This is a genomic window from Caballeronia telluris (assembly GCF_001544495.1).
Lineage (GTDB): Bacteria > Pseudomonadota > Gammaproteobacteria > Burkholderiales > Burkholderiaceae > Caballeronia > Caballeronia telluris.
The window spans coordinates 57,085-172,427 of record NZ_FCNZ02000005.1 but is presented as its reverse complement, the minus strand read 5'-3'; the positions used below and the strand labels follow the sequence as shown (position 1 = coordinate 172,427).

Below are 115,343 nucleotides of genomic sequence, written 5' to 3'. Positions count from 1 at the left end.
TCTACGCGCCCGCCAGGGCGGCGCGGAGGCGCCCGGCTCGCCGCGCACGGTGACGACGACGAGCGGTTCCTGCTGCACGTTGCGGTACACGTAGGCATCGGCGGTGGCGAAAGCGCCGACGATGATCGTGCGTACGCCGATCGCCCTAAAGCCCGCCGACGACAGATCGGGCGCACTCGCGGACGCGGCATGCATGGGCGCGTCCGCGAGTGCGACGATCGCGGCGCGTTCGAGCGCGGCGTCCGGCACGCGCACCGTGACGAAGACCGCCGCCGCGATCAACGCGAAGCACGCAAGCACGGCCATCGCGAGCTGGATGCGGTAGCGCTGTGCCGTGCGCAACGGCGGCGCGCTCTCGCCAAGGTCGCGAAAGACGGACCGCATTTGCGCGTTGAGCCGCGTACAGAACGCGACCCGGCGCGCCTCGTCGGGCCGTCGTGACAGATACGCATGCACGCGGGCAGCGCGCTCGGGCGCGAGAAGGCCATCGGCGAATGCCTGCATGTCGGCTTCCGACAACGGCATGGGGCAAGGCGGATTCACGGTTGACGCGTCCACGGTCGTTGGCGAACAGGGTGGTCTATAAGATGCAAACAGCGCATGCGCACGCTTTATTCCACACGGTCGAAAATTATTGCCCGGAATAGGGCGAGCGCGCGTCCGCATGCGCATCGGGTACGCCCGATGCAAAGCTGCCTTGTGCCGCTGCGCCGTACGCGCTGTTATCGGGCGTGTTTGCCGCCGCGACGCGCGCTTCGGCGGCCTGCAGTTGGTCCGGATAATGAGCGTCCTCTCCGCCGGGCGAATACCCGGCTGCTTCGAGCCGGGCGAGTTCCGCCCTGACCTGTGCACGGGTGACGGGCGCATTCGATTGTGCAAAGACGGAAGGCGTGACGAGGATGGAAGCACAGGCCAGCGTGGCGATGAGAAGCTTGTTCATGACGGCACTCCAGATAAAAAATGGACGAAGGCAAACCGGCGCCCGGACACACTCGGCCCGGACCGCGCGATTTCGATGACCTGCGCGGCGCTCAGGAGCCCGCGTAGATATGGCAGAAGCTGACCGGGCCGACGCACGTGCCCGTCGCGCGGGCGGCGCTCGATGCCGAGCCGGTCATGGCGCCGCCGTATGCGTTGGCGTCCGCGTCGACGTTGCCGCTTGGGCGTTGCGCGACCTGGTTTTGATAAACGGAGTCGACATCCGGATACGACGCATCGGTGACGAGTCGCGAGCCGTTTTGATCGGCGGCGACGAGTTGCGCGCGGACCTCGGCGCGGGTGAGTCCTTCGGCAAACGCCCCCGACGAAACCAGCAGCGTGGCGGACAAGGCAAGGGAAGCAAAGGTCTTCATGTTCGACTCCTCGAAATTAACGGGTGGGTACCTGGGATAACCGGCGCCGTCTGCGCTCTATTCCCGAATCGCCAAATAAAAAGCGCGCGACAATAAATATTCGGTGCAACGGAATAAAGCCCGCTGTGATCGTGTTCGCGTGCTGGCATACCCCAACAATCGATGGAGTTCGACTTGAGTAAGCTCATTGCAATCCGCAGTGCTGTCGAGGAATCCGCGGCATGAGACAGCGTCCATTTTCCCTGGCGGAGGTGCTGCGTCATCCCGTCCGACATGGCGGCGAGATCGGCAAGCTCGCGGCGATCGGAGTCGTCGTGCTCGCGACGGGCGGCGCGTTCGCCTATGTCGCGGGCGCGCTCACACCGCAGCGCCTGACGTCCGCCCGCGTCATCGATACCTTCGAAACGAATGGCGGCGTCCATGGGGGCTATCGGCGCAATCACGCGAAGGGCGTCTGCTTCGCGGGCTACTTCGAGGGCAACGGCCGCGCCTCGCGCATCTCGCGCGCGCAGGTGTTCGACCGCGTGCGCACACCGGTGACTGGACGCTTCGCGATCCCCGGCACGAACCCGGCCGCCGCCGATGCAAGCGCGCCCGTGCGAAGCATGGCGCTGCAACTCAAGTCCGCGGATGGCGAGCAATGGCGCACGGCGATGAACAATACACCTGTGTTCATCGTGAACAATGCAAAGGGCTTCTACGAGCAACTCGTCGCATCGCGTCCCGATCCGGCGACGGGCAAGCCCGATCCGGCGAAGCTCGCCGCGTTCTTCGCCGCGCATCCGGAGACGCAGCCGTTCCGGCGCTGGGTCGCGGCGCATGCGCCGTCGACGAGCTTTGCCAACGCCGCGTATTACGGCATCAATGCGTTCCGCGCAATTGATGCGTCGGGTGGAACGCACGATGTTCGCTGGTCCGTCGTGCCCGAGTCGGACTACCTGCCGGTCGAGAAGCAGCAGACGGCCAAACACGACTTCCTGGACGACGAACTGAAGGGCCGTCTTCAGGACGGACCGTTGCGCTGGCATCTCGTTCTGACCGTGGCGCAACCCGGCGACGTCACGAACGACGCCACCGTCGCATGGCCGGCCGATCGCGAGCGCATCGACGCCGGCACGCTGGTGGTCGAACGCGAGAGCGCGCAAAGCGATGGCGACTGCCGCGACATCAACTTCGACCCGACCGTTCTTCCCGATGGCCTGAAGATCTCCGACGACCCGCTCCTCACGGCGCGTTCGTCGGCGTATTCGGTTTCCTTCAACCGGCGCACGCACGAAGAGGCGCACGCAGCCTCGCGAGGTAACGAATGACTTCCGCTACGACCCGCTTCAGCCCCATCGCACGTTTGATGCACTGGCTCATGGCGCCGCTTGTGATCGCGATGCTGTTCATCGGCATCGGCATGGTGTCCACGCTCTCGTGGTGGCACCACGTGTTGCTTACGATCCATCGTCCGCTCGGCATCGCGATACTCGTGCTGGTGGCCGTGCGCCTCGTCGTGAGAATCACGCACGGCACGCCCGCGCTTCCCGACGACATGCCCCGCTGGCAACAACGGGCCGCACATCTTTCGCACTGGCTGTTCTATGCGTTGCTGTTCGCGATGCCGATCGTCGGATGGGCGATGCTGTCCGCAGCCGGCTATCCAGTGCAGCTCGCGGGTTCGGTGCACTTGCCGCCGATCCTGCCGCAAAGCGTGCGAGCCTATGCGTTCCTGCGTTCCGCGCACACATATCTCGCGCTGCTGCTCTTCGCGACCTTCCTCATGCATCTGGCGGCGGCGCTGTTTCATGGGCTCGTGCGTCGCGATGGCGTGTTTTCGAGCATGGCGGGCGGGGCGAACGACGGGGTTTAGCGCGGGAAAAGCACGCGCCGTGCGTCGTCGGCACGCGCATTGCTGCCCGATCAGACCGACCACAGCCGTTCGACGGCAAGGAGGCACTCGCCATGAAACTCTACTATTCGCCCGGAGCCTGCAGTCTCGCAGACCACATCGCGCTGCACGAAGCCGGTATGTCGTTCGACCGCGTGCGCGTCGACCTGAAGACGAAACTGACGGAGACGGGCCAGAAGTTCGACGAGATCAATCCGAAGAGCTACGTGCCATCGCTCGAAATGGACGACGGCCGCGTGTTGACCGAGAACGTCGCGATCCTGTCGTGGGTCGCGCAGAAAAAACCGTCGCTCGCGCCTTCGGGTGACTCAGGCGCGCTGCGACTGCTCGAAATGCTGGCGTTCATCTCGACCGAAATCCACAAGCAGTTCGGCCGCGTGTTCAAGCCATCATCGGATGCCGAAGCGGCTGCCGCGCGCGAGAAGATCGGGCAGCGCTTCGACCTGATCGCCTCGATGATGAAGGGCGACTACCTGTTCGGCAGCGAGGCGAGCGTCGCCGATGCCTATCTCTTCACGATGCTGCTCTGGGCGGGCAAGGTCGGCATCGACGTGCCGGAGCGCCTCACAGCGTTTTCCGAGCGCATGCGCGCGCGGCCGGCCGTGAAGCTCGCGTTGCAGCACGAAGGAATCGAATGACGCGCTGAACCGCCCGCGCGCCGGGTCAGTCGCGATCGGGCGCGCCGAGCGGAAAGAATCCGCGATACGGACGCGCATCGTCGACCACGCGCGCGAACGAAGGCCGCGCGAGCAGCCGCTCGCGATAGGCGCGCACGTTCGCGAACTCGCTCGCGATCGGATGCGTCCAGTCCGCATAGAAGAGCGACGGCGCAGCGGCGCAATCGGCCATGCTGAACGCGCGGCCGGCCGCCCATTCGCGGTCCTCCATCGTGTTGTCGAGCCAGCGATAGGCCATATCGAGCATCGCGCGCACGTCGTCGACGCCCGGTTGGTCGCGCTGCTCCGGCGCGCGCATGGCGTCGAAGACGATCTTCTGCATCGGCGTCATGATGTAGTTGTCGAAGAAACGGTCCATCAGGCGCACGTCGAGCGCGGCGCGCGGGTCGTCGGGAAGGAGGCGCACCGGCCCGGGATGATTGAGCGCCAGATATTCGATGATGATGCTCGACTCCAGCACCGTGCGCCCCGCGTCGACGAGGACGGGAAAGCGCTTGAGCGGCCACAGCGCGGCGTGCTCGGCGCGGGTCTGTTCGTCGTCGGGCGAGAGCACGCGGTACTCGAACGGCGTGTCGTTTTCCCTGAGCGCGATCAGGACCTTCTGGCAGTACGACGAAAAGGGGTGAGCGAAGAGTTGCATGGAAGCTCCTTGGTCGGATTGGCCGGCCGGCGCGGACGATGCGTGGCGCCTGCCTCTCACACGTCGTTCGAGGCGCGCCGGAATCGACAGGACAGCGCGAAAAAAATGCAAATGTCGCCGGCGATCAGTCGAGGCCGTCTATTCCCGCGCATGCCGCGACGCCAGTTCCTGCAAGTCGAGATCGCGTTCGAGCGCGCGCAGCACTTCATCGTGGATCAGCCCGGCGCGGTGCATGCACAGCAACTCATAGCGGCCCGCCTTGATCGCGGCGAGCACCACGTCGTAGTGGGCGCTGCGTTCCTTCGACGGATACGCGCTCGCATGCTGGTACTGCTGCGTGAGTTTCGCGCGGTACGTGTACTGCTCCAGGAGCCGCGGATGAACCACCTTGCCGTCGGCATCGTGGACGAGCGGCTGGATGGCCGCGAGCTGCGCCGCTTCGAGCCGCGCCCACGCCTGCGTTTCGGTCAGGTGGTGCGACACCTCGTTCAGTTCGGGCGGCTTCACCCAGCGGATCAGCGGACCGATCGTCGTGCCCTGCAGCAGCACCGTGACGAGGATCACCACGAAGGCGGAGAAGAGGATGAGGTCGCGCCCGGGCATCGCTTCGGGCAGGGACAGCGCGATCGCGAGCGTGACCACGCCGCGCATGCCCGCCCAACTGACGATGGTCGCGGAACGCCAGTCGGGCGATGCGTCCTTGCGTCCCCTCAGCCGGCGGAACACGGACTTGATCGCTTCGGCGGAAAACGCCCACGCGAAGCGTGACAGCACGACCGCCGCAACCACCGCGATCACGGCGGGCGCCAGCACCGTGAAGGCATTGCCGCCGCCGCCGAGCCGGATCACGACGCTGCGCAGCGACAACCCGATCAGCACGAAGACGAGCGCCTCCAGCACGAACACGACCACTTGCCAGAACGCGGTGCCGCGCGTGCGCACGGCGGCGGTGAACACTTCGTGCTGGTGCCAGCCGAGCACCATGCCCGTCGTCACCGTGGCGATCACGCCGGACACTTCCAGCATGTCCCCGGCGATGTAGCTGATCCACGCGGAAATCACGGACAGCGTGATCGCGAGGTAGTCGTCTTCGAGCAGGCGCAGGAGCCGCACGATCACGAAGCCCACCACGAGCCCGACCGCGACGCCGCCGACCGCGAGCGTCGTGAAACTCATGAGCGCGTGCGGCGCGCTGAACGCGCCGGTCAGCGCCGCCGCGACGGCGAAGCGGAACAGCACGAGGCCGGCGGCGTCGTTCAGGAGGCTCTCGCCTTCGAGCAGCACCATCAGGCGGCGCGGCAGCGCGACGCGTTCGAGCACCGCCTTCGCCGCAACGGCGTCGGGCGGCGAGACCACCGCGCCGAGCGCGAAGCACGCGGCCCAGGGCAGCGCCGGCGCGACCAGATGCACGACCACGCCGACGACGAACGTCGTGAACGCAACCGCGCCGATCGCGAGCAGCAGGATGCCGGACAAATGTCGCTTGAAGTCGGCCCAGACGAAGAAGTACGCGCCGTCCATCAGGAGCGGCGGGAGAAAGAGGATCAGCACGAGGTCGGGATCGAGATCGACGGGCGGAAGGCCCGGCGCAAACGCCATCGCCGCGCCGCCGACGAGCAGCGCCGCGGCGGGCGGCAACCGCAGGCGCTTCGCCACCAGTTCGAGCGCGATGATGGCGATGAGCGAAATCAGCACGAGCTTGAATGCCGATACGGCGGACATGAGTGGCCTCCTGGTGAATGGACAAGCGAAGTATCCACCAAGGCGGGCGCGCGCCACAATTCCATGTGGCGCGGTGAGGAGGTCTTTACGGACGCGGGCGAACGCGCGTCGAGGGTTCTTCGGTCACTGCTTCGCGCAAGCGGAGGCGCGTCGCGGGCCGACGAGCGGAATGCGCTTGACGACGCCCGTCGCGAGCGCGGTGCCGACGAGGATGATCGCGCAGGCCCGGATCATGCCCGCCGAAACATGCTCGGACAGGAAGATCGCGCCCCAGAGAATGCCGAAGATCGGAATCACGAAGGTGACGGTGATCGCCCGCGCCGGACCGACCACCGCGATCAGCCGGTAGAACAGCATGTACGCGATGCCGGTACACGCCACGCCGAGCGCGGCCACCGCGCCCCACGATTGAACCGACACGGCCGCGACCGGCCACCAGTAGACCGCGAAGGGTAGGAGCAGCAGCGTCGCGCAGAGCATCGTGCCGGCGGCGACCGTCAGCGAATCGACGCCCATGAGGTGCTTCTTCGTATAGCTCGCCGCGACGCCGTAGAGCAGCGCCGCACCGAGCGCGGCGGCCGTCGCGAGGGCGGTCGTCGCGGGAGAGACGGGGGCGGTCGTCGCGCCGTGCGGCGTCGCGATCTGGTCCCACACGAGCGCAAGCACGCCCGCGAAGCCGATCACGAGCCCGGCGATGCGCAGCCCGCTCAGGCGGTCCTTCAGCCACAGGTACGCGACGACGGCGCCCCACAGCGGCGTCGTCGCATTCATGACGGATGTCACGCCGGCGGAGAGCGTCAGTTCCGCGTACGCGAAGAGGCAGAACGGCGCGGCCGAATTGAGAAAGCCGACGACGAAGAGCGGCCACGCACGCGAGCGGATCGTGCGCCACGCATCGGGCGCCTTGCCGCGCAAGGCGAGCATGATCACCAGAAAGAGCGCACCGATGCCGACGCGCAGCGCCATCAGCGGCGCGACGCCGAAGTCGTTCACGCCGACCCGGATGAAGAGAAACGACCCGCCCCATAGAGCGGCGAGGACGAGCAACTGCGCGATGTTGAGCGGATTCATTTTTATGCCTGCACGTGGAGTCGGACTGCGAAGCCATCGTACAGCCGCCTCGGCGCGAAAAGGTTCACGCTGGAATGAAACGACAAGATCCGGGAGCTTGGTCCGATGGCTGCATCGTAGGCGCGCGGCTTCGCCTCGCCAAGCGAGCGATTTTCACGGGTATGTGAGAAATATTACGATCGACGCCGACCGCGTGTCCGCTAGAAGGAGACACAGGCGTGGCCCTTCACGCGCATGACGGCTTCCTGGTCGAAACGCGATTTATATTCGCCGATGATTCCGCGCACCGAGTTTTCGCTCGTGTCGTCCTCGGGGTGGACGAGGATCAGGACAAAAGACGCTTCGTGCACGACCGCGCCGCCGGCCGTGCGCCACTGGCCCGACGCGGGCCACGCGGTGAGTCCCTCCGGAAAGCGCGGCGTGACCGCGCTGCGCAGGAAGCCGGACCATTGCGCCGACGTGATCGTGCCTGCCGCCCGTGACGTGCCGAAGTACAGGACATCGCTGACCGAGCGCTGCTCGCCTTGCGCGCAGTCCGCCTCGTGTACCGCGGCGCAGCCGGCCGCGATGCACCCGAACGCGAGGACCGCCACGCTCGTGCAAAAAGCTTGCATCGCGGCGGACGGCCGCCTACTTCACTGTCTGGATCACGTCGAAGCCTTCGAACTCGGGATGGCCGAGATAGAGCGAGCGGCTCTCGTTGCCCGCGTTGCGATGCGCGGCGCGAAAGGCGTCGGACTTCGTCCAGCCTTCGAACGCGGCCTGGTTCGCCCAGATCGTATGGCTCGAATAGAGCACGTGATCGTCGCGCTGCGGGCCCTTGAGCAGATGAAACTCGACGAAGCCCGGCACTTCCTTCAGATGCGTGTCGCGCGAAGTCCAGAGTTCCTCGAACGCCGCCTCCGAGCCGAGGGCGACCTTGAAGCGATTCATGGCGATATACATGCTGCGGCTCCGTATCAATGTGGGCGGTTCGTTTGCTCAGGCGTGACTCCCGATGATAAGCGCAAACCGGAAGCGCGGCCGGCGACGCGGGAATGCAGCGTGCGTATAAACCCTGAGCGACGCATATTCATGACAGCGCTACCATGCGCCGCGAATGATAGCGCTACCAACCGGAGACGGAAGTGACAGCACAACGCAAAACGCCCGAGGAACTGCGCAGCTACCGGTGGTACGGCGTGAACGATCTGCGTTCGTTCGGGCATCGCTCGCGCACGGCGCAGATGGGCTACCACGCATCCGATTACATGGGCAAGCCGGTGATCGCGGTGATCAACACGTGGAGCGAGATCAACTCGTGCCACACGCATTTCAAGCAGCGCGTCGATGAAGTGAAGCGCGGCGTCTGGCAGGCGGGCGGCTTTCCGGTCGAGATGCCGGTGATGACCTTGGCCGAGCCGTTCCAGAAACCGACCACGATGCTCTATCGCAACTTTCTCGCGATGGAAACCGAGGAACTGCTGCGCTCGTATCCGTTCGACGGCTGCGTGCTGATGGGCGGCTGCGACAAGACCACGCCGGGCCTCCTGATGGGCGCGATCAGCATGGACCTGCCCGCGATCTTCCTGCCCGCCGGCCCGATGCTGCGCGGCGACTGGAACGGCCGCACGCTCGGTTCCGGCTCGGACACCTGGAAATACTGGGCGGAACTGCGCGCGGGCAGGATCACGGAAGAAGAGTGGAAGGGCGTCGAGAGCGGCATCGCGCGCTCGCCGGGACATTGCATGACGATGGGCACCGCATCCACGATGACGAGCGCCGCCGAAGCGATGGGGCTCACGCTGCCCGGCTTTTCGTCGATCCCCGCCGCCGATTCGCGTCATGCGCAGTTCGCTTCGATGACCGGCAAGCGCATCGTCGAGATGGTGTGGACCGACGTTAAGCCGTCGGACATCCTCACCGCGAAGTCGTTCGACAACGCGATCACCACCGTGCTCGCGATGTCCGGCTCGACCAACGCGATCGTTCATATGGTCGCGGTCGCGCGGCGCGCGGGCGTTCCACTGACGACCGCGCGCTTCGACGAACTCGCGCGCGTCACGCCCGTCATCGCGAACATCCGGCCGGCCGGGCAATACCTGATGGAAGACTTCTTCTATGCCGGCGGCTTGCGCGCGCTCCTTGCCGAACTCGGCGAACTGATCGACGGCACGCAGATGACGGTCGCCGGCGCGACGCTCGGCGAGAGCATCGCGGGCGCGGAAATCTTCAATGACGACGTGATCCGCCGTCGCGACAATCCGCTCGTTCCGAGCGACGGCCTTGCCGTGCTGACGGGCAACCTCGCGCCCGACGGCGCCGTCATCAAGCCGGCCGCGATGGAAGCGCATCTGCTCACGCATCGCGGACCGGCCATCGTGTTCAAGGACTACGCGGACATGGCCGCGCGCATCGACGATGAAGCGCTCGACGTCACCGCCGATTCGGTGATCGTGTTGCAGCACGCGGGGCCGGTCGGCGCGCCGGGCATGCCCGAGTGGGGCCAGTTGCCGATCCCGCAGAAGCTCTTGAAGCAGGGCGTGCGCGACATGGTGCGCATTTCGGATGCGCGCATGAGCGGCACGAGCTACGGCGCGTGCGTGCTGCACGTCGCGCCGGAGTCGTTCGTGGGCGGGCCGCTCGCGCTCGTGAAGGACGGCGACGTCATCGAGCTGGACGTCCACGCGCGGCGCCTGCACCTCGATGTGAGCGACGAGGAGCTGGCCGCGCGCAAGGAGGCGTGGACGCCGCTGAAGCGTCACTTCGAGCGCGGCTTCGGCGTCATGCATCAGCTTCACGTGACGCAGGCGAACAAGGGCTGCGACTTCGATTTCCTCGAAGAGCCGGCCGCTGTGTCGCCGAAGAACGACGAACCCGAGATCCACTGAACCCATCCACGGACGAAAGCCATGACATCCACCGATATCGCGGTAAGCGACGCCACGCTCGAACTGCTCCGCCACGTAAGCACCGCGACGCTCACGACGCATCTCTTCAAGCGCGGCTTGCGCAACGTGTTTCTGCAAGGCGTGGCGCCGCTGAAGAAGCCTGCCGTGGGCGCGCCTAATCTCGTCGGTCCGGCGTTCACGTTGCGCAATATCCCGGCGCGCGAGGACCTCGATCATGTCGGCGTGTTCCAGGACCCCGATCATCCGCAGCGCAAGGCGGTGGAAAGCGCGCCGGCCGGCAGCGTGCTCGTGCAGGATTGTCGCGGCGACCGCTCGGTGGCATCGACGGGCTCGATCCTCACGATGCGTCTCAAGGTACGCGGCGTCGCGGGCATGGTGTCGGACGGATGCGTGCGCGACAGCGGCACGATCGGGGACATCGGCTTGCCGCTCTTTTGCGCGGGCGCGAGCGCGCCGCTCAATCTCGCGAAGCATCATGCGGTCGATATGAACGTGCCGATCGCGTGCGGCGGCGTGGCGGTGTATCCGGGCGATATCGTCGTCGGGGATGTGGATGGCGTCGTGATCGTTCCGCGGCATCTCGCGGAGGAGGTCGCTCGCGACGCTACGGAGCAGGAGCTGATGGAGGCGTTCATCATCGAGCGGGTCGAGGGAGGCGCCGTGCTGCGCGGGACCTATCCGCCGAATGAGGAGACGCTTGCCGCGTTTGCCGAATGGCGGAAGCGCGGTTGAATTGCGATGTTGGCGGTGTGGGCTTGCCGGTGCGCCGAAGTTTGATGTTTCTGCGCTTCTTTCCTAGAAGCACAAGCGCACCGAACGATCCCCAACGACGAAGCGCCCCGCGCGACCATGCCTACACCCAAACCGCCCTCGCCGATCATTGCAACCTCCACGAAGCGCTCGCGCGCCGCGCCGAAGGGCATTCGCATCACCGACGTCGCCGCCTCGGCGGGCGTCTCGCCCATCACGGTGTCGCGCGTGTTCAACGCACCGCAGACCGTGGCTCCCGACACGCTCCTGCGCGTGCGGCAGGCCGTGCAGGCCCTCGGCTAGGTGCCGAATCGCCTGGCGGGCGGTTTGTCTTCGGCGAAGTCGCGCCTCATCGCGGCCATCGTGCCGACACTCGCGCATTCGCTCTTCTCCGAAACGGTGCAGGTCTTCAGCGATACGATGTCGCGCGCGGGCTATCAGGTGCTGCTCGGCCTCTCGGGTTACAACGACCACGACGAGGACGACCTGCTCGACGCCGTGCTGAGCCGCCGTCCCGAAGGCGTGCTGCTGACAGGCGTCGCTCACACCGCCACGCTGCGCGAACGGCTCCAGAAAATAGACATTCCGATCGTCGAGACGTGGGACATGACCCGGCAGCCGATCGACATGCTGGTCGGCTTCTCGCACGAACGCGTCGGCGCGGCGGTGGCCGAGCGCTTCGTCGCGCGGGGCAGGCGGCACCCGGCGCTCGTGTCGGCCAACGACGAGCGCGCGCTCGCGCGGCGCCGCGGCTTCATCGAAACGCTCGCCGCGCATGGCATCCACGACGTGCCCGAAGTGCTCGTGCAGCCACCGAGTTCGGTCGCGCTCGGCCGCGATAGCCTGCCGTGCATCCTCACGCAAAGCGCCGACATCGATGCCATCTTTTGCGGCTCGGATCTGCTCGCGCTGGGCGTCGTCTCCGAGGCGCGGAAGATGGGCGTTGCGGTGCCCGGGCGCATCGCGGTGTGCGGCTTCGGCGACCTGGCGTTCGCTGCCGACACGTCACCCGCGCTCACGACCGTGCGCGTGGACGGCAGACGCATCGGGGCGACGGCGGCGCGCTGCCTGATCGAACGGCTCGGCGGCGCGCCCGGAACGCCGATGATCGACGTGGACTTCGAACTGGTCGAACGCGCGACGCTCTGATCACGCCGTCGCCGTCGCCGTCTCGGCCACGGGACGCATGCGTTCGAGCGCGCTGCCGTCTTCGCGGAACAGATGCACATGACGGATGCTGAAGCCCGCGTTGAGCCGTTGTCCGTCCACCGCGGTCGATTCGCCCGAGCCCTTCACTTGAATCAGCAACTCGCTCGGCAGGCGCACGTGCAAAAGCGTCTCGCCGCCCAGGTGTTCGATCACCATCACTTCGCCGGTCAGACCGCTGTCGATGTCGCCGCCGCCCGACTCGACGAAGTGCTCGGGGCGAATGCCCAGCGTGAGCGTTTCGCCCGCCGCGACCGCGTGCCCCGTGAACGGCAGCGTGAGCGGCGCACCGCCCGGCAACTCGATCGTCACGCCAGCGGCATCGGTGCGCAGCACGCGCACGTCGATGAAATTCATCTTCGGCGAGCCGATGAAGCCCGCGACGAAGCGGTTGCGCGGCGTGCGATACAACTCGAGCGGCGAGCCGATTTGCTCGACCTTGCCGTGATTCAGCACGACGATGCGATCGGCCATCGTCATGGCCTCGGTCTGATCGTGCGTCACGTAGATCATCGTGGCGTTGAGCTGCTTGTGCAGCTTGATGAGCTCGAGGCGCATCTGCACGCGCAAGGCGGCATCGAGATTCGACAACGGTTCGTCGAAGAGAAAGACCTTCGGTTCGCGCACGATCGAACGGCCGATCGCCACGCGTTGCCGCTGCCCGCCCGACAGCGCGCGCGGACGGCGCTCCAGCAATTGCCCGATCTGCAGGATCTGCGCGGCGCGCTCGACGCGCTGCTTGATCTGCGCTTCGGGCAGCTTGAGCATGCGCAGCCCGAATGCGATGTTCTCGTACACCGACATATGCGGGTAGAGCGCATACGACTGGAACACCATCGCGACGCCGCGCTGCGATGGTTCGAGGTCCGTGACGTCTTCGCCGCCTATCAGGATTTGCCCTGAATCGCATTCTTCCAGCCCGGCGATGGTGCGAAGCAGCGTGGACTTCCCGCAGCCGGACGGCCCCACGAAAACCATGAACTCCCGGTCGACGATCTCGATGTCGACATCCTTCAGCACTTCGGTGCCTGCAAAGGCCTTGCGGATTTGCTGCAAATGGACTGCGCTCATGCATGTCTCCTGCAAAGGGTCCCGCGTTTGACTTGCGCGGATTCCGTTGACGGTCGCGCCGCGCATGCAAGGGAACGGCGGTTCCCGCAGCGCAGCATCGAATGCCTTGCGATTTTGTTCTTGACAACGTGTTCGAGCCCAAATATACAATTGTAAAACTGGAATTACAAGTGAAACGGAGCAGGCAGGATACGACGGACCACCAGAGCAGCCGCACCGGCAACGACGCAGCGCTAACGCATTCACAGCTCAAGAATAAACAAGGAGACAGGCATGAAGAAGCGCTTTACGCCCCGCTTGGGCCTCATCAGACAGGCCACCGCCGTGATGTTCGTGACGGCAACCGCATCGCTACTCGCTGCATCGAACGCCCATGCGTGGACGCTCAAGGAAGCGGCCGAGCCGTATTCGGGCACGACCATCAAGGCCGTCTTCCTCGACCGGCCGGGCTACAAGGCGGCGCAGAAGTTGATCCCGCAGTTCGAGAAGGAAACGGGGATCAAGGTGCGCTGGGAAGTGATCCCGTACGAGAATACGCGCGAGAAGGAAGTGCTCAACTTCGTCGGCGGAGGCGATCAGGACATCGTCCTCGTCGACGTGGTGTGGATCGGCGAATTCGCGAGCAACAAGTGGCTCGTGCCGATCAAGAAGTTCACCGACGATCCGAAGCTCGCCGATCCGAAGCTCAATCTGCCAGGCTTCTTCCCGATCCTGCTCGATTCGTTCGGCACCTGGGACAAGACCACCTACGGCCTGCCGTTCGATAACTACTCGGGCCTGATGTTCTACAACAAGTGCATGCTGAAGGACGCGGGTTTCAACGAGCCGCCGAAGACGTGGGACGACCTGCTCAACACGTACGCGCCCAAACTCACGAAGCCGGACAAGAACCAGTTTGCGTTCGCGCTGCAATCGCGGCGCGGCGAGACCCAATCGGCTGACAGCTTCATGCGCGTGCTGTGGCCGAACGGCGGCTCGCTGCTCGATGCGAAGTTCAAGTCGAACCTGATGTCTTCGCAATCGCAGGCCGGGCTCGAATACCGGCAGAAGCTGATGAAGTTCATGCCGCCGGGCATCGTCGATTTCGATCACGCGGAAGCCGTGAATGCGCTCGCGCAAGGGCAGGTCGCGATGATCACCGAATGGTCGGCGTTCTATCCGACGCTCACCGACCCGAGCAAGTCGAAGATCGGCGACTGCCTCGCGATCACGACGGAACCGAAGGGATCGGCCGGTCTGAAGCCTGCGCTCGGCGGCTTCTCGCTCGCGGTCAACGCGAAGTCGAATGCGAAGAAGCAGGCGGCGTCGTGGCTCTTCATCCAGTGGATCACGTCCGAAGAGATGGCGAAGCCGTACCTCGAAGCGGGTGGCGTGAGCGCGCGCACGGCGGTCTATCAGGACAAGGCGGTGCAGGACAAGTATCCGTTCGTGAAGCCGATGGTCGAATCGTGGCAGGGCGGTGTGCCGGATTATCGTCCGCGTTTCCCGGAATGGCCGGCAGTGTCGGAAGTGATCGGCGAATGGGGCAGCAAGATGATGCTCGGCCAGGTGACGGTCAAGGAAGGCGCGCAGACCATCGGCACCAAGACCGAGGAAATCCTCAAGAAAGCGGGCTACTACGACGGCAAGAAACCCCTGCTGAAGTAAGCGATAGTTAGCGATGCAACCAGGAGGCGATTCGATGGCGAACAGCACTGCTCGGCCCGCAACCGTGGCGAGGCCGATACGGCCCCGCGCACGACGATTCGGGATATTGCCGCGTTCGCCCGCCTTCTGGTTTCTGATCCCGGCGATTTTCGCGCTCGCCGTGATCGGCGTCTATCCGCTTTTGCTCGCGCTCTACAACTCGTTTCATCAGTACAAGCTCGCGGACCTCGCCTCGGGCACGCCGTTCGTCGGCGTGGACAACTACGTGGCGACGCTGACCGATCCGTCCTTCTGGGGCGCGCTCGGACGCACCGCGCTGTTCCTGTGCCTCACGCTGCCCATCGAAGTCGCATTCGGGCTCTTCGCCGCGCTGATGCTGCATCGCACGGCGCTGCCGTGGATGCGCGCGGCGGCGCGCGTGAGCCTCGTGATTCCGATGGCGACCACTTACGCGGTGGTCGGCCTGATCGGGCGGCTGATCTTCAATCGCCAGTTCGGCGTGGCGAACTATCTGACGGGTCTCCTCGGCATTCCGCCGCAGGACTGGCTCGCCGATCCGACGCTCGCCTTCGTTTCCGTGATGATCATGGACATCTGGCAGTGGACGCCCTTCTGCGCGCTCATCATGCTGGCGGGCCTCGCGATGGTGCCGAAGGAAGCGGAGGAAGCGGCGCGCCTCGAAACGCCGAAATGGAGCAAGATTCTCTGGCATCTGCAAAGGCCGTATCTGCTGCCGGGCCTCACAGCGATCCTGATCCTGCGTTCCGCCGACATGCTCAAGATGTTCGACGCCGTCTTCACCATGACGCGCGGCGGCCCCGGCACCGCAACCGAATTCATCAGCATCTATATCCAGCGCGTCGGCTTTCGTCTCTTCGATCAGGGCATGGCGTCCGCGCAGGCGGTGCTGCTCCTGATCCTGACGATCGTGTTGTCGCGTCTTTACATTCGCTTCGTGTACCGGGAGGCCGCGTGAGTACAGCACCGATGAACGCTTCGAATGGCGGCGCGAGCAAGCGCGCGAAACGCGCGCGTTCGGTGCGGCGCCGCACGACCGGATGGCACTTCGTGGGCCTCCTCGTCGTGTTCCTCTCGTCGGTGTTTCCGTTCTACTGGATGGTCACGACGAGCCTGAAGAGCCAGGCCGATGCGCTCGCGTATCCCCCGGTGTGGCTCTTCAAGCCGACGCTCTCGCATTACTCGGCGGCGCTCTTCACGCACGAAGTGGGCGGCAGCCTGCTGAATTCGCTCATCATCGCGAGCAGCACGACGGTGCTCGCGATCCTGCTCGGCACGCCCGCCGCGTATGCCCTCGCGCGCTACGAGTTTCGCGGCAAGGAAGACCTGTGGTTCTGGTTTATCTCCAACCGCATGGTGAGCCCGGTCGTGCTCGCGGTGCCGTTCTTCCTGATCGCGACGAAGCTCGATCTCGTCGATACGCATATCGTGCTGATCCTGCTCTACCTGACGTTCTCGCTGCCGATCGTCGTATGGATCTGCACCGATCAGTTCCGCAACATCCCGGTCGAACTCGATGAAGCCGCGCGGCTCGACGGCGCATCGCCGTGGCGCGTGTTCTGGCGCATCAACCTGCCGCTCGCGATGCCGGGCATTGTCGTGTCGGCGATCTTCGCGTTCATCTTTTCATGGAACGACCTGCTGTATGCGCTCGTGCTCACACGCACCGAAGCGATCACGTCGCCGGTCGCGGCAACGAGCTACATGAGCGGCTACGAATTGCCCTGGGGCGAAATCATGGCAACCGGCACGCTGATCGTGCTGCCGATGGTGGTGTTCGCGCTGGCCGTATCCGGGCGCCTCGTGCAGGGTCTGACCATGGGCGCGGTGAAGTAGCACTTTGCATTAGACTCGGCGGCTTTTTATCGACACCACAACACACATGAGCAAGACAGCACCGCCCGTCGTCATCGCCGAAACCGACGAATCCAGCGCCGCGGAGAAGGAATTGCAGGCGCGCGTCGCGTGGCATTACTACATCGGCAACCTGACGCAGCAGGAGATCGCGCAGCGCATCGGCAGCAACCGCGTGCGCGTGAATCGCCTGCTCGCGGCAAGCCGCGACTCGGGTCTCGTGCAGATCACGATCAACAGCCGGATCGCGCCGTGCGTCGCGCTGGAAGAGGCGATCGTCAAGCGCTTCGGCCTCGAAGACGCGGTCGTGGTGCCGAGCGGCGCGAATCCGCAGGCGAACATGGCGGCGCTCGGCATCGGCGCGGCCACGTGGTTTTCGAAGCAGATAGTTGCAGGGCAAACCATCGGGCTCGGATGGGGACGCACGATTCGCGCGGTACTGAGCGCGATGCCGCAGCGCAATTATCCGCTGGTGTCGGCGGTGTCGCTGCAGGGCGGGCTCGCGCATTGCCCGAGCATCAACACATTCGATATCGTCTCCGACTTCGTGAACATCTGCCGCGCGAACGGGTTCATTTTTGCCGCGCCGATCTACGTCAGCAGCCAGAAGGCGCGCGACATGATCCTGCAAGAAGACACCGTGCGCGAAACCTACGAGCTTGCCCGCAGTGCCGATCTCGCGCTGCTGACCTGCGGCGACCTGACCGAGTCGCTCGTCGTGACTTACGGCATTGACACGCCCGATCAGGTGCGCGCGCTCCAGAAGGCGGGCGCGGTCGGCGACTTGCTCGGCCACTTCATGGATGCCGATGGCGAACTGATCGATCATCCGTTGAACCGGCGCACCATCGCGATCACGCTCGACGACCTGCGCAAGATCAGGCGTGTCGTGCTCGTGAGCGGCGGTGCGAAGAAGTTTCATGTGACACGCGCGGCGTTGCGCGGACGCTATCCGTCGGTGCTCGTTACCGACGAGGACACCGCGCGCCGCCTGTGCGAACAGCCATAGACCACCATGACGACCATCGACAGGAATCAGGAATTCGCCGGCAAGACCGTGCTCGTGACGGGCGCGGGCAAGGGCATCGGTCATGCGACCGCGCTCTTGATGGCCGAGCGCGGCGCGCGCGTGTTCGCGCTGAGCCGCTCGGCGTCGGACCTCGCCGCGCTGAACGACGCGATCGGCTGCGAGACGCGATGCGTTGATCTCGCCGATGCGAACGCCGCGCGTGAAGCGGCGCGCGTGGCGCAGCCGGTCGATCTGCTCGTGAACTGCGCGGGCATCGCCGAACTCGCGCCGTTCGTCGACGTGTCCGTCGATGCCTTCGACCTCACCATGGCCGTCAACGTGCGCGCCGCGATGATCGTCGCGCAGGCGTGTGCGCGCAGCATGATCGAGCGCGGCGTCGCGGGATCGATCGTCAACGTGTCGAGTCTTTCGGCGACGGTCGGTCTGCCGCTGCACGCGGCGTACTGCGCATCGAAGGGCGCCCTCGACGCGATGACGCGTGTGATGGCCGTCGAACTCGGGCCGCATGGCATTCGCGTGAACACCGTGAACCCTGTCGTCACGATGACGCCGATGGCCGAGAAAGCGTGGAGCGATCCCGCCAAATCCGGGCCGATGCTCGCGCGCGTTCCATTGCGGCGTTTCGTGCAGCCGCTCGAAGTGGCACGCACGATCGCGTATCTGCTCGGCGACGATTCGAGCATGGTCAACGGCGTGAGCCTCGCCGTCGACGGCGGTTTCCAGGCGGGATGAACGTACGAACGGACGCAGCAACGAACCTCACGACACTCACCACAACGAGAGCACCATGAGCGCAACGAAAGACACATCGACGCAGATGACGGCCATCGTCTGCCGTGCCCCGAAGGACTATCGCGTCGAACGCGTCGAGCGTCCGCGGCCCGGGCGCAATGAACTCGTGATCCGCATCGCCGCATGCGGCATCTGCGCCAGCGACTGCAAGTGCTGGTCGGGCGCGAAGATGTTCTGGGGCGGACCGAACCCGTGGGTGAAGGCGCCTGTCATTCCGGGGCACGAGTTCTTCGGCTATGTCGAGGAACTGGGCGCGGGCGCGGCCGAGCACTTCGGCGTGAACGTCGGCGAGCGCGTGATCGCCGAGCAGATTGTGCCTTGCGGCAAGTGCCGCTATTGCAAGTCGGGCAGTTACTGGATGTGCGAGGTGCATAACATCTTCGGCTTTCAGCGCGAAGTGGCCGATGGCGGCATGGCCGAATACATGCGCTTTCCGCCGACCGCCATCGTCCACAAGATTCCCGACGGCATCTCCATCGAAGACGCCGCGATCATCGAGCCGCTTGCCTGCGCGATCCACACGGTCAATCGCGGCGACATCCAGCTCGACGACGTTGTCGTGATCGCGGGCGCGGGGCCGCTCGGCCTGATGATGACGCAGGTCGCGCATCTGAAGACGCCGAAGAAGCTCGTCGTGATCGATCTCGTCGAGGAGCGCCTCGCACTCGCGCGCGAGTACGGCGCGGACGTCACGATCAATCCGAAGAACGAGGACGCGCTCGCCATCATCAAGTCGCTGACCGATCAATACGGCTGCGACGTGTATATCGAAACGACGGGCGTGCCGGTGGGCGTGTCGCAGGGGCTCGATCTCATCAGGAAGCTCGGGCGCTTCGTGGAGTTTTCGGTGTTCGGCGCGGATGCCACCGTCGACTGGTCGATCATCGGCGACCGCAAGGAACTGGATGTGCGCGGCGCGCATCTCGGGCCTTACTGCTATCCCATCGCGATTGATCTGCTCGCGCGCGGGCTCGTCACGTCGAAGGGGATCGTGACGCACGGATTCACGCTGGAAGAATGGGACGAAGCGATCAAGGTCGCCGATTCGCTCGATTCGATCAAGGTTCTGCTCAAGCCGCGGCACGGTTGAGGCCGCGTTTGCCGATCGTCGAAATTTCTTAAGCGCAAGCATGAAAGGCCGGATGTTCAACCTCGGGCATTCGGCCCCTTTAAGTACAAACCCTCGCACACTCCCTGCGTTGCACCGCCCCGCCACTCAGGTTTTTTCATCGACGGACGTTAACCCCTCTATGTCGTGGCTTTGTGCGAGATTCGCCGGGCCGTCAATGAAACCCCGTTGGAGAATGTGCGTGGGAGTGAAAACCGGATCACGCCTGAGCAGTCGGAAGGACCGGGGCGCGGGGAGCGCTTCGTCTGCGGAGGGCGCGTCGCCGCGCAACCAGCTGTTCCTGTCGTTTTTTCTCGCGCGTCACGCGAAGCGCCGCGCGTTGCCGTTCGCGTCGCTCGCCATCGTCGCCGGCGCGGCATTCGGCGCCGCGACGCTCGTGTTCCTGGCCGGCCTCATCGCGTTCGAAACGTTCGCCGTGACACGCGCCGTGGCCGCGGCCATCGCGGGCGCGGGCGCCTTCGCGGCCGCGCATCGCAAGCTCGCCGCCGACCACGCCGAGCGCCGCGCCGCGCTCGCATTGAGCGGCGGACTGCTCGACGCGAATCGCGAATGCCTGAAACTGCTGGACACCGACGCCCGCATGCTGCGCATCACCGAATTCGGCGCGGACCTGATGAACGCCGCGTCGCCGGATCAACTCGCCGGCGCCGACTGGCTCGGCTTCTGGAGCGGCGCCGACCGCACCGCCGCCGACGCCGCGTGGTCCGGGGCGCTAGCGGGCGAGCGCACGACCTTCACCGGACAATGCGCGACAGCGACTGGCCGCCCGAAGTGGTGGGACTCGCGCCTGATCCCGCTCGCGGACGACGAGGGCCGCATCACGGCGATGCTGTGCGCGTCGACGGACGTCTCCGAACAGAACGAATTGCTGGAGAAACTGCGCAGCAAGGACCAGTTGATGTCGGAGATGGAAGCGCACGTGCAGCTCGTGTTCTATTCGTACAGCGCCGATTTCGAGTACTTCCACTACGTGAGCGCCGGCATCGAGGCGGTGTTCGGCATCGCGCCGTGCGTGCTGATGCAAAGGCCGTCCGCGTGGCTCGATCTCGTGCTGCCCGAAGACGCGGAACCGCTGCTCGCGGAGATGCGCCGTGTCGTCGAGGAATCGAGCGAAGGCCGTTTCCAGTACCGCATCCGCCGCACCGATGGCTGCGTGCGCTGGATTCGCAGCACCGCGTATCCGGTGCGCGACGAGACGGGCGTGGTCGTGCGGATCGTCGGCATCAGCGAGGACGTGACCGCCGAGCAGGAGCGCATCACGGCGCTCGACCGGCTCGCCTATTCGGATTCGCTAACGGGGCTTGCCAACCGTGGTGCGCTCGTGCGCCAGATCGAGGCGCGCTGCGCGAAAGCCGCGCCGTTCGGGCTGATGTTCATCGACCTCGACCGCTTCAAGGTGCTCAACGATACGCTCGGCCACACCGCCGCCGACCGTCTGCTGAAGGACATCGGCCGCGTGATCCAGGCCGCGCTGCCGCCCGACGCCTACGTCGCGCGGCTCGGCGGCGACGAATTCGCCGTGCTGGCCGGCAGCACCGCCGACAAGGCGCAGCTCGCGTCGCTCGCGCAGACGCTGCTCGACGTGTTGTCGAGCAGCGGCCGCAACGATCACGCGGGCGCGTTCGTGACGGCGTCGATCGGCATCTCGCTCTATCCGGAGCACGGGCTCGATCACGAGGCGCTCCTGACGAGCGCGGACATCGCGATGTACGCGGCGAAGAAAGCGGGACGCAACGGCTTTCGCTTCGCGGACAAGGATGCGACCGGCACGATCGAAGACTTCGAACTGGAGCGCGGTCTGCCGATGGCGCTCGCGTCAGGCGAGTTCCTGCTGCATTACCAGGGCATCCACGAGCCCGGCGCGTTGTCGATGACGAGCGTCGAAGCGCTGATCCGCTGGATGCATCCTTCGCGCGGACTGATCGCGCCGGCCGTCTTCATTCCGATTCTCGAAGAGAGCGGTTTTATCGTCGACGTGGGTGCGTGGGTGGTCGATCGCGCGCTCGGTCAGCTTGCGGAGTGGCGCAAGAACGGGGCGAGCGAACTGTGCATGTCGGTGAACGTGTCGGCGCGGCAACTGCGGGGCGACGCCATCGTGAATGTCGTCGATCGCGCGTTGCGCAAGCACGGCCTGTCGCCACGCAGCCTTGAAATCGAACTGACCGAGAGCGCGCTGCTGGAAAATCCGGAACTCGCGCAGCAGACGCTCACGGCGCTCAAGCAACTGGGTGTGCGCATCGCCATCGACGATTTCGGCACCGGCTATTCGAGCCTGCGCTATCTCGCCGACATTTTGCCGGACACCGTGAAGATCGACCGGTCGTTCACCGCGAAGCTCGCGCTCGACGCCGCGACGCGAACCATCGTGCGCGGCATCATCGACATGTCGCACGACCTGGGGATCATGGTCACCGCCGAGGGCGTGGAGGAGGAGCAGCAGCTCGACATCCTGCGCGCGGCGCAGTGCGACTTCGTGCAGGGCTACCACTTGAGCCGGCCGGTCGCGCCGCTGGTGCTTGATTTCGGCGGCGTCGAGCAGGCGAGCGCCGCGTGAGCCGACGCTCGCGCGCGACGGACTCAAGCTGATCGATCACCACATCGACCGTTCGCGCGCATTGCGAAACGAGCCGGTCGCGGCGGCAAGCGCGGAGAACCGGTTGTCGCTCAAATCGCAACTAACGGTCGAGCGCCGCCGCGTTTTCTAACTGCACGCGCGCTGCGATAAACCATCAAAGCCAGGTCGACAGGACGAGGCGCCCGCGACCCGCGCCGTCCGTCGAATTACCCGGCCAACTTCTTCGCCAGTTCGGCGACGTGCTTGCCCTGATACCGCGCGATGTCGAGTTCGTTCTGCGACGGCTGCCGTTTCCCGTCGCTGCCCGCGAGCGTCGTCGCGCCATACGGCGTCCCGCCGGTGATCTCGTTCATGTTGGTCAAACCCGCGCACGCGTAAGGCACGCCGACCACCACCATCCCCTGATGAAAGAGCGTCGAGTGAAACGACGTGATGGTGGTTTCCTGACCGCCGTGCTGCGTCCCCGTCGACGCGAACACGCTGCCGATCTTGCCCACCAGCGCGCCTTTGACCCACAGGCCGCCCGTTTGGTCGAGGAACGTGCGCATCTGGCCGGCCATGTTGCCGAAGCGCGTCGGCGTGCCGAACAGGATCGCGTCGTAGTTCGCGAGTTCGTCCGGGGTCGCGACCGGCGCCTTCTGGTCGAGCTTGGCGCCGAACTTGGCGGCCTGGTCGGCCGGGATCGTTTCGGGCACCCGCTTGATCGTCACCTCGGCGCCCGCTACCGAGCGCGCGCCTTCGGCTACCGCTTCCGCCATCGTTTCGATGTGACCGTACATCGAGTAGTAGAGAACGAGCACTTTAGCCATGATGTTCCTCAATGATGTGAGCGCAGAGCGCGAACGCGCAGCGCCGCACGGCGCGACACCATCGGTGCCCCGTCATGCGGCCTGGCGGTTCGTTTGGAGTGTTTTTACTGCTCGAGGTTCGCGTGAAAGAGGCGTCCCCAGTTGTAGTCGATGGCTTCCGGCATCAGACGGTAGACGCCCGCACCCGGCGTGAAGGTGAGTTCGCCGAAGAGGATGCGGTCGTCGGGCGCGTAGAGATCGACGCGCACGTACTCGAAGTTCCGCGCGAGCTTGCCGGCGATGTCGAGCATCTCGTCGAGGTTCTTCGGCGGCGGCGCGGCGACCTCGCTGCGCGGATAGTGCCCGATGGAAATGTCGAGATGATTCCACTCGGCATCATAGAAATCGCCACGCGGATGCGGCGTGAATCGATCCGAAATGACGAGCGTATAGAAGGTGGTTTTGCCGGCGGCATCGTTGAAGCAATGCACTTTCATGTCGGGCGGAACCTCGCCGCTCGAATCGAGCAGGAGTTCCTCGAAGAACACCCTCGGCGTGATACTGCGGTAATGCCGCTCGCGCGCGATCCGGTAGAAGTCGGTATGCAGCCATTTCGTCGCGAGGTCATTCAATTCGTCGAACGAAGTTTCCGACTTGTGTTTGACAATCTTCACGAATCCGCTGCCGTGATTCGCTTTCATCACGAACGAATCGGGTAACGAATCGAATGTGTCTTTCGTGAATTGATCGATGGCCGAAATGAGCGGAATCAGATGTTCATTGCCGATCGCGCGCGCGACGTAATCGCGCACCGCGAGCTTGTCGGTGAGTTCCACATAGCGCGGATCGGGATGGAGACACCGGTGCAGAATCTTTTCGTTGAACGTCGCGGGCGTTCTCAGATTGGGGAAGCGGCCTATCTTCTGGCGATGAGAGATGCTTAGAAAAAGACTGTCCGGCAACCATTCCTTGGCGTTGTCCTTCAGCCTGTTGAGCAACGACATCGTTGTTCTCCTGTTTCCATGCAATGTTGCTGGGCCGGCAAAAAAGGGTGCCGGCGCTTCGTTCTGTCGAAGTATCTTTCTTGCGACGGCCGCGCGTTTTGTCCGAAGATTCGCGGTCGATTCTTGGACCGATGCGCGGCGCGTTTCGTTTTGCTTTCAGCCAGTGGTCAGCCCGAATCCTCGCACACGAAGCGAGATCGGACTAGCCGGAATTCGACCTATATCTTCTCCTCAATTAATCGGAGTTCAAATCGGATGAATAGAGAACCACTAATCGTCTGATTGAAAGGGAAGTGTTTGTTAGTCCGGGGATTCGCTGCAAGCCTAACGATATATAACCGGGCATTCGCTCAGAGAGGCCTGCCGCACAATGCGGTCACTTATTCGATTCGCTCACGCGAACGGAAGTGCATATTGCGCTGCATGAAGAATCGCCTGAAGATTCTGCTTGCGAGACGCTTTGCGCGGGTTCGATGCGGACGAAGCGGCAACGAGCGGCCCTTGCTGCACCGCGAGAGAAAAACACGGGCGCACGTCGCAGGCGATCCATTCGAGTTCGCCGGAAACGAGTCGTCGGGAGAGGAGTGCGTAGACATCGAAATCGAATGCGCGGATTTCACCGGCACGCGCGACGAGCGCTCCGATTTCGTCGATGCTGTTGCACGATCCGAGATAGCACCAGCGATCGACGACATGCCACGCCGCGCGACCCGAATTCGCGTCGCGCTCGGCGACGGCGATCGGCCCGGCGTGCGGCCATTCGATCACGCGCGACGCAGCGAGCGCTTCGCGGGCTCGCGCGGTGTGCGCGGCGAACGTTTCGGCGCCGACGCATGCGCCTTGGCAACGTCTGACCTGATAGCCAAAGCATCCGCGCGCGCTGCACGGCGGAATCTTTTCGAGGCCGAGCGTGGCGTGACAGAGCTCGTGCTCGTCGGCGAGGCGGCGCAGATGGGCCTGCGCCTTCGCACGCGACTGATAAACGCCGAACAGACCCGCCTCGCGCGACAAGTCGCGCTTCTTCGCGTGGATCAGCACCGGCGCGTGCGCGCCCGGCAGCCATTGCCATGCACAAGTCGCGTCGGCGCGGCGCAGCAGCCGATTGTGCACCGGCTGCAAATCCTTGACCAGTTTCGCTTCGAGCAGCAGCGCGCCGAGTTCGCCGACCGTCTCGCGGCACTCGATGCGCCGGATCGCCTGCGAAATCGCGAGATCCTTCGCGAGTCGGTGGTCGCCCGAGAAGTGCGCCATCACGCGGTCTTTCAGGTTGATGCTCTTGCCGACGTAAAGCGGCAGGTCGTCGTCGCCATGAAAGACGTAGACGCCCGCGGTCGACGGCAACGCGTCGAGGGCGCTTTCGGGCAGCGCGGCGGGCAACGCAGCGCGGCGGATCAACGTTTTGATCGCGGCATCGACGAGATCCTGGGAATACAGCTCGTGAATCTTTTGCCAGAACTGCCAGAGCAGATCGGCGTCCGCGAGCGCGCGGTGCCGGCCTTCGGGCGCGAGGCCGAAGCGCGCGATCAGCGAATCGAGTCCGTGTCGTTGCACCGAAGGAAAGAGCGCGCGCGACAGCCGCACGGTGCACAGCACGTCGGCGCGAAACGCGAGGCCCGCGCGCCGGAATTCGTTCTTCAGGAAACCGTAGTCGAAACGCGCGTTGTGCGCGACGAAGAGCTTGCCGGCAAGGCGTTCGATCAGCGCCTCGGCCAGCGACGCGAATGTGGGCTGGCCGTGCAGCATCGCGTCGCTGATACCCGTGAGCTTTTCGATGAAGGGCGGCACCGGCGTGCCGGGATCGACCAGCACGCTCCAGCGCTCGACGCCCGCGCGGCTCACCTCCACCACGCCGATTTCGGTGATGCGGTCGGTGGTCGCGTTGCCGCCGGTCGTCTCCAGATCGACGAACACGATCGGGCGCGCGAGCGAATCGAGCAGGGCGTCGACGAGGGCGTCAGCTAGGGTGTCAGAGACAGGCATGGGCGGGCGCAGAATGAACGCCGATTTTAGCGCTTCTCCACGTCGACCGCCTTCGCGTAGCCCGTCAGTTCGAGATAGCCGCGCCCCGGGCCCTGCGCGTTCTGCCCGATTCCGTTCAGCGTCACCGCGCCTTCCCAGTACAGCGCGCCGGTGGAGTCGCGCGAGTCGAGTTCCTGATCGTCGATGAGCGGCGTGAGGCGCCATTGCCACGGCCCCGCGCGCACGGTCATCGCGACCGGATACGACGTGTCCGTGCGCGGCGAGCGCCACTGGCGCTGCGGCGTGAAATCGACGTCGCCCGGGCCGTACTGCGTCGTGCGGCCATCGCGCTCGCGCAGCGCGGCGTGCGCCCAGACCGCGCGGCCGTCGCGGCCACGGACCTTGAACGCCATCAGCGCGGCGCCGTCGGCGAGATTCGCGCCGAGCCAGTCCCAGCCCGACGCATCGTCGGACAAAAGCGTGCTCGACCATTCGTGATCGAGCCACGCGCTGCCCGTCACGTCGACGGCCGCGCCTTTGGCCGCATCCGATGCAGCCGGCCGCGTCACGCTCCCGCTCACCTGCAAGTGCGGCTCGCTGTAGTAATAGCTCGCCTGCTCCGGCCGCGGTCCCTTCTGCGAATAGCCGTGCTCGCCCTGGATCAGCGGCGCCTGCGTCGGCGCGAGCGTCAGATGCAGCGCGAATCCGGCCGCGTCGACGTTCACCGCGTAGCGGCCGTCCGTGCCGCGCAGCATCGTCCAGGTTTCGAGCTTGACGTCGGTGCTGCCGGTTCTGGCCCACGCGAGGCCGAGACCCTCGCGCGCGACCTTCTGGTCGTGCACGAGCCGACCGTAGGCGGGATCGCTCAGCGCCACGTGCGCGATGACGAGCTGCGCCGGCGCGAACGCGCTCGGGTTCGCCGCGCCCTTGCCCGTCTTCGAGCGGAAGAACGTGATCTGAAAGCCGAGCGGCTGGCGATCCGGCGTGTCGAGCCAGCCGGTCGCGTACCACCATTCGGTGCGAAAGGCCGGATGCGCGCCGGTGTCGCGCGGATAGTCGATCGCGCTGCCCGGCACGACGGGCGCGAAGTCGGCGCCGACGGCGGCAAGCGGCAGCGTCATCGACAAAGCCAGAAGCCAGTGCCGCATCACCAGTCCTCCCTGACGGCGCGCACGGCATCGACGGAGACGGCGCGGCGCCCCGCCAAAAGCGCCGTCATGCACGACGACACCAGCATCACGCCGCCGATCACGCCGATCAGCGCCCACGGCACATAGAGCGACATGCTCCAGTGAAACGACTGGGGATTCACAACGAACACGAGAATCAGGCTGATCGCGAAGCCGAGCACGCAGCCCATCGCGATGCCGAGCGCGGTCAGCAAACCGCCTTCCGCCGCGAGGATCGCGAGAATCTGGCGGCGCGTCACGCCGACGTGCCGCAGCATGCCGAATTCGCGCGACCGCGCGAGCGTCTGCACGGAGAAGGTCGCCGCGACCCCGAACAGCCCGATTACGACGGCGACCGCTTCGAGCAGATAGGTGACGGCGAAACTGCGGTCGAAGATGGTCAGCGTGCGCGCGCGGATTTCGCCCGGTTGGGCGAATTCGAGCGCGCCGGCGAAGGGCAGCGCGCGCATCGCGTCGATGGCGGCTGTCGGCGGCGTGCCCTCGGCGAGCGTGATCCCGGCGTCGGTGGCGGTCGTGTCGCCCGTGAGGCGCCGGTAGTCGTCGATACGCATTTGCAGCGCGCCCGTCTGCCGCACGTAATCGCGCCAGATGCCCGCCACGATCAGACTTCGCACCTCGCCGCCGAGCGGCAGGCGCACGCGCTCGCCGACGCGATAGCCGTACAGATCGACCATCGCCTCCGATGCCCACACCGGCGTGTCGCCGCTCGTCCAGTCGCGCGGCGAAAGCGCGGCGCCCGTAAGCTGCATGGCCGCGCCGGGGTCGGCGGGATCGATCTCGCGGGCGAGCAGCGCGACGGGCGGCCGCGACGCATCGAGCGTCACACGCGACGTCCGCGCGAACGCCGCGTGCTTCACGCCGCGAACGGCGGCAAGCTGCGCCTGCTGGCCGGGCGCGAGCCCGCCGGTGTCGCCGCTCGCCGCGACGCGCACGTAGAGATCGGCGGCGAGCAGATGCGCGAGCCAGTCGTCGACTGAATTGCGAAAGCTCGACACCATGATCGCCATCGCGACGATCAGCGTGAAGCTCGACAGCACGCCGCCCATCGCGATCGACGCCTGTCCGGGCGCGTTGGCGAGGCGCGCGAGCGCGAGCGTCGCGACGGCGCCGGATCGCCGCCGGGCACGGTGCCGTCCGAGCGCGCGAAAGACGAGCGCCGTGAGGCGCGGCATCAGCGCGATTCCGCCGACGAGCAAAAGCGCGACGGCCGCATAGCCGGCGACGGGCGCATCGAAGACGGGCGGCGCCTGCGTCAGCGCCGCGCCCGCCGCGAGGCACACGAGCGCGGGCCAGGGCGTCGCGAGCGGCGTAAGCGCGGCTTCTTCGCTGCCGGCTTTCAGCGCGGGCGCGGGACGGGCGCGCGCCGCTTCGAGCGCGGGAATCAGCGTGCCGGCGAGCGCCACGCCAATCCCGAGCGCGAGAAACACAAGGCTCGCGAGCGGCTCGAATTCGACGCGCGGCTCCACGCCCGGAAAATACCCGCCGCCGAGGTCGCTGCCGAAAAAGCGCAGCGCGAGTGCCGCGACCGCGTAGCCGAGCGCGATCCCGAGCACCGCGCCCGCCACGCCGAGCAGCGCGCCTTCGAGCATGATCTGCCGCACGAGCAGCGCGCGCGTCATGCCGAGCACGCGCAGCATCGCGAACTGCGTGCGGCGCCGCACGACGCCCGCGGCCTGCGTCGAGAAGACGAGGAACGCGCCAGTGAAGAGCGCGACCAGCGCGAGCACGTTCATATTGATGCGGTACGCGCGCGAAAGCCGGTCGGTGCGGCTTTCGACGTCGCGCGTCTCGCCGACGACGAAGCCCGCGCCCAGTTCGTTCTGCAACGCGCGCCGGAACGCTTCCCGGTCGACGCCGCGCGCGAGCTGCACATCCACGCGCGACAGGCGGCCGAGCATCCCGAAGCGCCATTGCGCGGCGGCGATGTCCATCACCGCGATGCGCTGGCCGGGCCGCGCCCGCGCGATGCCGCCCGCGACGCGCAAGCGCACGTCCGACGTGCCGTGGCGCAATGTCACGTTCGCGCCCGCGCCGAGCCACTGCTGCGCGGCGGGCGAGAGGAAGAGGGCGTCGTCGGCGAGGGCGTCGAACGGTGTCTGCGACGACGGCACGCCGGTCAGATCCGGCGCGATGCGCTTCGCCTTGAACACGTCGATGCCGAGCAGTTTGAGCGGCGCGTCCTGCCGCGGGACGGCGACATCGAGTTCGAGGACGGGACTCGCGATCGCCACTCCGGCGTGCGTGGCGAGCCGCGCATAGAGGCTTTCGTCGAAGAACGGCTGCGCGCCGCGTATCTGCAAATCCGCCTGGCCGGAGAGACTGCGCGCCGCAGCGGAAAACTCGTTGAACGCGGCGCCGTTGATCAGTTGCACCGCATAGCCGAGGCCGACGCCGAGCGCGATCGTCGCGATGGCGACGAGCGCGCGTCCGCGATGGCTGCGCCATTGCGCGCCGAGCAGCCAGCGCGTGAGCGTGCGATGAGCGCGATGAGCGCGGGGAAGGGGCGCGGCGGGGCGCGGCGGCGCGCTCATGCGCGGCGCGTCTCGTGCGCGTGCAGGTCCGTGTGCGCGGGCAGGGTGCGCGCATGCAGCGCGCCGTCGGAGAGGATCAGCACGCGATCCGCGAAGGCCGCCGCCGCTTCCGAATGCGTGACCATCATCGTCGCGGCGCCGGTCGCCTTCGTTTCGGCGACGAAAAGCGCGAGCACTTCGTGCGCGGTTTGCGGATCGAGGTTGCCGGTGGGTTCGTCGGCGAGAATCAGGCGCGGCCGGTGCACGAGTGCGCGCGCAATCGCCACGCGCTGAAGCTCGCCGCCCGACAACTGGCGCGGCAGGTCGTCGCCGCGGCCCGCGAGTCCGACCGCCGCGAGCATGTCGAGCGCGGGCGCGGGCGCCATGCCGTTCAGAAGCAGCGGCACCGCGACATTCTGCGCGAGCGTGAGATGCGGCAGCACATGGAACGCCTGGAACACGAAGCCGAGCTTCTGGCGACGCAGGCGCGTGGCGGCGTCGTCGTTCAGACGCGAGATCGACGCGCCGTCGATCAGCACGTCACCGCTGTCGGCGCTGTCGAGTCCGGCGATCAGGTTGAGCAGCGTCGATTTGCCGACGCCCGAGTCGCCCATGATCGCGACGAATTCGCCCGCGCCGAGCGCGAAGTCGAGGTCCGCCAGCACGACGCGACCGCCGCCGTAGGCCTTGCAGAGGGCGCGGCATTCGAGGGCGGGGGAAACGTCGACGTCGGCAGGGCGCATGGTTTAGGAGGTGAGGCGGCCCCGCTCGTGGGCGGTCGCCGTGTGATCTCGGGACTCAGACGCAACCATTGTGCCCAAGCGCTGCCCGTGTGGGAAGCGCGCGGGCGGCTACTGCGCCGCGCGCTCGACGAGATGCTCGACCATCCGCTGCGCCGCCGGCTGCAACGCCTCGAAATCCCGGAAACACACGACGAAGCGCCGTTCCGCCCACGCATCAGTGAGCGGCACGACGCGGATTCCCAACAGTGGCCGATACGTTTCGGCCACTTCCATCGGCACGACGCTGACCCCGAGCCCGGCCGCGACGACGCGAAACGCGGCGTCGAAACTCGACACGATCACGCGATACGACACCGTCTTGCCGGCTCGCGCGGCGGCGCGCTGGAGCATCGTGTGGACGGCGGTGGCGGGCGGCAGGCCGACGTGCTCGTGCGCGAGCGACTGCTCGAACGACACTGACGCCTCGGCCGCGAGCGGATGATCGGCATGCACGGCGAGCGCGAGCCGGTCCTGGCGATACGGCCGGTGCGCGAGGCCCTGCAAGTCGACGTTGTCCCAGCACACGCCGACGCTCGCCGCGCCCTCGCGCAACTGCCGCACGAGTTCGAGCGAGAGCCGCTCCTCGACGTCCACGCGGATGTTCTGATGCGCCGGCGCGCGCATGAACGACGCGATGTCGTCGAGCAGCGCCTCCGCGATCGCCGATGCCGACGCGCACACGCTCACGCGGCCCTTCAGCCCGCCGCCGAACGCGGCGACGTCGCTCGCGATGCGCTCCATCGTGAACAGCACGTTGCGCGCGTGTTCCAGGAGCGCGATGCCGGCCGCCGTGGGCTCGACGCCGCGCCGCGAGCGCGACAGGAGCGGCACGCCCAGATCGTTTTCGAGTTGCGCGATGCGCTTGCTGATCGCGGAAGGCTCGATGTGCGCCTCCTCCGCCGCCCGCGCGATATTGCGGTGATCGCAGACCGCGACGAGCAATCGCAATGTTTTCAGGTCGATGTCTCGCATGGGCGTAATGCGCGTTCGGGTTGTTTAGCCGTTCCGGTTCGGAATGTCAGTGGTTCCAAAATACCGCTTTAAGGTTTGGCTGGAATGTCTAAAGTTAGCACAACGCCGGCGTCAATGACCGGCTAACTGGAGACATAGCGCATGACCCCATTCCCCAAGGCGGTCGCCATTCGCGAAGTCGGCTTGCGCGACGGCCTGCAAAGCATCCGGAGCATTTTGCCGACCGAGCGCAAGATCGAATGGATCGCCGATGCCTACGCCGCCGGTCAGCGCGAAATCGAAGTCGGCTCGTTCGTGCCGGCGCGCCTGCTGCCGCAACTTGCCGATACCGCCGAACTCGTCGCTTATGCGAAAACGCTGCCGGAACTCGTCGTTTCCGTGCTCGTGCCGAATCTGAAGGGCGCCGAGCGCGCGATCGATACCCAGGCCGATCTGATGCTCGTGCCGCTCTCGGCGAGTCATGAACATAGCCTCGCCAATCTGCGCAAGACGCCCGACGAAGTCGTCGCCGAGGTGGCGCGCATTCGTGCCGCGCGCGACGCGGCCGGGTCGAAGACGCTGATCGAAGGCGGCATCGGCACGGCGTTCGGCTGCACGATCCAGGGCCGCGTCGAGCAGAGCGAAGTGCTGCGCTGCATGCAGGCGCTGCTCGATGCCGGCGCGGACCGCGTGAGCATCGCCGATACGGTCGGCTACGCGGGCCCCGCCGCCGTGCGCGATCTCTTCGAGAAGGCCCGCAAGATCGCCGGCGAGCGCTTCTGGTGCGGCCATTTCCACGACACGCGCGGCCTCGCGCTCGCCAATGTCTACGCCGCGCTCGAAACCGGCGTCGCGCGCTTCGACGCCACGCTCGCCGGAATCGGCGGCTGCCCGCACGCGCCGGGCGCGAGCGGCAATGCGTCGAGCGAAGACCTCGCGTTCATGCTCGCCGACATGGGCATCGATACCGGCATCGATATTCCCGCCTTGCTGGCGCTGCGCGCGAAGGTCGCGCAGTGGCTCGAAGGCGAATCGCTGCACGGCGCGCTGTGGCGTGCCGGATTGCCAAAAACCCACGCGCTCGCCGCCTGAGGACATCATGAACACCAACGATACGAAACTTCCCCTCGACGGCGTGCGCGTCATCGAATTCACGCACATGGTCATGGGACCGACGTGCGGCATGATCCTCGCGGACCTCGGCGCCGAAGTGATCAAGATCGAACCGCCCGGCGGCGACAAGACGCGCACGCTGCCGGGCCTCGGCATCGGCTTCTTTCGCTCGTTCAACCGCAACAAGAAAAGCGTCGTGCTCGACATCACCACGCCCGAAGGCCGCGACGCCGCGGTCGAACTGATCGGCACCTGCGACGTGATGCTCGAAAACTTCCGCCCCGGCCTGATGACGAAGCTCGGCCTCGACCACGACACGCTCTCGCAGCAGTATCCCGGCCTCATCTACGTGTCGCACAAGGGCTTTTTGCCCGGACCCTACGAGAAGCGTCTCGCGCTCGATGAAGTCGTGCAGATGATGGGCGGTCTCTCCTACATGACGGGACCGGTCGGCCGTCCGCTGCGCGCGGGGACGTCGGTGAACGACATCATGGGCGGCATGTTCGGCGCGATCGGCGTGCTGGCCGCGCTGCGCGAACGCGAACGCACGGGCCGCGGACAGGAAGTGCAGAGCGCGCTGTTCGAGAACTGCGTGTTCCTGTCGTCGCAGCACATGCAGCAGTACGCGATGACGAAGGAGCCGCCGCCCCCGATGCCCGCGCGCGTGTCGGCGTGGAGCGTCTACGACGTGTTCACGCTGGCCGGCGGCGAACAGTTGTTCATCGGCGCGGTCAGCGACAAGCAGTTCATCACGCTCTGCGACGTGCTGCATCGTCCCGATCTGCCGGCCGAGCCGCGCTTCGCGAACAACGCGCTGCGCGTCGCGGTCCGCCCCGAACTGCTCGACGTGCTCGGGGCGATCCTGAAGGATCATCGCGCCGACGAACTCGCGCCGAAGCTCGAAGCGGCGGGCATTCCCTACGCGCCGATCGTGCGCCCGGAACAGTTGCTCGACGACCCGCATCTGAAGGCGAGCGGCGGCCTCGTGCCGATGGAAACCGACGACGGCAGCATGACCGAGGTCGTCCTGCTGCCGCTCACGATGGGCGGCCGGCGTCCCGGCGTGCGGCAGGCGCTGGCGAAGGTCGGCGAGCACACGCAGGAAGTGTTGTCGCGGTTGAAGAGCCGGATTGCCGCCTGAGCGCATCACACGCGTCCGACAGTTCATTCAGTACCATCACGCCGGCAGGCACGCATCGAAAAAAGTGCCGCCGACATAAAAGGAGACAAACATGCAGCCTTCCGTCGTCGCGGGCAGTTCCCCGCTTGCAACGCCGAACGTTCGCGTCGGCATCAACCCGGGTGCGGAAATTTCCGCGCGGATGGACCGCCTTCCGATCACGCGGCATCTGTGGGTGCTCGTGTTCCTCATCTCGCTCGGCGGCTTCTTCGAGATCTACGACCTGATTTTCACCGGCTATATCGCGCCGGGCATGGCGAAGAGCGGCATGCTCGCGACCACGACGACGTCGTTCTTCGGCTTCACCGGCATCGCGGGGTTCATCGCGGCCACGTTCGCCGGGCTGTTCGTCGGCACGCTCGGCTTCGGCTGGCTGCCGGACCGTTTCGGCCGTCGCTCGGTCTTCACGTATTCGTTGCTGTGGTATTCGATCGGGTCGGCGATCATGGCCTTCCAGACGACGCCCGAAGGCGTGATCCTGTGGCGCTTCATCACGGGCATCGGCGTGGGCGTCGAGATCATCACGATCGACAGCTACGTGACCGAACTCGTGCCGCAGCACATGCGCGGCCGCGCGATGGCGTTCAACCAGTTCGTGATGTTCGCGGCGGCGCCGGTTGCCGCGATCCTCTCGTACTGGCTCGTGCCGACGACGCTCTTCGGCATCGACGGCTGGCGCATCGTCGTGCTGGCGGGATCGGCGGGCGCGGTGGTCGTGTGGTTCATCCGCCGCGCCGTGCCGGAGAGTCCGCGCTGGCTCGCGACGCACGATCACGTCGCGAAGGGCGAGGCGGTCGTGCAGCGGATCGAGGATATCGTCGCGCGGCAGTCGGGCAAGCCGCTGCCGCCGCCGCTGCCCGCGATCGAGCAGCCGATGCACCGGCGCGCGTCGTTCGCCGAACTGCTGCAGCCGCCGTACCGCTCGCGCTTCATCATGCTGATCGTCTTCAATTTCTGCCAGGCGATCGGCTACTACGGCTTCGCGAACTGGGTGCCGACGCTGCTGATCGGGCAGGGCATCACCGTGACGAAGAGCCTGCTGTATTCGTTCATCATCGCGTTCGCGCTGCCGGTCGGACCGCTCCTCGCGATGCTCTACGCCGACAAGATCCAGCGCAAGTGGCTGATCGTGGGCGCGGCGCTCGCGGTGATCGTGTTCGGGATCGCGTTCGGACAGATGAGGTCGGTGGGACCGCTGATCGTCTTCGGCGTGCTCATCAGCCTGGCCGGGCAGACGATCTCGGTGTGCTATCACGCCTACCAGTCCGAGCTTTTCCCGACTTCGGTGCGCTGCCGAGCGAACGGCATCGTGTATTCGGCGAGCCGCATGGGCGCGATGATGTCGGGCTTCATCATCGCGGCGCTGTTGCGCGATTTCGGCGTGGAGGGCGTGTTCGTGGGTATTACGGTCTGCATGCTGGTGGTGATGGTGTCGATCGGCGGATTCGGGCCGAAGACCAACGGCAAGCGGCTCGAGGAGTTGTGTCATTGAATCGGTGGATGCTGATTCCTTTCGTGTCAGTCGGCGGCGGCCGAATTGTTCGATGATTCGGACTTATCGTATGGATTAGGAAGGGCTCAGATTACTAGTCTCTCAGGCAACGACAAGAACAAACCCTGGGAGAGATTAGTTCGTGAGTTCGACCATCGAGCATTCCGGCGCGCAGCCACGCGCCGCGCGTCAAGCCGCTGTCACCGGCCGTCAATCGTGTTTTCTCGACGTGCCGGGCGCCGCCAGCGCCAAGGGCTTGTCAGTGGTGTCGTTCAAGGCGACCGAGCGGCTGGGCGACCCGTACCACATCACCATCGACCTGACGAGCGACATCACGCTCACGCGCGAAGACTATCTCGGCCGCGACGCGACGTTCACCATCGAGCCGCCTGACGCGTCCACGCCCCGCACGTTCGCCGGCTGCATCACGCACTTCAGCCAGACCGGCAAATCGAAGGATTTCACCGCCTATCGGATCGTGGTCGAAGCGCACGTGGCGCGCCTGCGATTGACGCGCGCCACGCGCGTGTTCCAGAACAAGACCGCGCCGCAGATCATCGAAGCGATTCTGCGCCGTCAGGGCTTCAAGGCTCACCAGTTCGGCTTCAAGTTGCGTCGCGTGTATCCGCAACTCAAGTTCCGCCTGCAATATCAAACCTCCGACTGGCAATACATCCACATCCTGATGCAGCAGGCGGGGCTTTATTGCTACATCGAGCATGGCGAGTTCGGCGATCGGGTGCAATTCGCCGACGACATCGACCACTACCTGTACCAGCCACCGCTCAAGGTCGCCTATCGGGAGATGGCGGGGCTGGCGACCGGCGAACAAGCGGTGCTCGCATTGAAGACGCACAGCGAGACGATTCCCGAATCGTTTCTGGTCGCCGACTACAACCCCGACAAAGCCTACGAACGTTTCAAGGCCGAAGCCAATCTCGCCCGTCAGGACACGACCACGTTCGGCCAGTCGTATGTGTTCGGCACGCACCATCTGGACCAGCAGGAAGCCGAATGGGAGGCGCGTCTGCGCCACGAGGCGGCGCTCGCCTGGCAGATCGTCTACGAGGGCAAGAGCAATGTGCTCAGCCTGTGTCCGGCGCGCATCCTGCGCATGGACGAAGCGTTGCCCGACGCGCCGCACGGCCAGCTCGTGGTCGAAGTCACGCACGCGGGCGCGCGCGACGCGACGTACACGAACATCTACAAGGCAATTCCCGCCGAGCGACGCTTTCGGCTTCGGCTCGAAGACGATACGTGGCCGAAGATTCACGGCACGTTGAGCGCGCGCATCACCACGCCGGACAGCTACAAGTATGCGTACCTGACGCAACAAGGCTGTTACCCGGTGCGCTTCGATTTCGATTTCGACGAGTGGCCCGCCAGCGCCGAGAGCGTGCCGCTGCGGCTGGCGAAGCCGTTCGCCGGCGCCCAGCAGACGGGTTTCCACTTTCCGCTGCTGCATGACACGGAAGTGGGCGTGATCTTCGTCGGGGGAAATCCGAACCGTCCGGAGATCGCGCACGCGCACCATCACAGTCAGGCGGTCGATCTGGTGACGAGCCAGGATCGCTGGATGTCGCGCAACGTGATCCGCACGCAGAGCAACAACAAACTGCGTTTCGAGGACTGGGACGGCGAGCAGAGCATCAAGCTGTCGACCGAGTACGGCGGCAAGACGCAGCTGAATCTCGGCTATCTGGTCGACAAGAGCAAACAGAAGCGCGGTGACGGCTTCGAGTTGCGCTCGGATAGCTGGGGCGCGTTGCGTGCGGGCAAGGGCCTCTTTCTCAGCGCCGATGCGCAAGCCCAGGCAAGCGGTCAGGCGCTCGACATGCAAGCGGCGCAACAACAGCTCCAGACTGCGAACGCGCGCACGAAGAGCCTGTCGGACGCGGTGCGGCAGGCGAAGGCGGTGGTCGCCGCGTGCGAGGCGCAGCAAGCCTTGCTCGAAGAGCAGTTGAACGGTCTGAAGGAGGCGGTGCTGCTCGCATCCGCGCCGCGCGGGATGGCGTTCACGAGCGGCGAACATTTGCAGCTGGCAGCGGGTGGTCATCTGTTCGCGACCGCCGGCGGCAACGCCGATTCCGCTGTCGGCGGCAACTACACGGTGGCGGCGGGCCAAGCGGTGTCGCTCTTTGCGAACACGCAGGGCATGAAGCTCTTCGCCGGCAAGGGCAAGGTGGAAGTTCAGGCGCAAAGCGACGCGCTGGAACTGACCGCGCTCAAGGGCGTGACGATCAGCAGCACCGAAGACACGGTGACGCTCAATGCGAGCAAGAAGCTCGTGCTGATGTGCGGCGGCGCTTACATCAAGCTCGAAGGCTCGCAGGTGGAGATCGGCAGCGCGGGTGACATCACGTTGAAAGGGCCGCTGCGCATCGGGCCATCGGGCACGCAGCGCGCGGCGCTGCCGCTTCTGCCGACGCAGCAAGAGACGGGGATGCAGTTGTGGCACACGTATCCGAACGGGGAGCCGGTTCGAAACGCCAAATACGAGGTGAAGTTCCCGGATGGCAGCAGCCGCGTGGGCCAACTCGACGCTAACGGCAAAGCGACGGTGGCAGGCGTGCCGCGTGGCGGCGGCGCTGTGCATTACTTCGAGGAAGAGGCGCGGCTCGATTCGGATGCGCACAAGTTCGTGGCGCCGGATGGGCGTCCGAAGACGGTTGACGCAGGGTCGGAGGCGGTGCTGCCGAGCATGACCGGGGGCTTGCTGGCCGCAGCGCCTGCGGCGGTCTCGGCCGTCGCGAGCGGCAACGCGGCGGGCGCGCTCGAAGCGGTCAAGGGCGCGGGTGTGAGTGCGCTCACGCAGACGGCGAGCGGTGCGTTGGGTTCCGCACTGACCGGCGCGGGGGTGTCGAGCGGCGTGGCAGCGGGCGTGGCCGGCGCGCTGACGCGCACCGCTGCTGCGGCGGCGACGGGCGGCACGACAGCGGCCGCGCAGGCGGCGCTTGGCGCAGCGACGAGTCAGGTCGCGGGGCAGGCCAGTACGCAAACCGCGCAGACCGTCATTCGCCCGCCCTCGTTCAGTCCGTTGAACAAGACGACCCTCTGAGCGCCCGCGCGTTTCGCGAAACGCATTCGAATCAATCTCCGATAAAAGAACAATACACACGATGGCCCCGCCTTCCACCCCGAACACGTCGCACGCGAATCAAACCCCCGCCGAACTCAAAGCCAATGCGGAACACCGGCGCGTGATCGTCAGTCCGGCCGTGGCGCCCGCCGCGCACCCGACACTCCAATACGTCGCGGCGAGTTCCGTGGCGAACCACAGCCACGAGATCTTTATCCAGTGCCTGTACATGCTGCCGGTGGTGGGCAATGCGATGTCGCTGTGGGACGTCGCCACCGACGTCCACGGTATTTGCAGCGGCAAGAACGGCGGTGCGAGGAACATATTCAACTGGAGCGTGCTGACCATCGATGCGATCGGCGTGGTGCCGGCCGCGGGCAACGCGAGCCGCCCGGCGCGCGCGGTGGTGAAGGAAGTGCTGATCGCGTTCGCCAAGGGTCTGGGGACGGCGGTGCTGGTCGACATCTTCTGGGCGACGGCGGGCGGCAACGTGCTCGCCTTCATGTCCGAACTGGACAAGCACCTGCAAGGCTGGAAAGACGACATCATCTCCGGGATACGACGGGCGTCGCACACGGTGCGGGGGTTCGTCGAAAGCCCCGTCACGGCCGCGCACCAGATGGGCATGCTCAAGGAGAAGACCGGGTTTCTGTCGTGGGTGCCGTCCACCGAAGAAATCGCGCTGTACGGGATCGATGAACTCCTCAAACTCTCGGGCCAGCGCGCGGCGATCCTCGCGTGGCTCGACGAGTTCGACCGCCATGCGCCGGAGATGATCGCGGCGGCCATCGGCGATATCGCCAAGGCCGGCACGCTGCTGTTCATGGCAAAGCAGATCGTCGACGAGATCAAGCGCCGGCGTGGCCCTGCGCTGCTTACCGCGCCCAGTTCGCACCCGACGAGTTCGACACACCCGGCGGCTTCGACACACCCGACGAGTTCGACGCATCCGACGAGTTCGACGCGCCCGGCGAGTTCGACACACCCGACAGGTTCGACACACCCGACTGCCTCAACGCATGTAGACGGACACGCGGGCGCAAATACGACCTCGAAAGGCGGTGCCGGTGAGCACCATGAACCCCCGCCGTCGCATACCGCGCAGGCCGCGCCCGGCGCGGCTGCCAAGCCCCACACGAAACCCGGCGAGCACCGGGACAGCACGCAAAAGCCGGAGAAAGGCAGCAAGACGCCCGCGAAGGACGGCTGCGGCTGTCCGTCGACCGGCACAGGCAAATCCGTCAACTACGCGATGGGCGACGAGAATCTGACGCAAGTCGACTTCGCGCTCGAGGGCGTGGTGCCGATCGTGTGGGCGCGCCGCTACCGTTCGAGCCTCGCCGCATACGACGCGAGCCCGCTCGGCGCGCGCTGGAGCAGTCCGTTTCACCTGTCGCTCGCCGAAGACGACGGCAAGCTCACCTTCTTCGACCCCGACAACCGCGCGGTCGAGCTGCCGCCGATCGCGATCGGCGATGCGCTGGCGGTCGAGCGCGAGCAACTGACGGTAAGTCGCCCCGATGCGCGCAGCGTGGTGCTGCGCTATCTGGACGGCTCGCGCGAGGACTATCGACTGCACGGTCAACGATATGTTCTCGCGAGCCGCACCGGCCGCGACGGCCTGGGCCATTCGTTCGCCTACAGCCAGCAAGGCGAATTGACCGGTATCAGCGACGGCCACGGCCTCGCGATCCGTCTCGCCTACGCCGAAGGCCGCGTCGCGTCGATTACGCGCGTGAACGCAACGGGCGAAGCGATCGACGTGCTCGCCCGCTACGACTACAACCGCGAAGGCGACCTGATCGCGCACACGGATGTTTTAGGCCACCGCCGCAGCTTCGACTACACGCAGCACCTGCTGACCCGTTACACCGACTTCAACGGCTACGCGACGCACCTCGAATGGGACTGGCCGGGGCGCCGCGACGGATTACCCGCGCCCGCCGATGCGCGCGTCGTGCGCGAATGGCGCGGCAGTGGGAACGACAACCCGCGCGAGATCGACATCCAGCAGGACACGCGTTTCGAGTATCACCGCGAGCACTGGTACACCAAGGTCACCGATGCCGACGGCAATTCGACGATCCACCGCTACGACTATCACAACCAGATCGTGCTGGTCGAGCACCCGACGGGGATCGCCGACACGTATCTGTGGGACGCGCGCGGCAACCTGAGCCGGGCCAAGAACGCGGCGGGCCAGACCCAGCAGTTCGACTACGACGACGCGGGGCGTCTGATCGCCACGACCGACGCGATGGGCAACATCACGCGCACCGAGTACGACGAGGACGGCCTGCCGGTCAAGGTGACGAACGCCGCGGGCGATGTGACGATCACCGACTACGACGCACTGGGCCGGCCGGCATCCGTCACTGATGCGGCGGGCCGCGTGACGCGCTACACCTGGAGCAGCAGCGGCCAATTGCTCGCGCTGACCGATCCGAAGGGCGGCACACGCCGGTTCTCCTACGACGGAACCGGGCGCCTGACCGAAGCGACCGACTGCTCGGGCCACGCTACGCGCTATACGTATGACGAACGCGGCCACTTGCTGCGGCGCACCGATGCGGAGGGTCACGCCACTTCCTTCGTCCACGACGCACGCGGCCAACTCACGCAGATCACGCGCGCCGATGGTACGCAAGAGCGCTTCGTCCACGATGGCGAAGGCAATCTGCTGACCTACACGGACGGCGCGGGGCAACTGACGCGCTATCAGTACAACGGCAATCAGCAACTCACCTGGCGCACCGACGCGGCGGGGCGCTGGCTCACCTATCACTACGACCGTCAATGGCGCCTCACGCAACTGCGCAACGAGAACAATCAGGCGACGACATTCCGCTACGACGCGCTCGGCCAGTTGATCGAAGAGACCGGCTTCAACGGCAAGACCACCTATTACGCATACGACGCGGCCGGCCAGTTGGGCGCCTCGCGCGAGGGCGAGGTATCGACCGAATACACGCGCAATCCGCTGGGTCAGTTGACGCAGCGTGATACGCGCGGGTCCTCGGGCACGGTCAGTCAGCGTTTCTACTACGATCAGCGCGCGCGTCTCACGACCGCGCAGACCGAAGGCAGCACGGTGCGCTTTCATTACGACGATGCGGGCAATCTGATCGCCGAGGAGCAGCACGTCCATCTGGATCACGCGGCCAGCTATGCGAGCGTCACGCGTCACGAATACGATGCACTCGGCAACCGCACGCGCACGGTGCTGCCGAACACGCGCACGGTCGACTGGCTGCGCTACGGCTCGGGACACGTACACGGCGTCTTGCTCGACGGTAAGCCCCTACTCGACTTCGAGCGCGACAAGCTGCATCGGGAGACGGCTCGCACGCACGCGGCGTTCGCGCAGAGCCGCAGTTACGATCCGGCGGGGCGGCTTGCGCGGCTCGCGGTTAAATCAAACGCGTCACACGATCCGATCGCCGAGCGACGCTTGCAGTACAGCGCGGCCGGGCACCTGATGCGCATCGACGATCGCACGCGCGGCGTGACCGAGTACGGTTACGACCCGGTGGGACGCTTGCTCAAGGCGGTGTCGCCCGACCTGACGGAACACTTCGCGTTCGATCCGGCGGGCAATCCGGTCGATCCGGAGAAGGTTCCCGCCCCGCCGGAGGTTGAAAGCGCCGAGGCGCGCACCGCCCGCTTCGCGCGGGAAAAGGCCGAGGACGATACGTGGCTGCGCACGCATCCGGACGAGACGTCGGCGCCGAGGCGCTACGACCGCCGCGCCTGGGAAGACGGCCAGAAGCGGCGCGACTACGAGGCGTCGCTGCCAAAGTGGCTCGATAACTTGATGCGCGAGTATCGGAACACCCGCTACGACTACGATGACCACGGCAATCTCGCGCGGCGCATCGAGTGGCATGGGCCGACCTGGCTCTATCGGTACGATGCGCTGAACCGGCTCAAGGAAGTGCGGCGGTTTGCGAAGACGCCGCAGTCGTTGGAACGGGAGGGGTCAGTGGCTCCCGAGCTAACAGTGAAGTTCAGCTACGACGCGTTCGGGCGTCGGGTGCTGAAGGAAGTTCACCATCCGAACGCGAGCATCGACAGGACGGTGTTCACCTGGGACGGCGACGTGCTGCTGATGGAAGAACGCTTCCATGTGCCGCCGCCGCGTCGGGGTGCTTACCGGCAGCCGGAGTATCGGCGCATCGAGCTGATTCGCGACGATCCGGCCGATCAATACTCGGTGCCGGTGGTGCAACGGCAGCATACGTCGAAGGATGAGTGGCGAGCGGTGTCGCTGTATCTGCACGAGCCGGGGACGTTCGTGCCGCTCGTGAAACTCGATGAGATTCTGGTCGAGCCGGCGTACTTCAAGACGGGCCCCGATGGACGGTTCGTCGAATATCCGCCGACCACGCGGCACGCGACGTACTTCTATCAGAACGATCATTTAGGCACGCCGCAGGAACTGGTCGATGCGTCGGGGAAGGTGGTTTGGCTTGCCCGGTATAAGGCGTGGGCCGGGTTGAAGGGTGGCAAGCAGGATCGGGCGCAGGTGAGCAGCAGCCTCGATGCGGTGGGGAATGCGATTCGGGCGCAAGGGCAGTACGAAGACGCTGAGACGGGGCTGCACTACAATCGACATCGGTACTACGATCCGGGCACGGGTAGGTTTATTAGTAAAGACCCAATTGGGCTGGCCGGTGGCGTTCACCCGTATCTATATGCGCCTAACCCGACTGAGTGGATCGACCCGTTAGGCCTTAACCGATTCAAGAAATCGACTTGGGGGCCGTGCGGTAAGGGAACGGGCCTTTCATATACAGTGTTCCAACAGAATATTGATTGGGATCTGGAATATCGCGGAAAAACGAACTTGCAACGCGCAATGGAAGGCGGCGCCCCCTTCATGATGAAAGATGGTGTTCCACAACAGATTCAATTGCACCATTCACGGCAGCAATCAATTGGTCCTCTATTTGAGGTAACAACGAGCACGCATAGAGCAGCAAACGGTGCTGGCCGAGAAGCATTGCATCCATACGGAAATCAAAAGAACCCGGATTTCCCGGTTGACCGCGGTGCATTCGATACCGATCGAGAGCAGTATTGGAAGGATCGAGCAACCAACGCAAATGCGTCAAAAAACGGAGCGTGTAACCGATGATCCCATCAAATGTGAAAATGCATCTGACCAAGGCAAGCGGCGATGTAAACCGTACTGATAGGAGGTCAGCCGAAAAAACCCTTCACGGTTTAGGGATTGCTCTGGACTCTGAATTTGGAAATTTTTATTTAGAATACCAAGGAAGCTTTATAAGTCCTCGCCCTGTCGCAGAACTCTTGGACATAGAGGGGCCCGCTATTCCTGCGATACCCGATCAAACCCAGTATGTTCGTGAGCGATACCAGATTCCAGAGCAGTATCTGGCGCTAACGTCAGACGAAAGTGAAGGCATGTATCTGTACAGCAAGGACGATCAAGCAGTGTATGACTTCGATCTTGCAATGCGGGAACAATTTCTGGAAGGTAAGGTGCCGCCTCGCTGGGCTACTTTTTATCAGTTTTTGACTTGGTATTTTGAAGAGGCGTCGTAAAGATAAAGGGCCGCAAACGCGGCCCTTCGTCTACTCGGCGGTAATGAAGAGCCGCCCCTGTTCAATGGCGACTCTGACCGCTTCTCTGCTTTAAAGATCGGGCGCTACACGTCTAATGACCCGATTGGGGTTAACTGGCAGGCTAAATCAATTCGCTTACGTGAACGGACATCTAACTAACCACGCTGACCCATTGGGCCTTCAGGCAATGGGCCCGCGCTACTCTGGATGGAAAACCTGTTACCCCAAGGGCTACCGGTTCCTCCGTCGGCAATGGCGCAACCCCGCGCGGCTGGAGCCAGGAGAAGTAAGAATTATCTCTGACCGTCTGATTTGCTACCAAGTGGAGTGCTGCAAGCGATGTCGTCGTAATTTATTGATGCGGGTTTAATTTATTAAAACTCGTGATTCAAATAAATATCATCCGACTTCTTATTTAAAAGATAAAATGAAAAAATTTATTGTAAGCAGTGTCATTTTTTCTGCATGTTGCACGGCAACACCGGCTCTTGCAGATCTGAAGGCAGCGATTGCAGCGGGCGAAAACGGGGATTTCAAAGCCGAAGTTCGGGAATTAGTCCCTTTGGCAAAAGATGGAAACGCGGAGGCCCAGGCGCTCTTGGGAGAACTATACCAGTTGGGCCTGGGGTTAAAGCTAGACGTCAAGCAAGCGACCCGGCTTTATCGCTTGTCAGCTGCACAAGGCAATCCAAAAGCGTTGCTTAGTTTGGGTGCATTACATGGATCTGGACTGCTGGAGGGAGATGGAACCGGACCTATCAAAGATTCAAGCAAAATCCTTGGTCCCGCACTGTTTATTCTTTCAGCGGAAGGCGGTAATGAAACGGCTGCCGACGACGTACGCGCGGATAGGAAAAATATGCCCGCTATGCAAATAAGACAAGCCGAAGCGTTGGCAAACGAGATGAGAAAAAATGGAAATTTTTCAAAAGCGATGGATGACTATATTAGTCGAAGTAAATGACGATTTATCAAAAAATCTTGAAAATCCAGAGATTAAAGTTGGCGTTAATGAATAAATATTCAATCTTTAAATTACTTGCAATTTTTCTTTTTTCGACTTGTGTTCAGTCAAAGGAACTGGACTGGCTGGCAGATCAGACGCTTTGCATGGCAAGTGCCCCCGGGAAATTTTTCAGGCCCGATGGACGATCTGATTTGGCGACTTTACGGAGCGCGGGAATCGTTAGTGGACCGGGGAGGCTGACTGATGATAAAGAAGAGTCATTTTATGACCCGAAAATCTCCGTAACTCTGTTTGGCTATCCCATCAAATCGTTTGTGTTATATAACCGTCCCGATGCAAAAGGAATGAGCCTGGTGGTAGATCTAAGGGCCGATATTGATGGTTTAAAAGCAAAGATAGACGATGTGCTCAGGGACTATACGCAAGCCGGCCCGTTTGTGAGTAGATTTCATTCTGTGCCGCAGGACGATATGGTCGCGTATGCGCGTTCAGTCAAATATAACTCGGGGTCACTTGAACAGGAACGGAGCGAAACAATTGGGACTTTTAGAGTGTATTTAACGTCGCCGCGCGCAGGGAAAGATCGGCGAACCTCAATTTATTGTGCGGTTGAGAAAGACTGAACGTCGTGTAAGGTAGGTTTTATATTGCTGAGATTCTGCATGAGACACCCCAGGAAAACGCAAAACGGTTTGCGCTTATATCGGCGGAGGATGCAGCGTGGCTGCCCGCGCATCCTGGGAGACTAGTTTCGTCGGAGTGCGAAGTACGGAACGAATAAAGGGCGCCCTTGCGTGGCCCTTTATTCATCTACTCGGCGGTAATGGTCGGTCTGCTCGACGCCCAACCACGATCAACCGCCGGGCGTTTGCATCAGAACAACAATTCATCAAATCACATCCTAGTCAACAAACAAACTTGCGTACCCAAACGTCAATGCGCATGATCGCGGGTATCCAATCACAAAAGGGATTTTCCAGCATGACATCAATAGCCTGTGTAGGCGACTCCACCACTCACGGCGGATTTGTGATCAGCGGCTCCGACACAATGGACGTATTAGGCCGCAAGGTCGCGCGCCGGGGCGATCTGGTTTCCTGTCCGCTTCCGGGGCACGGTGTCAACCCGATCATCGAAGGTTCTGACATGATTTTCGATAACGGCGTGCCTGTGGCACTACACGGCCATCGGAGTGCATGCGGTTGCACCTTGATCGCGCTATCCACGCACGCCTCGATCACGTAACGTTGGCGACTGAATCAATGACGCGCGGTGAGCGAGAGCACAGCAGTCACCCATTCATGATACTGACGCCGCCATCGACGAAGATCGTATTGCCCGTCATGCGCCGTGCGTACGGCGTCGCGAGAAATGCGCAGGTGTAGCCGACATCCATGATGTCCACCAGTTCGCCGATCGGTGCGCGCGCGGCCGCTTCGTTGAGCAGCAGGTCGAAGTCCTTGAGCCCCGAAGCGGCGCGCGTCTTCAACGGTCCCGGCGAGATCGGATGCACGCGGATGCGCTTCGGTCCCAGTTCGTGCGCGAGATAGCGGCACGACGCTTCGAGCGCCGCCTTCACCGGCCCCATCAGATCGTAGTTGGGCACGACGCGCGACGCGCCCAGATAGCTCATCGCGAACATCGAACCGCCGTCGTCCATCAGCGGAGCGGCGAGCCGCGCCATGCGGATGAACGAATGGCACGAGATGTCCATCGCCTGCGCGAAACCCTCGGCCGAACTGTTGAGAAGGCCGCCTTGCAAGTCGATCTTCGGTGCGAAGGCGATCGAATGCACGGCGACGTCGAGCCTTCCCCAGCGCTCGCGAATGGTGTCGAACACCGCTTCGAGTTCGCCGGGCTGCGAGACGTCGAGCGGCAGCAGCATCGACGCGCCGAGCTCTTCCGCGAGCGGCTCGACAAAGCGCCTCGCCTTGTCGTTGAGATAGGTCACGGCGAGTTCCGCGCCCAGTTCGCGGAATGCGCGCGCGCAGCCGTGGGCGATCGAATGCTCATTGGCGATGCCGACGATCAGCACCTTGCGTTGCGAGAACGGCTGCGCGGAAAGCGGGTCCATGCTCATGCCTCCAGTCGGTCGAGCGTGTGGCGAGCGATCATCAGCTCCTCGTTGGTCGGTATGACCCAGACTTCGACGGCGCTCGCGGCATCGCTGATGAGCGGACCGTGCTTCGCGTTCGCAGCCGCGTCGAGCGACACACCGAGCCACGCCGCCGCGCGGCACACGCGCTCGCGCACGGGCGCCGCATATTCGCCGATGCCCGCCGTGAACACGACTGCATCGAGTCCGCCAAGCGCGGCCGCGAGCGATCCGAGTTCCCGCGAGATCCGGTAGCAAAACAACTCGACGGCTTCGGCCGCGGCGGGTTCGTCGCTCGCGAGCAGCGCGCGCATGTCGCTCGATATCCCGGAGACGCCGAGCAGGCCCGAGCGCTTGTACAGCAGCGTCTCGATCGAGTGCGCGTCCATGTGCGCCTGTTGCATCATCCACAGCACGACGCCCGGATCGAGTGTGCCCGAGCGCGTCCCCATGACGAGCCCTTCGACGGCGGTGAAACCCATCGTGCTCGCGATGCTCTTGCCGCCGTCGAGTGCGGTCATGCTCGCGCCGTTGCCGAGATGCAGCACGACCGTCTTGCCGCGCGCGGCGCGCTCGCCGTATTGCGGCAACGCGCTCGCGATGAATTCGTAGGAGAGTCCATGAAAGCCGTAGCGACGCACGCCCTGGCTCGTGATGTCGGGCGGCAGCGCATAGCGTGTCGCGACGGCCGGTTGCGTGTGATGAAACGCGGTGTCGAAGCAGGCGATCTGCGGCACGTCCGGATTGCGCGCCTCGATCGAACGGATTGCCGCGAGGTTATGCGGCTGATGCAGCGGCGCGAGCGGAACGAGTGCTTCGAGTTCGTCCATCACCTTGGCGTCGATGCGAACCGGCACGGAATAACGGTTGCCGCCATGCACGACGCGATGTCCGACGGCGAGCAGCGTCGCGTCGCCCGCATGCGCGCGCAGCCAGTCAAGCAGAAACGCGATCGCGTTGTCGTGGCCGAGGCTTTCGCCTTCCGGCCAGCCACGGTCTTCGATGACTTCGCCGCTCTGCCGCTTCGCCTGGAAGCGCGGCTTCGTGTATAGCTCTTCGAGCTTGCCGCCCGCGATCGGATCGAGCGTGCCGCCGCTCACCGAGAACCCATGAAACTTGATGCTGGACGAGCCGGAGTTGATGACCAGAATGACGTCCATGCGATGCCCCTACACGATGCCGGCAGACGCTTTCTCGCGCCGCGCGAGCGCAACGAGCGAAGCGACCGCGCACGACGCGAGCCTTGTTATCACCGAATCGGCGCGGCTCGTCAGGACGATCGGCACCTTCGCGCCGAGCACGATGCCCGCGGCGTCCGCGTGGGCGAGAAACGAGAGGCTCTTCGCGAGCAGATTGCCGGCTTCGAGGTCCGGCACCACGAGCACGTTCGCGTGTCCCGCGACCGGCGACACAATGCCCTTGATCCGGGCGGCTTCCTCGCTGATCGCGTTGTCGAGGGCGAGCGGGCCGTCCAGAATGCCGTCCGTGATCTGCCGGCGGTCGGCCATCTTGCAGAGCGCGGCGGCGTCGAGCGTCGAAGGCACTTTCGAATTGACCGTCTCCATCGCGGAGAGGATCGCGACCCGCGCTGCGGGAAAGCGCAGTGCGTGCGCGAGGTCGATGGCGTTCTGCACGATGTCGCGCTTTTCGTCGAGCGTCGGCGAGATGTTGACGGCCGCGTCGGTGATGATGAGCGCGTCCTCGCGGCCGGGCACGTCCATGATGAAGCAGTGGCTCACGCGGCGCTCGGTGCGCAGGCCGGTGGCGCGCGAAACGACGGCGGCCATCAGTTCGTCGGTGTGCAGCGAGCCTTTCATCAGCGCCTCGGCACGCCCTTCGTGCACGAGTTGCACGGCGGCGGCTGCGGCCGCGTGACTGTGCGGCGCGTCGACGATGGGCAGATCGCCGAGATCGAGATTGCCTTCCCTCGCCGCCGCTTCGATCTTCTCGCGCGGCCCGACCAGGATCGGCGCGATCAGCCCGAGGCGCGCCGCCTCGATCACGGCCGACAGCGAATCGTGATCGCATGGATGCGCGACGGCGGTCGGTGTCGGCGGCAGCGTCGCGGCAAACGCGACGAGGCGCTCGTACTTCTCACGCTTGTGTTCCATGGCATGTGCCCTCGGTTTTCAGTGTGGCCTGCGCGCGGCGAAGCCCGTCATTCGACTTGCTGACGCGTCTCGGCCCGCCGCGTCGATTTGGTCTTCGTCTTCGATGCCGATTCGAAAATCGACAGCACGCGCGCGAGGTCGGCGCGTTCGACGTCGTCGAGCGGAAGCGTCGTGGTAAGCGTGTCGATGTGGCGCGCGGCGTTGCGGATGTCGGCCGGCGCGGCGTTCGCCAGCATGCCGGGCAGGGCGTCGATGGCGGCGTCGACGTCGAGCCGCAGCAGCGCCGCCTGTTCGCGCACGACTTCCTTGAACGCGAGGATGCCGCGATCGGACAACGTGCTCAGCATTTCACGCGCGAGATTGAAACGGCGCTCGTCGGCCTCGCCATGCGTGCGGCGCACGAACAGCAGCGCGCGCACGCTCGCTTCGATAAGGCCGCCTTTCGTCATGTCGTCGCGCAGATGTTTGTGCGCGGCGGCGATCGACGCGCTGCGTGCTTCCGAATCGCCCGGCTCGGTCAGCGGGGCGGCGCTTTCGTCGGCCCTTTCGTCGGCGCTTCGCGGAGGAAGACCCGCCATCGCCTGCAGCCACGGCATGCCGTAGACCGCTTCGAAGAGCTGTTCGACGGCTGTATCCCGCGTATCGCGGTAGAAGTCGAGCGACGCGCCGATCGCATCCGACATCGCGTTCTGCATCTGCCAGAACGGATTGTCCGCGGCGACGCTCGTGCGCGCCTCTTTCACGTCCTCGGCGAGACGCGCGACGCTCGATGCGAGCGGATTGCGGTCCGACCACGATGCATAGGGCACGCGCAGCGGATGAACGCGGCTTGCCACGTCGGCGGCCCACGGCGTCACGCACGCATGCACCCACGGCTGCATGAAATTGCGGTACAGCCCGAGATTGACGCTGGACACATACGCGGCCGTCGCGAAGCGCCGGTCGCTTTCCGGGTCGGGCTGCACGATCGCGCGAACGTCGTCGATGCCGCGCCGCGAAATCGACAGCACGTGTTCGCCTTCGACCAATTCGGCGTGCGGCGTGGCATCAGTCCGCTTTCCCATATGTGCTTCGTACAGGCCCGAGGGCAGCAGGTCGATGAGATCGACGTTGCTCACGAACTCGCGATGCTCCTTCTTGCCCGTGCTGCTCGACACGAAGATGCCGAGGTGCCCGATGCTGTCGTGCGTCGCATAGACGATGGTCTGGTCGTGACCGAAGAGATCGGCGTCGTCGCGATACAGGTCGGTGATCCAGCCGAGTGCCTGCGGCGGCGGCGTGATGTTGTCGCCATAGGAACAGAACACGACGATCGGCGAGCGGATATTGCGCAGATCGAGGCGGATACCGTCCGACGTGACGATCTCGCCTCTGACGAGCCGGTTGCCGACGAACAGGTTGTCGACGATGTACTGCATCTCGCCCGCGTTGAGGAACACGTGGCCGCCCCAGTACTTCTCGAAGCCGAGATAGCGCGACGCCTCGCTGTCGATGTTCGTGTACAGGTTGTATTGCTTCTGCCAGAGCGTGTTGGCCGGGTTCAGGGTCTCGAAGTTCTGCACGAGCCAGGCGCCGTCGAAGCGGCCGTCGCCGAGATCGCCCGTGAGGGCCGTGAGCCACGAGCCGCCGAGCGTCCCGCCCGAATAACGCATCGGATTCTTGCCGCGCCAGCCCGCCCAGTACGACACCGGCGCGCCCGCGACGATGATCGGCCCGAATAGCTCGGGGCGCATCGCGGCCGTCATCAGCACTTGCCAGCCGGCCTGGCAATTGCCGATCACGGCGGGTTTGCCCGGGCTGTCCGGATGCAGTTCGATCACTTTTTCGAGGAAGGTCGCTTCGGCGCGCATGACGTCTTCGACGGTCTGGCCCGGCACCGGATCGGGCAGGAAGCCGACGAAGTAACACGGATGGCCCGCGCGCAAGGCGGCGCCGATTTCGCTGTCGCGCTTGAAGCCGCCGATGCCCGGGCCGTGCCCGGCGCGCGGGTCGAAGACGATGAACGGACGCAGGCGGCCCGGATCGTGCGCGCCGGTGGCGTCGCGGTCGGGCTTGAGATCGTCGGGAGCGGTGATGCGCACGAGGCCGTAGTTGACGGGGCGCGGCAGCGTGCGCCCGTCGACGACCAGCTCCGTGCCGAAATCGAGCACGTTCGGCGCGCGTTCCAGCAAGTGGGCCTGATACTGGTTGCCGCGCTCGCGCATCACGTCGGCGAACAGGATGCCTCGCTGCCAGGCGTCGACGATGTAATCGATGGCGGCCTTCGCCGGGACGAATCCGCTAGGCACGGACGTCGCGGGAGGAAGGGGAGCGGATGCCGGACTGGGCTGAATCATGGTCGCTTCGAACTCCATCGGAGAGTCGGCGCCGCCGTCGGTATCGCACGGTTGCGTGCGGGAGGACAGGCGGCGTGAAACCAGGCGAGGCGCGTTGCCCCTTGCGATCGGCGCGGTATCGTCAAGATCGGCGATGAACGTGGCAGCAGCGTGACGCGGCGCGGTTCGTGTTGCATTGCGTCAGCCGATCCAGTGTAGACGGTGCCGATCGCCGGGGCAAATCGAAAAGGCACACTTCCGTGTTGCGAAGCGCGACCCGCTCGCGTTCACGTTGTCGACTCAAAACGCTTGACACGCGTCAACATCGCACGGAACATTGTCCATAATACGGTTCGTTATCCACAATATGGACAAGGAGACGCGATGACCGCGCCAAATCCCACGGCAGAAGCACTCATGCCTTATCAACTTCCATTCCCCGCCGAGGCGGCGAAGGAAATCGTCGTCGAATCGGCGATACCGAAGGACGAGCGGCTTTGGGTCCCTCAAGCGGAGAATGTCTGGTTCCGGCCGCTGTGCCTGAATGCATCGACAGGTTACTGGATGAACCTGCTGCGCGTGCGCAAGTCGGGCGTGCTGTCGCGTCATCGGCATCCGCAAGCCGTGCACGGCATGGTGCTCAAGGGCCGGTGGCGCTACCTGGAGCACGACTGGGTCGCAACCGAAGGCAGCTATGTCTTCGAGCCGCCCGGCGAGACGCACACGCTCTACGTGCCGGAGGACGTCGAGGAAATGATCACGTACTTCCAGGTGAACGGCGTGATGTTCTACTGCGATCCGTACGGCAATCACACCGGTTACGAAGACGTCTTCACGAAGATCGACATGTGCCGTAAGCACTTCACCGAGGTCGGCCTCGGCGCCGATTACGTCGATCAGTTCATCCGCTGAACTGTCCGCACACAACACAACACAACACAACACAACTCGAAACCGAATGAGCGCCGAACAGAGCGCCAAAGGAGACATCATGCAGGCCAAGTCACCGCGCTTGAAGCGCATCCAGTGGGTCGCACTCACGTTTCTCACGCTGGCGGGCATCGTCAATTACCTCGACCGCAGTACGCTGTCGATCGCCAATCACTCGGTCAGCCAGGAACTCGGGCTGTCGGCTTCGCAGATGGGCTTGCTGCTGTCGGCGTTCTCATTTGCGTACGCGTTCTCGCAACTGCCGATCGGCGTGATGCTCGACCGCTTCGGCGCGCGCATCATGCTCGGCCTCGGCATGTTCGTGTGGTCGGTCGCGCAGTTGTTCGGCGGCCTCGTCACGAGCCTGCAGCAGTTCCTGTTCGCGCGCATCGCGCTCGGCATCGGCGAGGCGCCGCAGTTTCCGGCGGGCGCGAAGGTCGTGAGCGAATGGTTCGCGCTGCGTGAACGCGGCAAGCCAACCGGCATCTTCGTGACCTCGTCGACGATCGGCCCCGCGCTCGCGCCGCCGATTCTGACCGCGCTGCTGCTCGTCTTCGGCTGGCGCTACATGTTCGTCATCATGGGCGTGCTGGGGATCGCGGTGGCGATCGGCTGGTACATCGTCTACCGCAACCGCCGCGACATCGCGCTGGACCCGCAGGAGATCGCGCATCTGACCGAAGGCGAGGAACAGCAGCGCGCGGAACGCCGCATGAGCTTCGCGGAATGGCGCGGCCTGTTCGGCAAGGCGACGACCTGGGGCATGATCTTCGGCTTCATGGGCGTGATCTATATGGTGTGGCTCTATCTGACGTGGCTGCCCGCGTATCTCGAACACGAGCGCCATCTGACCATCGCGAAGACCGGCTGGATCGTGTCGATTCCCTATCTCTTCGGCACGCTCGGCATGCTGTCGAGCGGCTTTGTCGCCGATGGTCTGATGGCACGCGGCGTCGCGCCCATCCGCAGCCGCAAGTGGCCGATCTGCACGGGCCTCATCGGCGCGGCGCTCTTCACGGTGCCGGCCGCGTTCACGCCGAACCTCACGCTCGCGATCGTGTATCTCTCGGCGGCGATGTTCTTCGTCAACATGGCGAGCGGCGCGGCCTGGGCGCTCGTGAGCGTGGCGGCGCCGCGTCACATGGTGGCATCGCTCGGTAGCATCCAGAACTTCGGCGGCTATTTCGGCGGATCGTTCGCGCCGTTCATCACCGGGCTCGTCGTCGACAAGACACATTCGTTCGTGAACGCGTTTCTCATCAGCGCGGGCGTGGCGTTCGCGGCGGCGCTCGTCTACATGTTCGTCGTGCGCGTGCCGATTCAGGATTCGGAACAGAACGCATCCGCCGTGGCCGCGGTTTAAACCTTCACTTTCGATATGACTTTCCAAAGAGATCTGTTCAAGGGCAAGACCGTCGTCGTGAGCGGCGGCACGCAAGGCATCGGCGCGGGCATCGCAGAAGAGTTCGCGACGCTCGGCGCGCGCGTGATCGCCGCGGGCATCGCGCCGACCGCCGAGCAACGCGAAGCGCTGGAGCCGCGCATCGAGGTCGCGCCGCTCGATGTCGCCGATGACGCGAGCGTCGCGGCGCTCTTCGAACGCATCGACGCGCTCGACGTGCTCGTGAATTGTGCGGGCATGATCCGGCGCGGCGACGAGCACGACATCGGCGTGTTCGAGCGCGTGATCGCGGTGAACCTGAGCGGCACGATGCGCATGTGCGCCGCCGCGCGCGAGCGTCTGAAGGCGAGCGGCGGATCGATCGTGAACACGGCGTCGATGCTGAGCTTCTTCGGCGGCGGCCTCGTGCCCGCCTACAGCGCGAGCAAGGGCGGCGTCGCGCAACTGACGAAGTCGCTCGCGATCGCCTACGCCGCCGACGGCATTCGCGTGAATGCGGTCGCGCCGGGTTGGATCGCGACGCCGCTCACGCAGGCCTTGCAGGACGACGACGGCCGCTCGCAGGGCATCCTCGACCGCACGCCGATGAAGCGCTGGGGACAGCCCGAGGATGTGGCGCGCGTGGTCGCATTTCTGTGTTCGCCGGCGGCGTCTTTCATGACCGGCACGATCGTGCCCGTCGATGGCGGCTACATGGTGGCTTAGCGAGCAGGCGGCGCCGGATCGCTCGCTATAATCGGGCATCCTCCGCGCCGTTCTCTCCGACGTTCATGCCAGCACCTTCCGAATCCGCTTCGCTCGACGCGGCAAAAGCCACCGGCACCGCCGCCTTCTCGAAGTTCATGGCGGTCCTGCAACTGATCGCCGACGCGAGCGAGGCGCCGGGCGTCGCCGAACTCGCCGCGCTGACAGGCTATCCGCGGCCGACAGTGTATCGGATCGTCGGTGCGCTTCTGGCCGAAGGGCTCGTGGTCGAAGCGCGGCGGGGCGCGTGCTTCGAACTCGGTCCGCGGCTGATTTCGCTGGCGAGCCGCAGCTGGGACCGTTCCGATCTTCGCATCGCGGCCGCCGAGGCTCTGCAAACGCTGCGCGACGTCACGCACGAGACGGTGCATCTCGCCGTGCGCAGCGGCTCGGAAATGGTCTACATCGAAAAGCTCGAAAGCCCGCATGCCGTGCGCATGGCGTCGCGCATCGGCACGCGGGTCACGCTGTATTCGAGTTCGGTCGGCAAGGCTTATCTCGCGGCGCTCGCGCCAGCGGAACGCGATACGCTGTTGCACGGCCTCTCGTTCGAACGCTTCACGCCCAATACGATCGTCGAACGTGCGGCGCTCGATGCCGAACTCGACGCGACGCGCGCGCGCGGCTATGCGGAAGACCGCGAGGAAAACGAAGCGCAGATCTTCTGCTATGGCTGCGCGATCCTCGATTCGAACGGACGGCCGATGGCCTGCGTCAGCATCAGCATTCCGCTGTTCAGGAAGTGCACGACGCCGCTCGACACCTATGTCGCGCCGCTACGGGAAGCCTGCCGCGCGATTGCGCAGCAGGCGGGGCCGGGCGCGCGGTAGTCGGTAGAGGCGTCACTCGCGCGCTTTCGCCGATGTGGTGATAATGGACCCATAGGCGCCGCCTCGCGCGCTCCGACCATCCCACCGCCTTCGCCAATCGCCATGACCGACACTCCCGACCAACCGTCCCCGTCCGACGACGCTCCCACGGGCCTGCGCAAATCGCTCACGAGCTACGGCGATAACGGCTTTTCGCTCTTCCTGCGCAAAGCGTTCATCAAGGGCGCCGGCTACACCGACAGCGCGCTCGACCGGCCGGTGATCGGCATCGTCGATACGGGCAGCGCGTACAACCCGTGCCACGGCAACGCGCCACAACTGATCGAGGCCGTGAAGCGCGGCGTGATGCTCGCGGGCGGCCTGCCGATGGCATTCCCGACCATCTCCATCGCCGAGTCGTTCTCGCAGCCGACGAGCATGTACCTGCGCAACCTCATGTCGATGGACACCGAGGAAATGCTGCGCGCCCAGCCGATGGACGCCGTTGTGCTGATCGGCGGCTGCGACAAGACCGTGCCCGCTCAACTGATGGGCGCGGCGTCGGCGGGCATTCCCGCAATCCAGCTCATCACCGGTTCGATGCTGACGGGTTCGCACCGCTCGGAGCGTGTCGGCGCGTGCACGGACTGCCGGCGCTATTGGGCGCGCTTTCGCGCGGAAGAGATCGACGAGGCGGAGATCGCGGCGGTCAACGATCAGCTCGTCGCGAGCGTGGGCACCTGCTCCGTGATGGGGACGGCGAGCACGATGGCGTGCATCGCGGAGGCGCTCGGCATGACGGTGCCGGGCGGCGCGTCGCCGCCCGCCGTCACGGCGCAACGCATGCGCATCGCGGAGCTGACCGGCAAAGAAGCCGTGCAGATGGCCCGCGACGGCCTCACGATCGACAAGATCCTCACTGCCGAGGCCTTCGAGAACGCGATGCGCGTGCTGCTCGCGATCGGCGGCTCGACCAACGGCATCGTGCACCTGACGGCGATCGCGGGGCGCATGGGTTTCGACGTCGACCTCAAGGCGCTCGACCGCATGGGCCGCGAGACGCCGGTGCTGCTCGACCTGAAGCCGTCGGGGCAGCACTACATGGAAGACTTCGACAAGGCCGGCGGCATGGCGACGCTCCTGCGCGAACTCAGGCCGCTGCTGCATCTGGACGCGCTGACGGTGACTGGCCGCACGCTCGGCGAAGAGATCGACGCAGCGGGGCCCGCGTTCGCGCAAAGCGTCGTGCGTCCGTTCGACGATCCGATTTATCCGCAGGGCGGCATTGCAGTGCTGCAGGGCAATCTCGCGCCGGGCGGGGCGATCATCAAGCAGTCGGCCGCCGACGCCCGCCTGATGGAGCACGAAGGACGCGCAGTCGTGTTCGAAAACGCAGCGGACCTCGCTGCGCGCATCGACTCGGACGATCTCGACGTGAACGCCGACGACATCCTCGTGCTGAGGAACATCGGTCCGAAAGGCGCGCCCGGCATGCCCGAAGCGGGCTATATCCCGATTCCGAAGAAGCTCGCGATGGCGGGCGTCAAGGATATGGTGCGCATCTCCGATGGCCGCATGAGCGGGACGGCGTTCGGGACCATCGTGCTGCACGTGACGCCCGAGTCCGCGATTGGCGGGCCGCTCGCGCATGTGCGAAGCGGCGACCGCATCCGGCTTTCGGTATCGCGCCGGGAGATCGATCTGCTCGTGTCGGAGGAAGAACTGGCGCAGCGCGCGAAGGAGAAGCCGGTGGTCGAGCCGAGCGCCGAGCGCGGCTACCTGAAGCTCTTTTTGCAGAGCGTGACGCAAGCCGATAAGGGCGTCGATTTCGACTTCCTGCGTGCCGTCGAGACGCGGGGCACGACGCCGCGAGCATGAACGAATCGAGGGCGTGGCTCGCGCCACGCCCGATGCAACTTACTGCGGCTGGATGTTCGCTGCCTGCAGGCCCTTCGGTCCTGTCCGCACTTCGAACAGCACCTTCTGGTTCTCCTGGAGGCTCTTGAAGCCGTTAGCCTGGATTTCCGAGAAGTGCGCAAAAACGTCAGGGCTGCCGTCGTCCGGCGTGATGAAGCCAAAGCCCTTTGCATCGTTGAACCACTTTACTGTTCCTGTTGCCATCGTTTCCTCGTTGCAGCATTGAGCGAGCCCTTGCTCGCGGATAAAAAAACCGTGTGACGTTCAGGCCATCGCGGGTGCCGGCTGGTTGTCCAGCATTTCGTCGAGGCGAGATTCGACGCCGCTACCGTCGTCGTCGCGCTGACTGAACTCACGCAGCGTCGCCAGCAGGATTCGCCATGAGGCGGGCCAGCGGACCTCGCGCAGACACACGCCAGCCGCGCTGCAGATGCGCAGCAGATGCGTGTCGGGGAAGAAGGTCAGGGTGACGGCTGCGCCATCGAGGACGCAGGTGGCGGTGCAAGGTTTGGTCGTGAACATGATTGGATGTTGTCGTGTTGGGCGGCCTGGGTCTGTGGGTTACCGAACAGTTCCACCCAGGCGGGCGAAGGCGTAGAGCAAGGGCCGTGCCCGCGTCCGCGCAACGGTGACACTCATTGCACGCGCGGCATGTGGCAATTCCGTGAAACGCGGTTCATTGCTTCCGTCCGACGATTTCAGGAACTTCGACCGATCGCGTGCTGCTCACCGATGAGCGCGATGTTCGTCACTGCGCGCCGAGCTGCCAGCGCAAAACCGGATGCTGCGCGCCCGCGGGAAGCGCCCACGTGCCGGCCGGGCTGAAGTCCCAGCTGGAGTCGAAGCTCGATGCCGTGCGCATCTGCACGGTGCTCAGCCCGTTCGCGGCCGGCACGGGCGTGCCGCCGTAGACCGAGTTGGACGCCGTGGTCATGCCCACGTCCCAGTAGACGTTGTTCGCGATGGCCCCGGCGTTGGAGAACGCCACGCCGCCCTTCAGTGCGGGATCGAATTGCGGAACGATGTGGGTCGTCGCGAACGATTCGCTGATCGTGCCGATGCTCGTGTTGTCGAGGACCAGGCCGCCGTTGTAGTACATCTGCGCGGAGCCCGATGCATACGATTGCGTGATCGATCCGCTGTTCTGCGAGACGAGCCCACCGCCTTCCGCATGCGATCCGCCAGAGACCGTTCCGGTTGCGAAAGACTGGACGATCTTGCCGTTGTTCACGCCGACGAGGCCGCCGTAGTCTCCCTGACCGCCGACGCTCGCGCTGCTCCACGAGCGCTCGATCGTGCCTTCGTTGCGTGCGACGAGGCCGCCGCCACCGGGGCCGGTCTCTTCGGGCGAGCCGGTCGACCCGGTCGTATATACGTTCGAGACGAGCCCGCTGTTGAGCCCGGCGAGGATGCCGGCCGGCGTATTGTAGGAACCCGAAGCGCTCGAATCGATCACGCCCAGATTGCGCACGACACCGCCCGCGTAGATCGCGCCGAACAGGCCGACCAGTGTCGGCTCGGTCCCGACCTGATAGCCGTTGAAATGGCTGATGGTGTGGCCCATGCCGTCGAACTGGCCGGAGAGCGCGATGCCTCCGCCGATCACGTTGATCTTGCCTACGTCCGGCGCGAGATCGAGATTGCGGCCGAGCGCGTAGTTGGCGGCGAGGTTGTCCCCCATCTTCACCAGATCTGCGTTCGAGTTGACGAGTTGATACACGGTGTATTGCGTCTTGAGTCCGCTATACGGCGCCGGTTTCCACGACTCGTTCTGCCGCACCGTGGCGCGCGTGTAGGTGCCGTTCATGTCGTAGAACGCGGAGATGATGCCGAGTCCTTGCGACCAGTCGAGCGTGCCGCTGCTCAGGATGCTGCCGCCGTTGTCGCTGGCGTGCGAATCGGCGCGCAGCGTCAGGTTGCCCGCGCCGGTGTTCGCGAGCGTCACGAGCGGGCCGAGCGTCACGTCGTGCACCGCGCTCAACGTGAGCGATGCATCGCCCGTCCATCGCACGGCCGCGCCGAGGTTGATGTTGCCGCTGCCGCCCGTGCCGCCCGTCGCGTTCACCGTGATCGACGTGCCGCCCGACAGATTGCGCGCGAGCGTCGCCGAGTTCAGCGGCCCGGCATTGAACTCGGGCGCGCTGATGTTCCATGACGCCGCGTCGATTGCGGCGTCGTCGAGATGCAGCGTGTTACCGGTCGTGATCACCGTGCCGCCGGTGCCGTCCGCGTTCGAAGCCTCGACCTTCGAATGCACGTGTGCCGTGCCGCGGTCGGCGACGAGCCACACTTTGCCCTCGCGCGTTGCCGTGCCCGTCGCCCGCAGATCGTCGTGTTGACCGGCGAGCGCGAATACGTTGCCGTCCGCCGCGCGCAGGTCGATCTGCGCGGCCTCGATCGTGCCTTTGTTCACGACGTCGCCGTTCGTGCCTGCCTGAACGAAGACCTGCGGGCCGGTTGCCGAGTCCTTCAGCAACACCTGGCTGCCGGTGGCGAGTTCCGCCGATCCCTTCGGCGCGCTGATGCTGCCATCGTTCTCGACGAGCTTGCGGGCGATGAGAAAGACATCGCCGCCCGTCGAACTGATCTTCCCGAGATTGACGATGACGCCATCGGCCGAACCGGTAAGGTTGAGCGGGCCGCCGTTCATGAAGTTGTTATTGGCGATGTCGAGCGTCGATGCGACGAAGCGCCCGCCCGTGGTCACGACACCGCTCGGGCCTACGACGACGCCTTGCGGATTGATGAGGTAAAAGCTACCCGAGGCGGCGAGCTTGCCGTCGATCGACGAGCGATCGCTGCCGGTCACGCGGCTTAGCGTCGCGCCCGTCCCGTTGTTCACGTTGACGGTATTGCCGTTGCCGATGGAGAAGCTGCGCCAGTCGATCACGGCGCGCGGCGTGTTCTGCGTGATGTTCACGGCGGTCGCGTTGGTCGCGATCGATCCGGTGCCGGCGACGATCTGTCCGCCTTGCGGAAGCGGTCCGGCAGCGAGCGCACTGGCGCTCATCGCGCAGAGGATGAAGGCCAGCACGGCGTCGCCCTGTATCTGCGATACGGAGACGCGGCGTTGCGAGTGACCGATGTCCGCAAGATGAACAGAGCGCTGCATGACGTGCCCCTCCGGATTGCTTATGGCGTGTGCTTTAGTGTTGTCTTTAGCCTCTTAGTTGTAGAACAAACTTGACCGCATGCTAAGGAAATCTATGCTGCATCTGCGTTGAGCGAATGACATGCCGTCCTGACACACGCGTGTCACTTCACGCGGCGCGCTATCAGGAGCCGATCAACACATAAAGCATCCCTAAAGGCGACTTGGACCCGTTCGGCACGGCCGCGCGCAGCGGAAACCCATAGGTCCCGCGCACGTTGATATAGCGTCGAAGCTGAAAGCGGAATCCCGCGCCCACGCTCACGAGCGATCCGTTGTTCGGCTCGGTCGGCTGGTCGATGCGATTCCAGACGCGGCCTGCATCGAGGAAGACGAACGGTTGCAACGCGACGCCGCTCGAACCCATGACCCACGCGGGCGTGCGCACTTCGGTCTGGACGTTCCAGCCGCGATCGCCCTGCACGACGTAGGGGTCATAGCCGCGCACGCTGCTCTCGCCGCCAAGGCCCATCTCCTCGCTCGGCAACAGCGTATCGGGCGTCCACTGGAACATGCCGCGTCCCCATAGCGCGAAGCCGGGGCCGATCGTCACATCGCGCTGGGCCGAAAGCTGCAGATACGCATAGCGCGGCGTCGCACCGTGGCGTGCGGTGTCGAAGGCTTCATCCTGGTTGTCGCCATCGAGACGGCCGGGGCTCAGCACGAGCGTCGCGTTGGCGCGCGCCTGACCGAGTGCATCGAGCCGGTTCACGTCATAGGCCAACATGAACTGATGAATGTGCGTGTTCGAATTGAAGACCTGAAAGCCGCCGAACTCCAGGTCGTTGTTCGAACGCTTGAAGTCGTAGCCGAACTGGATTTGCTGCTGCCATCCGTCGAGCGGTGCAAGCCGCCAGTCATAGCGAAAACTCATCTGCGCGGAGATGCCGGTCTGGCCGTAGCTGTCCGGAAGCCGCGGCGTGCTTTGCGCATAGACGCCGAACAATTCGATGCGGTCCTGCCACGGCAACGGCGCCGAATAGTTCAGCGCGTGCGCGACGAAACGCGGGCGGTTCGTGCGCCCCTCGATGTACGGATTGCCGCCGAAGAGGTCGTTGCTCGCGGTCGCCTGATAGGCGATCTGCTGATCCAGCCCGAACAGGTTGCCGTAGTCGAAACCCGCAAAGAAGCGGTCGCGGCCCAGTTGCGGAACGCCCGCATTGTCATACCCGGCCGAGACCCGCAGCGGAAAGCGGTCTTCGGTTTGCAGCACGACGTTGGTGGTGTTCTCGGCCTCGCCGGGCGCATACACCACGTCGACGGTGCGATATGGATTGGCGTTGAGCATCGACAGGCCCGAAGCGACATCGGATTCGCGAATCGTGGCGCCGCTTTCGAGCGGCATTTCACCTCCGAGCAGCGCGCTCGAAAAGTGACGGTTGCCGCGCACGACCACTTGTCCGAGCCGGTAGCTCGCCACCGTGATGTGCACGACGCCGCTCGATACGTCCTGCTCGGGCGCATAGACATCGACGAGCGGCAGGCCCGCGTCGCGGTAACGCTGAACGACGGCCCGGCGAATCTCCGCAAGCCGTCCGAAGCTCAGCGGCCGTCCGAGGTCCGGCGCGAATCCGGCAAGGAATGCTTCGTCGAGCAGCGGGAGGCCGGACGCCGTGATGCGCCCGTTCGATGCGCTCGATCCGGCAATCGGGGCGACGGGCGCCGCGCTGGCCGCCGGATCGAAGACGAGCCCGTTCAGGGTCTGCACGGCGATCTGCGGCGAATCGGTCGTGGGCTGCGGCGGCACGGGCGGCGCGACGGGGCGTGGAGGCGTGGGCGGTGCGGCGGGCGTGACGTCGCGATAAGACTGCGCGAGCGCCGAGGACGTCAGCAGCATGAGTGCGACCGTGCAAGGCAAGCTCAGGCGGGCCGGCTTCGCGAGGCGGCGTTTCTTGGTAGGGGGGCGAGTCAATGGGCAGGCTGCCGTCGGAGGATCGCGCTGGCGAGCGTGTCGGCAAGGCATCTGTCGTGAGGCATGCGTTTCTCCGACGGAGGCAGGCAGCGCGTCCTGCAACGGGTTTGGATGCTGTCGTTGGAATCCCGTTAAGTTATAGCAGACCGCCCTCTACGGCTACCCATGGGTAGCCCGCCAAATCGGACAATATGAACGGCAGTTATAGCCGGCACTTTCGGCCGGCACGTCGTCGATGCGGGTTGGCCGTCGCGCTAGCGGTCGAGCGCCGTCACCGAAATCTCGACCAGCAGATCCGGCGCCGCAAGCTGCGATTGAACCGTCGCGCGCGTCGGCGCGCAACCGGACGGCACCCAGGCGTCCCACACTTCGTTCATGCCCGCGAAGTCGCGCGCGATGTCCGCGAGCCAGACCTGCGCCGAGACGAGCCGCGTCTTGTCGATGCCGGCCTTTTCCAGAAATCCGTCGATCTTGTCGAGCACCTGCGCGGTCTGTGCCTTGACATCCGGCGTGCGCTCGTTCGCCGTCTGCCCGCCGATGAACACGAGTCCCGCCGCCTTGACGACGCGGCTCATGCGCTGATTGGTTTCGATTCTGACGATATCGGTCATGCGTGAAAGCACTCCTTGGTTAACGATGCCGCGCACCGGACGATGCGCGGAAAAATCAATGCGCCGTCGCGCCGAAGCGGTCGATCGAGAAGGCATCGAGCGGCAGGGAAGCGCGCCCGTCGAGCACCAGTTCCGAGACGAGCTTGCCGCAGCCCGGTCCGAGCTGAAAGCCGCTGCCGCAATAGCCGAACGAGTAAGTGAGGTTCGACGCGCGACGGCTCGTCGAGATGACGGGCAGCGAATCCTCGGTGAACGCTTCCACGCCCGCCCACGCGCGATTGATGCCGAGATGCCGCAGATGCGGGAAGAGATCGACGACCGTGTTGGCGCTGCGAACGAGCCGCGCAAAATCCACTTCTCCGTGACGCGCGGGCAGGTCCGCGATGCCGATCAACTTGCCGCCGATCACGACCGTGCCGTTGTCGAACTGCTTGAACGACAGCGGCCGGCCGGTCGCGCCGAGCGTCGAGCGGCAAAACGGCGCGACGCGATGCGTGACCATCAGCATCAGTCCTTCCGGATGCACGGGCACCGGCTCGCCCACTTGCCGCGCGAGTTCGCCCGCCCACGCGCCCGCCGTCACAACGAGCTGTTGCGCCGCATGCGTGCCCGACGCCGTATGCGCGAGCCAGCGCTCGCCGCGTTGTTCGATGCGCGTGACGGCCGTGCCTTCATGGAACGCCGCGCCGTGCTTCTGCGCGGCGAGCCGGAACGATGCCGTGGTCCGGAAGGGCAGCGCGTAGCCGTCGCGCTCGACCCAGATTCCGCCCGTCACGTGCGGCGCGATGTTCGGCTCCAGTTCGAGCAGCGTGTCGCGGTCGATGATCTTCTCGTGCGTGAAGCCATGCGATTCGAGCAGCGCGACGCGCTCACGGCATTCGTCGAGTTCGGCTTCGGTCTCGGCGATCTTCATCTGGCCGGACGGCACGAAGCCGCCATCGTCGCCGATCGTGTCGGCAAGCGTGTGCCAGATTTCGCGCGACATCAGCGAGAGCGGGATTTCGGGCAGCGGCCGTCCGAGCGTACGCACGCCGCCCGCGTTCACGCCCGACGCATGCCGCCCGACGTAATCGGCTTCGAGCACGGTGACGCGCGCGCCGCGACGCGCCATGTGGAACGCGCTGCTCGAGCCGTGCAGGCCGCCGCCGACGACGAGCACGTCGGATTCGGAGACGGGCTTATTCACCGGCGAGTTCTCCGAGCGTGAGCGGCTTGATCGGCGGACGGATGCGGTAATAGCCGACCGCTTCGGGTTCAACGTTCCGTGCGCTCGCGATCACTTCCGTGACCGTGAGTCCGCACATGCGTCCCTGGCACGGACCCATGCCGCAGCGCCCGAACGACTTCGCCTGATTCGGTCCGAGGCAGCCGAGTTCGACGAAACCGCGCACGTCGCCCGCGGTGACTTCCTCGCAGCGGCAGACGATGACGTCGTCGGCGGGAATGCGGTTCGCGTCGCGCGGACGATAGAGGCTGTCGAGGAACGGGCGGATGCGCATGACATCGGCGAGCTTGCGGCGATGCGGCGCGGCCAGCCGGTCGCGCGCAACGTTGTCGATCGCGCCGAGTTGCGCCGCGACCGCGAGCGCGCTTAGTTCGCCTTCTTCGGCCGCCGCCTGTGCGCCGCCGATGCCCGAGCCGTCGCCGGCCACGAAGACGCCGGGCACGTCGAGTTCGCCCCAGGCGTCCGTCACCGGCGCGAAGCAAAGCTGCGCGGCATCCCAGCGATGCTTCGCGCGCAGCGCGAGCGTGAACTGCGTATTCGGCACGACGCCCTGATGCAGCAGGATCACGTTCGCTTCGATGCGATGCGCCTGACCTTGCGTCGTGAAGTGCAGCGCGCCTGCACGCTCGACGCCGTCCTCGCCGCGCTTCGCTTCGACGCGCAGATCGTCAGCGGCTTCGTGCATCGGCACGTTAGCTTCGCGCAGCGTGCGCATCAGTTGCAGGCCCTTGCTCAGGAACGGCCACGCACGCAGCGCCGAGAGCAGATGACGCTTCGCGCGCCAGCGGTCTTCGTGGCGCGTGGTATCGACGAGCGCGCGAATCGGCACGCCTGCGCGCACGTATTGCCAGCCGAGCAGATAGAGAAGCGGGCCGCAGCCGACCAGCACCGGCGGCTCGGCGGGCACTTCGCCCGCGCTCTTCAAGAGGATCTGCGCGGCGCCCGCGGTCAGCACGCCGGGCAGCGTCCAGCCGGGAATCGGAAACGGACGCTCCATCGCGCCGGTCGCGAGGATCACGCGCTTCGCTTCGAAGCTGCCGACCTTGCCGTCCTTCAAATAGTGGACGCTGCGTTCGCGCGTCACCTGCCACACCGACGCATTCGCGACATAACGCGCGCCTGAGCGTGCGAATGCATCGGCGATGGTCGCGCCCGCTGCGTAGTCGGGACCGAGAATCTCGCGGCGACGCGCGTCCGTGCGCTCGATCGCCCGGTAGATCTGGCCGCCGACCGCGTCCTGTTCGTCGAGCAGGACGACGGAGAGGCCCGTCGAAGCCGCGCGCGTCGCGGCGCTCAAGCCGGCCGGACCCGCGCCGATCACCACCACATCCACTTGTTCAGCGACCATGAGCGTTCTCCATCGGTTCGGATTCGACCGGCGGCAGATCGCGCGCGCCTTCCTGCGAATGGATGCGCATGCCTTCCTTCACCGTCACCATGCAGCTTTGACGACTCGGCACGCCGTCGATTTCGACCAGGCATTCGAAGCACGCGCCCATCATGCAGTAGGGCGCGCGCGGTGCGCCCGAGACGGGTGTCGCGCGAAAGCGGTCGATGCCGGCGGCGAGCAGTGCCGCCGCCACCGAGCGTCCGCCGGGCACGCGCAACGGGCGGTCGTTGAACCAGATGTCGATGGGCGCGTCGGCGCCGGGCAAGGCCCTGAAAAGCGGTGTCGAAGTCATGATGGGTTCAGTGTGCGGGTATCGGTTCGGCGCGGGCACCGGCGAAGCGGCTGCCGGTGAAGGCGGGGATTTCGTCGGGCATCGCGCCGCCCGCGATCCACGGCGCGATGCGCATCGCGTGCGCCGCGGCGAGCGTGACGCCGCTGTGGCAGGTCACGACGAACGCGCCCGGATACCGCGCCGATTCGTCGTAGATAGGGAAGCCGTCCGGGCTGTAGACGCGCAGCGCCGCCCACGTGCGCACGAGCCGCACGTGCTTCAGGAGCGGAAACGCGCGCACGCCGCGTTGAGCGATGTTCGAGAGCACGTTGGTCGTGGTGAAGTCGTTGTAGCCGACTTCCTCCATCGAATCGCCGAACTGCACGGTGCCTTCGTCGGTCTGGCGCACGTTCATGGTCGGATGATGCAGGAACGGCGCGACGCGTTCGCTCACGAGCACCTGTCCGCGATTCGGTGCGACGGGCGCGTGCAGTCCCACGTGCGGCGCGAGCGCGCGGTTGCCGAGGCCCGCGCACAGCACGACGCGCGGCGCGCGCCACACGCCGCGTGTGCCGTGGACGACGAAGCCGCCTGGTTCCGGCACGATGCGCTCGGCGCCGTCGCCGTTCACCAGTTGCACGCCGCGATGCTGCATGCCCGCATGCAGCGCGCGCAGCAGCCTGAGCGGATTGACGTGGCCGTCCATGGGCGTATAGCTCGCGCCGACGACCTCCGGCCCGATGGCCGGCAGCAACTCGCGCAGTTCATGCGCATCGAGCAGCCGATACGGATAGTCGCCGTTCAGTTCGGTTTGCAGCGTGGACAGGCGCTTCTCGCGCTCGGCGAGTTCATCGTCGGAGAAGCAGAGGTGAAAGCCGCCCGGCTGACGCAGCGCCACATCGACGCCGCTTTCTTCGAGCAGCGATGCCGCGAGCGCGGACCAGCGCATCGCCGAGCTGCGCGACCAGCGCGCATACGGCGTGAGTCCGTAGCCCTTGCCCTGGATCCACACGAGCCCGAAGTTGCCGCGCGACGCACGAAAGCCGCCGTCGTCCTGGTCGATCACCGTCACCTTCGCGCCTTCGCGCGCGAGGCCATACGCCACCGCCGATCCGACCAGTCCGCCGCCGAGCACGAGCACGTCCGGGCTTGCGGATGTATTGCCTTTCATCGAGCTTCTCCGATAAGAATGCGGTCGAGTCCGACCATCCGGTCGAGCAGCACCATCAGCACGACCGTGCCCACGATCATCACCGCCGACACCGAAGCGACGAGCGGATCGATCGTCTGCGCGATCTGGTTGTACATGGCGACGGGCAGCGTGGTCGTGCCGGGCGTCGCGACGAAGATGGTCATCGTCAGTTCGTCGAAGCTCTGGATGAACGAGAGCACCCAGCCGCCCGCGACGCCCGTGCGGATCATCGGCAGCACCACGCGGCGAAACGCGGTGAAACGGCTCGCCCCGCACGAGAGCGCGGCGCGCTCCGCATCGCGATCCAGCCCGACCGCCGACGACAGCGCGAGCCGCAGCGCATACGGCAGCACGACGATCACGTGCGTCGCGGTGAGCGCCCAGAACGAGCCGCTCAGATGCAGGAGCGACAGGAAGCGCAGGAACGCGATGCCGAGCACGACGGCGGGAATCATCATCGGCGAGAGGAAGAAGCTCACCAGCGCGGCGCGGCCCGGAAAGCGATAGCGCGCGATCGCGAGCGCCGCGGGCACGGCGAGCACGACGCCGATCGTCGCGGCCGCGAACGCGAGCCGCACCGACAGCCAGAACGCGGCGACGATGTCGCCGTTCTCGACGATCGCCCTGAACCAGCGCAGCGATGCGCCGTCGAACGGCATCGAGATGAAGCCCTTGTCCGTGAACGCGACCAGCATCACGACGACGAGCGGCGCCATGATGAACGCCAGAAAGAACGCGTTGAAGAGCAGGCCCCAGAATCCGTTTTGCTTCATGTGCGCCTCGGCTCCGTCAGTCGAAAATATGCTTGAAACGACGCTCGGCGAGCTTGCTGCAACCCGTCACGATCGCGACGTTCGCGATCAGCAGCAGCACCGCGATGCTCGCGCCGAGCGGCCAGTTCAGCGTGCCGAGGAACTCGTCGTACGCGGCGGTGGCGACCACTTTCAGACGCCGCCCGCCGATCAGCGCGGGCGTCGCGAACGCGGAAGCCGACAGCGCGAACACGATGATCGAACCTGACAACACGCCCGGCATGATCTGCGGCAGCACGACGCGCCGGAACACCGTGAACGACGACCCGCCGAGTGAGAGGCCCGCCCATTCCACTTGCGGATCGAGCTTTTGCAGCGTCGCCCACACGGACATCACCATGAACGGCACGAGCACGTGCGTGAGCGCGATGACCATGCCCGTCATCGTGAAGACGAGGCGGATCGGTTCGGACGTGATGTGCAGCGCTTGCAAAACGTTATTGAGCACGCCGTTGTTGCCGAGCAGGATCTGCCAGCCGAGCGTGCGCACCACGACCGAGATCAGGAGCGGCCCGAGCACGACGAGCAGGCACAGCGACTGCCAGGGCCGCTTCATGCGCGCGAGCACGATCGTCTCCGGCACGCCGAGGAGAATCGAGAGCAGCGTCACCGAGACGGCGAGCGTGGCCGTGCGCAGGAAGATCGTCCCGTAGTAGGGATCGGTGACGACCTGCGCGTAGTTCTTCAGCGTGTACGCGACCTGCACGCCGCCCACGTCGCTGAAGACGCGAAACGACAGCATCAGCGTCAGCACGAGCGGAACCAGCAGCAGCGTGCCGAACAAGAGCAGCGCGGGCGCGGAGAGCAGCCAGGGCGCGGCGCCCGCGCGGGTGTCGTCAAGCGTTGCCATGGACGTTCTCCCGTTCGAGCATGCGCAGGTCGTCGTCGGTCCAGAAGACGCCCACTTCGTCGCCTTCCGAAGGCGGCGGCGCACCCAGATTCGGCTGCGCGACGCGCAGCGTGCCCAGGTCCGTTTCGATTTCGAGCAGCCACTGGTTGCCGACGAACACGCGCGTCGCGATGCGTCCGCGCACGCGCGCGTCGCCATTGGCAAGCCGCACTTTCTCCGGACGGATGTAGACATGCACCGCGCCATCGACCACGCGCCCTTCGTGCGGCACCTTCAGCGTGGTCCCGGCGACGTCGACTTCGGCGCAGCGCGGATTGCGCCGCATCACTTCGCCCGACAACGTATTGGTCTTGCCGAGGAAGCTCGACGCGAACGGCGTCTCCGGATGCTCGTAGGCTTCGAACGGCGTGGAAAGCTGCGCGATCCGGCCGCGATACATCACGGCGATGCGGTCGCTCATCGTCATCGCCTCGACCTGGTCGTGCGTGACGAGGATCGTCGTGATGCCGAGCCGCCGCTGGATCGCGCGCAGTTCGATGTGCATCTCCTCGCGCAGCTTGGCATCGAGGTTCGACATGGGTTCGTCGAGCAGCAGCAGTTCGGGGCGCATGGCGATCGCGCGGGCAATCGCGACGCGCTGACGCTGGCCGCCCGACAGCTCTTTCGGATAGCGCGCATCGAGCCCCTTCAGGCGCACGAGATCGAGCGCTTCGGCGACGCGCTCCGCACGCTCGGCGCGCTTCACCTTGCGCATCTCGAGGCCGAAGCCGACATTGCCCGCCACCGTCATGTGCGGAAAGAGCGCGTAGCTCTGAAACACGACGCCCATGCCGCGCTTTTCGGGGCGCTCGTTCGTGATGTCGCGACCGTCGAGCATCACGCTGCCCGTGCTCGGCGCGACGAAGCCGGCGATCATCTGCAGGGTCGTGGTCTTGCCGCAGCCGGAAGGTCCGAGCAGCGACAAGAATTCACCGCGCTCGACCGAGAGGTCGATGTGCTCGATGGCGGTGTAATCGCCGTAGCGCTTCGAAATGCCTTTGAGGGTGAGGAAGGTCATGGGCGTCGGGTCCGTAGGGGCGTGGAATCCGGCGGAGCGGCGAGCAGCGCGCCGTCCGCCGTGTCGCTTATCGTTCGACGGAACGGTTCCAGCGCTCCGTCCACTCCGTGCGATGCTGGTTGACGGTCGTCCAGTCCATCGCCGTCAGCTTGCCGATCTGTTCCGGACCGTACGGCACGCGCGCGGCGATGTCCGGCGCGAGCTTGACCGTCTTGTTGACCGGGCCGAGGCCGATCGCCTGTGCCTGCATCGCCTGCACTTCCGGGCTCAGCAGATACTGGACGAACTGCTGCGACAACTGCGGCTGCGCGTTTTCCGCGACGGCGCATGCGGCGACCTGCAGCGCGACGCCGCCTTCCTTCGGATAGACGAACTTGAGCGGGAAGCCGGTGTTCTGCAACGCGACCGCGCGGCCGCTGCCGTAAGGCGCGAGGATCACGTCGCCGCTTTGCATCAGGCCGTCCATTTCGCCGGGCGTCGGCGCCCACGAGAGCACGTCGGGCGCGACGTCCTTGGTCATCGCCGCGAAGCCGGGGTCGATGTTCTTTTCGCCGCCGCCGTTCATGCGCGCCAGCATCACGAGCGTGTGCAGGCCATAGGTATTCGTGATCGGCGGCACCCCGAGCTTGCCCTTCAGGCGCTTGTCGGTGAGCACTTGCCACGAATCCGGCGCGGGCAGGCCGAGCTTCTTGAACGCTTCCTCGTTGTAGCCGATGCCGGTTGCCACCATCCCCACGCCGACCGACGTCGCGCCGAGCCGCGCGAGCGGATACAGGTCTTTCATGACCGGCGCTTCTTCGACCTTCGCGCACAAGCCGAGCTGCATCGCCTGATACATGGGGCCGTCGTCCATCACGGCGACGTTGATCTGCTGATGGCCTTTCTGCGCCTGGAGCTTGGCGAGCGTGTCGCTGGAGTTACCGGCGACATAGACGATCTTGACGTCGTGCGCTTTTTCGAACGGCGGGATGACTTTCTGACGGTAGAGCTGTTCGTTGGAGCCGCCCACGTTGGCGACATAGAGCGTGGTTTCGGCGTGGGCGAGAGCGGGCCCGACGAGCGCGCCGGTTAGGCCGAGCGCGACGGCGAACGTTCGCGCAGAAGCGCGGCGGCTGTGCTGCACTTTATTCATGAACACTTCTCCATTCGATGTGGGGTTCGCGAACGTGGCGTGGGATTACCGTCCGTCAGGATAATATTGGCGCGATCGACCCATATCGTCCAATACGAATAAAATAACTATCCATACTTGGTTGATATGGGTTGGATGCGATGAACCTGAAGCATATCGAGGCGTTTCGCGCCGTCATGGTGGCCGGTTCGATGACCGCGGCCGCGAAGGAACTCTTCACGTCGCAGCCGAACGTGAGCCGGCTCATTTCGCAGCTCGAACGCGAAACGGGCTTGCGGCTCTTTCAGCGCAGCGGCGTGCGGCTCATCCCGACAAGCGAGGGCAACGCGTTCTTCCGCGAAGTCGAGCGGGCGTACGTGGGCCTGCAAGGGCTCGCCAACGCGGCCGCGCAGATCCGCAATCTGGGCAGCGGGCGGCTGCGCATCGCGGCGATGCCCTCGGCGGGCATGACGCTCGTCCCGCATGCGATCAACCGCTTTCAGGCGCTCTATCCGGAGGTGACGGTGTCGCTGCACGTGAACACGTCGGGCACCGTGAATCACTGGACGGCTTCCCAGTTCTGCGACCTGGGCGTCGCGGTGTACATCAGCGAGGCGTCCAATTGCGAAGTGGAACTGCTCTCGAAGGTCCCTGCGGTCGCGGTGATGCCGGCCGGTCACCGGCTCGCGAAGAAGACGACGCTCAAGCCCGCCGACTTCGCGGGCGAGCCGTTCATCTCGTTGTGTCACGGCGACGGCACGCGCGCGCAGATGGACGAAGTGTTCGAGCGGGCAGGCGTGCAGCGCGTGCTCGCCATCGAGGCGCAGTACGCGGCCATCTGCTGCGAGATGGTGCGTTGCGGCATGGGGCTGACGCTTGCGCACCCCGTCGTCGCGCGAGACTTCGCGGGACCGGAAATCGCGATCCGGCCGTTTTTGCCGAACGTGCTGTTCTCGACCTACTTGCTGTTTCCGCCGCACCGGCCGCGCGAGCGGCTGGCAATGGCGTTCGTCGATGTGCTTCGCAGGGAACATGAAGAAGTGCTCGCCGGAACAACCCGGCCGAGAGGACCGCGCGCACGTCGTTGAACGCGTCGTCGCCGAGCAGTGCGATGCTAAGATCGGTGCCACATTCCGCCGACTGCTGCATCGACCTCGCAGCCTTCATCTGCCTGAGGGATTCCATGAACGACGCTTCCATGCATCTTCGATTTCTGGCCGCTTGCGCGATCGCGCGGGAAGCCGGGTGTCTCGCACGCGACCGTTTTTTGACACGCGACGAGGCGTTGACGCTCAAGTTCAAGGGCCCGCAGGATTACCTGACCGAGACGGATGGCGAAGTCGAACGGCTGATCGCCGGGCGTCTCGCGGAAGCGTTCCCCGACGACGCCTTCTTCGGCGAGGAAAGCGGCGGCTCGTTCGGACGCGACGTGTGGATCGTCGACCCGATCGACGGCACTGCGGACTTCGCGCGGGGCGTGCCGTACTTTTGCGTATCGATTGCATTCGTGCGGGACGGCCGCGCCGAGATCGGTGTGCTGTACGACCCGATGCTCGACGAACTCTTCGCCGCGCAGCGCGGGAAGGGCGCAACGCTGAACGGGCAGGCCATCAAGGTGAGCCCGATCGACGACATCCGGCAGTCGGTCGTCGAACTGGGCTGGTCGTCGCGCGTGGCGTTCGAGCGCTATGCGGCGCTCATGCAACGTGTCAACGACCTCGGGGCGGGAATCAAGCGGCGTGGCTCGGGCGCGCTGGGGCTCGCGTATGTCGCGATGGGACGCCAGGACGCGTACTGCGAGCTGCACATCAATTCCTGGGATGCCGCGGCGGCGGTTCTGATCGTCGAGGAAGCGGGCGGATGGGTCAACGACTTCCTGACCGAGGAATGCCTCGCGAAAGGCAATCGCGTGATCGCCTGTACGCCGAAACTTCGTGCGGTGCTCGAAAAGGCGATGGAGGAGTAAGCGCGAGCGCGAGTGTTGACTAAGTCCGGCTATGCAAGGATCGCTTCATTAAAGCAGACGTGTCTCGATGGCGGCGTTCGCGTGAAAAAGAGCTTGAGCACAAGTGGCTCACAAAGTCGTCGCGCCGTCACATTCGTGACATCGAACAGGGCTATGTTCACGGGCAGCTGCGCCATGCGCGTCTGAAGCCGGCAATCTAAAGCGCCGAAGGACAGTCCGATCGGTCGTGCGAAAAGGCTCGCCATGCGACGAAACCACCCTTCATCGCGGGGAAATGGGGCCGTAATAAGAAGCGATCCGATATGGACGCAGCCAGACGAGCGCGTATGCATCACTGCACTGACGAAACATTGCGAAGAAGCATATCGACGGGCGTTTTTTGCAATGAAATCCCCTCCGGTCCAGTTTGACGCCGCGCATCCGTCTGGATAATCTTCGCCTTCTGAAGATCGGCGGGACCCGTGATGACCGAGCATCGCGAAGTATCGGCGCTGGACAGTTCCGCGTTGGAGATTCCCGTTCCGCCGAGGGACTTCGGCGCGACGCGCCGCATCCTCATCGTCGTCCTGCTGGCCTCGATCGTTACGCCCCTCTTTTTCATCATCGGCTATGGCTATGTCGGCTACGAGAGCCGGCTCTCCGATTCGTCGGAAGTCATCGATCGCCTCGCGCGCGTCGCGGAAGAACATGCCGTCAAGGTGCTCGACCTGAACCGGGAGATGTCGTCGCGCATCGAGCAACTGCTGGGCTCCGATGACGACCGGCAAGTGCTCGCGCGCCAGGAAGAGGTTCATCAGATCCTGGGCGAGATGGCGGCGCGTTTGCCGCAGATCGCGGGCATCTTCGTCTTCGGCGAGAACGGCGATCTGCTCGTGAGCAGTCACTACTATCCGGCCCCGCGTCTGAATGTGCGCGACCGCGTCGACTTCGAGGCGGTGCAGAAGCGCGATTCCGAAACGGAAGTGTCGATGCCGTTGCGCGACGCGATCAGCGGCACCGACGTCTTCACGACGAACACGGCCAGACGCTCGGCCGATGGCCGCTTCCTTGGGGTCGTGACCATTTCGCTGCGGCGGGACTATTTTCTGTCCTTCTATCAGGAACTGGCCGCACGGGACAGCGCGTTGACGCTTGGCCTCTTTCGCCGCGACGGAGCCATTCTCGCCCGGTCGCCGCCGCCGCGGATGAACCCCGCACCGGCTCACAACCTGCCTTTGGCGCGGGCCATCGAAGGAAAAGGCGCATTCGACCGCATCCGGATCGAGTCGACGCTCGACGGCGTCGACAAGCTGCTGGCGTACCGGCAGGTCGGCACGTATCCGCTCTACGTGACGGCCGGGATCGCGGTGTCGGCGGTGACGAGCCGATGGCTGCAACACGACGGCCTTATCGCGCTCGCGACGCTGATTCCCTGCACGGGCATCTGGCTGCTCGTCGTCTTCTCGCTGCGCAGGCTCAAGGAGGAGCAGGCCGCGTGGGAGCGATGGCGGACCGAAGTCGGCATGCGGCTGACGGCGGAAGCGGCCAGTCGTCAGATGCGGCGAATGGGCGCCCTCGGCAATCTCGTGGCGAACGTCGCGCACGACTTCAACAACCTGCTGATGGTCGTCAAGGCGAACATGGAGCTCGCGCGGCGCAAGGGCTTCAACGGGCTGGAGAAGGAAGTGACGGCCGTCGAGCGCGCGTCGCTCGGGGCCGAGGTGCTCGCGCGCCGCCTGCTGAGCGTCGCGCGCAAGCAGCCGTTGCGCGAGGACGCCACGCAACTGAGCGACTGGCTCAAGGACGCCGCGTCGCTCATCGAGACATCGCTTGGCGAGAAGGTCGAGCTGACGCTCCGGGCGCCCGAGACCGTCTGGCCCGTCTACGTCGATGCGACCGAACTCGAGTCCGCGCTGATCAACGTCGCGGTCAACGCGAAGGATGCGATGCCCGAAGGCGGCAAGTTCGTCATCCGCTGCGAGAACGTTCAGTTGCTCCAGACGTCGGCTGGGCTGAAGCCGGGCGAATATGTCGTGATCGCCTGCACGGACAACGGAACCGGCATGCCGCCCGCGGTCGTGCAGCGTGCATTCGAGCCGCTCTTCACGACGAAGGCGACGAGCGCAGGCACGGGCCTCGGGCTCGCGCAGGTGTTCGCGATGTGCGAGCAGGCGGGCGGCACCGCGCGAGTCGACAGCGTCGTCGGCCGCGGCACGACGATCCGTCTCTTTCTTCCGCGCTGGGCGGGCGAGGCGAGGCGGGAAGGCGCCGATCTATCGAAGCCCGAGAACGTGGCCGGGGTCGCGAATCAGGGATCGGTGCTGCTCGTGGAAGACAACGTCGAGGTCGCGGCGGGTCTCGCTGCCGTGCTCGAAGTGTTCGGCTGGCGCGCGCGCCACGAACTGACCGGCGACGCCGCGCTTCAGTTGCTCGAAGACGGCGAGCGATTCGACCTGATTCTCTCGGACATCCAGATGCCCGGCCTGAACAACGGGATCGACGTCGCGGAGAAGGTCCGGCGCGCGTGGCCGCATCAGGCGATCGCCCTGATGACCGGCTACGCGGAGGAATTCGAGCGCGCCAAGCATGCAGACGTGACCATCCTGTCGAAGCCGTTCAACATCGACGACCTGCAAGCGTTGCTTCAGCGCGTCCATGTCTCGACGCGGACCGCCGGCCCGGGCACGGAACTCCGGTTCAGCTAGCGGGCGCGTTTGCGGTCAGCCGGAACGGCTGCCCTCGTCATGGCATCACAGCTCGATCAAAATGCGTCCGCCTTCGACTCGCGCGGGATAGGTCCCGAGCTTCTCGCAGACGGGTGCGCAAAGCGCGCGGCCATCGCGAATGTCGAAGCGGCCGTTGTGCTTCGGGCATTCGATCACATGGTCCATCACGAATCCGTCGCTCAAATGGGCCTGTTCGTGTGTACACAGGCCATCGCTTGCGTAGACCTCGTCGTTCACGCGATAGATCGCGAAGGTTCGGCCTGCGTGATCGAATCGCATGACGTCTTCGTCCTGGATGTCGTCGAGCGCGGCAGCATCGATCCATTGGGGCATGGTGGCGTGTTTCCTTATGGTTGTCGTCTTTCAGGCCTGGCTGGCCGCTGGCACCGGACGCACGACATGAAACGACGGATCGTGCGTCTGCTTCACGAGCGCCGGGATGATTTCGGCGTAAGCGGCGAGGGTGCTTCGATACGGCGGCGGCATGTCCGCTTTCACCGCTTCGTGCAGTTGTGGCAGTGCATGGAACGGAACCATCGGGAACATATGATGTTCGACGTGATAGTTCATGTTCCAGTAAAGGAAGCGGAACAGCGGATTCATCATCACCGTGCGGCAGTTCTTGCGATGGTCGAGCACGTTCTCGGGCATGCCCGCATGCTGCGTGAGACCGAAGTACAGATAGAGCCACGCGCCGTACAGGCTCGGCAGGCCGATGAAGAGCAGGGGCAGGATCGTGCGGAAGTACACGCTCGCGCCGATCACGATGGCGTAGATCGCGAGGCTGATACGCGCTTCGCGGAACACCTTCGGCCATTCGGACGCTGGCACGAAAGTGCGGTCGTCGGCGTTCATCCTGCCGAACGCGGCGGCGACCATCTTCGGCAACTCGCTCGACACCTGCTTCAGCCCAAAGACGCTCGATGCGAGTGCCAGCCAGTCGGTCGGCCGGGGCGCGGCGATCTCTGGATCGCGCCCGACCACGAGCGTATCCGTGTGATGGCGGGCATGACTCCAGCGCCACACGGTCGCGCGACGGAACACCTGGAACGACGCGGCTTGATACAGCGCATCGTTCATCCAGCGGGTCTTGAAAGCCGTGCCGTGTCCGGCTTCATGCCAGCGCGAATCGGCGGGGCTGCAGTAAAGCGTTCCGTAGACGAAGAACGCCGGCACCGCCCACCAGAAATGCAGGTGCCACGCCAATCCGGAAAGCGCACCGCTCGCGACGATCGCGGCGTACCAGAGCACGGTGTCGCGGATCGCGCGGGCGTCGCTGCGCTGCATCAACTCCTTCAGCACGGCGCGCGGCACCGCGCACTTGTACCAGTCGGCGTTGACGAGACCCGCCGCTTGCGCGCGCTCGCCAGCACCGCCGACGAGCCGGTAGTCCTCATGCTGCCGCGATGAATTCGACACTTGCGTCTCCTGGGTCGGATTGTTGCCGATCTCACTGGAAGGCTCCCGGCGCATCGCAGAGCGTCCAAGGCTCAAAAATAAGCGTTCCGCGAGCGCTGCTCAACGAGAAGATTGACGATTTATCGTCAATCTTCTAGCTTTGTGCAAAACCGCGCTCGACGAGTCGCTAACTATCTGGAGACCGCCGTGCCGAATCCGTCCGCTTCCCCGCGACGCAAGCGAACCGCGCGTTTCGTGGAGATCGCGGAGCGGGCGGGCGTCAGCGCCTCGACCGTCGATCGCGTCCTGAACGAGCGCGGCAGCGTTTCGGCGGCGGCGCGCGAACGCGTCGTCGCGGCGGCCCGGGAGCTTGCGTTGCCGCGTCTCTTGCCCGAAACGCAACACGGTCTCGTCCACGTCGACGTGCTGCTGCCGGACAGCGACGCCCCGTTCTTCCGGCGACTCGATCAGGCGCTGCAACGCGCCATGCAGATGCTGGACCGGCGGGTGATTGTGCATCGCGTGGCGCTGCCGCCCGCGGACGACACCACGATCACCGCCGCGATCGCGCAACCGCGCTACCGGCGCGCGGCGCTCATCGTGACGACGCACGATACGGCGCGCGTGCGTGACGCGCTGACAGCAGCCATCGGTCGAAACGAAGCGGTCGTGACGATGGTGACGGATATCGCGGACATCGCGCGGCTGCACTACGCGGGCATCGACAACCTGCGGGCAGGCCGTACCGCGGGCTATTACATCGGCCGGCTCGCGACCCGGCCCGGGCGCGTGCTGCTGCTCGGCGGACGCCTGGATTACCGGGCGCACGTCGATCGCATGGGCGGCTGTCGGGCGCAGATCGACGAAGCGTTCGGCCACCTCGCCTGCGATCGCGAGACGTTCGAGACATTCGACGATGACGACCGCTGTTATCGCGCGGTGACGGCCGCGCTCAAGAAGGGCGAGGTGAGCGCGATCTACAACAGCGGCTACGGCTCGGCGGGGGTCGAAGCCGCGTTGCGCAAGTGCGGTGTGGCGCGCGGTATCGTGTGGGTCGGGCACGAAATGCTCGACCTGCATCGCGACTACATCGAAGCGGGCATCATGGATATCGTGATCGATCAGGACCCGGACGGACAGGTCATCGCGGCGCTTCAGCATGTGCTGCATGCGTGCGGTGTCGTCGAGGCGGCGCCACGCGAGGAGCCCGTCGAGTTTCGCGTGTTCTGCTCGGCCAATGTGCGGCATAACGCCTACCTGAGCGACGGATGAGTCTGCAAACGAAACAGCCATTCGATGCGTGATTCGACGGGAGGCGAGCGATGCCCAGGATGGCGGAGTACCTCGAAGCCGGGTCGCGGATATTCGACGACCTCACCACATGCGCCGACGTCGACATGATGAGCGCCAACGCCGATGGTCGTTTCGTGCGCAAGGACGGCACGCCGTTCGCGTAGTCGTAGCTCGCAAGACGAGCGTCTTGCTGTCCTGCGAGCGCTCGTCCTCAGTGCCCGTGCCGTTCGCCGGCCGCGACGGGCGTCTGCTTCGATTGACGGCTCAGCAGCAACGTCACCACGGCCGAGACGGCCAGCGTCGCACCGACCACGTACAAACCCGCCGAGTAACCGCCCGTCACGTCCTTCAGCCAGCCGATCGCGAACGGGCCGACGAAGCCGCCGAGATTGCCGACGGAATTGATCATCGCGATGCCGGCCGCGGCGCCGGCGCCCGACAGGAACATGCTCGGCATGGCCCACAGCGGCGCCTTCGCGGCACTGATGCCGATGTTCACGACCACGAGCGACAGGATGATCATCAGCGCGCTCGTGGCGCCCCCGGCAAAGACGAATCCGAGGCACGCGACGACGCACGGAATCACTACGTGCCACGTCCGTTCTTCGGTGCGGTCCGAATGCTTCGCCCAGACGATCATCGCGATGACGGCCAGGATGCTCGGCACACCCGCCAGCAGACCGGTTTCGAACGAGCCGAATCCGTATTGCCGGATGATCAGCGGCGCCCACAGGCCAAGCGTGTAGAGACCCGCCGACGTGCCGAAGTAGATCAGCGCCAGCGCCAGCACGCGCGGGTCGCGCAAGGCGCTGAGCGCACCGGCCGTATGACCCGCATGCGACTGCTTGGCGTCGGCTTCCGTCGTAAGCTTCGCGATCAGCCAGGCGCGCTCTTCCGGCTGGAGCCAGTGCGCCTTCGAGGGCGTGTCGGTCATGTACTTCAGCACGACGAAACCGAGGATGATCGCCGGCACTGCTTCGATGATGTAGAGCATCTGCCAGTCGGCGAGGCCCCACATCGGCGGCAGCTTCATGATGGCGCCGGAAAGCGGCGAACCGATGGCGGTCGAGATCGGTGCCGCGGCCATGAACCACGCGGCGGCTACGGCGCGTTGGCGGCTCGGGAACCACAGGCTGAGGTAAAGAATGATGCCGGGGAAGAAGCCTGCCTCGGCGACACCGAGAATGAAGCGCAGCGCGTAGAAGCTGTTGGGCCCGACGACGAACGCCGACGCCGCCGACACGATCCCCCACGACACCATCACGCGCGCGATCCACTTGCGCGCGCCGACCTTGTGGAGAATCAGGTTCGAGGGCACTTCGAACAGAAAGTAGCCGATGAAGAACAGACCCCCGCCGAGCCCGAATGCGGCCGGAGACAGTCCGATGGCCTTGTTCATCGTCATCGCCGCGAAGCCGACGTTGACGCGGTCCAGAAAGCTGATGAAGTAAAGCAGCATCACGAACGGAATGATCCGCAGCATGAGCTTCCGGCAAACCCGGGCTTCGAGTTCGGAAATCATCTTGTCTCCTCCTTGGAGGTTTGAGCGGTGCTCTATGGAATGGCTTAAACGTCCCTGCCGTTCGGTCGGCATGTTCTTTTTTGGGCTATCGGTGCGTGTGTCGAAAGCGCCGGGACGAGTCGATCCCGGCCGCGAAATGGCGCGGCCATCGGTTCGGATCGGGACTGTGCACGCCCGCCGCCGGCAGGCGTGTCATGCGAAGACGATTCGCCTGAGCCTGGCTTAGGCGGCGTTGGCGGCGGGAACCGCGACCTTGTCGAGGAGCGCACACACGGCAGCCGTCACCTGGGCCGTCGTTGCCGTGCCGCCGAGGTCGCGCGTGTGAAGGGACGTGTTCGCCGTCACGGCTTCCACTGCCTGCATTACGCGACGGGCTGCGTCGAATTCGCCGAGATGTTCGAGCAGCATGACGACCGACCAGAACGTACCGACCGGGTTGGCGAGTCCCTTGCCCATGATGTCGAAGGCGGAGCCGTGGATCGGCTCGAACATCGACGGGTAACGGCGTTCCGGATCGATGTTGCCGGTCGGCGCGATGCCGAGGCTGCCGGCGAGCGCGGCCGCCAGGTCGCTGAGAATGTCGGCGTGCAGGTTGGTCGCGACGATCGTGTCGAGTGTCTCCGGACGGTTCACCATGCGCGCCGTCGAGGCGTCGACCAGTTCCTTGTCCCACTTCACGTCCGGAAATTCCTTCGAGATTTCCAGCGCGATCTCGTCCCACATCACCATCGCGTGACGCTGCGCATTGCTCTTCGTGATGACCGTCAAGAGCTTGCGCGGACGGGACTGCGCGAGCCTGAATGCAAAGCGCATGATCCGCTCGACACCGGCGCGCGTGAGGATCGAAACGTCGGTGGCCGCCTCGATCGGATGGCCCTGGTGAACGCGGCCGCCGATGCCGGAATATTCGCCCTCCGAGTTCTCGCGCACGATTACCCAGTTCAGGTCTTCCGGCTTGCAGCGCTTGAGCGGCGCATCGATGCCCGGCAGGATGCGGGTCGGCCGCACGTTCGCGTATTGATCGAAACCCTGGCAGATTTTCAGGCGCAGGCCCCACAGCGTGATGTGGTCGGGAATGTCCGGGTCGCCCGCCGAGCCGAACAGGATCGCGTCCTTGTCGCGGATCGCATCGAGACCGTCCGCCGGCATCATCACACCGTGCTTACGGTGATAGTCGCCGCCCCAGTCGAAATTTTCGAACTCGAAGGCGAACGAATCGCTGGACTGCGCCAGCGCTTCCAGCACTTGCTGGCCGGCCGGAACGACTTCCTTGCCGATGCCGTCGCCGGGGATGGTTGCGATGCGATAGGTTTTCATGTCTCCGTCCTTCAGATGTCGTGGGTATGACTGAACTGTACCCCCGTCCGGACTCGAAAACCGGTGCTAAACTCAAAGCGTCTTTAACCTGAATTCACAAGTGGCAGCGATGCGCGATACCGTCCAGCCGGCCGATCTGAGCTTCTTTTCGACGCTCGCCGCGTCGGGCAGTCTGAGCGCGGCCGCCCGCGAACTGGGACTGACGGCGGCCGCCGTCAGCAAGCGCCTGACGCAAATGGAAAGCCGCGCGGGCGTCGCGCTCGTCAACCGGACCACGCGCCGGATGATGCTTACGCCCGAGGGCGAGCTGTACCTCGGGCATGCGCGCCGGATTCTCGACGAAATCGACGAGTTGTCGGAACTGCTCGGGTCCGCGAAGAAGAGCCCGAAGGGTCTGCTGCGCGTCAACGCGACGCTCGGCTTCGGGCGAAGCCACGTCGCCCCGGCGATTTCGCGGTTTGTCGCGCGATATCCGCAGGTGGCCGTGCAGCTTCAGTTGTCGGTGACGCCGCCGCCTCTCACCGACGACGCATTCGACGTCTGCATCCGCTTCGGCGAGCCGCCCGATACGCGGGTCGTCGCGAAGCGTCTCGCGGCGAACCGGCGGCTGTTGTGCGCGGCGCCTGCGTATATCGCGTCGCGCGGCATGCCATTGACCGCGCACGATCTCACGCGGCACAACTGCATCGGCATCCGTCAGGGCGACGAAGCCTACGGCGTGTGGCGCCTGAGCTCGGGCCGGGGCGCGGCGCGCAAGACGGAGGCGGTGCGGATCAACGGCACGCTGACGACGAACGACGGCGAAATCGCCGTCAAGTGGGCGCTGGAAGGACACGGCATCCTGATGCGGGCCGAATGGGACATCAAGCAGTATCTGGCCGACGGTTCGCTGGTGCGCGTGCTTCCCGATCACGAGACACCGAACGCGGACATCTTCGCCGTCTATTCGCAGCGGCATCAGATGTCGAATCGCATTCGTGCGTTCGTCGACTTTCTCGCGCTCGAACTGAGCGGCGAGACGGGCGATCGGGCGTAATCCGCAGGCTCGCGGGCGGGTCAGGAAGAGACGGAGTTGCCGCGCACGGCGCGGGCTTGCTTCACCACGGCCGATTGTCGCCGGGCGGAGCGCTTTCTGATCCAGATCATGAGGCCGGTCGCGCTCAGCATCGCGACGGCGATGCCCACGGCGCTGACCAGAATGCGTCCCGGAATGCCGGCGATGCGCCCGGAATGCAGCGGAAACTGGGCTTGCATGAAGATGTCGCCCGCCGAACCCTCGCCCGGAATCGACGATCCGACGAGCTTGCCCGTGCTCGCGTTGTAGTGCAGCCAGGGGTTGCCGAGACCGACATCGCCGTGGTCGTGCCCCGGCGCAAAAAAGCCGACGGCATACGCATGCAGCGCGGACGCGTAGTAGAGCGCGCCCGGCGGCGCCGCGAGACCGCGTTCGCGCCCGTCCTCGATCGCCCGCGCGAGCACCGCCTCACGCGTAAACGGCGTCGCGGCGGGGTTCGCGTGGCGGGCGAGTTCGGGGTTGTTCAGGATGGTCGGCGCGAGCGGCGAAAAAACGGAGACGATGGGCCGCACGATCGGATCGGCAAGGTTCATCGACACCGAAGTGAGCGCCATCATGAGCAACAGACCCCAGATCCAGACGCCGCCCGAGCGATGCAGGTCGAAGGTCAGCGCGTAGCCGCCGCGCCCGAAACGGAACGCGAAGGACTTGCGCCACGCCTTCACGCTCGGGAACGACAGGATCAGCGCGATGCCGCTGTCGAAAAACCACAGAATGCCGACGATGCCGAGCAGCCACGTGCCCACGTCCAGCCCGCCGACGAACGGCAGGTGCAGCGTGTAGTGAAGCTTGTAGATGAACGGCAGCAGGTCGATGCGCGCGAGCGACACCGCACCCCACTCGCGCCGGCCTTGCACGTCGCCCGTAGCGGGATCGACGGCGAGCTGGTTGAAGTCGACCTTGTACGCCTGGCCGGTGGCGGGATCGGTGCGCGGCAGCACCATCATCTGCTGCGTGTGCCCCGGCTCGACGCCGAGCGGCAAGTACGTCACCTCGATTCGCGGATCTGCCGCTTCGACGCGCCGCGCCAGTTCGAGCGACGACAGCGCCGGGCCGTCCGTGCGCGCGTAGAAGAACAAGGGATTGAGCGCCGCGTCGAGTTCGTGATCCCACGCGATGATCGCGCCGGTCAGCCCCGAGACGAACAGGAACAGCGCCGTCGCGACGCCGAGCCATCGATGCAGACGAACGAACCACGACCTCATCGTTGCCGCGCTCTGACGAAGGATCGCTGCGCGACCACGAGAACCATAAATCCACCGCTACGTAAATAGGAATTGTTCGCATTCTAGCGGTGACGCGACACGAGGGCAAGCCAGATGTAATCGTTTGACAATTGGAGCGCTCGTGGTCGCGGACCTGACCTGCGAACGCCTTCGCCCATCATGCAGGTGAGGAAGACTGACCGGCCGGAGACGTTGGGCTGCGATCCGCGAGCGCTTCGAGCAGCGGCGCCGATGGAACGAAGAACAGGCCGCCGGTGACCGCGCGGCTGTAGTCGAGCAGCCGGTCGTAGTTGCCGGGCGGCCGTCCGACGAACATGTTCTCGAGCATCTGTTCGATCGGCTCGGGCGAGGCGGCATAGCCGATGAAGTAGGTCCCGAACTCGCCGGCGCCGGGCCGGCCGAAGGCCATGTTGTGGCGCAGGATTTTGACTTCCTGCCCGTCTTTTTCGATGGTCGTCAGCGAACTGTGCGAGGACGATGGCTTGATCCCCTTGGGAAGCTCGACGTCGGAGAGCTTTCTGCGGCCGATGATGCGTTCTTGCGCTTCGACCGGGAGCGATTCCCAGGCGGTCATGTCATGCAGATACTTCTGCACGACCACATAACTGCCGCCCGCGAATTCGCGATCCTCGTCGCCAACGATGGCGAAGTCGACCGCCTCGCGGCCTCTCGGGTTTTCCGTGCCGTCGACGAAACCGACCATGTCCCGCAGGTCGAAATAGCGAAAGCCGTGCACCTCGTCGACCACCGATACCGCATCGCCCAGTCGCGCCATCAACTGCGCGGCGAGTTCGAAGCAGAGATCCATGTGGTCGGCGCGGATGTGCAGCAGGATATCGCCCGGCGTGCCGATTGCGCGTCGCGCGGGGTCGCCGACCTCACGGAACGGGTGCAGGTTCGCGGGGCGCGGTGCACCGAAGAGCGTGTTCCAGGCCTCGGAGCCGAAGCCGCACACGCACGACAACTCGCCCGTGGGCGCCCGCGTGCCAACCGCGCGAACGAGCGCGGCGACGTCGGCGCATAACGCGCGCACGGTGTTGGCGCTTTCGACGCCGGGTTTCAGCGTGGCGACAAGGAAAATGGCGCTGCGAGTGATGGGATGGCAGACGGCTTGCGGCTCTGGGATGTCATCGGGCATCGGACGCATGCGCTCCACTCGTTGGAAACGACGGCGATCGAGGATGGGATTTGAATGCCGGAGGCTTAAAGCAGATCTATTCTGCCCTCAGACTGCATCCCTCTTGACCGAACTCTTCGCATCGGCCCACGAGATCGATATTCGTACGACGTGCGACCAGCCACGGAATACCCGCATAACTCACGACAGCACGTTTGACGCGGTATTCGTAAAGCTCGGGGCCGACGTGTTTGAAGAGTACGCGGTCCGTTGCGTGTTGTTCCGCATATTCCTCGGAAACCAGGCCCATCTCAGCTGCGCGATGCATGGCGAGCGATCCGTCGGATGACGACTGAAAGCTGATATTGGACAGCACGCAGTAAGTAACCGAGATGGCGATGATCGGCTTTGCAACGACGCCCACATATGCGCGGACGCTTCCTTGCCTTTGAGAGGTCAGTGCTGCAACGGGCATGGCAACCTACTCGGTACGGGTTTACGTGTGGCGCATGTTAAACGCTTGCTACAGCGGTGACAAGAAGAAGATATAGGGCCGCAGAATGTTTAATTGATTAGATGTTTTTGCGGGACTACTAAACCCTGTTAGCGCTGTTTCGAATTCGGCTTGAATCATCGCAATCATTTACCCGTGCGACTGATAAAGCATGGCTAAAGAATCGAACGTTCGAACTTTCCAATATCGTTTCGAACGACGCGATGTTAAAGACGCCCAGGCGCACAGTTATCGTTGGGCCGCGAAATCCTGCAGTGCTGACAATTCGCCCTCGCGCAGCATCTCCTTTAGCAACGCGCAGAACCTGACCGATGCCGCCGTCCGATAAGCCCGGCGACGCTTAAGCAGTGCGACCGTACGCGTCGGAAACGGCGGGTCGAGCGGCACATACGACAGGTCGCCGTGCTCGCGTTGCATGGCGTTCGGCAAAATAGCCGCGACATCGCCGCGGCGCACGATCTTAAGCACCGCGCTGATCGAATTGGCCTGCAGTGCGATGTTCGGCTTGATGCCATGCCCGTGAAAGTAGTCGTCGATATAGCGGCGGGACACGAAGTTGCCGGTAAGGAGCGCAAGCGGAAGCTCGGCAAGCTGGGCCGGCGACACGGCGGCCGCGCCGCGCGTGAGCGGATGCGTGCCTCCCGCGACGAGCGTCAGTCGCTCGACGAAGAGCGGTTCGACGTCGATGTCGTCGGAACGGATGTCCGTAAAGCCGATCGCGACATCGACCTGATCGTCGCCCAGCGCGGCTTCGATCGCTTCAAGCGACATCTCCGACACCTCGATCGTGATCGCGGGATGGAGCGCGTGGAATTCGCCGACCAGCGGTCCCACCAGATATTCGGTGAAGGTCGGCGTCACCGCGACGCGCACGTGGCCGCGCGACAGATCGCGCACGTCGTGCAATGCGCGGCGTCCGGCTTCGAGATCCAGCACCGCGCGCCGCGCGAACTCGATGTACGCAAGACCGAAATCGGTCAGCCGCACGACCCGTCCGCTGCGATCGAACAATTGGCCGCCAAGCTCGCTTTCGAGTTGCCTGATCTGCTGCGACAGCGCGGGTTGCGACACGCTGAGCGTCTCGGCTGCCCGGGTGAAATTGCCCTGTTCGGCCACTGCGATGAGATACCGGATGTGTCGAAGCAACACTTGGGTCTCCATAAGCTGTTGTTATTGCCCTGATCCAAATCCAGTCTTGGACGGCGCGATTCTCGTTCGGCACAATCGATACGACCGCCGCCGATGTTCGTCGTCGTTGTCGAGGAACGGGGCGTCTTCGTTCGGCGCTGATTGTATGCCAACGGCATGCTCCGACGGGCGGGCTGCCCGGTGGAACGCTTCCACGTCCTCCGGCGATGCATATCGCGCGTAGGCGCGAACTGACGGGAGAAAAGAAATGGAAATCGTAATCGTGGCGGCAATCGTCGTCGTGGCGCTCGGAGCGTTCGCCACCTTTACGATTGCGGATCTGCTTCCCCCGGATGTCGCGGCGAAAGCGGAAGAGCACGGCCGTTTCGCCGGACTCGCAAACGAGATCGCGCGGGAGCCGTCCCCATCGGTCGCGCTCGTCGGGGGAGCAACGGCGCGTTGCGACAGGGCCCAACAGCGTCGCCAGATTCGCACGCTCTCCAGAACCGATGCGCCTGGCAGGCGTGTGCTGCGTCGTCTTGCACGATGAGCGGCTCGCGCGGATAAGCGCATGACGGCGACGGCTGCATGAAGCCGGATCGGAGCGCGTGACCAGTCGGGGGTGTGCGTGACGACACTATTGAACACGAATCCACACCGCGCGCACCGGCGATTTGCCGGCCGCCCGAGCGTTGCGGGCATTGCGGGCGCGGCCGTTACGCTTGTCGTCTGCGTGGCGGTGCTGCTTCTGCTTCATGCAATCGGCCCGGCGCTCCATATCGACGTGCGGGAAGCTCGTTCGTTCACCTTGCGCGACGAGAGCGGGCTGAAACTGATGCTGGCGGCGTCGTCTGCTTACTGGATGCTTGCGTGGGTTTGCCGGAACCGCCGTGCACGGCATGAACGCACGAGCATGAAAGATCGCCGCGACGACATGCCGTCCAATGTCGTATCGATGAATATGATCCGAAGCCATCCGCGAACCATCGAAGGCACGACGAAAGACCTGGAGTCGATCATGGCGGCCAAGCGTCCTGTCGCCAGCGCGCGCATGTTGCGCGAATGCACCTGCGAGCAGATCATGACGCGCGACGTCGTCACGGTTTCGCTCGATACACGGCGACGCGTCGTCGAAAAAATATTGGAGCGCCAACGGATTCGCGCATTGCCCGTGGTTCATGCCGACGGGCGTCTGGCAGGCATCGTGACGCGCGGGGATCTGGAGAAGTTCGGGCGGCATTGCGGGCGGCCTTCGCTCGTCGCATCAGACGGCATGCGCGTTGCGCCTCCGGAACCGGCGTCGCAAACGGTGGCCGGCCTGATGACGAGCGACGTGGACGCGATCGACGCGACATCGTCGCTTGAAACGCTGCTCGGCCTCTACGTGAAGAAAGGCCATCATCACATCCCGGTCATCGATGCGCAACGCAGGATCGTCGGGATCGTGACGACGTCGGATCTCGCCGAACGCCTCGGCTGGCTTCGGGTTGTCGGCGAATCGCGGCGCGGCTAAAGCGCCGCGCCAGCGAGCAAGCTACGCGTGAAGATTGCCATCGCGCGGCCGCGTCGTACGCGTTACGATCCGTTCATCCATCGACAGATGAATCGATCGAACATGAACAAGACGCGAACAAGCATGCTTCCCGATCAACCCGGTCGCCCGTCCGGCGAAGAACGTGGCATGGCACCCAACCAGGCGCCGGCCGGCCACGTCGTTCTCGCCGACGCCGACAGCGACAGTTATCGCTCGCTGCGGCGTCGGCCCATGTCGCGCGCGGAGCGCTTCGAACTCGGCCGGAGCCTACGCGACCGGGTTCCGCGCAACACGCTCGGCGACTGGAAAGCCCCCGCGACGCGGCCGGACCCCGTCGAGCAGATCATGCGTTCGCACGAGGGCCGGCTTGACCGGCTGATTCCAATCCGGGTCGGCCGCATGATCGCATCGCCCTATGGATTCCTGCGCGGCACGGCCGTCGTGATGGCCGAGGACGTCGCCCATCTTCCCGCGACCGGCATCACGCCCGTCGTCTGCGGCGATTCCCATTTGGGCAACTTCGGCTTCTACGCTTCGCCCGAACGGGATCTGGTGATCGACCTGAACGACTTCGACGAAGCGCATCCCGGCGCCTGGGAGTGGGACCTGCGGCGGCTGGTCGCGAGCATCTGGGTGGCGGGCCGGCATACGGGCGCGAGCGAAAGTCAGTGCCATGATTCGGTCGCGTCGTGCGTCGCCGCTTATCGCGAGGAAGTGCGTTTCCTCGCTAACGAACCGCTGCTGTCGCGCTCGTATCAGCGCATCGACGTCGACCGCCTGCACGAGACGGCAACCGATGCCGCGCTGCGCGGCGAGATCGCCCGCGCGGCGAAGCGTGCGCGGTCACGCACGAGCGACCGCGCCTTGCCGCGCTTTACGACCGAACGCGACGGCCGCCGCTGTATCGTCGACGAACCGCCGTTGATCACCCGGGTTCCCGATGCGGAGGCGGAAAGCATCGCCGCATCGCTCGACGCATACCTCGACACGCTGGCGCCGCACTGGCGCCGCGTGCTCGGCGGCTATACGCTGGTCGACATCGCGCACAAAGTGGTCGGCGTGGGCAGCGTGGGCTTGCGCGCCTACGTCGCGTTGCTCGAAGGCAGCAGCGCCGACGATGTCGTCTTTCTCCAGCTCAAGCAGGCGCGCCGCTCGGTGCTGGCCCGTTTCGTTCACGGCGATTCGGCATGGCACGCGCATCAGGGACAACGCGTCGTCGAGTATCAGCAGGCGTTGCAGACGGTGAGCGATCCGCTGCTCGGCTGGACTTCCATCGACGGCCGGCAATACTACGTCCGCCAGTTTCGCAACATGAAAGGCACGATTCCCCTCGACGCGCTCGATGCCGCCGCGCTCACCGACTACGCCGGGATCGTCGGCCATCTGCTCGCGAAGGGGCACGCGCGCACGAGCGGCGCGTCGATGATCGCCGGCTACGCGGGTTCGTCCGACAAGCTGGACAAGGCGCTCTGCCGATTCGCGCGCGCCTACGCCGACCAGACGGAGGCCGACCACGCCGTGCTCGTCAAGGCTGTGGCTCGCGGCCTTCTGCCGGTCGAATATGTGGAGCAGGCGGGCGGGAAGACCGCGTTTCGGCCGTAGCGCTCAGGTCGACACGTGTTTATCGCGGTCGCAGGCGACCGGACTTGAATCGAGGCATACGATCCAATGAACCCATCGGAACACATAGACCAACTGATCGCGACACTCACCGACTGGCGCGGCCAGACATTCGCCGCCATTCGAAAGCATATTCTTAAGGCGGACGGCGAGATCGTCGAGGAATGGAAGTACATGGGAAGCCCGGTGTGGTATCGCGATGGAATGATCGCGGTCGCCAATGCCCACAAGGGAAAGGTCAAGCTGACCTTCGCGCACGGCGCGAGCATCCCGGATCCCGACAAGCTTTTCAACGCGGGCCTGGAAGGCAACGCCCGGCGGGCCATCGATTTTTTCGAAGGCGATAAGATTGATGAGCGCGCGCTGAAAAATCTCGTCCGTGCAGCGATTGAATTCAATCAACTCAAGCAGAAGAAAAAGACGCCTGCGGACACCCGCGTGAAAAATCAGAAAGATAAAAGCAAAGCCTGACGCGTTATAGGCCGCACCTATCGCCGGCATTGCAGGAATCGAATTCTGTTGGCGGTCACACACGCTTATATTTAAGTGGAGTAGGCTCGCCGACAAAAGGCGCAAGAGTCCGCCGTGGGACTGCCCGAATGAAATGCCCGCGGGTGCCACGCGCCGGTGCATCGTCAAGGCGTGGCACGCTGACAGAACAAATAGTGGTACGTCCCCTCAAGGAGATTACGCATGTCAAACGAAGCGAAGTGCCCGTTCCAACATGCCGCCGGTGGCGGCACGACGAACCGGGACTGGTGGCCGAAAGAACTGCGCGTGGATTTACTCAGCCAGCACTCCCGTAAATCCAATCCGATGGACGACAGCTTCGACTACGCCGAAGCCTTCAAGAGTCTCGACCTCGCCGCTGTCAAGAAGGACCTCGCGGCGCTGATGACCGATTCGCAAGACTGGTGGCCGGCGGACTTCGGCCACTATGGTCCGCTCTTCATCCGCATGGCGTGGCATAGCGCCGGCACGTACCGGATCGGCGATGGCCGCGGCGGCGCAGGGCGCGGCCAGCAACGTTTCGCGCCGCTCAACAGTTGGCCGGATAATGTCAGCCTCGATAAAGCCCGCCGCCTGCTCTGGCCGATCAAGCAGAAGTATGGTCAGAAGCTGTCCTGGGCGGATTTGCTGATCCTGACCGGCAACGTCGCGCTGGAAACGATGGGCTTCAAGACGTTCGGCTTCGGCGGCGGCCGCGAAGACACGTGGGAGCCGGATCAGGACGTCTACTGGGGCAATGAGAAAACCTGGCTCGGCGGCGACGTCCGCTACGGCAAGGGTGCCGCCGGCGACGACGATAACGAAGGCGTGATCGTCGCCGACGAGGAGCTGCACGGCGCCGAGGCGAGCCGCACCGACAACGGACGCAATCTGGAGAATCCGCTGGGCGCCGTGCAGATGGGCCTGATCTATGTGAACCCCGAAGGCCCCGACGGCAATCCGGACCCGGTCGCCTCGGCGCACGACATCCGCGAAACGTTCGCGCGCATGGCAATGAACGATGAGGAAACCGTCGCGCTGATCGCTGGCGGCCATACTTTCGGCAAGACGCATGGCGCCGGTCCTGCCGACAACGTCGGTGCCGAACCGGGGTCCGCCAGTCTGGAGGACCAGGGCCTCGGGTGGAAGAACAGTTTCGGTAGCGGCAAGGGCGCGGATACGATCACGAGCGGCCTGGAAGTCACCTGGACCACGACGCCGACAAAATGGGGCAGCGGTTTCTTCGAGAGCCTGTTCGGCCATGAATGGGAACTGACGAAGAGTCCCGCCGGTGCGAATCAGTGGGTCGCCAAGGACGGCGGCGAAACGGTCCCGCACGCTCACGATCCCGCCAAAAAGCTTCGGCCGACGATGCTCACCACCGACCTGGCGCTGCGCTTCGACCCCGAGTACGAAAAGATTTCGCGGCGTTTCTGGGAACATCCCGACGAACTCGCCGACGCGTTCGCGCGCGCGTGGTTCAAGCTGACGCACCGCGACATGGGACCGCGCGCCCGCTATCTCGGCCCGGAAGTGCCGGCCGAAGAGTTGCTCTGGCAAGATCCCATCCCGGCAGTCGACCATCCGCTGATCGATGCACAGGACGTCGCGTCGCTCAAGCAGAAGATTCTGTCGTCGGGGCTGCCGGTCTCGCAACTGGTGGCGGCCGCCTGGGCGTCGGCGTCCACGTTCCGCGGTTCGGACAAGCGCGGCGGCGCCAATGGCGCACGCATTCGCCTGGCGCCGCAGAAGGACTGGGAAGTCAATCAGCCCGAGCAACTGGCGAACGTGCTGAAGGTTCTCGAAGGCATTCAAGGCGAGTTCAACGGTGCGGCTTCCGGCGGCAAGAAGGTGTCGCTCGCCGACCTGATCGTGCTCGCCGGGAGCGCTGCCATCGAGCAGGCGGCGGAGAAGGGCGGCCACAAGGTGACGGTGCCGTTCACGCCGGGGCGCATGGACGCCTCACAGGAACAGACCGACGTGCAATCGGTCGGCGCGCTCGAACCTTCCGCCGACGCCTTCCGCAACTACGTGAACCCCCGCGTGGGCGTCCCGGCGGAGACGTTGCTGATCGACAAGGCGCAATTGCTGACGCTGACCGCGCCCGAGATGACGGCGCTCATCGGCGGCTTGCGTGTGCTGAACGTTCACAGCGGGCAGGAGACGCACGGCGTCTTGACGGATCGGCCGGAAACGCTCACGAACGACTACTTCCGCAACCTGCTCGACATGCGCACCGAGTGGAAGCCGCTCTCGCGCAGTGTGTTCGAGGGGCGTGATCGCAAGACGGGCGAAGTGAAGTGGACCGGCACGCGTGTCGATCTGGTCTTCGGTTCGCACGCCCAGCTTCGCGCTTGCTCGGAAGTCTATGCGAGCGAGGACGCGCAGGAAAAATTCGTCCGCGATTTTGTCGCAGCCTGGGTCAAGGTGATGAACCTGGACCGTTTCGATCTCGCCTGAAACGCCGCGTCGCCCCGTCAGCATCTCAGTCTGGCGGGGCGACGCGATCGCTTCGGCTCATCAGCCGGCTGACCCGCCCGAGCGCCACGCGACGCTACGGCGCGACCTTGTCGATTTCTTCGTAAGCGCGATTGAGCCAGACCTTCACGCGCTGTCGTTCGAGCATGCCAAGCCCGGTGCTCGCGCGATCCGGATGATGCGCCGCCGCCCAGAAGCTGGCATTTTTCTGATCGATCTTCTGCATCGTCGTGTCGGCGAGATGGCGCAGGGACACGATGCTCGCGCCAAGCGCTTCCGCCCGCTGGCGTTCGCCCGACGCTTCCAGCAGTTCGAAACGATCGCCGCGGATCTCGTTCAGCACGATCACGAGACGCAACTTGCCGCCGAACCGGTCGAGCCATTGCCGCAGCAGATCGACCGAATCGCGGCCGGCGTCCATCACGTGCCACCACGTGAGCGCGATCCCGTTTTCCTGCGCGATGCCGAGCACGTCGGAGTCGTCGAACCACTGCGAGATCGACTGCTGAGTCTGCGCCGCGAGATCGACCACGATGCGGCGTTCAGGCTGTTCCAGCGCGTGTTCGATCACCGGGTCGAGGCTGTCGTGGTCGTCCAGCACCGCGGGCGCGGCAAAATCGGCGTAGTAGCGCAAGAGCGCGCCGTGCGAGCGGTCGGTGTCAAAGCCGAGAAAAGGCACGTTGCGGTCGATGAAATACTGCGCCAGCACACGGGCGACGAGCGATTTGCCGACTCCGCCTTTTTCCCCGCCGATGAAGTGCACGAAGCTCATGGGTTCGAATCCTTGTTGTCCTGAGTGGGTCTGCCATGCGTCGCACGGGACGCGGCCGTGGCCGTGGCCGTGGCCGCGCTACAGGCTACACGGGCAATATTCGCGCGGGCGCGCTTTTTTCCTGATGTGCGGTTCGTGGATTCGTGACGAACGGCTGCAATACGGATAAGGTGACGACGCCGCCTGCGGTCCATCCCAAACCCGAACCGACGAGAACGATATGACTCTGGTTGCTCCTCCCGCTGCACGCCTCGGCGCGACACTCGCCGAAATCGGCACGCCTTCGTTGCTGATCGAACTCGATGCGTTCGAGGCGAACGTGCGCGGCATGGCCGAATTCACCGCCTCATGCGGCGTGGCGCTGCGGCCTCACGCGAAAGCGCACAAGTCGGTCAAAATCGCGCGCCGGCAGATCGCGGCGGGCGCGGTCGGCGTGTGCTGCCAGAAGCTGAGCGAAGCGTATCCGTTCGCGGCGGCGGGCATCGAAAGCATTCACGTGAGCAACGAGTTCGTCGGCGCGGACAAGGTCGCGATGGCCGTGGAGCTTGCCGCGCACACGCGCCTGAGCGTGTGCGTCGATTCGTTGCCGCAGGTGGCCGTGCTGGGCGTCGCGGCCGCCGAGGCAGGCGTCAGGATCGACGTGCTGCCCGAAATCGACGTCGGGCAGCGGCGCTGCGGCGTCACACGGTCCGATGACCTGCTGCGTCTGGTCGACGCCATCGCGCAGCACGCCGCCTTGCGGTTCGGCGGGATTCAGGCGTACCACGGCGGCGCGCAGCATATCGCGTCGTGGCAGGCGCGTGGGGAGGCGGCAAAGCTCGCGGCACAGCGCGCGTCGGAGTTCGTGAGCGCGCTTCGCGCGCGGGGCGTCGATGTGCCCGTCGTCACCGGCGGGGGCACGGGCACGGTGGAATTCGACGCCCGAAGCGGCATCTACACCGAGCTTCAGCCCGGTTCCTACGTGTTTGGAGACGGTGACTACGGCAGCATCGAATGGGCGGCTTTCGACCGGCCGCGGCAGAGTCTCTTCATTCTCTCGACCATCATGAGCGCGACGCGGCCCGGCATCGCGGTGTGCGACGTCGGATTGAAGGGACTGGCGGTCGATTCCGGACTGCCGCGCGAGGTGACTGCGCTTTCCCGTGTCGAGACGCCCGAACTGGCCTATGCCGGCGCGAACGACGAGCACGGCATGCTGGACGTTGCGGGCGGTCTCGAACGAGGAACGGAGTCGCTGATCGGGCAACGCATGCTGATCGTTCCCGGGCATTGCGACCCTACGGTGAATCTCTACGACGAATTCGTTTGCGTCCGGGCCGCGCAAGTCGAGGCGTTATGGAAGGTCGACGCGCGCGGCTTGTCGCGGTGAGCATGCAATGGCTCAAGCGGACAGCTTTTGCATCTGCGCGAAGAGATCGGCCTTGCCTTCGAAGCCGATGCCGGGCAGGTCCGGCATGGTGATATAGCCGTTATCCACCTTGACGCCGTCGGGGAAGCCGCCGAACGGCTGGAACAGATCGGGATACGATTCGTTGCCGCCCAGCCCGAGGCCCGCCGCGATATTGAGCGACATCTGGTGTCCGCCGTGCGGAATGCAACGCTTCGGCGACCAGCCATGTTCATGCAGCATGTCGAGTGTGCGCAGATATTCGACAAGGCCGTAGCTCAGCGCGCAATCGAATTGCAGCCAGTCGCGGCCGGCCCGCATGCCGCCGTAGCGAATCAGATTCCGCGCGTCCTGCATCGAAAAGAGGTTTTCGCCGGTCGCCATCGGCTTATCGTAGTAGCTGCGCAGCGTGGCCTGCAATTCGTAGTCGAGCGGATCGCCCGGTTCCTCGTACCAGAACAGGTCGTATTGCGAGAGCGCCTTCGCGTACTGGATCGCGGTGTCGAGATCGAAGCGGCCGTTCGCATCGACCGCCAGCTTCTGGCCGTCCTGCAGCACGCTCAGGATCGAATCGATGCGGCGCAGGTCTTCATCGAGCGAGGCGCCGCCGATTTTCTTCTTCACCACCGTATAGCCCCGGTCGATGTAGCTGCGCATCTCGTCCTTGAGCTTTTCATGGTCCTGGCCCGGGTAGTAGTAACCGCCCGCGGCGTACACGAAGATCTTGCGATCGGGCACGCCATTGCCGTATCGGTCGGCCAGCAACTGGAAGAGCGGCTTGCCTGCGATCTTCGCGACCGCATCCCACACGGCCATGTCGATCGTGCCGATCGCCACGGAGCGCTCGCCGTGGCCGCCGGGCTTTTCGTTGGTGAACATCGTCGCCCAGATCTTGTGCGGGTCGAGGTTGTCGCCGGCATCGTCGACGAGCGAGGCGGGGTCGGCTTCGAGAATGCGCGGGATGAACCGCTCGCGCATCAGCTTGCCCTGGCCGTAGCGGCCGTTCGAGTTGAAGCCGTAGCCGACTACCGGCTTGCCGTCGCGGATCACGTCCGTCACCACGGCGACGAGACTCAGCGTCATCTTGCTGAAGTCGATATAGGCGTTGCGGATCGGGGAACTGATCGGAACGGTCTTTTCGCGGATTTCAACGATTTTCATGAATGTCTTCTGATGGCATCGCGAGTGGACGATGCAACGGGCTGTAGGAGACGCTAGGTTATTCGCGAAAGCCGGCGCTATGATTCACCGGAAATCACTTCTTTATTAACTTTCAGTGAAGACTGACCTTGCCTCCCACCTTGAGTTTTTCGTGCTGCTGGCGCGGCACGGCAACCTCGCCGCCGCAGCCCGCGAACTCGATCTGACGCCGCCCGCCGCCACCAAACGCCTGGCTCAACTGGAGGCGCGGCTGGGCACGAGGCTCGTGAACAGGACGACCCGCAGTATCAGCCTGACCACGGAAGGCGAGACCTACCTGCATTACGCGACGCGGATTCTGGCCGAGATCCGGGAGATGGAGGACGCCGTTTCGTCGAGCCGGTCCGTGCCGAGAGGGCTGCTGCGGGTGAACGCCACGCTCGGGTTCGGACGGACCACGATCGCGCCGCTGGTGTCGGAATTCGCCAGGCGCAATCCGCATGTGGAGGTGCAGCTCGACGTCACGGATCGGCCTGTCGATCTCGTCGAGAGCGGCGTCGATCTGGCGATTCGTTTCGGCTCGCTGCCGGACAAGCGGCTCAACGCGCGGCGCGTGATGACGAACCGCCGGTTCCTGTGCGCGTCGCCGCGCTATCTTGAACGGCATGGCACGCCGGCGAGTCTCGCCGACCTCGCGGGGCACCAGTGCATCATTCACCGTCAGAACGATGACGCCCACGGCATCTGGCGTTTCACGCACGACGGCCGCATCGAGACAGTGAAGGTGCGCGGCATGCTGTCGAGCAACGACGGCGATATCGTCCTCGGCTGGGCGCTCGACGGGCACGGCATCCTGGTTCGATCCGAATGGGATCTCGCGAAGTATGTGGAGAGCGGCCGGTTGCGAATCGTGCTGCCGGCATTCGTCCTGCCGTCTGCGGACCTGTTCGTCTATTACGCCAACCGGCGGAATCAGTCCGCGCGGGCGAGGGCGTTCATCGACTTTCTGATCGAACGCTTCGACGGTCCGGCGATCTCCGTTTCACACGCTGCTTCGATGTGACGTCACCGGCGCTGCGGCGGCGCAGTCCGGTTCATGGGGCCGCGTTTCCGCCTGCGGGCGTGGCCGTGCGCTTCAGGAAGTCGGCGACCCAGGCGTCGTTCTCGCCGTTCATGAGCCCCTCGCTATCCAGGATCAGGGCGTTGTCCGCTGCTGCATTGGCGGGTTGTCCTTGCTTGAGGATCTGCCATTCTGTCAGGCGCAGCTTGAGACGGTCGGCGGCAAGGCGGTAGGTCGCCGCCAGGCGCTGATAACGCTCGGCCAGGGCGTAGGTGCCGATCGCCGTCGTGATCGTGCTGAGCGTCGCCACCCAGACCTCGATGCCGGCGCCCGCGAACACCGCTCCCAGCGCGCCCAGCCCCGCCGCGATAGCGCTCAATACCTGTACCGCCCGTGTGCAACGGGCCGCATTGCGCTCGTTCATGGCGGCCTTCGGTGCGAACCAGTTGATCTGTTCCTCGAGCCGGTTGGTGATGTAATCCTGCACGGAAAGCGGACTGCCGGGCCGGCCTTTGCTGGCATCCGCGCCCTCGGGCTCGATCGCGGGCAAATCCTCGCCTTCGGCCATCAACTCTTTAACCTTGTCGAACAATTTCTGACTGGCGTCGGCACCGTCGTAGGGCGGCACGCGCGTGGCATAGCGATACGCCTCGGACTTCGCCCGCTCCGCGAGCGCGCGGGCGCGAATCCAGTCCTTCTCGACTTTCGAGTCGAGCATCGAGCTTGCGGCCCAGGCCGCGAGCGCCATCGCGACGGCACTCGCGGCGCTCAGGAACTGCGCGACCACTTTCAGGTCGGGAATCCTTCCGGGCAACTGCGAGGCCAACGTCGCGAGGACGGCGCCGATCACGGTCAACGCCAGCGTGCGAAGCCGCCAGCGATCGAGATCGCTCCGGATAGTCCGGGCTCGCGTGGCCCAGCCGCGGTACTTGCTCCACATCAAATCGAGCGCTGCGTCCATTGTTTCTCCCAAGGCTGCGGGCAGTGTGCGTGATATCGGCAACCGACTGGCGATGCTGCGCCACCCGGCTCAAGCTGCGGAAAGAAAGTTTCTGAAGCTGGGCAGGCGATTGTTGAGCGATGCGTTCAGCGTCGCTATGTCGTCGAGACGCATGGCGGCATTGAACGCCGCGACGAAGCGGTCGACGTGCGCCGACGTCCCGATCGGATACTGGACGAGTCGCCAGCGGTTGGCGCGATTGTCGTTGAAGCGTACGCCGCCGGCGTTGTACGCGGCCGCGACGAGCGGCGGGTCGAAGCCCGTGAGACGCGCCTGGCGCCAGATATAGGTCGCACCGGCTTCGATCGAGACGAGCGGATCGCGCAGGTCGTCGAGACTCAGTTGCGGACGACGCAGCGAATCGCGCGCGGTGCTGAGCAGCGTCTGCATCAGGCCCACCGACACGCGCCCCGGCGTAAGTGCAGGATCGATCGTGCTGCAACCGGGCTCGCGGCGCTCGGCGCGTACCTTGCCGCCGCTTTCGGCGCAGATGCACGCGACGATCAACTCGATCGGCACGGGCACCTTGCTCAGGATCGTCGCAAGCGCGGCCTTCTGCGCGTTGAACACGTTGCGGACCTGGGTCTCGTCGGCAGGCGTGCAGACGGCGGCCGCCTCGTCGTGCACGAACACGCCGTCGCGGCCGATCCGCCACGGATCGCTCGACGAAAACTGCCGATGCTGCTGGGTCAGCTTGCCGATCTGCTCGGGCGTCAGGATGTCGCCGGCGGCGCGGTCCGGCAGCACCGGCGTGGTTTCGCCGAAGAGGAGCGCCCAGCTCTGACGGCCCAGCACGCCGTCGGCGATGAGCGCCGGGTTGTGCGTCTGGAAGTCGACCACGGCGTCGCTCGTGCCGCGTCCGAACATGCCGTCGCTCGTGAGCTTGTAGCCGAGCCTGATCAGTTGCGCCTGCGCCTGCGCCACGTCGGCGCCGCGCATCATCGGCGAAGTCAGCCAGAGATTTCTCGTGAAGGTCGGCATCATGTGCATCCTTTTGCGGCAGAGAACGTGTCGATCGACTTCGAGAGGCGCTCGATGCGCGCCGACAGTTCCGCGCTCGCGTTGCGAGTCGTCGCGAGCCGGTTGCGCGCGCCGGTCAGCGTCGGACAGACCTGCGCCGGCGCGACGAGGCCGTTCATCGCGCGCGTGGCGTCCGCGTCGGCGCGGAAGTAAGCGGCATACGGCTGGCCGTCGGGCTGGGCCTGGAGCTTCCCGAGCGTGTCGTCGAAGTGCGATTGCAGCGCGGCGGCGTTCGCGGGGCTCGCAAAGGGACGCATGGACTTCAGCGCATCGGCGAGACCGGCGAGCAGCGCCGTGCGGTCCGTGTCCATCGGCGGATCGGGCAGGAGCCGGATCGCCTGCTCGTAGTCGGACACCGCGCACTGGCGGGCGGCCGCGTCTTTCGGCGCGTCGCCGGTGTTCGTCAGTTGCGCGCAGGCGTTCGCGCGCAGTCCGAACAGGCGCTCGCAGACCGCGTCGGCGCGCGAGGTGCAGTCGATCCGTTCCGCCGCCATCGATCTGAGCGGCGCGCGCTCGCCTGTCTGCCTGGCGCTCTGGTTCGCTTTCTCCATCCTGTCGAGTTGCGTGACGGACGGGTTCTGGACGAACGGCGGGCTGCCGCCGGAACACGCCGCGAGCCAGACGAGCGCGGCGGTACAGGCTAGTGTTTTCGCGCTCATTCCGACTCCTCGGGTTTGGTCTGGACGAGCGCGGTCCGTGCGACGACGGCCAGCGCGTCCGTGACGAGACCCACCGCCTGCTCCTTGTCGATCGGCAGTTTGCCGAGCGCTTCGCCCAGATAGACGAGCCGCTCTAGTTGTGCCGCCGCCTTCGGGTCGGGCAGAAGTTGCCGCGCGGCATCGGCGAGGGTCTTCAGGTTCGCCTGCGCGGTGTCGGCCACGCCGGCCACCTGCGGCAGCGCGACATCGCCGGGAAGCGTGGGCAGCGCTGCGAGGTGCACGAGCGAGCCGAGATACTCGTCGAAGGTGTGGGTCAGTTCGTCGACCGACGTGAACTCCGCCTCGGGCTTGCGCGCGGGCAGCACGGCAGACGTCTTGTTGCGGATGTCGTCGCTGCACGTCGCGGCGATGTCGGCGGCGTTGCGGCGCGAGCCGTCGTCGTTCTTGCGCACGGCGAGCGCCATCAGGTTGAACTTCAGCGCGGGGTCGGCGTCGGGGAAATGCGCCTGCATCATCGGGGAGATGGCGAACGCCGCGGCGGCGGTGGCTTCGTCGGGCGCGTCGGGCAGCAGCGTTGCATCGAAAGGTTTGCTCAGCAGCGCGGCCTTGAAGTTGTTCAGGTCGCGCTGGCGGCCCGCGAGCCGGATGGCCGCCACCAGCACGCCGCCCGCGATGCCGATCGGGCCGCCGGGCAAGCCAGCGAGAATCGGCGACGCGACCGAACGCAGCACTTCGATCGATTCTGCCACCGCGCCGGGCAGTCCCGCCGCCTGCAGCGCGGGCAGCTTCGCGCCGACGTCCCGCAGGACGCTTTCGACGCTCGCCGCGTCGGGCTTCCCGCTCAGGAGCGGCTGGACCTTGCCGAGCAGGTCGCCGACGACCGCAATGGTGGCGGCCGCCGCCGGCAGCGTCTCGCCGCCTACGCCGAGGGCGCTCACGCCGTGCGCCACCTGCTGGATCGCGGTGAGCTGATCGCGCACCGTGGCGAGTCGCGACTGCGCGTTCGTCGCATCGGCCGCTGCCGTGCCGACACCGCCCGTGGTCGTGCCGGCGATCGTGCGCAGCGCCATCGCGGCGTTCTCCTTCGAATTGTCGACCACGGATTGGGTCAGCGTGGTCAGGCGGTCGGTGTTCTCGCGCTGCGTGGTCGCCGCGGCTTCGGTGGCCTTCTGGATGACGCCCGCCACGGTGGTTGCCGTGGTGTCCGCCGCGCTCTGGGCCTGGACGATCGCCTTGCGCGCCTGCTCGCTGTTGCGCGAGGTGAAGTAGAACGTGATGACCGAGCCGACGAAGCCCGCGATCGCCTCGGTATTGCCGAGCCCGAGATAGCCCTGCATCGCGATGACGAGAAAGCCGAACACGACCACGAACAGCGAGAGCAGCGCACGGATGCTGCCCTCGGGCGCGCCGAGCGGCAATTGCAGCAGGTAGGTTCGCCAACGTTGCGGGCCGGCTTGCGCGGCGTTTTTCCAGAACGACCAGCGCACGAGCGCGACCACGAGCATCATGATGATGATGCTCAGGGCGACGAACGAGAAGCTCGCGATGATGAGCGAGCGCATCACGCTGCTTCGTTCGGCATCTGACGTGGCGCCCAGGAGGTGCAGCATCTGGTCGCGCGACAACTGGACCTGGTCGGGATGCCCGTCGACACGGTGCGCGTCGACCATGGCGTTGAGTATCGACTGATCGATCACGATCGGCGGACCGGACGCCGCTTGCGGAGCGTTCGCGCGCTGCGCGAGACACGTTCCGGCCATCAGCAGCAACAGGGACGCGAACAGCAGGTAAAGCCCTCGTCGAATGCATGACATGGCGCAACTCCGATGATTTGAACGAGGAGCCTTGCGAAAATCGAAGCGTGCGGCGCGTCGAACGGCAATGCCTTCAGCGCGCAGCCTCGACGAGGTCGCGCCGCGCCGCTACTGGATGACGATGAAATCCTTGTCCTTCGCCGAGCGAACGCGCGCCGCGACCTCGTAGCCGTTGGCGCTGCCGTCGTCGTTGGTGTTGCCTTCGATGGTGTCGAAATGATCCGGCGATCCGCCGAACCCGAGGCCCGTGTGCGACCAGTCGCTGCTCGTGCGCTTGACGAGGAAGATGAACGCAGGGCCGAGGCTCGTCCAGTTGCTGGGGGCGAGGTCCGCGCCGCTGATCAGCCGGTTCGCCTTGTCGCCCTGCGCGGCGAGGCTGTCGCACGACAGCGAGCCGGACACCGGCATCGTCTTTTGCAGTTCGGTCGTCGCCTGCTTCAGCACGAAGCTCACGAAGCCGCCGCACCATTTCCATTCCGTGCCTTCGCGGCCGCCCGTATAGAGACGCACCCAGGGTCCGCAATTGTCGCCGCCCACCTCGCGCGCTTTCGCGCCCAGATGCCGGCTCGCGATTTCCTTCACGCGCTGCGGCATGTCGAGCGCCGTGCCGTTCTGCAAGGCGGCGCTCATCGGGGCCGTGAGCGCGGCCCATGTCGCCGGGTCGACGACACCGCTCGGGGCGAGGCCCTTCGCCGTCTGGAAGCCACTCACGGCATGCGCGGTGGCGGTTCCGAAGTCACCGTCGATGGTGGTCCCGATTCCATGCAGCGATAGCCATTCCTGGACTCGCTTGACACCGGGCCCCTTGCTTCCGACCGATAGCATGTCTAATAAATCGAGTTCGGCGCGGATGGAATCGGAGTACTGGGAGGGGTTCATCGAGGTGTCTCCAGCGGTCTTGCTGTGGCGGCGGCGCGCGGGGAAGTGGCGTCACCTGGAACCGGATGAAACCAGTTTAGTTGTCGGCATCCGTTTTGAAAGGGCGACATGCCATGAAAATCCGCCACGCATGAGTCGTATCCCGCCCACGCCGGCTCGCGCTACGTCGCGGGTTTGCGCCGCGCATCATCAGACGCTCGCCTCACACGTCTCGGCGCAAGACTCGAACCGGGACCGCGCGGTCATCTGATAGGCGCTCGGACACACGCCGAACTCGCGCCGGAACGAACGGGTGAAGTACGAGACATCGTTAAAGCCCACCGCGTAGGCCACCTGTTTGACGAGCGCGTTCGGCATCGCGAGCCGCTCGCACGCGCGCTCCATCCTGAAGCGCAGCAGGTATTGGCCGAAGCTCACCGCGTGCTCCTTCCTAAACGCCCTGCAAAACTGCCACGAGCTGAGCTGGCACAGTTCGGCGACGTCTTCGAGCGCGATCTTGCGATCGAAATGCGCGGCGACGTAGGCGACCGCGGGCGACGTGCGCCGGGCGATGTCCTGGGTGAGCGGACTGGACGCCGCTTCGACGACATCCCCGATGCCGTTCTGGCCTGCGGGAATCATCGAGGCAAGCGTGAGGATTCTCTGGCTCAGTTCGTCGTGCGCCACCGGCTTGATGAGCAGGTCCCACACCCGCAGGCGCAGCGCCCACAACGCGACGATCATCGAACCGGGCCCCGCGATGACGAGCACGGGCAGCGTGGGATGTTCACGACGCACACGCGTCAGCGATTCGATGCCGCGCGTCTCCGACTCGCTGGAATCCCCGGACGCTTCGAACTCGAAGCAGACGAACGGCGGCGCGTGGATGCTGATCGCGCTGACGATGTGCAGAGGTTCACGGACGCGGCGCAGTTCGAAGGCACCGTCGAGGGAATCGCTGAGTGACGCGCTCGGCTGCCGCGTGAGATCCACCCACAGGAAAGCGCGATTGCGCGATGCGTGATGCACGGTTCTGTCCGACATGACTCCTGCTCCTCCTGACTGGCCGCCGGGTGGCGGCGTCATCGTGGCTGCGCGGGTTGAAGCGGCTTTCGCCGATGCATGGACGTGGCGAGTCGAACGCTCGCGTTCGCTTCGCGGAAGAGGGACGACGCGCCGTCACCGACGAGGTCGACGCTGACCGAAAGCGAGGAAGGGGATGCGGCTGGCAGCACAGCTTCTTGTTGAGGTGCGCGGTGCGGAAGCGGCCGCGCGCTGCATGGGTTGTACTGTGGCCGGAAATCGCGCGCGCGGAAACCCGCGCTTGGGAGGATCGCTATCCCGCCATCGGCGGGAGCCGGTGGGCAGGCGAGCCACCCGATTGCGGGGATAACGGCCGCGTCGCTGCGGTCAGCGCTTTTATTGCGGCCTGACTCAATCCGCCGATGTCCCGGCGTGATTTTCGCCGGTGGCATCGAGGATGGGCGGCGCAGTGACGATCGACTTCAGCGATGGCGTCGGCTGCGTGAGCGTCGAGAGGTCGGGGCGCGGGCGGCGCAGCGCCGGCACGGCGTCAAACGCCTGCTCGAACGCGTGCGCGACCGCGAGCGTCTTGCGGTCGCCATGAAACGGCCCGACGATCTGCAAGCCGAACGGCATGCCCGCCTGATCGACGCCGCATGGCAGCGAGAGCGCGGGATGCGTCGTCAGCGTGACGACATACGTGAGCGCGAGCCAGCGGTAATAGTTCTCCTGCGCGCGGCCGTTGATCTGCGCCGCGTAGAGTTCCTGCCACGGGAACGGCGAGACCGGCGTGGTCGGCGAAAGAATCACGTCGTAGCGTTCGAACGCGCGCTGGAAGCGCCGGAAAATGCGCGTCTGCTCCGCTTGCGCCCAGGCGCTGTCCGCGAGCGACATCTTCGCGCCCATCTCGTAGTTGGCGCGCGTGTTCGGGCCGAGCGCGTCGGGGTCGCGGGCGTAAACATCGCGCAGGCCCGCGACGAAACTCTCCGCGCGGATCACGTCGAAGCAGCGATGCACGTCGCCGAGGTCGAACGCCGCTTCCTCGCACGAGCGGACCATCGGTGCAATCGCGGCGATGCGCGATCGGAAGGTCGCGCGGATCGCGTCGTCGACGTCGCAACTGCCGAAGTCTTCGGTATAGCCCACGCGCAGCGACGACAGATCGAGCGGTGCGGGTATCGCGAACGAAAGCGGTTCGACTTCGTAGGAAAGCGGATCGGCCGTCGAGAGGCCGGCGGTCGCGGCGAGTTGCAACGCGGCTTCGGCGACCGTGCGTCCCATCGGACCGACGACCGAGAGCGGCGACCATCCGAGCAGGCGGCCAGAATTCGGCACGAGTCCCGCCGACGGCCGGAAGCCCACCACGCCGCATTTCGATGCCGGAATGCGCAGCGACCCGCCCGTGTCCGAGCCGGTGCAGACGGGCAGCATGTCGCAGGCGAGCGCCACCGCCGATCCGCCCGACGAGCCGCCCGCGTTCAGTTCCGGATTGAACGGATTGCCGGTCGCGCCCCACACCACGTTGCGCGTGTTGGCGCCGGCGCCGAGTTCGGGCACGTTCGTCTTCGCCACGAGAATCGCGCCGGCCGCGCGCAGGCGCTCGACCAGCGCGACGTCGCGGGAAGGCACGTTGCCGCGCGACATCGGCGTTCCGTAAGTGGTCAGAAGGCCCGCCGTGTCTTCGAGATCCTTCACGCCGAGCGGTAGCCCGTGCAGCAGGCCGAGCGGCTCGCCGTCCGATACCGCGCGCTCGGCGGCCTTCGCGGCTTGTCGAGCCTCGTCGAAACAGGTGGCCGTCACGGCGTTCACGGCGGGGTTGATGGCCTCGATGCGCGCGATGCAGGCGTCGAGCAGCTCCACCGGCGAGATCTCCTTCGCCCCGATCATGCGACGCAATTCGACAGCACAGCGGCTGAGCAGATCGGCGTTTTCATTCATGAGTGGGTGTCCTCCTTGCGGGATACGCGCCGGGTGGCGCGCATGGCGGATGTGTCGCCAGCAACAGTATGCGGCGGAAACGGACAATGCGAGGCAGTCAGCCTGCGCTTCCTGCGCCCTGTGCGAATCTGCGAACGCTTCGGGCGCACGGCTATAATCGCGCTCAAACGTGACCAGGAAAGTTCTACTCGTGAAACGGATCACCGCCTTTACACTCGTTGCGCTCGCAATCGCGGGCTGCTCGTCCACCGAGAAGCAGAATCAACAAGCTCAGGAATACATCCACAACGAATCCAGCCTTGTCGCTGCCCAACGCAACGCGGCAGTCGACTGCAATCCGGCGAATTGCGACGCCGCCTGGGCGCTGACCAAGCGCTATATTCAGGAGCATTCCGACACACCGGTCACGCGCGCGGACGCAGTTGCAATCGACACCGACGTGCCTTCCGGTTCGGGCAAGGCCGCCTTCTCGGCGACGCGTGTCGCCAAGGGCGCGGGCGCGACGCTCACGCTCTTTGCGCAGTGTCGCGGCATGTACAAGCCGGACAACGAGAAAGGCTCGGACTATAACGAGTGCGCCGAGAAAATCCTCAAGACGCAGAATGGCTACGTGGCGTATCTCAATGCGCACGTAGCGGGTCAGTAAGCAACGAAGGCGCGACATGAGAAACCCGTCGCGCGCTCGGGCAGGTTCAGCGCGCGAAGTATTGCTTCACTGACGCCACGAAGGTGTCGATGTCCGCGCGCGTGAGGTCGAGGTGGGTCACGAAACGCGATGCGTAGAGCATTTGCGTGAGAATCCCGCGCTCCTTGAGCCACGCTTCGAGCGGTGCACAATGTTCGGCCGGAAATTCGGCGAAGACCATGTTGGTCGCGTGCGAAGTCACCTTGACCTGTTCGATCTGCGCGAGCGCTTGCGCAAGATGCGCAGCGTTCGCGTGATCGTCGGCGAGACGCTCGACATTGTTTTCGAGCGCATACAGGCACGCCGCCGCGAGCACGCCGGACTGCCGCATGCCGCCGCCCAGTACCTTGCGCCAGCGATGTGCACTGTCGATCAGCGCCTTGCTGCCGACCAGCACCGACCCGACCGGCGCGCCGAGTCCCTTGGAAAAGCAGATCGAGATCGAATCGAATGGCGCGCACAGCGCTGCGATCGGTTGCCCCGACGCGACCGCCGCGTTAAACGCGCGAGCGCCGTCGAGGTGAGTGGCAAGACCGCGGCTTCGCGCAAGTCCGACCGCCTCCGATACGTATTCCGCCGGGAGCACCTTGCCTCCTATGGTGTTTTCCAGTGCAAGCAGGCGCGTGCGGGCGAAATGATCGTCGATTGGCTTGATCGCCGATTCGATCTTCGCGAGCGGCAGCGAACCGTCGGGGGCATTGTCGATCGGCTGCGGCTGGATGCTGCCGAGCACGGCCGCGCCACCGCCTTCGTACTTGTAGGTGTGCGCTTGCTGGCCGACGATGTATTCATCGCCGCGCCCGCAATGGGCCATCAGCGCGGCAAGGTTGCTTTGCGTGCCGCTCGGGAAGAAGAGGGCGGCCTCCTTGCCGGTGCGCTCCGCCATCGCGGCTTGCAGCCGCAAGACGGTCGGATCGTCGCCCCAGACGTCGTCGCCCGTGGGCGCGGACGTCATCGAAGCAAGCATGGCAGGGGTCGGGCGGGTGACGGTATCGCTGCGTAGATCGATCATGTTCGAGTGTTCCTGCGTGCGTTGGCCGGATGCGGAAAGCAGCAAAGTATAGCCAGCCCTATCGACCCTTGCCATGCGAGGCATCGCCGTCGCGATAGGCGGTTGCATCATCAGTCAAATAGCGCAGAATAGGATCGTGAGCGACTTCAAACGCGCGTTTGAAGGATTGACGCCTGAACTTTAGCGAACAACCGTGCTGCAGAGAGACCCATGAAGAAAGGAAAGACCAAGCTGACCCGTCAGGATGCCGAGCGCCTTTTCGAAGGTCTGCCGTCCGGCGGGACCTCGAAAGCATCGAGCCGGCCCGAGAACCCATTCGAAGCAGGAGCGTTCGACGTGGTCGAGCGCGTCGACGACGAATCCAGACTCTGGAAGGACAACCTCATTACGCTTCCGATGGCGATCGAGTTGCCTGCCGGCTATGAGTCGGTGTCGCGCATGCGCGACGCGATGGTGCGGGCATGGCGCGTGAGGTGGGTGAGGGAGGAAAAGAAGGAGGTCGTCACGGAGTTTCCCGAAGGATGGAAAGCCGTCCGCCCCGAAAGCGGTCCCATCGAGGTGCGGGATTCGACCGGCGTGGTCCGCGCCGTACATGGGTGGGCCGCGGATGCCGAACTCAGGATCCTGCCGCGCTATCTGGTGGAGTCGCAGGCGAACAGTTCAAGCGGACTCGGCAGCTTGGTCGTCCGCGATCGCGCGAACGGTCAAATCCTTGCGAGGTCGTCGAACTGGTCCGCTCAAACGGGAACCAACCATCCGGAGTGGACCAAGCTGTCGGCGTGGCTCAACTCGCACTTTCCGCATCACCGCGACCCGTTGCGATACTGGGACGATTGCGAGCAAAACATTCAAAGCTAAGCGGCGTTTGTTTGTTGCTCGAGTCGCCGGGGCACGTTCACTGGAACTTGACCGGCACCGGCCGCGTCAGCAAGTCCACATAGAGCTTGAAGAACCGGTCGTTATCGAACTGCGTCACGTAGGTGATTTTCTGCGGTGAAGCACCCGCAGGCGGCGCATCCGGATACACCGACACATGACCTTGATTCTCGCCGGCTGTCGTGTCGATATCGAGGTACGCGCTCTGCGTTTGCGTCGCGTAGGTAGGGTCGGTGAAGTAAGCGATGGTGAGCGTATCGTAGAGGTCGGTATTCGACGCGAATGCGCCCGCGTTCGCACTCGCATAGGCCTTCGTCACGGCCGTCTGCCCGGTCGGCGGATTGACGATCTGGTTAAAGATGGTCTCGGTCAACGGCACGGTATTGGTGACGTCGAGCGGAATGACGGCCTGCGGGATCGAGGTCTGCAACAGCGTGCGCACGGCGAGCGGATCGAACCACCAGTTCAGTTCTCCGACGGCGTTCGCGTTGCCCGGAACCTTCATCGCGCCGCCCATATAGACGATCTGCTTGATGAGCGGCACGATTTCCGGTGCCTTCTTCACTGCGGTCGCGAGATTCGTCGGCGGCCCGACTTCGATGATCGTCACCTGGTTCGGATAGCGCTTGATCGTATCGATCATGAAGTCGGCCGCGGTTTCGCTCTTCAATTGCGTCGATGTCGCGAAACCATCCGGCGGCGGTGTGAGTTGCGATTGCTGCGTCGGCTCCGGACGCATCCACGCACCGAAATATCCGTTGGGGTTGGCGGCCTGCTGCGCGCGGATGCTCGCGACATCGTATTGCAGCGGATAATTCGCGCCCGCATAGACGCCGACCTTGTCCTGCACGCCCATGCGTTCTACGGCCTTGAGCGCGTCCGCCTCTTCTTGCAGCAACCAGTCGTTGCCGGTCACCACGCACAAGCCCAGCAGGTTCACCTTGCCTTGCGCCATGAGTTGCGTCGTCATCGCGAAGAGCTGGCCGTCGTCGCCCATCGTGTTGAAGTCGGAATCGATGACGATCTTAGGCGCGCCCGTGTAGGCATCGTGATGGTCGGAGCCACCGCATCCGACGAGCGAGGCGGCAACGCAAAGAGCCAAGATCAGTCCTGCTGCATGGCGACGCCGCATGATGCCGTCTCCCGAACCGTTATGTCGATGATCGCGCCTTCGACGAGGGCGTGAGCCATTCTACGATCATTTGCGCGAAGCCCGAAGGCTTCGCGTTCACGCTGACGTGCTAAAGCGTCTTCGGACCATCAACCGCAAGCGGGCGCGGCCTTCTTGCAGGCATCCGCGAGTTGAGGCGGCGGATCTTTCTTGAACACGGTCTTGTACGATTCGAGCACGTTCGACTGCACGACCGGCAGCGATTGCACGCCGATCCACGCCGGCGGCGTCTGGCCGATCAGCGCCTTCATCATCGCCATCGCTTCTGCGACGCCCTGATCGTACGGACGCTGCGAACCCGTCGCCTTGAGCGGTCCGCCCTTAGCAATTTCGATGGCCGATTCGAGCCCGAGGTCGACCGTCGTCATCGGCGTATTGAGGCCCTGTGCGCGCATCGACGTCAGCGTGTCGAGCGCGGGCTGGTCCCACACGGCGAACACACCCTTGACGTCCGGATTGGCGGTGAGGAAGTCACCCGCGATCTGGCCGACCTTCGACGGGTCCGTGAAAGCGACCTGCTTGATCTTGATGTCGGGACGATTTTTCTTCATCCAGTCGTTGACGGCCTTCGTGCGCTCCGTCGTGCTGAAATAGTCGACGCCAAAGTTCACGAGCCCGACCGTGCCGCCCTTCGGCACGCACGAGGCGAGCACCTTCGCCGCGATCTGGCCGTTGCCCTCGCTGTCCGCCGAGACCATCGCCGCGTACTGCTCCGGATGCTTCAGGCCCGTCGGCACGTTATCCATGAACACGAGTTTGATGCCCGCCTGCGAAACTTTCTTGTAGGTCGCAGCCGTTGCCGTGCCGTCGACCGGAATCGAGATGATGCCGTCCGGATGGCGCTGGATCGTGTTTTCGATGTCGGCGATCTGCTTGTCGACCTGATACTCGGCCGACGCCGTGCCGATCACTTCCACGCCGTATTTCTTCAGCGTGTCGGTGATGCCCTGCACCTGCAACTGCGACCAGTCGAGGTTCATCGTCTGCATCGAAATGCCGACCTTGAACTTGCCGGCCTTGACCTTCGTGGCCTCGGCGTCCGTCAGCTTGACGGCATCGACCGCCGCCGCCTTCTCGCCGTTCGGTCCCTGCCCGACGATACCCGATGGTCCGATCGACCCGGCAGCGAGCTTCTCGCACGCCTGTGCAAATGCCTGCGAGCAGCACAGGGCCATCGCAGTCGCCGCCGCGACACTCGCCAGCTTCACTCCTGATCCACGACGATAGTTCATGACTTTCCTCCGTTGGTCGTGATGTACTGCGTCTCCTGCCGTTTTTTGCATTGCCCTTCATGACCCGTCACGCGTCGTCATTTGCGGGTGAACGCAACAGCCGCCACGATGATGACGCCCTTGATGACGAGTTGCAGCGACGAACTCACGCCGAGCAGCACGAGGCCGTTATTCAGCGTGCCGATGATGAGACTGCCGAGCAGCGTGCCGAGAATGAAGCCGCGTCCGCCGAAGAGACTGCAGCCGCCGAGCGTGACGGAGGCGATCACGTCGAGTTCCATGCCTTGCACGACGTCCGGCCGCGCCGCATGCGAGCGCGCGGACAGCACGAGCGCGGCGAGCCCGGCGAGCACGCCCGTCAGCACGAACGCGAGTGTCGTCACGCGGCGAATGTTGATGCCCGAATAGAGCGCGGCCGTCGGGTTTCCGCCCGCCGCGTAGATCTGCCGGCCGAACACGCTGTAGTGCAGAAGCAGAATGCCGCCGATCACCGCGAGCAATGTCCACAGGATCGGCACGGGCACGCCCGCGATGTTTCCTTCGCCGAAGATCGCGATGAACCGGTCGTTCGTGATGATCTCGGGGCGCGTTGTCGTGACCATCAGCGCAAGGCCGCGCGCGGCGCTCAAGGCGCCGAGCGTGACGAGAAACGACGGGATGTTCAGCCGCGTCGTGACGAAGCCGTTGATCGCGCCGACGATCGCGCCCGTCCCGATGCCCGCCATTGCGCCGACGATCCAGCTATCGGTGATGTGCGACATCGCGAGCGCCGCCGCCATGCCCGACAGCGCCAGCGCCGATCCCACCGAAAGATCGATCTGCCGCGCGATGATCACGAACGTCATGCCGATCGCGATGATCGACACGAGCGCCGTTTGCCGTCCGATATTGAGGAAGTTGTCGATCGAGAGGAACCACGGGGATGCGAAGCTGAACACCACCAGCAGAATCGCGAACGCGATATACAGCATGTACGGGCGGTCGCCCTGCAACAGAAGCCGCGCGAGGCGCCGCGCGCGTCCGTGGCGCTGGGCGGTCTGTTGCTCGGCGGGCAAGGGCGAAACGGACTCGTTCATGTCGCAAGCTCTTCGGTAGGACGGGGAAGCTGGATGAGATGGTGCAGTTCTTCCGCATGACGAATCTGCGCGCGCTCGACGGTTCGTTCGATCGAGCCGTTCACCACGATGGAAATGCGGTCGCACAGTCGCAACAGTTCGTCCAGATCCGACGACACGACGACGACGCCCGTGCCCGCACGCGCCGCGTCGTGCACGACGCCGTAGATTTCTTCCCGCGCGCCGACATCGACGCCGACCGTCGGTTCATCGAGCAGCAAGAGCGTTGGCCGCGGATGATTCCACTTGGCGAACACCACCTTCTGCTGGTTGCCGCCGGAAAGAAACTTCGCGGGCGTCGACGCATCGGGCGCCTTCACGGAAAGCTGCTTCATCGCGATGCGCGCCTGTTGTGCGGCGGCTTGCGCGCGCAGCCAGCCGCCGCGCGAAAACTGCGGCAGGCGCGGCAGTGTCAGATTGCGTTCGATCGAATGATCGAGCACGAGCCCTTGCAGATGCCGGTCTTCGGGCACGAGCGCGACGCCGCGCGCGATTGCGTCGGCGGGGCGGCGCGGGGCGAGCGGCTGGCCGTCGAGTTCGATCGTGCCTTCGTGAATCGGCAAGAGGCCGAAGATCGTCTGCAGGATTTCCGTGCGCCCGCTGCCGATCAGTCCCGCGAGGCCATGCACTTCGCCGCGGTGCACGGAGAAATCGACGCTGGCAAGACGCGCGTTGCTCACCTTCGATAGCGTCAGCACGGGTGGGTCGCGGGCAATCGCATGCGCTTGTGCTTGTGCGTTCTGCGTTGTTCGCGCGGCCGTGCCCGTCGACGTTTCCTGTCTGGCCTGCATCGCGGCATGACGCGGTCCGACGATCGCCGCGACGAGCTGCTTCATGTCGGTCTCGGCGGTGGCGAACTGGCCGGCGTTGGCGCCGTCGCGGAACACGGTCACGCGCTGCGAGATGCGAAACACCTCGTTCAGCCGGTGCGTCACGTAGATCACGCCGACGCCGCGCGCCGTCACCGTGCGAATCGCGTCGAAGAGAATTTGTTCCTCGCCGCCCGTCAGCGCGGATGTGGGTTCGTCGAGGATCAGGACGCGCACGTCGCCCATCAGCGCCTTGCAGATCTCCGTCATCTGCCGGTACGCGAACGGCAGCGAATCGACAGGCACGCGCGGATCGAGCGGAATGTTGTGTGCGCGCAGAAACGCGCTGACCTGTGCCATCAGTTCGCGTTGCCGCACGAAGCCGAGCCGCGTGCGCGGCTCGCGCCCGAGCATCAGGTTCGCGCCGACCGACAGCGACTCGACGAGACTCAGGTCCTGATAAACGACAGCGACGCCCGCCTCGCGCGACTTCGCCGGCGATTCGAACGCGACCTTGCGGCCGTCGATTTCGATCGAGCCTTCGTCGTACGCGTGGACGCCGCTCAGTATCTTGATGAGGGTGGATTTGCCCGCGCCGTTTTCGCCGAGCAGTGCATGCACTTCGCCCGGCAGAACCTCCAGATTCACGCCGCGCAGCGCCTGCACGCCACCGAATTTCTTGGTGACGCCTGTTACGCGGATCAATGGCGATCGGGGCGATGAAACGGCCGCGACCGCAACCGGCGCACTCATCCGGATGTCTCCTTCGTCGATATGACGAATTCTTATGTCGCGCGATCGGGCCGCGCGCTATCTTGTGATCTTCGCATCACGCAAATGATGCGTCAATAACATTTGTTCCCCATGCGGCCGGCAATTGCCGTGAGGATCGCAACACAATTTTCGGTGGATGTGATGATCCTATCGCCTTCAGTGCGACTGGCAGTGTGATGCGAACCTTTCGGCGAGGACCATCACGACCCCGCTGCGGGCTCGATCTTCATGCGCCGACGGATTTCGGAATCGAGGATCAAACGGCCGCGCAGCTTGCCCTTCATCCGCTTTACGTAGCGCGGCGCTTCCGTCATGTGGACGACCATCAGTTCGCGCACTTTCTGCGCGTCGCGATCCCGCGCGGCCTTGACGATCGCTTTGTGGATCCGGACGTTCGCCTGGCCGAATCGTTCATGCTCGGCCTGCGGCGTGTCGTTTCGAAACTCGATCAGTTGCCGGATCATTTCATTGATCAGCTCGCAACTGAAGCGCAAGAACGGATTGGGATTCGCGGCGGCGAGGATGTCGTGGAAGTTCACGTCTTCCTGACGCTTGCGCACGATGTCTTTGTCGCCGTGGACCGACCCGGCGCCGTCGCAGCACGCAATGTTCGCATCGAGTGCCACGAAGTCCTGTTCGGTCAGATGCGGCACCGCGCCCGCCGCAAGCTCGGGCTCGAGCAACTGGCGCACCGTATAGATGTCGTCGATGGTGACGTCTTTGAAGAACAGATAGTTTTGCAGCAACTGCAGCGTGCGGTCGAGCGGCACTTCGACGATCGTGCCGCCGCCGCTCGGCCCGGTCGTCACCTTGATGAGGCCTTGCACCTCCAGCGACTTGAGCGCCTCGCGAATCGTGCTCTTGCTCACCGAGAACATCTGCTGCAACTCGACTTCGCGCGGCAGCCGGTCGCCGGGCTTCAAGTCTTTTTCCGTGATCAGCCGCTTGATTTCTTCCGCCACGAGATCAGGCCGCTTCTGCTGCTTGATCTCGATCGAGGCGCCGGCCTTCGTTCGATCCATCGCCATCTCGATGCTCCTCATGAACGCCCGGGCGTGCCTGTAAACGACCTGTTGCGTCATGCAGCGTGACAGACGTACAGACAAGCGGCGACCGCGAATAATGCCTGATTGACAGCCGAATTTATTATAACTAGCATCAGGTTCATTCTATTTATCATGATAAATAGAGCGAGGCGAATGGGGAAAATAGTCGCATCGCAAACGCGGTTCAGCCAACGATGCAGCAGTCGGTCACATGCGGTTTTCTTACTAGGAGCACCAATTTGAATCGCCGAAACATGTTGAAGCTGGCCGCGTTGTCGGCCGTTCCCGGGTCTGCCCAGATGCTGCTTTCGAAGAGCGTATTCGCGCAGGGCGCGCCGATCCAGTTCGCCTGCCCGGTGCCGATGTCGGGACCTTTCGCGGCCAACGGCAAGTATGCCGATCTCGGCATGAAGCTCGCCATCGAACAATATGGCAAGGTGCTCGGCGACCCGCTCGCCTATTCCGTGCTCGATACGGAAGGCAAGCCCGCCACGGCGGTACGCCGCGTGCAGGAAATCGCGCAGCAGAAGAATGCACGCTTCTTCGCGGGCGGCATTCTTTCGTCGGAATCGCTCGCGATGGGCAAGGAAGTGGAGAAGGCCGGCGGCGTTTTCATCACGACGGCCGGCGCCGATGAAATCACCGGCAAGGACTGCAACAGCGCGACCTTCCGCTGGTCGGTGCCGACCTTCGGTGCGATCGAGCAGACGGTGCGTCCGCTCATCCAGTCGATGCCGAAGGCCAAGCGCTGGTACACGATCACGCCGCAATACGTGTTCGGCGAAGGGCTGCTCTCGGCCGCCAAGGCGATCTTCAAGGAGAAGGGCATCGAGCACGTGGGCAACAGCTACCACTCGCTCAACGAAAAGGAATTCAGCGGCTATCTGACCAACGCGGTGGCGGCGAAGCCGGACGTGCTGCTGATCCTCAACTTCGGCTCGCAGTCGTCGGACACGCTGCGCCAGGCGGTCAGCTTCGGCATGAAGAACAACTGCACGATCCTGCTCGCGTGGGCGTCCGGGCTGGAGCAGTTCGAGGCGCTGGGCGCGGACCTGTGCGACGGCGTGTACTTCGGCGCGCAATACTGGCACGCGATCGATTCGCCGCTCAACAAGGATTTCGTCAAGCGCGTGAGCGCCACCTACAAGTCGAACCCGAACTACAGCCTCGCCGGTTCGTACATCTGCACGAAGATCTTGCTCGACGGCATCCAGAAGGCGGGCAGTGCCGATCCGAAGAAAGTGATCGCGACGTTGCAGGGCATGAAGTACGACGGGCTGACCGGTGCCGAGGAAATCCGCGCGGGCGACCATCAGGTGCTGAAGAACTACTATCTGCTCAAGGGCAAGGCGAAGAGCAAGATGAAAAACGCCGACGACTACGCCGATATCGTCAGCTCGGGCCAGTCCTTCCTGCCGCTCGACCAGACGCAATGCAAGCTGGCGTGATCGCCTGCCGGCGGACGGCCGCCTCGCGCGGCCGTTTGCGTCGATCCTCTTCGGACGAAAGCTCATGAACGTTTATCTATTGCAGGTCGTGAACGGCATCGGCGTGGGAATGCTGTACTTCCTGCTCGCGGTGGGGCTGTCGATCGTCTTCGGGCTCTTGCGCTTCGTGAACTTCGCGCACGGTGCGTTCTATCTGCTCGGCGCCTACTTCTGCTATCAGGCGATGCAGTGGTCGATGAGCTTCTGGGTCGCGCTTGCCGTCGTGCCGGTCGTGACGGGCGCGCTTGCGTGGGT

The 115,343-nt window shown here is 64.9% G+C and carries 99 protein-coding genes and 2 pseudogenes (2 of these 101 only partly in view); 44 read left to right on the top strand and 57 right to left on the bottom strand.

The window, feature by feature from the left end:
- From AWB66_RS08740 to AWB66_RS08730, 3 genes are all read right to left on the bottom strand, one after another.
- Positions 1-504, bottom strand: the 5' portion of a protein-coding gene (locus AWB66_RS08740) for an anti-sigma factor family protein (RefSeq protein ID WP_125469689.1). Its footprint begins 117 nt before the window's first position; the window shows 504 of its 621 coding nt (coding positions 1-504); its start codon is at positions 502-504; its stop codon lies off the left edge, out of view.
- A 127-nt stretch (positions 505-631) separates the two neighbouring features.
- On the bottom strand, positions 632-940 hold the full coding sequence (locus AWB66_RS08735; protein ID WP_087629885.1) for a DUF4148 domain-containing protein: 309 nt from the start codon (positions 938-940) through the stop codon (positions 632-634).
- A gap of 91 nt (positions 941-1,031) precedes the next feature.
- Entirely contained in the window at positions 1,032-1,352 is a 321-nt protein-coding gene (locus AWB66_RS08730) for a DUF4148 domain-containing protein (RefSeq protein ID WP_087629884.1), read from the bottom strand.
- A 254-nt stretch (positions 1,353-1,606) separates the two neighbouring features.
- Between AWB66_RS08730 and AWB66_RS08725 the strand changes: the two genes are divergently transcribed.
- The 3 genes from AWB66_RS08725 (at position 1,607) to AWB66_RS08715 (ending at position 3,884) form a co-directional block, all read left to right on the top strand.
- Positions 1,607-2,662 carry a catalase family peroxidase gene (locus tag AWB66_RS08725; protein WP_407642277.1) on the top strand — a complete coding sequence of 352 codons (1,056 nt, stop codon included), beginning with the start codon at positions 1,607-1,609 and terminating at the stop codon, positions 2,660-2,662.
- The gene (locus AWB66_RS08720; RefSeq protein ID WP_087629882.1) at positions 2,659-3,207 is read left to right on the top strand and encodes a cytochrome b; all 549 of its coding nucleotides are present in this window, start codon (positions 2,659-2,661) and stop codon (positions 3,205-3,207) included. Before AWB66_RS08725 ends, AWB66_RS08720 begins: the two co-directional genes overlap by 4 nt.
- A gap of 92 nt (positions 3,208-3,299) precedes the next feature.
- Positions 3,300-3,884 carry a glutathione binding-like protein gene (locus AWB66_RS08715; RefSeq protein ID WP_087629881.1) on the top strand — a complete coding sequence of 195 codons (585 nt, stop codon included), beginning with the start codon at positions 3,300-3,302 and terminating at the stop codon, positions 3,882-3,884.
- A gap of 25 nt (positions 3,885-3,909) precedes the next feature.
- On the opposite strand, the gene AWB66_RS08710 is transcribed toward AWB66_RS08715, so the two are convergent.
- The 5 genes from AWB66_RS08710 to AWB66_RS08690 all read right to left on the bottom strand — a co-directional run bounded on the left by AWB66_RS08710 (position 3,910) and on the right by AWB66_RS08690 (position 8,301).
- Positions 3,910-4,563 carry a glutathione S-transferase family protein gene (locus AWB66_RS08710; protein WP_087629880.1) on the bottom strand — a complete coding sequence of 218 codons (654 nt, stop codon included), beginning with the start codon at positions 4,561-4,563 and terminating at the stop codon, positions 3,910-3,912.
- A 138-nt stretch (positions 4,564-4,701) separates the two neighbouring features.
- Positions 4,702-6,285, bottom strand: a complete 1,584-nt coding sequence (locus AWB66_RS08705) for a Na+/H+ antiporter (RefSeq protein WP_087629879.1) — start codon at positions 6,283-6,285, stop codon at positions 4,702-4,704.
- 123 nt (positions 6,286-6,408) lie between these two features.
- On the bottom strand, positions 6,409-7,356 hold the full coding sequence (locus AWB66_RS08700) for a DMT family transporter (protein ID WP_087629878.1): 948 nt from the start codon (positions 7,354-7,356) through the stop codon (positions 6,409-6,411).
- Positions 7,357-7,556: 200 nt separating this feature from the next.
- Positions 7,557-7,970, bottom strand: coding sequence for a DUF3574 domain-containing protein (locus AWB66_RS08695; RefSeq protein ID WP_087629877.1), 414 nt, complete (start codon positions 7,968-7,970; stop codon positions 7,557-7,559).
- Between the two features lie 16 nt (positions 7,971-7,986).
- Positions 7,987-8,301, bottom strand: a complete 315-nt coding sequence (locus AWB66_RS08690; protein WP_087629876.1) for a heme-degrading protein HmuQ — start codon at positions 8,299-8,301, stop codon at positions 7,987-7,989.
- A gap of 182 nt (positions 8,302-8,483) precedes the next feature.
- On the opposite strand from AWB66_RS08690, the gene araD reads away from it, so the two are divergent.
- The 3 genes and pseudogenes from araD to AWB66_RS08675 all read left to right on the top strand — a co-directional run bounded on the left by araD (position 8,484) and on the right by AWB66_RS08675 (position 12,146).
- Complete coding sequence (gene araD, locus AWB66_RS08685) at positions 8,484-10,226, top strand: L-arabinonate dehydratase (RefSeq protein ID WP_087629875.1); 1,743 nt, start codon at positions 8,484-8,486, stop codon at positions 10,224-10,226.
- A 21-nt stretch (positions 10,227-10,247) separates the two neighbouring features.
- Positions 10,248-10,979, top strand: a complete 732-nt coding sequence (locus tag AWB66_RS08680) for a ribonuclease activity regulator RraA (RefSeq protein ID WP_087629874.1) — start codon at positions 10,248-10,250, stop codon at positions 10,977-10,979.
- Between the two features lie 117 nt (positions 10,980-11,096).
- A pseudogene (locus AWB66_RS08675) lies at positions 11,097-12,146 on the top strand (LacI family DNA-binding transcriptional regulator).
- Here AWB66_RS08675 and AWB66_RS08670 read toward each other — a convergent pair.
- The gene (locus tag AWB66_RS08670) at positions 12,147-13,274 is read right to left on the bottom strand and encodes an ABC transporter ATP-binding protein (RefSeq protein ID WP_087629873.1); all 1,128 of its coding nucleotides are present in this window, start codon (positions 13,272-13,274) and stop codon (positions 12,147-12,149) included. It abuts the pseudogene before it with no gap.
- A 273-nt stretch (positions 13,275-13,547) separates the two neighbouring features.
- Here AWB66_RS08670 and AWB66_RS08665 point away from each other — a divergent pair, with 273 nt between their 5' ends.
- The 7 genes from AWB66_RS08665 (at position 13,548) to AWB66_RS08635 (ending at position 22,298) form a co-directional block, all read left to right on the top strand.
- Positions 13,548-14,921: an ABC transporter substrate-binding protein gene (locus tag AWB66_RS08665; RefSeq protein ID WP_200818951.1), complete on the top strand. Its 1,374-nt coding sequence runs from the start codon at positions 13,548-13,550 to the stop codon at positions 14,919-14,921.
- Positions 14,922-15,027: 106 nt separating this feature from the next.
- Entirely contained in the window at positions 15,028-15,897 is an 870-nt protein-coding gene (locus AWB66_RS08660; RefSeq protein ID WP_235021044.1) for a carbohydrate ABC transporter permease, read from the top strand.
- An 11-nt stretch (positions 15,898-15,908) separates the two neighbouring features.
- Positions 15,909-16,775: a carbohydrate ABC transporter permease gene (locus AWB66_RS08655; protein ID WP_087629872.1), complete on the top strand. Its 867-nt coding sequence runs from the start codon at positions 15,909-15,911 to the stop codon at positions 16,773-16,775.
- Positions 16,776-16,821: 46 nt separating this feature from the next.
- Complete coding sequence (locus AWB66_RS08650; RefSeq protein ID WP_087629871.1) at positions 16,822-17,802, top strand: sugar-binding transcriptional regulator; 981 nt, start codon at positions 16,822-16,824, stop codon at positions 17,800-17,802.
- A gap of 6 nt (positions 17,803-17,808) precedes the next feature.
- On the top strand, positions 17,809-18,555 hold the full coding sequence (locus AWB66_RS08645; RefSeq protein WP_087629870.1) for an SDR family oxidoreductase: 747 nt from the start codon (positions 17,809-17,811) through the stop codon (positions 18,553-18,555).
- A 55-nt stretch (positions 18,556-18,610) separates the two neighbouring features.
- Positions 18,611-19,705, top strand: coding sequence for an alcohol dehydrogenase catalytic domain-containing protein (locus tag AWB66_RS08640; protein ID WP_087629869.1), 1,095 nt, complete (start codon positions 18,611-18,613; stop codon positions 19,703-19,705).
- A gap of 214 nt (positions 19,706-19,919) precedes the next feature.
- Positions 19,920-22,298, top strand: a complete 2,379-nt coding sequence (locus AWB66_RS08635) for a putative bifunctional diguanylate cyclase/phosphodiesterase (RefSeq protein WP_087629868.1) — start codon at positions 19,920-19,922, stop codon at positions 22,296-22,298.
- A 227-nt stretch (positions 22,299-22,525) separates the two neighbouring features.
- Here AWB66_RS08635 and wrbA read toward each other — a convergent pair whose 3' ends face one another.
- From wrbA to AWB66_RS08595, 7 genes are all read right to left on the bottom strand, one after another.
- Positions 22,526-23,128, bottom strand: coding sequence for an NAD(P)H:quinone oxidoreductase (gene wrbA / locus AWB66_RS08625; protein WP_087629866.1), 603 nt, complete (start codon positions 23,126-23,128; stop codon positions 22,526-22,528).
- A gap of 104 nt (positions 23,129-23,232) precedes the next feature.
- Positions 23,233-24,111, bottom strand: coding sequence for an ATP-grasp fold amidoligase family protein (locus tag AWB66_RS08620; protein WP_087629865.1), 879 nt, complete (start codon positions 24,109-24,111; stop codon positions 23,233-23,235).
- A 393-nt stretch (positions 24,112-24,504) separates the two neighbouring features.
- The gene (locus AWB66_RS08615; protein WP_087629864.1) at positions 24,505-26,091 is read right to left on the bottom strand and encodes a 3'-5' exonuclease family protein; all 1,587 of its coding nucleotides are present in this window, start codon (positions 26,089-26,091) and stop codon (positions 24,505-24,507) included.
- Positions 26,092-26,117: 26 nt separating this feature from the next.
- Positions 26,118-27,218, bottom strand: a complete 1,101-nt coding sequence (locus AWB66_RS08610; RefSeq protein ID WP_087629863.1) for a lipocalin-like domain-containing protein — start codon at positions 27,216-27,218, stop codon at positions 26,118-26,120.
- A complete protein-coding gene (locus tag AWB66_RS08605) occupies positions 27,218-29,791 on the bottom strand; it encodes an FtsX-like permease family protein (RefSeq protein ID WP_087629862.1) in 2,574 nt (857 codons plus the stop codon). Before AWB66_RS08605 ends, AWB66_RS08610 begins: the two co-directional genes overlap by 1 nt.
- Complete coding sequence (locus AWB66_RS08600) at positions 29,788-30,513, bottom strand: ABC transporter ATP-binding protein (RefSeq protein WP_087629861.1); 726 nt, start codon at positions 30,511-30,513, stop codon at positions 29,788-29,790. The genes AWB66_RS08605 and AWB66_RS08600 overlap by 4 nt, the downstream gene beginning before the upstream one ends.
- A 108-nt stretch (positions 30,514-30,621) precedes the next feature.
- Positions 30,622-31,524: a LysR family transcriptional regulator gene (locus AWB66_RS08595; protein ID WP_087629860.1), complete on the bottom strand. Its 903-nt coding sequence runs from the start codon at positions 31,522-31,524 to the stop codon at positions 30,622-30,624.
- A gap of 141 nt (positions 31,525-31,665) precedes the next feature.
- Here AWB66_RS08595 and AWB66_RS08590 point away from each other — a divergent pair, with 141 nt between their 5' ends.
- From AWB66_RS08590 to AWB66_RS08560, 9 genes are all read left to right on the top strand, one after another.
- Positions 31,666-32,595 (top strand): hydroxymethylglutaryl-CoA lyase, encoded by a 930-nt coding sequence (locus AWB66_RS08590; RefSeq protein WP_087629859.1) that lies wholly within the window; start codon positions 31,666-31,668, stop codon positions 32,593-32,595.
- A 7-nt stretch (positions 32,596-32,602) separates the two neighbouring features.
- Complete coding sequence (locus AWB66_RS08585) at positions 32,603-33,757, top strand: CaiB/BaiF CoA transferase family protein (RefSeq protein WP_087629858.1); 1,155 nt, start codon at positions 32,603-32,605, stop codon at positions 33,755-33,757.
- A gap of 91 nt (positions 33,758-33,848) precedes the next feature.
- Entirely contained in the window at positions 33,849-35,288 is a 1,440-nt protein-coding gene (locus AWB66_RS08580) for an MFS transporter (protein WP_087629857.1), read from the top strand.
- Positions 35,289-35,430: 142 nt separating this feature from the next.
- Positions 35,431-38,346: a type VI secretion system Vgr family protein gene (locus AWB66_RS08575; protein ID WP_235021042.1), complete on the top strand. Its 2,916-nt coding sequence runs from the start codon at positions 35,431-35,433 to the stop codon at positions 38,344-38,346.
- Between the two features lie 61 nt (positions 38,347-38,407).
- Positions 38,408-43,504, top strand: a complete 5,097-nt coding sequence (locus AWB66_RS08570; RefSeq protein WP_087629856.1) for an RHS repeat-associated core domain-containing protein — start codon at positions 38,408-38,410, stop codon at positions 43,502-43,504.
- A complete protein-coding gene (locus AWB66_RS32880) occupies positions 43,501-43,935 on the top strand; it encodes an SMI1/KNR4 family protein (protein WP_125469688.1) in 435 nt (144 codons plus the stop codon). The genes AWB66_RS08570 and AWB66_RS32880 overlap by 4 nt, the downstream gene beginning before the upstream one ends.
- A 448-nt stretch (positions 43,936-44,383) precedes the next feature.
- A complete protein-coding gene (locus AWB66_RS32875) occupies positions 44,384-44,920 on the top strand; it encodes a tetratricopeptide repeat protein (protein ID WP_125469687.1) in 537 nt (178 codons plus the stop codon).
- Positions 44,917-45,546, top strand: a complete 630-nt coding sequence (locus AWB66_RS32870; RefSeq protein WP_125469686.1) for a hypothetical protein — start codon at positions 44,917-44,919, stop codon at positions 45,544-45,546. Before AWB66_RS32875 ends, AWB66_RS32870 begins: the two co-directional genes overlap by 4 nt.
- Positions 45,547-45,859: 313 nt before the next feature.
- Positions 45,860-46,168 carry a PAAR domain-containing protein gene (locus AWB66_RS08560; protein ID WP_407642274.1) on the top strand — a complete coding sequence of 103 codons (309 nt, stop codon included), beginning with the start codon at positions 45,860-45,862 and terminating at the stop codon, positions 46,166-46,168.
- 46 nt (positions 46,169-46,214) lie between these two features.
- Here the strand turns inward: AWB66_RS08560 and fabI are convergent, their stop codons facing one another.
- The 4 genes from fabI to AWB66_RS08540 are packed head-to-tail and all read right to left on the bottom strand — an operon-like array spanning position 46,215 to position 51,465.
- On the bottom strand, positions 46,215-46,997 hold the full coding sequence (gene fabI / locus AWB66_RS08555) for an enoyl-ACP reductase FabI (protein ID WP_087629854.1): 783 nt from the start codon (positions 46,995-46,997) through the stop codon (positions 46,215-46,217).
- A gap of 2 nt (positions 46,998-46,999) precedes the next feature.
- Positions 47,000-48,178 carry an acetate/propionate family kinase gene (locus tag AWB66_RS08550; RefSeq protein WP_087629853.1) on the bottom strand — a complete coding sequence of 393 codons (1,179 nt, stop codon included), beginning with the start codon at positions 48,176-48,178 and terminating at the stop codon, positions 47,000-47,002.
- 9 nt (positions 48,179-48,187) lie between these two features.
- Positions 48,188-49,129: a phosphate acetyltransferase gene (locus tag AWB66_RS08545; protein WP_087629852.1), complete on the bottom strand. Its 942-nt coding sequence runs from the start codon at positions 49,127-49,129 to the stop codon at positions 48,188-48,190.
- Between the two features lie 47 nt (positions 49,130-49,176).
- Entirely contained in the window at positions 49,177-51,465 is a 2,289-nt protein-coding gene (locus AWB66_RS08540) for a DUF3141 domain-containing protein (RefSeq protein WP_087630008.1), read from the bottom strand.
- Between the two features lie 363 nt (positions 51,466-51,828).
- Here AWB66_RS08540 and AWB66_RS08535 point away from each other — a divergent pair, with 363 nt between their 5' ends.
- The 5 genes from AWB66_RS08535 (at position 51,829) to AWB66_RS08515 (ending at position 57,207) form a co-directional block, all read left to right on the top strand.
- Positions 51,829-52,356: a 2,4'-dihydroxyacetophenone dioxygenase family protein gene (locus AWB66_RS08535; protein WP_087629851.1), complete on the top strand. Its 528-nt coding sequence runs from the start codon at positions 51,829-51,831 to the stop codon at positions 52,354-52,356.
- A 79-nt stretch (positions 52,357-52,435) separates the two neighbouring features.
- Positions 52,436-53,737: an MFS transporter gene (locus AWB66_RS08530; RefSeq protein ID WP_087630007.1), complete on the top strand. Its 1,302-nt coding sequence runs from the start codon at positions 52,436-52,438 to the stop codon at positions 53,735-53,737.
- A gap of 15 nt (positions 53,738-53,752) precedes the next feature.
- Positions 53,753-54,481 (top strand): SDR family NAD(P)-dependent oxidoreductase, encoded by a 729-nt coding sequence (locus AWB66_RS08525; protein ID WP_087629850.1) that lies wholly within the window; start codon positions 53,753-53,755, stop codon positions 54,479-54,481.
- Positions 54,482-54,546: 65 nt separating this feature from the next.
- The gene (locus tag AWB66_RS08520) at positions 54,547-55,350 is read left to right on the top strand and encodes an IclR family transcriptional regulator (RefSeq protein WP_087629849.1); all 804 of its coding nucleotides are present in this window, start codon (positions 54,547-54,549) and stop codon (positions 55,348-55,350) included.
- 102 nt (positions 55,351-55,452) lie between these two features.
- Positions 55,453-57,207, top strand: coding sequence for an IlvD/Edd family dehydratase (locus tag AWB66_RS08515; RefSeq protein WP_087629848.1), 1,755 nt, complete (start codon positions 55,453-55,455; stop codon positions 57,205-57,207).
- Positions 57,208-57,246: 39 nt separating this feature from the next.
- Here AWB66_RS08515 and AWB66_RS08510 read toward each other — a convergent pair whose 3' ends face one another.
- From AWB66_RS08510 to AWB66_RS08450, 13 genes are all read right to left on the bottom strand, one after another.
- On the bottom strand, positions 57,247-57,450 hold the full coding sequence (locus AWB66_RS08510) for a cold-shock protein (protein ID WP_087629847.1): 204 nt from the start codon (positions 57,448-57,450) through the stop codon (positions 57,247-57,249).
- Between the two features lie 60 nt (positions 57,451-57,510).
- Entirely contained in the window at positions 57,511-57,768 is a 258-nt protein-coding gene (locus tag AWB66_RS08505; protein WP_087629846.1) for a hypothetical protein, read from the bottom strand.
- Between the two features lie 226 nt (positions 57,769-57,994).
- Positions 57,995-60,358, bottom strand: coding sequence for a two-partner secretion domain-containing protein (locus AWB66_RS08500; RefSeq protein ID WP_087629845.1), 2,364 nt, complete (start codon positions 60,356-60,358; stop codon positions 57,995-57,997).
- A gap of 163 nt (positions 60,359-60,521) precedes the next feature.
- Positions 60,522-62,234: a ShlB/FhaC/HecB family hemolysin secretion/activation protein gene (locus tag AWB66_RS08495; protein ID WP_087629844.1), complete on the bottom strand. Its 1,713-nt coding sequence runs from the start codon at positions 62,232-62,234 to the stop codon at positions 60,522-60,524.
- Between the two features lie 329 nt (positions 62,235-62,563).
- Positions 62,564-62,920 carry a RidA family protein gene (locus AWB66_RS08490; protein WP_087629843.1) on the bottom strand — a complete coding sequence of 119 codons (357 nt, stop codon included), beginning with the start codon at positions 62,918-62,920 and terminating at the stop codon, positions 62,564-62,566.
- Between the two features lie 55 nt (positions 62,921-62,975).
- Positions 62,976-64,106: an NAD(P)/FAD-dependent oxidoreductase gene (locus AWB66_RS08485; protein WP_087629842.1), complete on the bottom strand. Its 1,131-nt coding sequence runs from the start codon at positions 64,104-64,106 to the stop codon at positions 62,976-62,978.
- Entirely contained in the window at positions 64,099-65,493 is a 1,395-nt protein-coding gene (locus tag AWB66_RS08480) for an NAD(P)/FAD-dependent oxidoreductase (RefSeq protein WP_087629841.1), read from the bottom strand. The genes AWB66_RS08485 and AWB66_RS08480 overlap by 8 nt, the downstream gene beginning before the upstream one ends.
- The gene (locus tag AWB66_RS08475) at positions 65,483-65,827 is read right to left on the bottom strand and encodes a (2Fe-2S)-binding protein (protein ID WP_087629840.1); all 345 of its coding nucleotides are present in this window, start codon (positions 65,825-65,827) and stop codon (positions 65,483-65,485) included. The genes AWB66_RS08480 and AWB66_RS08475 overlap by 11 nt, the downstream gene beginning before the upstream one ends.
- Before the next feature lie 7 nt (positions 65,828-65,834).
- The gene (locus AWB66_RS08470) at positions 65,835-66,977 is read right to left on the bottom strand and encodes an NAD(P)/FAD-dependent oxidoreductase (protein ID WP_087629839.1); all 1,143 of its coding nucleotides are present in this window, start codon (positions 66,975-66,977) and stop codon (positions 65,835-65,837) included.
- On the bottom strand, positions 66,974-67,771 hold the full coding sequence (locus tag AWB66_RS08465) for an ABC transporter permease (protein ID WP_087629838.1): 798 nt from the start codon (positions 67,769-67,771) through the stop codon (positions 66,974-66,976). The genes AWB66_RS08470 and AWB66_RS08465 overlap by 4 nt, the downstream gene beginning before the upstream one ends.
- Before the next feature lie 16 nt (positions 67,772-67,787).
- A complete protein-coding gene (locus tag AWB66_RS08460) occupies positions 67,788-68,660 on the bottom strand; it encodes an ABC transporter permease (protein WP_087629837.1) in 873 nt (290 codons plus the stop codon).
- On the bottom strand, positions 68,647-69,717 hold the full coding sequence (locus tag AWB66_RS08455; protein ID WP_087629836.1) for an ABC transporter ATP-binding protein: 1,071 nt from the start codon (positions 69,715-69,717) through the stop codon (positions 68,647-68,649). The genes AWB66_RS08460 and AWB66_RS08455 overlap by 14 nt, the downstream gene beginning before the upstream one ends.
- A 67-nt stretch (positions 69,718-69,784) precedes the next feature.
- Positions 69,785-70,849, bottom strand: a complete 1,065-nt coding sequence (locus AWB66_RS08450) for an ABC transporter substrate-binding protein (RefSeq protein ID WP_087630006.1) — start codon at positions 70,847-70,849, stop codon at positions 69,785-69,787.
- A gap of 140 nt (positions 70,850-70,989) precedes the next feature.
- Between AWB66_RS08450 and AWB66_RS08445 the strand changes: the two genes are divergently transcribed.
- From AWB66_RS08445 to AWB66_RS08435, 3 genes are all read left to right on the top strand, one after another.
- Positions 70,990-71,916, top strand: coding sequence for a LysR substrate-binding domain-containing protein (locus AWB66_RS08445; RefSeq protein ID WP_087630005.1), 927 nt, complete (start codon positions 70,990-70,992; stop codon positions 71,914-71,916).
- A gap of 95 nt (positions 71,917-72,011) precedes the next feature.
- Entirely contained in the window at positions 72,012-72,794 is a 783-nt protein-coding gene (locus tag AWB66_RS08440) for an inositol monophosphatase family protein (protein ID WP_087629835.1), read from the top strand.
- 464 nt (positions 72,795-73,258) lie between these two features.
- Positions 73,259-75,478, top strand: a complete 2,220-nt coding sequence (locus AWB66_RS08435; RefSeq protein ID WP_087629834.1) for a hybrid sensor histidine kinase/response regulator — start codon at positions 73,259-73,261, stop codon at positions 75,476-75,478.
- A 45-nt stretch (positions 75,479-75,523) separates the two neighbouring features.
- On the opposite strand, the gene AWB66_RS08430 is transcribed toward AWB66_RS08435, so the two are convergent.
- Together AWB66_RS08430 and AWB66_RS08425 are read right to left on the bottom strand one after the other, a co-directional pair.
- Positions 75,524-75,832, bottom strand: a complete 309-nt coding sequence (locus AWB66_RS08430; protein WP_087629833.1) for a non-heme iron oxygenase ferredoxin subunit — start codon at positions 75,830-75,832, stop codon at positions 75,524-75,526.
- A 30-nt stretch (positions 75,833-75,862) separates the two neighbouring features.
- The gene (locus AWB66_RS08425) at positions 75,863-76,972 is read right to left on the bottom strand and encodes a fatty acid desaturase family protein (protein ID WP_087629832.1); all 1,110 of its coding nucleotides are present in this window, start codon (positions 76,970-76,972) and stop codon (positions 75,863-75,865) included.
- Positions 76,973-77,104: 132 nt separating this feature from the next.
- Here AWB66_RS08425 and AWB66_RS08420 point away from each other — a divergent pair, with 132 nt between their 5' ends.
- On the top strand, positions 77,105-78,169 hold the full coding sequence (locus tag AWB66_RS08420; protein WP_087629831.1) for a LacI family DNA-binding transcriptional regulator: 1,065 nt from the start codon (positions 77,105-77,107) through the stop codon (positions 78,167-78,169).
- A 59-nt stretch (positions 78,170-78,228) separates the two neighbouring features.
- Positions 78,229-78,354: pseudogene (locus AWB66_RS08415) on the top strand (cupin domain-containing protein); the annotation flags it as partial.
- Between the two features lie 47 nt (positions 78,355-78,401).
- Here AWB66_RS08415 and AWB66_RS08410 read toward each other — a convergent pair.
- Both AWB66_RS08410 and AWB66_RS08405 read right to left on the bottom strand, forming a co-directional pair.
- The gene (locus tag AWB66_RS08410) at positions 78,402-79,712 is read right to left on the bottom strand and encodes an MFS transporter (RefSeq protein WP_087629830.1); all 1,311 of its coding nucleotides are present in this window, start codon (positions 79,710-79,712) and stop codon (positions 78,402-78,404) included.
- A gap of 222 nt (positions 79,713-79,934) precedes the next feature.
- Positions 79,935-81,029, bottom strand: a complete 1,095-nt coding sequence (locus AWB66_RS08405) for a tartrate dehydrogenase (protein WP_087629829.1) — start codon at positions 81,027-81,029, stop codon at positions 79,935-79,937.
- Between the two features lie 109 nt (positions 81,030-81,138).
- On the opposite strand from AWB66_RS08405, the gene AWB66_RS08400 reads away from it, so the two are divergent.
- Positions 81,139-82,065, top strand: a complete 927-nt coding sequence (locus AWB66_RS08400) for a LysR substrate-binding domain-containing protein (protein ID WP_087629828.1) — start codon at positions 81,139-81,141, stop codon at positions 82,063-82,065.
- 20 nt (positions 82,066-82,085) lie between these two features.
- Here the strand turns inward: AWB66_RS08400 and AWB66_RS08395 are convergent, their stop codons facing one another.
- From AWB66_RS08395 to cynR, 4 genes are all read right to left on the bottom strand, one after another.
- Positions 82,086-83,309, bottom strand: a complete 1,224-nt coding sequence (locus tag AWB66_RS08395) for a PepSY-associated TM helix domain-containing protein (RefSeq protein ID WP_087629827.1) — start codon at positions 83,307-83,309, stop codon at positions 82,086-82,088.
- Between the two features lie 178 nt (positions 83,310-83,487).
- Entirely contained in the window at positions 83,488-84,468 is a 981-nt protein-coding gene (locus AWB66_RS08390) for a Dyp-type peroxidase (RefSeq protein WP_087630004.1), read from the bottom strand.
- Positions 84,469-84,544: 76 nt separating this feature from the next.
- Positions 84,545-84,922 (bottom strand): hypothetical protein, encoded by a 378-nt coding sequence (locus AWB66_RS32865; protein WP_125469685.1) that lies wholly within the window; start codon positions 84,920-84,922, stop codon positions 84,545-84,547.
- A gap of 267 nt (positions 84,923-85,189) precedes the next feature.
- Positions 85,190-86,110 carry a transcriptional regulator CynR gene (gene cynR / locus AWB66_RS08380; RefSeq protein WP_235021040.1) on the bottom strand — a complete coding sequence of 307 codons (921 nt, stop codon included), beginning with the start codon at positions 86,108-86,110 and terminating at the stop codon, positions 85,190-85,192.
- Positions 86,111-86,372: 262 nt separating this feature from the next.
- Between cynR and AWB66_RS08375 the strand changes: the two genes are divergently transcribed.
- Positions 86,373-86,639, top strand: a complete 267-nt coding sequence (locus AWB66_RS08375) for a hypothetical protein (RefSeq protein ID WP_159462893.1) — start codon at positions 86,373-86,375, stop codon at positions 86,637-86,639.
- A gap of 87 nt (positions 86,640-86,726) precedes the next feature.
- Here the strand turns inward: AWB66_RS08375 and AWB66_RS34310 are convergent, their stop codons facing one another.
- Complete coding sequence (locus tag AWB66_RS34310) at positions 86,727-87,269, bottom strand: hypothetical protein (RefSeq protein ID WP_235021039.1); 543 nt, start codon at positions 87,267-87,269, stop codon at positions 86,727-86,729.
- On the opposite strand from AWB66_RS34310, the gene AWB66_RS34305 reads away from it, so the two are divergent.
- The 4 genes from AWB66_RS34305 to katG all read left to right on the top strand — a co-directional run bounded on the left by AWB66_RS34305 (position 87,171) and on the right by katG (position 92,192).
- Positions 87,171-87,602 (top strand): CBS domain-containing protein, encoded by a 432-nt coding sequence (locus AWB66_RS34305; RefSeq protein WP_407642276.1) that lies wholly within the window; start codon positions 87,171-87,173, stop codon positions 87,600-87,602. The two genes, AWB66_RS34310 and AWB66_RS34305, sit on opposite strands and share 99 nt — an antisense overlap.
- Before the next feature lie 168 nt (positions 87,603-87,770).
- Positions 87,771-89,225 carry a DUF2252 domain-containing protein gene (locus tag AWB66_RS08365; RefSeq protein WP_087630003.1) on the top strand — a complete coding sequence of 485 codons (1,455 nt, stop codon included), beginning with the start codon at positions 87,771-87,773 and terminating at the stop codon, positions 89,223-89,225.
- Positions 89,226-89,291: 66 nt separating this feature from the next.
- Positions 89,292-89,714 carry a DUF1801 domain-containing protein gene (locus tag AWB66_RS08360; RefSeq protein ID WP_087629822.1) on the top strand — a complete coding sequence of 141 codons (423 nt, stop codon included), beginning with the start codon at positions 89,292-89,294 and terminating at the stop codon, positions 89,712-89,714.
- A gap of 222 nt (positions 89,715-89,936) precedes the next feature.
- Positions 89,937-92,192, top strand: a complete 2,256-nt coding sequence (katG, locus tag AWB66_RS08355) for a catalase/peroxidase HPI (RefSeq protein ID WP_087629821.1) — start codon at positions 89,937-89,939, stop codon at positions 92,190-92,192.
- 94 nt (positions 92,193-92,286) lie between these two features.
- On the opposite strand, the gene AWB66_RS08350 is transcribed toward katG, so the two are convergent.
- A complete protein-coding gene (locus AWB66_RS08350) occupies positions 92,287-92,982 on the bottom strand; it encodes a P-loop NTPase family protein (RefSeq protein ID WP_087629820.1) in 696 nt (231 codons plus the stop codon).
- Between the two features lie 220 nt (positions 92,983-93,202).
- Here AWB66_RS08350 and AWB66_RS08345 point away from each other — a divergent pair, with 220 nt between their 5' ends.
- Complete coding sequence (locus tag AWB66_RS08345) at positions 93,203-94,351, top strand: DSD1 family PLP-dependent enzyme (RefSeq protein WP_087629819.1); 1,149 nt, start codon at positions 93,203-93,205, stop codon at positions 94,349-94,351.
- Between the two features lie 12 nt (positions 94,352-94,363).
- On the opposite strand, the gene AWB66_RS08340 is transcribed toward AWB66_RS08345, so the two are convergent.
- The gene (locus tag AWB66_RS08340) at positions 94,364-95,530 is read right to left on the bottom strand and encodes a mandelate racemase/muconate lactonizing enzyme family protein (RefSeq protein ID WP_087629818.1); all 1,167 of its coding nucleotides are present in this window, start codon (positions 95,528-95,530) and stop codon (positions 94,364-94,366) included.
- 115 nt (positions 95,531-95,645) lie between these two features.
- Here AWB66_RS08340 and AWB66_RS08335 point away from each other — a divergent pair, with 115 nt between their 5' ends.
- Entirely contained in the window at positions 95,646-96,572 is a 927-nt protein-coding gene (locus AWB66_RS08335) for a LysR family transcriptional regulator (RefSeq protein WP_087629817.1), read from the top strand.
- Between the two features lie 31 nt (positions 96,573-96,603).
- On the opposite strand, the gene AWB66_RS08330 is transcribed toward AWB66_RS08335, so the two are convergent.
- The 7 genes from AWB66_RS08330 to AWB66_RS08300 form a co-directional block, all read right to left on the bottom strand.
- Positions 96,604-97,530, bottom strand: a complete 927-nt coding sequence (locus tag AWB66_RS08330; protein ID WP_087629816.1) for a DUF4231 domain-containing protein — start codon at positions 97,528-97,530, stop codon at positions 96,604-96,606.
- Between the two features lie 69 nt (positions 97,531-97,599).
- Positions 97,600-98,553: a transglycosylase SLT domain-containing protein gene (locus tag AWB66_RS08325; protein WP_159462892.1), complete on the bottom strand. Its 954-nt coding sequence runs from the start codon at positions 98,551-98,553 to the stop codon at positions 97,600-97,602.
- Positions 98,550-99,248 carry a hypothetical protein gene (locus AWB66_RS08320; protein WP_087629814.1) on the bottom strand — a complete coding sequence of 233 codons (699 nt, stop codon included), beginning with the start codon at positions 99,246-99,248 and terminating at the stop codon, positions 98,550-98,552. Before AWB66_RS08320 ends, AWB66_RS08325 begins: the two co-directional genes overlap by 4 nt.
- Positions 99,245-101,062 carry a hypothetical protein gene (locus AWB66_RS08315; RefSeq protein WP_125469683.1) on the bottom strand — a complete coding sequence of 606 codons (1,818 nt, stop codon included), beginning with the start codon at positions 101,060-101,062 and terminating at the stop codon, positions 99,245-99,247. Before AWB66_RS08315 ends, AWB66_RS08320 begins: the two co-directional genes overlap by 4 nt.
- Positions 101,063-101,170: 108 nt before the next feature.
- Positions 101,171-101,941: a peptidoglycan-binding domain-containing protein gene (locus tag AWB66_RS08310; RefSeq protein WP_087629812.1), complete on the bottom strand. Its 771-nt coding sequence runs from the start codon at positions 101,939-101,941 to the stop codon at positions 101,171-101,173.
- 189 nt (positions 101,942-102,130) lie between these two features.
- Positions 102,131-102,964, bottom strand: coding sequence for a helix-turn-helix transcriptional regulator (locus tag AWB66_RS08305; RefSeq protein WP_087629811.1), 834 nt, complete (start codon positions 102,962-102,964; stop codon positions 102,131-102,133).
- Positions 102,965-103,354: 390 nt separating this feature from the next.
- Positions 103,355-104,881, bottom strand: coding sequence for an amidase (locus AWB66_RS08300; RefSeq protein ID WP_087629810.1), 1,527 nt, complete (start codon positions 104,879-104,881; stop codon positions 103,355-103,357).
- 190 nt (positions 104,882-105,071) lie between these two features.
- Here AWB66_RS08300 and AWB66_RS08295 point away from each other — a divergent pair, with 190 nt between their 5' ends.
- Positions 105,072-105,527, top strand: coding sequence for a hypothetical protein (locus tag AWB66_RS08295; protein WP_087629809.1), 456 nt, complete (start codon positions 105,072-105,074; stop codon positions 105,525-105,527).
- Positions 105,528-105,573: 46 nt separating this feature from the next.
- Here the strand turns inward: AWB66_RS08295 and ltaE are convergent, their stop codons facing one another.
- Positions 105,574-106,578 (bottom strand): low-specificity L-threonine aldolase, encoded by a 1,005-nt coding sequence (gene ltaE / locus AWB66_RS08290; protein WP_087630002.1) that lies wholly within the window; start codon positions 106,576-106,578, stop codon positions 105,574-105,576.
- 210 nt (positions 106,579-106,788) lie between these two features.
- On the opposite strand from ltaE, the gene AWB66_RS08285 reads away from it, so the two are divergent.
- Positions 106,789-107,436, top strand: coding sequence for a hypothetical protein (locus tag AWB66_RS08285; protein WP_087629808.1), 648 nt, complete (start codon positions 106,789-106,791; stop codon positions 107,434-107,436).
- Between the two features lie 37 nt (positions 107,437-107,473).
- Here the strand turns inward: AWB66_RS08285 and AWB66_RS08280 are convergent, their stop codons facing one another.
- From AWB66_RS08280 to AWB66_RS08260, 5 genes are all read right to left on the bottom strand, one after another.
- Positions 107,474-108,586 (bottom strand): nucleoside hydrolase, encoded by a 1,113-nt coding sequence (locus AWB66_RS08280; RefSeq protein ID WP_087629807.1) that lies wholly within the window; start codon positions 108,584-108,586, stop codon positions 107,474-107,476.
- Positions 108,587-108,714: 128 nt separating this feature from the next.
- Positions 108,715-109,857, bottom strand: a complete 1,143-nt coding sequence (locus tag AWB66_RS08275) for a substrate-binding domain-containing protein (RefSeq protein ID WP_087629806.1) — start codon at positions 109,855-109,857, stop codon at positions 108,715-108,717.
- Between the two features lie 77 nt (positions 109,858-109,934).
- Positions 109,935-110,933 (bottom strand): ABC transporter permease, encoded by a 999-nt coding sequence (locus AWB66_RS08270; RefSeq protein WP_087629805.1) that lies wholly within the window; start codon positions 110,931-110,933, stop codon positions 109,935-109,937.
- Complete coding sequence (locus AWB66_RS08265; RefSeq protein WP_087629804.1) at positions 110,930-112,534, bottom strand: sugar ABC transporter ATP-binding protein; 1,605 nt, start codon at positions 112,532-112,534, stop codon at positions 110,930-110,932. The genes AWB66_RS08270 and AWB66_RS08265 overlap by 4 nt, the downstream gene beginning before the upstream one ends.
- Positions 112,535-112,755: 221 nt before the next feature.
- Entirely contained in the window at positions 112,756-113,583 is an 828-nt protein-coding gene (locus AWB66_RS08260) for a FadR/GntR family transcriptional regulator (RefSeq protein WP_087629803.1), read from the bottom strand.
- A gap of 257 nt (positions 113,584-113,840) precedes the next feature.
- Here AWB66_RS08260 and AWB66_RS08255 point away from each other — a divergent pair, with 257 nt between their 5' ends.
- Entirely contained in the window at positions 113,841-115,049 is a 1,209-nt protein-coding gene (locus tag AWB66_RS08255) for an ABC transporter substrate-binding protein (protein ID WP_087629802.1), read from the top strand.
- A 64-nt stretch (positions 115,050-115,113) separates the two neighbouring features.
- A protein-coding gene (locus tag AWB66_RS08250) for a branched-chain amino acid ABC transporter permease (protein ID WP_087629801.1) crosses the window boundary here: on the top strand, positions 115,114-115,343 show its 5' end (the start). The gene runs 631 nt beyond the window's last position; 230 of the gene's 861 nt are visible here — the first part of the coding sequence; it begins with the start codon at positions 115,114-115,116; its stop codon lies off the right edge, out of view.

Coding starts and splice junctions, on each gene's coding strand:
- AWB66_RS08735 (WP_087629885.1), bottom strand. CDS start 940: ATGAACAAGCTTCTCATCGCCACGCTGGCCTGTGCTTCCATCCTCGTC.
- AWB66_RS08730 (WP_087629884.1), bottom strand. CDS start 1,352: ATGAAGACCTTTGCTTCCCTTGCCTTGTCCGCCACGCTGCTGGTTTCG.
- AWB66_RS08720 (WP_087629882.1), top strand. CDS start 2,659: ATGACTTCCGCTACGACCCGCTTCAGCCCCATCGCACGTTTGATGCAC.
- AWB66_RS08715 (WP_087629881.1), top strand. CDS start 3,300: ATGAAACTCTACTATTCGCCCGGAGCCTGCAGTCTCGCAGACCACATC.
- AWB66_RS08710 (WP_087629880.1), bottom strand. CDS start 4,563: ATGCAACTCTTCGCTCACCCCTTTTCGTCGTACTGCCAGAAGGTCCTG.
- AWB66_RS08705 (WP_087629879.1), bottom strand. CDS start 6,285: ATGTCCGCCGTATCGGCATTCAAGCTCGTGCTGATTTCGCTCATCGCC.
- AWB66_RS08700 (WP_087629878.1), bottom strand. CDS start 7,356: ATGAATCCGCTCAACATCGCGCAGTTGCTCGTCCTCGCCGCTCTATGG.
- AWB66_RS08695 (WP_087629877.1), bottom strand. CDS start 7,970: ATGCAAGCTTTTTGCACGAGCGTGGCGGTCCTCGCGTTCGGGTGCATC.
- AWB66_RS08690 (WP_087629876.1), bottom strand. CDS start 8,301: ATGTATATCGCCATGAATCGCTTCAAGGTCGCCCTCGGCTCGGAGGCG.
- AWB66_RS08680 (WP_087629874.1), top strand. CDS start 10,248: ATGACATCCACCGATATCGCGGTAAGCGACGCCACGCTCGAACTGCTC.
- AWB66_RS08670 (WP_087629873.1), bottom strand. CDS start 13,274: ATGAGCGCAGTCCATTTGCAGCAAATCCGCAAGGCCTTTGCAGGCACC.
- AWB66_RS08665 (WP_200818951.1), top strand. CDS start 13,548: ATGAAGAAGCGCTTTACGCCCCGCTTGGGCCTCATCAGACAGGCCACC.
- AWB66_RS08655 (WP_087629872.1), top strand. CDS start 15,909: ATGAACGCTTCGAATGGCGGCGCGAGCAAGCGCGCGAAACGCGCGCGT.
- AWB66_RS08650 (WP_087629871.1), top strand. CDS start 16,822: ATGAGCAAGACAGCACCGCCCGTCGTCATCGCCGAAACCGACGAATCC.
- AWB66_RS08645 (WP_087629870.1), top strand. CDS start 17,809: ATGACGACCATCGACAGGAATCAGGAATTCGCCGGCAAGACCGTGCTC.
- AWB66_RS08640 (WP_087629869.1), top strand. CDS start 18,611: ATGAGCGCAACGAAAGACACATCGACGCAGATGACGGCCATCGTCTGC.
- AWB66_RS08635 (WP_087629868.1), top strand. CDS start 19,920: ATGTGCGTGGGAGTGAAAACCGGATCACGCCTGAGCAGTCGGAAGGAC.
- wrbA (WP_087629866.1), bottom strand. CDS start 23,128: ATGGCTAAAGTGCTCGTTCTCTACTACTCGATGTACGGTCACATCGAA.
- AWB66_RS08620 (WP_087629865.1), bottom strand. CDS start 24,111: ATGTCGTTGCTCAACAGGCTGAAGGACAACGCCAAGGAATGGTTGCCG.
- AWB66_RS08615 (WP_087629864.1), bottom strand. CDS start 26,091: ATGCCTGTCTCTGACACCCTAGCTGACGCCCTCGTCGACGCCCTGCTC.
- AWB66_RS08610 (WP_087629863.1), bottom strand. CDS start 27,218: ATGCGGCACTGGCTTCTGGCTTTGTCGATGACGCTGCCGCTTGCCGCC.
- AWB66_RS08605 (WP_087629862.1), bottom strand. CDS start 29,791: ATGAGCGCGCCGCCGCGCCCCGCCGCGCCCCTTCCCCGCGCTCATCGC.
- AWB66_RS08600 (WP_087629861.1), bottom strand. CDS start 30,513: ATGCGCCCTGCCGACGTCGACGTTTCCCCCGCCCTCGAATGCCGCGCC.
- AWB66_RS08595 (WP_087629860.1), bottom strand. CDS start 31,524: ATGCGAGACATCGACCTGAAAACATTGCGATTGCTCGTCGCGGTCTGC.
- AWB66_RS08590 (WP_087629859.1), top strand. CDS start 31,666: ATGACCCCATTCCCCAAGGCGGTCGCCATTCGCGAAGTCGGCTTGCGC.
- AWB66_RS08585 (WP_087629858.1), top strand. CDS start 32,603: ATGAACACCAACGATACGAAACTTCCCCTCGACGGCGTGCGCGTCATC.
- AWB66_RS08580 (WP_087629857.1), top strand. CDS start 33,849: ATGCAGCCTTCCGTCGTCGCGGGCAGTTCCCCGCTTGCAACGCCGAAC.
- AWB66_RS08570 (WP_087629856.1), top strand. CDS start 38,408: ATGGCCCCGCCTTCCACCCCGAACACGTCGCACGCGAATCAAACCCCC.
- AWB66_RS32880 (WP_125469688.1), top strand. CDS start 43,501: ATGATCCCATCAAATGTGAAAATGCATCTGACCAAGGCAAGCGGCGAT.
- AWB66_RS32875 (WP_125469687.1), top strand. CDS start 44,384: ATGAAAAAATTTATTGTAAGCAGTGTCATTTTTTCTGCATGTTGCACG.
- AWB66_RS32870 (WP_125469686.1), top strand. CDS start 44,917: ATGACGATTTATCAAAAAATCTTGAAAATCCAGAGATTAAAGTTGGCG.
- AWB66_RS08560 (WP_407642274.1), top strand. CDS start 45,860: ATGCGCATGATCGCGGGTATCCAATCACAAAAGGGATTTTCCAGCATG.
- fabI (WP_087629854.1), bottom strand. CDS start 46,997: ATGGACCCGCTTTCCGCGCAGCCGTTCTCGCAACGCAAGGTGCTGATC.
- AWB66_RS08550 (WP_087629853.1), bottom strand. CDS start 48,178: ATGGACGTCATTCTGGTCATCAACTCCGGCTCGTCCAGCATCAAGTTT.
- AWB66_RS08545 (WP_087629852.1), bottom strand. CDS start 49,129: ATGGAACACAAGCGTGAGAAGTACGAGCGCCTCGTCGCGTTTGCCGCG.
- AWB66_RS08540 (WP_087630008.1), bottom strand. CDS start 51,465: ATGATTCAGCCCAGTCCGGCATCCGCTCCCCTTCCTCCCGCGACGTCC.
- AWB66_RS08535 (WP_087629851.1), top strand. CDS start 51,829: ATGACCGCGCCAAATCCCACGGCAGAAGCACTCATGCCTTATCAACTT.
- AWB66_RS08530 (WP_087630007.1), top strand. CDS start 52,436: ATGCAGGCCAAGTCACCGCGCTTGAAGCGCATCCAGTGGGTCGCACTC.
- AWB66_RS08525 (WP_087629850.1), top strand. CDS start 53,753: ATGACTTTCCAAAGAGATCTGTTCAAGGGCAAGACCGTCGTCGTGAGC.
- AWB66_RS08520 (WP_087629849.1), top strand. CDS start 54,547: ATGCCAGCACCTTCCGAATCCGCTTCGCTCGACGCGGCAAAAGCCACC.
- AWB66_RS08515 (WP_087629848.1), top strand. CDS start 55,453: ATGACCGACACTCCCGACCAACCGTCCCCGTCCGACGACGCTCCCACG.
- AWB66_RS08510 (WP_087629847.1), bottom strand. CDS start 57,450: ATGGCAACAGGAACAGTAAAGTGGTTCAACGATGCAAAGGGCTTTGGC.
- AWB66_RS08505 (WP_087629846.1), bottom strand. CDS start 57,768: ATGTTCACGACCAAACCTTGCACCGCCACCTGCGTCCTCGATGGCGCA.
- AWB66_RS08500 (WP_087629845.1), bottom strand. CDS start 60,358: ATGCAGCGCTCTGTTCATCTTGCGGACATCGGTCACTCGCAACGCCGC.
- AWB66_RS08495 (WP_087629844.1), bottom strand. CDS start 62,234: ATGCTGCTGACGTCCTCGGCGCTCGCGCAGTCTTATCGCGACGTCACG.
- AWB66_RS08490 (WP_087629843.1), bottom strand. CDS start 62,920: ATGACCGATATCGTCAGAATCGAAACCAATCAGCGCATGAGCCGCGTC.
- AWB66_RS08480 (WP_087629841.1), bottom strand. CDS start 65,493: ATGGTCGCTGAACAAGTGGATGTGGTGGTGATCGGCGCGGGTCCGGCC.
- AWB66_RS08475 (WP_087629840.1), bottom strand. CDS start 65,827: ATGACTTCGACACCGCTTTTCAGGGCCTTGCCCGGCGCCGACGCGCCC.
- AWB66_RS08470 (WP_087629839.1), bottom strand. CDS start 66,977: ATGAAAGGCAATACATCCGCAAGCCCGGACGTGCTCGTGCTCGGCGGC.
- AWB66_RS08465 (WP_087629838.1), bottom strand. CDS start 67,771: ATGAAGCAAAACGGATTCTGGGGCCTGCTCTTCAACGCGTTCTTTCTG.
- AWB66_RS08460 (WP_087629837.1), bottom strand. CDS start 68,660: ATGGCAACGCTTGACGACACCCGCGCGGGCGCCGCGCCCTGGCTGCTC.
- AWB66_RS08455 (WP_087629836.1), bottom strand. CDS start 69,717: ATGACCTTCCTCACCCTCAAAGGCATTTCGAAGCGCTACGGCGATTAC.
- AWB66_RS08450 (WP_087630006.1), bottom strand. CDS start 70,849: ATGAATAAAGTGCAGCACAGCCGCCGCGCTTCTGCGCGAACGTTCGCC.
- AWB66_RS08445 (WP_087630005.1), top strand. CDS start 70,990: ATGAACCTGAAGCATATCGAGGCGTTTCGCGCCGTCATGGTGGCCGGT.
- AWB66_RS08440 (WP_087629835.1), top strand. CDS start 72,012: ATGAACGACGCTTCCATGCATCTTCGATTTCTGGCCGCTTGCGCGATC.
- AWB66_RS08435 (WP_087629834.1), top strand. CDS start 73,259: ATGACCGAGCATCGCGAAGTATCGGCGCTGGACAGTTCCGCGTTGGAG.
- AWB66_RS08430 (WP_087629833.1), bottom strand. CDS start 75,832: ATGCCCCAATGGATCGATGCTGCCGCGCTCGACGACATCCAGGACGAA.
- AWB66_RS08425 (WP_087629832.1), bottom strand. CDS start 76,972: ATGCGCCGGGAGCCTTCCAGTGAGATCGGCAACAATCCGACCCAGGAG.
- AWB66_RS08410 (WP_087629830.1), bottom strand. CDS start 79,712: ATGATTTCCGAACTCGAAGCCCGGGTTTGCCGGAAGCTCATGCTGCGG.
- AWB66_RS08405 (WP_087629829.1), bottom strand. CDS start 81,029: ATGAAAACCTATCGCATCGCAACCATCCCCGGCGACGGCATCGGCAAG.
- AWB66_RS08400 (WP_087629828.1), top strand. CDS start 81,139: ATGCGCGATACCGTCCAGCCGGCCGATCTGAGCTTCTTTTCGACGCTC.
- AWB66_RS08395 (WP_087629827.1), bottom strand. CDS start 83,309: ATGAGGTCGTGGTTCGTTCGTCTGCATCGATGGCTCGGCGTCGCGACG.
- AWB66_RS08390 (WP_087630004.1), bottom strand. CDS start 84,468: ATGCCCGATGACATCCCAGAGCCGCAAGCCGTCTGCCATCCCATCACT.
- AWB66_RS32865 (WP_125469685.1), bottom strand. CDS start 84,922: ATGCCCGTTGCAGCACTGACCTCTCAAAGGCAAGGAAGCGTCCGCGCA.
- AWB66_RS34305 (WP_407642276.1), top strand. CDS start 87,171: ATGACGCGCGACGTCGTCACGGTTTCGCTCGATACACGGCGACGCGTC.
- AWB66_RS34310 (WP_235021039.1), bottom strand. CDS start 87,269: ATGAACCACGGGCAATGCGCGAATCCGTTGGCGCTCCAATATTTTTTC.
- AWB66_RS08365 (WP_087630003.1), top strand. CDS start 87,771: ATGGCACCCAACCAGGCGCCGGCCGGCCACGTCGTTCTCGCCGACGCC.
- AWB66_RS08360 (WP_087629822.1), top strand. CDS start 89,292: ATGAACCCATCGGAACACATAGACCAACTGATCGCGACACTCACCGAC.
- katG (WP_087629821.1), top strand. CDS start 89,937: ATGTCAAACGAAGCGAAGTGCCCGTTCCAACATGCCGCCGGTGGCGGC.
- AWB66_RS08350 (WP_087629820.1), bottom strand. CDS start 92,982: ATGAGCTTCGTGCACTTCATCGGCGGGGAAAAAGGCGGAGTCGGCAAA.
- AWB66_RS08345 (WP_087629819.1), top strand. CDS start 93,203: ATGACTCTGGTTGCTCCTCCCGCTGCACGCCTCGGCGCGACACTCGCC.
- AWB66_RS08340 (WP_087629818.1), bottom strand. CDS start 95,530: ATGAAAATCGTTGAAATCCGCGAAAAGACCGTTCCGATCAGTTCCCCG.
- AWB66_RS08330 (WP_087629816.1), bottom strand. CDS start 97,530: ATGGACGCAGCGCTCGATTTGATGTGGAGCAAGTACCGCGGCTGGGCC.
- AWB66_RS08325 (WP_159462892.1), bottom strand. CDS start 98,553: ATGATGCCGACCTTCACGAGAAATCTCTGGCTGACTTCGCCGATGATG.
- AWB66_RS08320 (WP_087629814.1), bottom strand. CDS start 99,248: ATGAGCGCGAAAACACTAGCCTGTACCGCCGCGCTCGTCTGGCTCGCG.
- AWB66_RS08315 (WP_125469683.1), bottom strand. CDS start 101,062: ATGTCATGCATTCGACGAGGGCTTTACCTGCTGTTCGCGTCCCTGTTG.
- AWB66_RS08310 (WP_087629812.1), bottom strand. CDS start 101,941: ATGAACCCCTCCCAGTACTCCGATTCCATCCGCGCCGAACTCGATTTA.
- AWB66_RS08305 (WP_087629811.1), bottom strand. CDS start 102,964: ATGTCGGACAGAACCGTGCATCACGCATCGCGCAATCGCGCTTTCCTG.
- AWB66_RS08300 (WP_087629810.1), bottom strand. CDS start 104,881: ATGAATGAAAACGCCGATCTGCTCAGCCGCTGTGCTGTCGAATTGCGT.
- ltaE (WP_087630002.1), bottom strand. CDS start 106,578: ATGATCGATCTACGCAGCGATACCGTCACCCGCCCGACCCCTGCCATG.
- AWB66_RS08285 (WP_087629808.1), top strand. CDS start 106,789: ATGAAGAAAGGAAAGACCAAGCTGACCCGTCAGGATGCCGAGCGCCTT.
- AWB66_RS08280 (WP_087629807.1), bottom strand. CDS start 108,586: ATGCGGCGTCGCCATGCAGCAGGACTGATCTTGGCTCTTTGCGTTGCC.
- AWB66_RS08275 (WP_087629806.1), bottom strand. CDS start 109,857: ATGAACTATCGTCGTGGATCAGGAGTGAAGCTGGCGAGTGTCGCGGCG.
- AWB66_RS08270 (WP_087629805.1), bottom strand. CDS start 110,933: ATGAACGAGTCCGTTTCGCCCTTGCCCGCCGAGCAACAGACCGCCCAG.
- AWB66_RS08265 (WP_087629804.1), bottom strand. CDS start 112,534: ATGAGTGCGCCGGTTGCGGTCGCGGCCGTTTCATCGCCCCGATCGCCA.
- AWB66_RS08260 (WP_087629803.1), bottom strand. CDS start 113,583: ATGGCGATGGATCGAACGAAGGCCGGCGCCTCGATCGAGATCAAGCAG.